Below are 115,343 nucleotides of genomic sequence, written 5' to 3'. Positions count from 1 at the left end.
CAGAACGGCCGTCGCCGCAGTTGCTGCACAACCTGAACTACGATTTCACGGTGGACGGCATGCGTCGCGTGATCGCCGGCCTCACGTCGCCGAAATATTCGCCGCCCGAGGAGCTGGTTCAGTATCGTTTCAATCTGACCCACGAGCCGGGCGCGAAAGCTGCGCTGGCGGCTGTGAATGCCGAGACGCGCAAGGGCACGCTGAACTATCCGGAAGACGAGCTGCGCAAGATCAAACATCCGGTGTTGATCGTGAACGGCAAGGAAGACGGCGTGTCGACCCTGGCGCGGGCGTATCGTTTCCTCGAGCTGTTCGAGAACAGCTGGGGCTACATCGTGCCTCACTGCGGCCATTGGGCGATGATCGAGCGGACCGCCGATTTCTGCGCGGCCGTCGATCGATTCCTGTCGCAGCCGGTGAACTGACGTGCCGACTCCGCCGCGTGGGGTGCACGAGCTGATCGAGCACCTGATCGAGACGCCCACGGATCGCGGCTTGATTCGAGCCAGCCCCGACGTGCTGTTCGATCGCTTCGATGTGCCCGCCGACGTGCGCGAGACCTTGCGTGCCGGCGGGCGCGACGACTTGCATCGCCTCGGCATTCATCCCAATCTGGTGATCAAATGGCTGATCTGGTCGGGCCGCCCGACCATGCCATTCTTCCCCATCGATTATTACTTCGCGAGGCGCTGACCATGGGCAAGATCGTGGGCGCGTTCGCCATGTCGCACGTGCTGGGCGCTCCGGGCGGGCTGGAAGAGCAGGCCGAGCGCGTGTTCGTCGGCATGAAGGAGCTGGGGCGCCAGCTGCGCGAAACTCATCCGACGTTGCTGGTAGTGATAACCAGCGATCATTTGAACAACTTCCGGCTCGATCAGCCCATGCCATTCGCGATCGGCACGGCCGACTCGTACACGCCGTATGGCGACATGGGATTGCCGACGGATCCGATTCGCGGCGACGCCGCGTTCTCGACCGGCTTCGCGATGTTTGCTAACGATCGCGGCTTCAAACTCGCCAAACCGGCACGCCTGCGGCCGGATCACGGTGTGATGATTCCCCTCGGCATCGTCGATCCGAGGCGCGAGCTGCCTATCGTGCCGTTATATGTGAATACGGTTTATACGCCGGCGCCGACGCCGCAAGAGAGTTGGCGGCTTGGCGAATTGCTGCGCGCGTATGTTGCGGAGTATTGCAAGGCTGACGAGCGCGTCGCGTTGCTGGCCGGCGGCGGTTTGTCACATTGGCTGGGCGTGCCCGAGGAAGGCCGAGTCAACGAGACGTGGGATCGCTGGTTCATGGACATGCTGGCGACCGGTCAAGGCGCGAGCCTGGCCAAGCTCAGCAACGAGCAGATCCTGATCGACGCCGGCAATGGCGGTCTCGAAGTGAACGCCTGGATTACACTCGCGGGCGCGGTCCCCGGCGCCACTGGCGAATGTTTGTTTTACGAAGCGATTCCCGCCTGGGCCAGCGGCATGGCCGGCATGGCGTTTCGCGTCGGCGCATAACAAGTCGAAGAGGCTCAATTCAAGCGATGACTACCTGGGATCCCTCGGGTCTGGTGTATGCCACGCTCGCAGCGGTCGCGGCTGGTGCGATCAACGCATTGGCGGGCGGCGGCACACTGATCAGCTTTCCCGTGCTCGTCGCCGTGGGCGTGCCTCCGGTGGCGGCGAATATCACCAACGCAGTCGCCCTGTGCCCGGGCTATTTCGGTGCGACCATCGCGCAGTTGCCCAATCTCAAAGGTCAGCGGGCTCAGCTCATGTTGCTGATACCGATCGCGGTGCTCGGCGGTCTCGCGGGTGGCATGATTCTGCTGCGAACCGGCGAGCGCACGTTCACCGCTCTCGTGCCGTGGATGATTCTGGCAGCGTCGTTGCTGCTCGCCGTGCAGGAGCCGGTGAAGAAATTCGTCAGCAAGCGGCTGTCGAATCCGTCGCATAAGCATCACACGGCATGGTTCTCCGCATTGCCCATCGCTGCTGCTGCCATCTACGGCGGATTCTTCAGCGCGGGCATGAGCGTACTGTTGCTCGCCGTGCTTGGCCTGACGCTCGATGACTCTCTGACACGACTGAATGCGCTCAAGCAGGTCCTGGCGTTCAGCGTCAACATCGCCGCGGCGGTGTTCTTCCTGTTCTCGGACCAGGTCGTCTGGGGCTTGGCTGTGGTCATGGCGATCGGCGCGCTGATCGGTGGCGCGATCGGTGGGAAGCTGGCCGGCAAACTCCCGCCCGCTGTCCTGCGCTGGGTCGTGGTGGTCGCAGGTATCGCGATTGCCATCCTGTACTGGGTGAAATCCAACTAATCGTCCCCAAAACCCTCGGAATGCCATCTGCCCCAGTGAGGGGCGGGTGTCATTGCACTGGCCGGCTCTTTAGAATGGCCAGTCCGTCGTCCTTCGAATTCAGGATCCGGGGTTCATCATGACTGCACCGAGCAACGATCTGCCGGTATTTTCTGCAATCAAGCCTGCCGAAGTGGAAGGCAGGATCCGCGCCTTGCTGGACGCCAATCGCGCCGAGCTGGAGCGGCTGTTGTCGAACAACGCAGCCACCTGGGATTCGCTGATCGTGCCGCTGGAGGAAATGCAGCACCGCCTGTCCCGCACCTGGTCGCCGGTCGGTCACATGAATGGCGTCGTGAACAGCGACGAGCTGCGCGCCGCCTATAACGCCTGCCTGCCATTGCTCACCGCCTGGAACACCGATCTCGCGCAGAACGAGCGTCTTCATCAGGCGTACGAAACGGTGCTGAAGAACGAGGGCGCCCGCCTTTCGCCTGGCCAGCGCAAGCTGGTCGAGAACGCGCTCCGCGATTTCCGTCTGGCCGGCGTCGCGCTGCCGCCGGAGAAGAAGCAGCGGTACAAGGAGCTGGTCGAGAAGCTGGCCACGCTGCAGTCCAAGTTCGATGAGAACGTGCTCGATGCGACCAATGCGTGGTCGCGTCTGCTCACCGATGAGAAGGAAATCGAAGGGCTCCCGGCCCCGATCGTCGAGCGCGCGCGTGCGGCCGCCGAAGCCAAGCAACAGGTGGGCTGGCTGTTCACGCTCGATGCGCCCAACTACACCTCCGTGATGATGCATGCGGTGCACGAGCCGCTGCGTCGTGACTTCTATCATGGCTGGACGACGCGGGCATCCGAGCAGGATGGCAACCAGGGCCGTTGGGACAACACCGAATTGATGGATCAGATCCTCGCGGTCCGTCACGAGGTCGCCAATCTGGTTGGGTATCCGAACTACGCGGAATATTCGCTCGCGACCAAGATGGCGTCATCGGTGCCCGAAGTTCGTGGCTTCCTCGAGCAGCTGGCGACGAAGAGCAAGCCGGTTGCGCAGCAAGAGTTCGACGAGCTCACGAAATTTGCGGGCGGCGAGCTGAATGCCTGGGACGTCGCGTTCTACGCCGAGAAGCTCAAGCGCGAACGATTCAATCTCTCTGAAGAAGCGTTGCGTCCTTATTTCCCGCTGCCGCGGGTGCTGGCGGGAATGTTCTCCGTCGCTGAGAAGCTGTATGGCGTCAAAATCGCCGAGCGCGCCGGCGTCGATATCTATCATCCCGATGTTCGTTTCTACGACATCCTGAATGACGACGGTTCACGGCGCGGCAGCTTCTTCGTCGATCTGTACGCTCGCGCCAAGAAGCGCGGCGGCGCGTGGATGGATGAGTGTGTCGGCCGCAAGCATATGGGCGGCGCTACGTCGCTGCCCGTGGCCTATCTGGTCTGCAATTTCATGCCGCCCGTGGGTTCGCAGCCGTCGCTGCTGACTCACTCCGAAGTCGTGACGATGTTCCATGAGTTCGGTCATGGCCTGCATCACATGCTGACGCGTGTGGACTATCCGAGCATTGCTGGCATCAACGGCGTTGCTTGGGATGCGGTCGAGCTGCCGAGTCAGTTCATGGAAAACTTCGCCTGGCGCGCGGAAGTGATTCCGATGATTTCGGCGCACGTGGAAACGGACCAGCCGTTGCCGGAGGCGGAGTTGCAGCGTCTGCTCGGCACGCGCACGTTCCAGGCGGGCATGCAGACCGTGAGGCAGCTGGAATTCGCGCTGTTCGACCTGCGCATTCACAGTGAGTTCGTGCCTGGCGCGGCAAGCAAGGTTCTGCAGACGCTTGGCGAAGTCCGGTCGCAGGTCGCGGTCGTGAAGCCGCCGGCGTTCAATCGGTTCCCGAACAGCTTCCAGCACATTTTCTCGGGCGGCTACGCTGCGGGTTACTACAGCTACAAGTGGGCTGAAGTGTTGGCGGCGGATGCGTTCAGTGCGTTCGAGGAAGGCGGCATCTTCAATCGGACGGTGTCGAGTAAGTTCCTGTCCGCGATTTTGGAACAGGGCGGGAGTCGGGATGCGATGGATGCGTTTGTCGAGTTCCGCGGGCGCAAGCCGACGATTGAGCCGTTGCTGAAGCAGTTGGGGCTGGCGGCGTGACAATTGAAACCTACAAGGGTGTCGCGCCCACACTTGGCGCCCGCGTCTATGTGCACCCGGCGGGGGTCGTCATCGGCAAGGTGACGATCGGCGACGACTCATCCGTGTGGCCGACGGCGGTCGTGCGTGGTGATGTGCATTCGATTCAGATCGGTGCGCGCACGAGTATTCAGGACGGCTCAGTGCTGCATGTGACGCACGATGGCCCGTACGCGCCGGGCGGACGAGGGTTGATCATCGGCTCGGATGTCACGATTGGCCATCGCGTGACATTGCATGCCTGCACGATCGGCAACGCGTGCTTGATCGGCATGGGCGCGATTCTGCTCGACAACGTCGTGACTGAAGACTTCGTGATGATTGGCGCCGGCAGTCTCGTGCCGCCCGGCAAAGAGCTGAAGACTGGCGGGCTGTACGTCGGCAGCCCTGTCAAACGAATGCGCGATCTGACGGAGAAGGAGATCGCGTTCCTGACGTATTCAGCCGCGCACTACGTCAAGGTCAAAGACGAATACTTGAAGGCGTGACCTCTCGGTTCACGCCTGCGCCTTGATCGCTTCCAGCACGGGTTTCGTATCGGGCTTCATTCCGCGCCAGAGCAGAAACGCTTCCGCCGCTTGCTCCACTAACATCCCCCAGCCCGTCTCGGCTCGTCCGGCGCCGACAGTCTTCGACCAGCGAGTGAACGCCGTATCGCCCTTGCCGTAGGCCATGTCGTAACACAACGTCGCTGGGCCGATGGCGGTGCGAGGAATGGGCGGGATATCGTCTTGCAGGCTGGCGGAGGTGGCGTTCAGTACCAGATCGAAGACCCCGTCGCTGACATCCTCGAACGTGCAGCCTCGCACGGTGCCGAGCAGTTCGAACTCTTCCGCCAATTCGACCGCGCGCTGCTTGGTACGATTCGCGATCTCGATGCATTCCGGCGCGGCCGCGAGCAGCGGGCCCATGACGCCACGCGCGGCGCCGCCGGCGCCAAGTAACAAGATGCGTGCGCCAGCAATATCGAAACCCAGATTGCGTGTGAGATCGATGACGAGGCCGGCGCCATCGGTGTTATCGCCGAGCAAGCCATCGTTTCTCCACACCAGCGTATTCACGGCGCGGGCGATCTCGGCGCGAGGCGTGCGATATCGCGTCACAATATTCGCGGACTGCTTGTGCGGCACCGTGATGTTCAAGCCTTTGCCACCCGAAGCGAAGAACGCACCCACATCGCGCTCGAAGTTTTCCGGCGTCACGGCCAGGCGCGTGTAGCTCATGGCCTGTCCGGTCTGCTTCGCGAACAGACCGTGGATGAACGGCGACCAACTATGCTGGATGGGATAGCCCACCACGGCGTAGCGGTCGATGCTGGTGTCGTTCATGGCGCTTACCTCGCTTCTTTGAGCCAGGCCGCCGCCTTCTTGGCGAAGTACGTGAGAATCCCGTCCGCGCCGGCACGGCGAATGGACATCAATGTTTCCAACACGATGGCGCGCTCGTCCAGCCAGCCGTTGCGGAACGCGGCCATCTGCATCGCGTATTCGCCGCTCACCTGGTAGACGAACGTGGGCGCGCCGAAAGTGTCCTTCACCCGGCGCACGATATCCAGATAGGGCAGGCCGGGCTTGATCATCACCATGTCCGCGCCTTCCTGCAGATCGAGCGCCACTTCACGTAACGCTTCGTTGGTGTTCGCAGGGTCCATCTGATAGTTATATTTGTTGCCTTTGCCGAGATTCGCGGCCGAGCCAACGGCATCGCGGAAGGGGCTGTAGAAATTCGACGCGTACTTCGCGGCGTAGGCGAGGATGCGGGTGTTTACGTGCCCGCCCAATTCGAGCGCTTCGCGGATGGCGCCAATGCGTCCATCCATCATGTCGCTTGGCGCAACCACGTCGGCGCCGGCTTCGGCATGCGACAGCGCTTGTTTCACCAACGCTTCGACAGTGATGTCGTTCGCCACATAACCGGACGCATCGGTAATGCCGTCCTGGCCATGCGACGTATACGGATCGAGTGCAACGTCGGTGATCACGCCCAGCTCCGGCACCGCTTTCTTGACAGCACGCACGGCACGTTGCGCCAGACCTTCGGGATTCCAGGCCTCTTTGCCGTCGTTGCTCTTGGCGGCCGGGTCGGTGACCGGGAACAGCGCCAGCGCGGGAATGCCCAGCTCCACCAGCGATTCGGCCTCGCGCACCAGCTCATCGACGCTGACCCGCTCGATGCCGGGCATGCTGTCCACGGTCTGCCGCCGCGACTGGCCTTCGATCACGAACATCGGATAGATCAGGTTGTCGGCGCTCAGCGAGGTCTCACGCATCAGGCGGCGCGAAAAGTCGCTGTAACGCATGCGGCGCAGGCGCGTGCTGGGGAATTCTCCTGACTGAAAATTAAACATGACGGCTTCCGGCGGGCGTGACTGTCAAACTGTATAGACCGCAGAAGTCTACACCTGCGGAAGCTAGGATTTGTCGACTACCCTGGCCGAACAGGGTAACCATTGGCCGAAATGCTTCGCCGAGCGGGCGTTGAGGCTGATACGTAAGTAAGACCTGTAGAAAATTAAGAGAACGTAATGCGTGAACCCACTCGCTGTACCTGGCCGCTCGGCGGCAACGAGCTCTACCTGGAATACCACGATAAGGAATGGGGTGTGCCGGCCTGGGACGATCGCACCCAGTTCGAGTTCCTGATTCTGGAGGGGGCGCAGGCGGGCCTGTCGTGGTCGACGATTCTCAACAAGCGCGAGGGCTATCGGGCCGCTTTCGTCGGCTTCGATCCTGAACGCATTGCCAGATTCGGCAAGCGGGACGTGGCGCGGCTGATGAAGGATCCGGGCATCGTGCGCAACCGGCTCAAGATCGAGTCGGCCATTGGCAATGCCAAGGCGTTCCTGGCGTTCCAGGGCGATTTCGCCAGGCACCTGTGGAGCTTCGTCGGCGGCAAGCCCATCCAGAACAACATTGCTTTAGCCGGCAAGGTTCCGGCCACCAGCCCGGAGTCGGACGCCCTGAGCAAGGATCTGAAGAAGCGCGGCTTCCGCTTCGTGGGCAGCACCATCATCTACGCGCACATGCAGGCGACCGGGATGGTGAACGATCACCTGACGAGCTGCTTCCGATACAAGCAGTGCAAAGCGCTGGGCAAGAAGGCGGCTTAGCTCATTCCGGCACTAGCCATTGCACGTTGACTCCACCGGCGCCGTCGTCGGTGAGTGCAGCGTGCGCCTCGCGCAGCGCCGGCGCGATCTCCTCATCGAACTGCCAGGGCGGATTGGCGATGATCAAGCCGGAGCCGTTCAAGCCGAGCGGCGAATCCGCCGGCCGTACGCTCAGCTCGACCAGCAGCAACTTCCTCAAGCCGGAATTCTGCAGCGACAGATGCAGTCGCTGCGTCTCGCGGCCCAGCTTGATCGGATACCACAGCGCGAACATGCCATTGGGCCAGCGGCTCAGGCCCAGCAGCAGCGCTTTCTCGACCTGAGTGAATTCGTTTTCCGATTCGTAGGGCGGATCGATCAGCACCAGGCCACGATTCTCACGGGGCGGTAAATATGTTTTGAGCGCGGCGTAACCGTCGCCGCACACGACCGACACGCCGCGTCGACCGCGCGTCGCTTGTTCGAGCGCTTGCGCCTCGGCGATCTGCTTTTCGACCAGCACGATGCGATCGCCGGGACGCAGATCGCGCGCCGCCAGCACCGGCGAACCCGGATAGCGTTGCGTCGTGATCGCGGAAATCTCTTCCGGGGAACTAACGGCGTCCAGATAGCGCCGAAGATCTGGAGAGGCTCGGGTGATACGCAGTGCGCGGCCGACGCCGTCCTGCCATTCGTTGCCGCGTAATGCATCGTGGGACAGCAGGTCGTACCACCCTCGACCCGCATGAGTGTCGAGATAGAACAACGGCTTGGGCTTGCGCTTGAGTCGCTCGAGCAGGGCCAGCAGCACGATGTGCTTGTGGACATCGGCGAAGTTGCCGGCATGGAAGACGTGGCGATAATTCACGGCGGAACTTTAACGGGAGTGACCCATGATCGTACTGAATTCTCCAGCGCGAGGCTCTTTGTTCCTGACCGTATTGATGCTGGCGACGCTGAGTGCGGCCTGCACCGGCAGCTCGCGCGACGATACCGACAGGCGCGCTGCAGCGGCCGAGCCGGCATCGGTGGAGAGTCGGAGGGCGGCGATGGAGAACGAAGGTAAGAAGATGCCACCGATGCGTGCGCCGGGCGAGGAGGCTGCGCCCGTGCAAGGCTCGGGCGAAGTGCCGCAGCAGCTGCTGGCGATTTTCCAGGACGATCTGGCGCGTCGGGCGCTGGTGAAGCACGACGCGATCACGGTGGTGAGCGCGACCGAGCAGCAATGGCCGGACGGTGCGATGGGTTGTCCGCAGCCAGGACAGATGTATACGCAAATGATCGTGCCTGGCTATCGCGTCGTGCTGCAGGCGAGCGGCAATCGCTACTCCTATCACTCGGACCGGCGCGGCAATTTCATCGTGTGCTCGAACGGCCTGGCGTTCAAGCCGGTGAGAGAACAGGTAAAAGGCAACGCGCCGGCTGAATGAGGGCTGCGGTAGTCGCCACGTCCGTGGCGACTCCGAAATCAAAAGAAAGGCCCCGGACGTTTCCGTCCGGAGCCTTTTACTCGCGAGGCGTTGCGATCAGAACGAGATCTTGCCGCCCGGCGGTGCGACGAACAGCGCTTCGGTGTTCTTGGTAGCGCCACCGCAATTGTTCGCGGAGGCGCAGCGATCGCCGTCGGTCTGAAGCATCACGCCCAGTTCCTGGGTCGTGCCCGGGATCTGACCGAAGTCGTACACAGAGACAGTGCCGCTCGCGCCGCTCGCCAGATCGCCGGCCGGCGCTGCGAAGTAACGCTCGCCGAACGGCACGATCTTCAAGCCTTCGATCGAGTCGCCCGGGCCGCCGAAGTAGAAGTCATCGGCGAACACCGAGACGCCGACCACTTTGCGCGCTTCAACATCGCCCGCGGTCAGGCCGAACTGCTCGAGGCACGCATTCAACACCGTGGTGCTCGAGTTCGTCGGATGCTCCACGAACCAGAACGCGTCGGCCTCGCCTGTCGCGAGATTCACTGACCACGCCAGCTGCCGGCCATCGGTCAGATCGTTCAGCGTCACGTCACGATTCAGCAGCCAGTAGTCGTCTTCGCCATCGTTGTTCAAGTCCAGCGCGATGCGATGATCGACCGCCACCGGCAGCGTCTCACGCTCCCACATGTTCACCGCGAACGACCACAGATAGCCGGACGAGCAAACTTCCGCGGGCACTTCAAACGTCGTGACGCCGACCGCGCGCAGATCGGGTCGCGGCGCATTCTCGCCACGTCCGCCCGGCGGCGTGTTCGGGCTCGTCGCCAACAGCGAGTAGCCATTGAGCTGCGCGGCGCCCACGCCACGATTCTTCAGGTTGATCGTGCCGATGCCGCCACCGCCAGCCTTCCAAGTCGTACCGCTCACGAGCTGTGTATTCGCCGATTTACGCGGCAACACGTGCCAGGGCAGCGTGAACCTTTCGGGCTTGCCGAACAGCGCGACCTTCTCGAACACCAGATAGCCGTCGTACTCCTGCAGCGTCAGCGGCACTGGATTCGGGCCATCCGGGCCCGCGTTCATCAGGTTGTTACGCAGCTTGCTGCCGTCGATGGTCATGAACACATCGATGGTGCGATCGCCCTGGCCGGGCACCGCGACCAGCGGCAACGCATGAATCTTCACCGCGCCATTGCTGACATCGTTGGCGAAGCGATAGGTCGGCTTGATCTTGAAGATCGCTGGTTGCTTGGAACGGTTGAACACGCGCACACGCTTCTGTACGAGAACCGCTCGGTCCGCTACGTCGACGAAGCCGAAGCTCACGCCGCCGCTGCGAGTGCCAGTCTTCACGAGATCGAAACCATACGCGCCCGCTGTCGCCTGCGCCGCGCGATCGACACGAACTTCACCGCCGCCAATGCGTGAGATTGGCGCCAGCGAATCCGGAATCACGCCCGAAGGAGTCGCAGGCTGGTCGATGTTGGTTTCGGCGTTGTTGATGAGCAGTTGTTTCAAACGCTGCGGAGCCACGGTCGGATACAGCTGCTTCAGCAATGCGGCCGAGCCCGTCACCATCGGCGCCGCACCCGAAGTGCCGCCGAAGGCATCGGATTGATTGCCGGTGCCCGACATCGCCGAGACCGATGCGCCCGGCGCGCCGATTTCAGGCTTGATGCGGAAGTCTTCGAACATCGGTCCGCGCGACGATGTCGATGTGACCGAGCTGATCAGCGGGAAGGTGTTTTCAGGATCGAACGTCACCGTCGCGCCGTTGCGAATCGCGTTCGCGTCGGCGAGGCTGATCATGTAGCCCGGGATGGTGATGGGTGTGCCGTCCTGGAACGCGCCATCGAACGGCGCGGTGCCATCGACCATGCCGATCACGCCGATCAGAGCGCCACCCGCCTGAATGTTTCTGATCTTGTCGGCGAACGCACAGGTGCCTCGATTTACCAATGCGATACGGCCTGTCAGCGAGCCCGCCGCGAACGGCGTACAGCCGAGCGCGTTGGATGCGGTGTACACGACCGGCGCTGTGATCGCGGTCGTCAGGTCCGGCGACCACGATTGATGAATCGCGCCTCGATCCGCCGGCGTGACCGCTGGAGAATCGATATGCATCAGATCTACGACCGCGGAAGGCACGGCCGTTTGCGCGACTGACAATGCAGTTACCGCAGCAGCGGGCGAGCCAGTGACGAACGGCTTGTCGGAACCGTTGCCCGCCGACGCAACTGTGAACGCGCCCAGCTTTGTGGCGCGATCGACCGCCGCGGACAGATCGTCATCGAACGGCTGGCCGTAATTGGAGCCGAGCGACATGTTGATGATGTCGGCGTGATCCGAGGTATCGCCGTCGCCGTTCGGATCGATCGCCCACTCGAAGCTTTGCATCAGCGCGACGCCGCTGCATGAAGACGTCGGAACGGCGCAGGCCTTGATCGCATACAGCTGCACATCCGGCGCAACGCCGTTCTTGCCGCCGATGATGTCCGCGACGTGCGTGCCATGACCGCCGAACGTGCTCTGATCGGGAGCCGCGATCGGATCGGGATCGGGCGCCAGCGCGGGACTGTCTGCGCCGCCGGTCCATGCCTCGCCGACAAAGTCGAAGCCACCGATGACTTTCGGGGTGGGGAATAAACCATCGGTTGTCGTGTTGCGCGGATCCGCCGCTGATGTGCCCCATGCTTTTGCATAGGCATCCGCGGTGCCTGCGCCGCCCAGCGATGCATGCGTGTAGTCGACGCCGCTGTCGATCACGGCGACGCGCACACCTTTGCCGGTCACCCCCAGACCATGCAGCGATTCAGCGCCGATGTATGGAACGGTTTCCGTGAGATTGCGCTTGTAGTTGCCGGTCGGCGCGACGCGGGTGACTGCGCGATCGTTCGAGAGAGCTTTGACGTCGTTGGCATCGATCTCGAGGAACACCGTGTTCGCCACCAATTGCACCGAGCCGATGACCGTGGCGCTCGGCGCGGTCTGTGCGATACGACTGAGGAACGCCGTTTGCTCGACCAGCACGTCGGCCTTCGATGTTCCAGTGAGATCGCCGACGGGGGCGGTGTTCAACGAGACCGCGACTTGCACGCGTTTGGTCGGGTTGGCGCTGCGAAGCAGTCGCGTGACGTCGTTGAGTTGTGAGCGCGCCGGCGCCGGCATGCGCGACTCCAATCGTTTGGAGCCGGCTGCCACAGCGCGCTGAGCGGCGCTGGCATCGGCGGCCACCACCGTGAGCACGGTAGTGGCGATCAGCGACAGTGAGCCCACTGCCGCCCTCCTGCGAATGTTTTCCATGATGATCCCCTTGCTGTTTTCGGATCTCACGCGGATGGCGGGCAATGGCCAACCCAGCACCACGCGTAAGCGTGCTGCGAACATCACATCCAAAAGAGAAGAAGCGATCGCACGACCTTCGCCGCCGGCGCTCGGCGTAGTTGCAGTTCCGCGGCCAGACGGTGTGTCGTATGCGCAATCGCTGCGACCGACGCTACTCCTGCATCGCAGCTAATTCAATCGTGCAAAACATTCCAGCGGCGTCGGCGCGCTGAACGTCACTAACAAAAGTTAGTGCGCGAGCTTTGTGAATGTTTTATTTCAGCTCGCTCAGCCAGTCGCGCGGCCGGAGGAAATCGGTATACAAGCGGGCTTCGGGGGTGCCGGGCTCGGGTGTCCAGTTGTATTCCCAGCGCACCAGGGGCGGCAAGGACATCAGAATCGATTCGGTGCGGCCGCCGGACTGCAGTCCGAAGTGCGTGCCGCGGTCGTAGACCAGGTTGAACTCGACGTAGCGGCCGCGACGATACAGTTGGAACTGCCGTTCACGTTCGCCATGCGGATGATCCTTGCGGCGCTCGACGATGGGCAGGTACGCCTTCAGGAAGTGATCGCCGACGCTGCGCTGATAGTCGAAGCAGCGCTCGAAGCTCCACTCGTTCAGGTCGTCGAAGAACAGGCCGCCGACGCCGCGCGTCTCGTTGCGATGCTTGAGGAAGAAATATCGATCGCACCAGTCCTTGTGCTTCGAATACACATTTTCGCCGAAGCCTTCGCATGCCTGCTGCGCGGTCCGATGCCAGTGCAGGACATCTTCGTCGAATGCATAGTAAGGCGTGAGATCGAAGCCGCCGCCAAACCACCATGCGCCCGGCGCGCCATTCTTCGGAATCGCGTTGAAGAAACGCACGTTGGCGTGTGTCGTCGGGATGTAAGGATTCCACGGATGGAACACGAGCGATACGCCAGTGGCCATCCATTGCGCCTCGGCAAGCTCGGGCCGCTGCGCGGTCGCGCTCGGCGGCAGGCGAGAGCCCATCACATGCGAGAAGTTGACGCCGGCCTGTTCGAACACTTTGCCGTTGCGTAACACGCGGCTGTCGCCGCCACCGCCTTCGGCTCGATCCCAGCGATCGCTGTTGAACTTGCCGCCGCCGTCGATCTGCTCGATGGCCGCACAGATGCGATCCTGCAGTCCACGCAGGTAGGCGAGAACGGCATCGGCGTCGACGGCCATCAAACGATCTCCAAGTGAACGACGGTGGCCATGATGGGGCCAACCGTCGAGCCAGGGAAGTCGAGCTCGACCTCCCGGGCTTCATCGACAGCGTGAGTGCTGCGAGTTATTTCGGCTTCGCGGGCGGCTTGCTCGCGGCTTTGGCCGGCGCCTTCCTGGCTGCCGATTTGGCCGGAGCCTTGGCCTTCGCGCTTGCGGCTTTGGCGGGCGCGGCCGAGGTCGGCGCTTTTGCCGTCTTCGCTGGAGTCGTCTTGCTCTTGGCGGCGGCCTTCACCGGCTTCTCGGCCGGTGCGTTCGCGGCGGGCGCGTCGGACTTCGCAGCTGTCTTCTTCGCGAAGCGACCGAAGCGGCCTTTGCCACGCTCGGGCGCGGCCTTGAGCAGCTCCACGCACTCATCCAGCGTCAGCGTCTTCGGATCGCGTTCCTTCGGAATCTTGGCGTTCTTCACCTTATCGGTGATGTACGGGCCGAAGCGGCCGTTCAGCACCTGAATGCCGGCTTCCTCGAAATTCAGGATGGTGCGATTCGCGTCCAGCTCTTCCTTGGCCTTGATCAACTCGAGCGCGCGCGGCAGCTCGATGGTGTACGGATCGTCGTCCTTGATGGAGGCGAACTTCTTCGCGCCATATTGAATGTAGGGACCGAAGCGGCCGATGGCGACGCGGATCGAATGACCGTCGTCCATGTGACCGATCGTCCGAGGCAGCGTGAACAGCTCCAGTGCTTCCGGCAGCGTGATGGTGTCCATGCGCTGCGTTGCCTTGAGGCTGGCGAACTTCGGCTTCTCTTCGTCGTCCTTGGTGCCCATCTGCACGAACGGGCCGTACTTGCCATAGCGGACCGAGATCGGCTTGCCGGTCACCGGGTCGCTGCCGAGCTCGCGCGCTTCGGAAACATCTTCGCGCGTGACCGTTTCATCGACCACGTCGACGCGTTCTTTGAATTCGGTCCAGAAGCGCTCCAGCACCGGCACCCAGGCCTCGCGGCCGTCGGCGATCTCGTCGAGGTCGTCTTCCATCTTGGCGGTGAAGCCGTACTCGACATAGTGATGGAAATTCCGGGTCAGGAATTTGTTGACGATCTTGCCCAGATCCGTCGGCGTGAAGCGGCGATTCTCGAGCGCCGTATATTTCTTGTTGACCAGCGTGGAAATGATGCTGGCGTAGGTCGAGGGCCGACCGATGCCGTGTTCTTCCAGCGCTTTGACCAGGCTCGCTTCCGAGTAGCGCGGCGGCGGCTCGGTGAAGTGCTGTTCGCCACGCAGTTCGAGCAGCGTCACCTCATCGCCCACTTCCATAGCGGGGAGGAGGCGATCGTTGTCGTCTTCGACCGCGTCGTCCTGGCCTTCCTTATATACGGCGATGTAGCCGGGCTTCACGAGCGTCGAGCCGTTCGCACGCAATACGGCGGTCGAGCCTTCACGCTTCGCGCTCGTGCCAGGCACGAGGTCGACGGCGACGGTGTCATACACCGCTGCTTCCATCTGGCTCGCGACTGCGCGCTTCCAGATCAAGCTGTAGAGCTTGAACTGATCGTTGTCGATCTTGCCGGCGAGGCGCTCGGGCGTGATCGCCGCCGAGGTCGGACGGATCGCTTCGTGCGCTTCCTGGGCGTTCTTCGACTTGGTCTTGTACGCGCGCGGCGACTCGGGGAGCGCTTCCGCGCCATACATGTTGCCGATGACCTGCCGGATCTCGGCGACCGCTTCGTTCGCGAGATTCAGCGAGTCGGTACGCATATAAGTAATGAGACCGACCGCGCCTTCGCCGAAGTCCACGCCTTCATACAGCTGCTGCGCAAGGCGCATCGTGCGCTGAGCGCCGAAGCCGAGCTTGCGAGCGGATTCCTGTTGCAGCGTCGACGTCGTGAACGGCGGGGCCGGATTGCGCCTGCGCTGCTTCTTGTCGATGTTGGCGACGCTGAGCTTGCCCTTGGCCGCGTTCTCGATGGTCGTACGCACATCGGTGGCCTGGCCTTCGTTGGTCACCGTGAACTGTTCGACTTTCTCGCCGCGATATTCGATCAAGCGCGCCGGGAACGTTTGCTTCGACTTCTCGGCGTCGGCATCGATGGTCCAGTACTCGCGCGGCTTGAAGGCGAGGATCTCTTCCTCACGTTCACAGATCATGCGCAGTGCCGGGCTTTGCACTCGGCCCGCGGATGCGCCGGGCAGACCAGCTTTCTTCCACAGCAGCGGCGAGATATTGAAGCCGACCAGGTAATCCAGCGCGCGCCGCGCCTGCTGCGCGTTCACCAGATCCTGCGAGATATCGCGCGGCTGACCGATGGCTTCTTTGATCGCGTTCTTGGTGATCTCGTAGAACACCACACGATGCACGTCCTTGCCGTCCAGCACGCCCTGCTCTTTGAGCAGCTCGGTGAGGTGCCAGGAAATGGCTTCGCCCTCGCGGTCAGGGTCGGTCGCCAGATACAGAGCATCGGATTTCTTCAGCGCCTTGGCGATCGCCTGGACGTGCTTCTCGTTCTTTTCCAGGATCTGATAGCGCATCGCGAACTTGCGCTTCGGATCGACCGCGCCTTCTTTGGGCACCAGGTCGCGGACATGGCCATAGGAAGCGAGCACCTCGAAATTCTTACCGAGGTACTTCTTGATGGTCTTCGCCTTGGCGGGCGATTCCACGATGACTAGATTCTTCTGCTCCATAAAAAAAGAAACCGCGGTGGCCGCGGTGCTACTGAAAATTGCGGAGTGTCGAACGCCGCTTTCAGTGCACCACTTGCAGACGGTTATCGAATACCAAGTCCTCCATCCGCAGGTAAGCGCTCTGTTGGCCGGGCTGGCTGAACAGCACCATGAGCACCACCCACTTCACCTGTTCAATGTCGATCTGTTGCACATCGAGCGCCAGCAGGCGGTCGATGACCAATTCACGTTGCGCCGGGCTGATGATGCCGATGTTCTCCAGGTACAGAATGTACCCGCGGCATTCGGTGTCGAGCCGTGCCTGTTCGCGCGCATCGAAGACGCGAATCGCTCGCGATCCCGGAATGGCGCCGGCACGGTTCGGATCGGCCGACAGCTGCTCGAGCCACTCGAGCGCTCGGCCCACTTCCCGTTCGGAAAAACCAGCGCGTTCCAATTCGTCCCGGAGTGTGTCGCGGTCGGGTTCGGGGGCGCAGTCCAGATCGGCGTCGAAGTAATTCTCGAAGAGATAGATCAGGATATCGAGAACGCTTTCCTTCATTTCTCTGCCTTAGGAGAGGCGCCGGACATAAAGCCCGCCAGGGCAGGCGTCGATGCGCGCCTCCAGTTCGAGGATCAGCAGCATTGACGCTACCTCGTCGGCCTTGAGGCCGGTACGTGCGATCAAAACATCGACACTGGCCGGCTCGAAGCCGAGCGCATCTAACAGGATTTCATAACCTTTGTCCAATGCCGGGGTCAAAACTGCTGTGCTTTCAGCGGTTTTCGCCGACACCGGGGCGGCGTGCAGGAGCGCGGCCGCCAACGGCCCCAACTCCGCAAATATATCGTCCGGCGTTTCCACCAGTTGGGCGCCGTCGCGGATCAGTTTGTGGCAACCGCGCGCGAGCGGGTTGCGAATCGAGCCCGGGATCGCGAAAACCTCGCGGCCTTGCTCGCCCGCCAGCCGTGCCGTGATCAACGAGCCGCTCCGCACCGCAGCCTCCACCACCAATGTGCCCAGTGACAATCCACTGATAATGCGATTGCGCCGAGGAAAGTTGCTCTTGCTCGCCGGCGTGCCCAAAGGAAATTCGCTGACCAGCGCGCCGCCGGATGCAATTTGCTCCGCCAACCCTGCATTGGCGCGGGGGTAGTCGATATCAAGGCCCGTGCCGCAGACGGCGATCGTTCTGCCGTGGCCCGCGAGCGCGCCTTGGTGAGCTGCGGCGTCGATGCCGATGGCGAGGCCGCTGGTGATGACCAGGCCCGATCGCGCCAGCTGCACGGCAAACTGGCGGGCTATGTCATATCCCGCCTGGGTGGGATTGCGAGAGCCGACGATCGCGAGCTGCGGCAGGCTCAAAACATCCGGATCGCCGCGCACCAGCAGTCCGGTGGGAGCGTCGGGCAGGTTGGCCAGCAACGGCGGATAGCCGGGCGAGCCCAGGCGCAGGAAGCAATGCGCTGGATGATCGAGCCAGCGCAGATGTCGTTCGAGCAGGGGATCTTGGGATTCGGCTTCGAAGCCGGGCACCCGTGCCTCGGTCAGCCAGGTTTTGAGCTCTTCCATGAGCTCATGAACATACCCGGCGCGCCCGCGCGCTTATGGGTTTTTAGCGCGGTCGCCCTGGCGAATTTCGTGCGTCGACTCCATCACGAGCGCGTAGCTCATGTTGTCGAATGCTTTGAACACCATGACGACGCCGGTGCGCTCATCGGGCAGTTGCACCTTGTTGCCGAACAGGCTGGCGCCGCGGCCCTTGCGGTTCGCTGCGAGGCCGCCTTCCTTGAACGTATCGCGGACCACTCCGCCACGCTGGAACACGGCAAGGATGTGGCCAGGCTCGAGTCCCGCGGACGAGCCGCGATTCAGCGCGACCACTTGATACTGGCCCATCACGGTATGACTGCGCACGGCGATGATGCCGGCGTCGATATCGGAAGCGGGCGCGTGCGGAACGAAGTCCACATTCACATCCACCGACTCCGGAAACACCTTGTCGCCTTGCAGGACTTCGCGGGTCGAATCGGTCATGAGGATCTTGGCCGGATCGCCTTGCGTGACGACCGGGCCCGAGCCCACATACAGGCCCGAGTAGCCGAGCAGATCGTTGTTATCTGGATCGCGCAGCTGTTCGCCCACATGAACGACGCTGTAGCGCGTGTCCGGCGCAGCTTCTTCGATGCCGCGTGCGTACACTTCGTTGCCCATGGCGCCGATCACGCGCGAGTCGCGCAGGGCGACGATGTAGGGCGCGGTCTTCACTTGATCCTTGGTCAGCAGCGTGGGCCGGCCCATGAAGCTGGCAACCACATCGTAGGGGATGGCGGTTACGGCCTGGCTCAGCGGCTCGCGCCGCACTTCGGGCGACAGGCGCTTGCCGCCGCGGCCGCCTTCGACGGTTTCGCCGCCGCGCTGGGCGACCGTCAGACGGGGCTGACCGTCCACATAAACCAGCTTCAGCACATCCCCCGGGTAGATCAGGTGGGGATTGGCGATCTGCGGGTTCACGTACCAGATTTCCGGCCAGTACCACGGCTCCCGCAGGAACACCTTGGAAATGTCCCAGAGCGTGTCGCCGGTCTTGACCACATATTGATCGGGGGCGTCGGTGGCCAGCGGGATATTGCTGCCGGAGCCGACGGTTTGAGCCGGGCCTTCCTGGGCGAGGGTGCTCGGCGGCGCCAACAGGCCCACGGAGACAGTCAGACCAGCGACCAGGCTCAGCAGAATCGCCGGACGAAGTGCCAGATTCGCAGTTTTCATGCGCTTCAACGAGCTCCCATTAGAGTCCCTGAACAGCGGCGCCCGAGGGTGCTCCTGCGACGCCTAAGGCTTTGTACCGGCGCGCAAAAAACACGGTCGGGGCCGAGATTAAGTTCAACAGTGGCCGAACTTTAGCAGCATCATTGCAACGAGTGCAGAAATGGGGCTTCAGCCCGCGACGTGGTTCTCATTCCTGCCTCCGCCACCCTCGAGGGCCACCGAATTCGCACCTTCTATGGCAGCCATAGCCACGAGTTGGGGCGCAAGTAGGGGGCCGGGGGCTTGTGTCCAGCGGATTCGGCTGCACAATGCCTATCGACCGGGCGACAAGTCTCCACCTTCTGACGTTTTCGAACATGGCACTACTTCCGATTCTCGAATTCCCCGATCCGCGCCTGCGCACCAAAGCGCAGCCCGTGGAACAGGTGGATGCCGCCCTGCGCAAGCTGATCGACGACATGTTCGAGACCATGTACGCCGCTCCCGGCATCGGTTTGGCCGCGACCCAGGTCAACGTTCATAAGCGGCTGCTGGTCATCGACATCAGCGAGCAGCGCAATCAGCGCCTGACGCTGATCAACCCCGAGATCGTCAGCCATAGCGGCATGGAAGAGACCGAAGAGGGTTGCCTCTCGGTGCCCGGCATCTACGAGAAGGTCAAACGCGCCGACCGCATCCGCGTGCGGGCGTTGGATCGCGACGGCAAGCAGTTCGAGCTCGACACCGATGGCCTGCTGGCCGTGTGCATTCAGCACGAAATGGATCATCTGGAAGGCAAGCTGTTCGTCGACTACCTGTCCGACCTGAAGCGCACCCGGATCCGCAAGAAACTGGAGAAGGATCGCAAGGAAAAGGCCGCCGACGCGGCTCGCGGTCGGAGCAAGGCGCTCTGACGGTTGTTGCAAGAGCGGGGCCGAAAGGCCCCTCTCTGTTTCTGGGCGGGTGTCCGGTGGCGCGAAGTCCAATACGAACACTTAAACTGCTCGCCACCACTCCGGTTGAGTTTCGATGTCATCCCAGTTGTCACTCATCTTCGCCGGCACGCCCGAGTTCTCCGTGCCGCCGCTGGAAGCGTTAGTCGCCTCGCGTCATCGCGTGCTCGCTGTTTATACACAGCCGGACCGGCCCGCTGGCCGTGGCCAACAGGTGACGATGAGTGCGGTAAAGCAGTGTGCGCTCAAACATCAGTTGCCAGTCGAACAGCCGCCGACGTTGAAAGATCCCGCGGCGGTGGAGCGCCTCGCGCAATACCAGGCCGATTTGATGATCGTCGTCGCGTATGGACTGCTGCTGCCGAAAGCAGTGCTCGACACGCCGCGGCTCGGTTGCGTGAACATTCATGCGTCGCTGCTGCCTCGATGGCGTGGAGCCGCGCCGATTCAGCGCGCGATTCAGGCGGGAGATCACGAGAGCGGCGTGACCATCATGCAAATGGACGTCGGGCTCGACACCGGCCCGATGCTCCTCGAGCGCGTGACTCCGATTGGCGCGCGCGAAACGGCGTCGAGTCTGCACGATCGCTTGTCGACGCTCGGCGCCGAAGCAGTGATCGAAGCGATCGACGCAATCGCGGCGGGCAAGGCCACGCCGCGAGAACAGCCGAAGGAAGGCGCAACGTACGCCGCGAAAATTCGCAAGGAAGAAGCGCTGATCGACTGGTCCAAATCCGCGATTGAAATCGATCGACACGTGCGTGCATTCAATCCGTGGCCCATTGCCGAGACTCGTTGGAACGGTCAGCAGCTGCGCGTTTGGGAAGCGACGCCCACGGACAAGAAATCGTCCGCGGCGCCGGGCACTGTCATCGCGACGAGCAGCGACGGCATCGAAGTTGCGACGGTCGCTGGAACGTTGCAGCTCACGCGCGTGCAAGCGGCGGGTCGCAAGGCCATGCCGGCTGCGGATTTCCTCAGAGCGCATCGCCTGGAAGGCGCGGTCTTTGGCTCGTGAGCGCATCAGCCGCAGTCAGAGCAAGAGCCGCGAGGATCGTCGCGGAAGTCGTCGAGCACGGCCGTTCGCTCGATGCGGTGCTGAGCGCCGAAAGCACGAGTAACAAACAAGAGCGTGGACTGCTGCGGTCGCTGAGTTACGACAGCATTCGCTGGTACATACGCCTCGACGCGTTGCTCGCCCGCCTGCTGAGCCGGCCCAATCAAACGCTCGAGCCCGAGATCCGTGCGCTCGCCATCGTCGGCCTGTGTCAGCTGATATACACAGATATTCCCGCGCATGCGGCGGTTGCGGAGACCGTCGCAGCGACGAGAGTGCTCAAACAGCCGCGCGCTTCAGGATTGGTCAATGCAATCTTGCGCCGTTGTCAGCGCGAGCAAGCGCAGTTGCTGCCGAAGATCGATCGCGATCTGGCTGTGCGCAGCGCGCATCCGCGCTGGCTCGTCGAAAAGTTGCGCAAGGATTGGGGCGATCGGGCCAACGACATTCTCGATGCGAACAATCAGCGGCCGCCATTCTGGATCCGCGTGAATCGGGCGCGCGTCACGGCTGCGAACTATCGCGAGCAATTGCAGGCAACGCAGATCGGTGTGCTCGCCAGCGCGTTCGATGACACGGCACTGTTGCTCGACCGGGCAATGGATGTCAGCGATTTACCGGGCTTCGCCGAGGGACTGGTGTCGGTGCAGGACGCCGCCGCGCAGCTCGCGGGCCATCTGCTCGATCCGCAAGCAGGCGAGCGCATCCTCGACGCGTGTGCCGCGCCGGGAGGCAAAACGGGTCACCTGCTCGAGCTGGCGCCTGAACTTGCGGCGCTTACCGCGGTCGATGTTTCTCCCGAGCGGTTGACGCGCGTCTCGCAGAACCTGCAGAGATTGGGCGTCACCGCGCAGGTGCTCGCGGCCGATGCCGCCGAGCCGGCGAAATGGTGGGACGGCAAACCGTTCAACCGCATCTTGCTCGATGTGCCGTGCTCGGCGACCGGCGTGATTCGGCGTCATCCGGATATCAAGCTGCTGCGCCGGAGCGATGACATCGCGGCGCTGGCGGCGCGCCAGTCGCAGCTGTTGCGGGCTTTGTGGCCGCTGCTGCTGCCGGGTGGCAGATTGCTTTACGCCAGCTGCTCCGCCTTACAGGTCGAGACCACCGCGGTAATCGCGGACTTTCTGCGTGACGAGCCGAGCGCGCGCGATGTCACTGGCGAGAGGCTGCAGGCGCTGCCGCCCATCGGGGAGGGAACGCGTGTCGGCGCTCATGGCTTAAGAATCGCAGCGGGTTCCGCGGGGATGGATGGTTTTTATTATGCTCTGCTCGAGAAGCCGCGCGGCCCAAGCGCGGTCCTGCCTGCATCAACCAACATGAACTCGTCCCGTAATCTCGGTTAAGGATGCTCCGTGGCGGCAAGCCCACCCTGGCCCAATGTGCTTTGCCCGAGTGCGCTGGACGCGATCGTTCAGCGCGCTTTGGCGTGGCTCATGGCGTTGGCGGCGGTGCTTGGCTGCCTGCTCGGGCCGGCCGCGTCCGCCCAGGCTCCGCCGCGCTTTGAGATCCGTTCCGCTTATGTCGAGCCGGCCGAGGGCGTCTACGAGCTGAACGCCACGCTCAACTTCGACCTGCCCGAGGGCGCGCGGGCCGCCATCCGCGAGGGGGTGCCGCTCACGTTGCACCTGGAGATCGTCGTCAAACGTCGGCGCAGCTATTGGCTGGACGAGACGGTCGCGACACTCGATCAATCCTATGAACTGGCGTACCGCGCGCTCAGCGAGCGTTATCTGGTGCGCAATTTGAATAGCGGCGACCAAGCGTCTTATGCGACGCTGGACGCCGCGCTCGATGCCCTGCGCGTGATCAGCCGCCTGCCCATCCTGGACCAGGCGCTGGTGTCGCCGAACCGGCGGCACGAAATCAGCGTGCGCGGTAATCTCGATGTGCGCACGATGCCCGATGCCTTGCGCTTCGTGCTGTTCTGGTCGGACGACTGGCGGCAGCGCAGCGAGTGGTACACATGGTCGCCGCAACTCTGAAACGCACGCTGGTCTCGATCCTGGTGCTCATCGGATCGGGGCTGTGGGTGGCTGCGCTGCTCATCATGGCGCAGACCGTGCAGCAGTCGGCGCACTTCAGCGACCTGCATCCCTTCATCGTCGGCGTCAACGTCGCGGGCCTGCTGGTCCTGCTGATTCTGATCGGGGGCCGCCTCGCGCAGCTGGTGCGCGACTGGCGCAAGCGAGTAGTCGGCTCGCGTCTCGAAGCGCGCATGGTGTGGATGTCGGCGACGCTCGCCATGGCGCCGCTGCTGCTGGTGTTCTATTTCTCGGTCGTGTTTCTCAACCGCGGCATCGACAGCTGGTTCCACGTCGAGATTCGCCAGGGCCTGGAAGACGCATTGACGCTGTCGCGGGCCGCGCTCGATCTGCGCATGCGCGAGTATCTCGAGCGTACGCGCTCCGTTGCGGCTCGCATTGCTCCCGTGCGGGTCGGCGCGTTCCAGGCGCTCGATGAGTTGCGCCGTGAGAGTGAAGCAGTCGAGCTCACGCTGGTGGCATCGAACAGCCGCATCCTCGCGACCAGCTCCGATCGACTCAGTGAGATCGTGCCCGCGCCGTTGAGCGACGAGATGACGATGCAAGTTCGTCAGGGGCGCGACTACGTTGCACTCGATCCCGCCGCGGGCGGCGGTTATCTCGTACGCACGGCGGTGCGTGTGCCGCAGGTGTTGCCCGGTGACGAGATGCGCGTATTGCAGGCCATCTATCCCGTCGAGCGACGACTCGGCGAGCTGGCCGACACGGTCGAATCTTCCTATCAGCGTTACGGCGAGAAAGCGCGCTTGCGCGAGCCGCTGAAAACCAGCTTCACGCTGACGCTGACATTGGTATTGCTGTTGTCATTGTTCGGCGCGCTGTACGGCGCGTTTTGGGCTGCGCGGCGTTTGGTGCGTCCGATCCAGGATCTGGTCGCGGGTACGCGCGCGGTGGCGAAGGGTGACTTCGATCTGCGATTGCCTCTGACCTCGCACGACGAGATGGGCATCCTCGTGCATTCGTTCAACGACATGACCAAGCGCCTCGCGAAGTCTCGCGAAGAAACCCGGCGTGTCCAACAGGCTGTCGAAGCCGAGCGCGCCAATCTCTCGGTCATTCTGGCGCGACTGTCCACGGGCGTGATTTCGCTCGAGCCCGATCGGACCATTCGTACCGCGAACGAGGCGGCATGCTCCATTCTTGCCGTGGATGTGGACACGCTGATCGGCAAGCCGCTGTCGGATACGGGCAGCGAGAGCGCGCTGTTCGAGCAGTTCCGGTCCACCTGTAGCGCGCATCTGGCCGCGGGGCAGAGCGAGTGGCGCGAGCAGTTGGTGCTTCAGGGCGAATCGACCCGGCGCATCCTGATGTGTGCTTGTACTACGCTCTCCGGCGAGGATCAGACGCCCGGCGGCTATGTCATCGTGTTCGACGACATCACCGCCCTCCTGCAAGCCCAGCGCGACGCGGCTTGGGGCGAGGTCGCGCGGCGCCTGGCGCACGAAATCAAGAATCCACTGACCCCTATCCAACTATCCGCGGAACGGCTGCGTCATAAGCTGTTGGGACATATCGACGCGACCCAGGGCCAGGTGTTGGACCGCGCCACCCACACCATCGTCCAGCAGGTGGAGGCCATGAAAGAGATGGTCAACGCCTTCAGCGAGTACGCGCGCGCGCCGGAGATGGATGTGTCACGATTCGACCTGAACCAGCTCATCGGCGAAGTGGCGGAACTGTATCGCGCGCCCGGCCGGCCGGGCACGACCCTGCAGCTGCAGAAGGGGCTGCCGGAGATCGAGGCCGACCGTGGCCGCATGCGGCAAATCATCCATAATCTGCTGGCCAATGCATGGGAAGCGCTGGAGGGGGTACCGAATCCGTCGGTGCGCGTGGTGACGCAACTGATCGAGAAGGGCAGCGGGGCGACGGCCGCCCGCGCGGCGGAGATCGTCGTCGAGGACAATGGACCGGGCTTCCGGCCGGACGTGATCGGCCAGGTGTTCGATCCCTATGTAACGACCAAACCGAAAGGCACGGGCCTGGGACTCGCGATTGTGAAAAAAATAGTCGAAGAGCACGGCGGGGCCATTGCTGCCGATAATGTACGCACAGGAGGTGCGCGGGTGTGTATCGAGTTGCCGTTGACTGCGGTCCGCGGCGGCGGTCCGATTCGCGAACGGCGCGCCGGACCGAGGAGGGAGCGGGCATGAGTGCTGCACGCATACTAGTCGTCGATGACGAGAGCGAAATCCGCGGGCTTCTCAAGGAGATCCTGGCGGACGAAGGTTACGAAGTGGATGTCGCCGCGGACGCCGCGGAGGCACGCACGGCGCGTGCTCAACACGATCCCGATCTGGTCCTGCTCGATATCTGGATGCCCGATACCGATGGCATCACCCTGCTGCGCGAATGGGTGCAGCCGAACGGTACATCTTGCCCGGTCGTCATGATGTCGGGTCACGGCACCGTGGAGACCGCGGTTGAGGCGACCCGTCTCGGAGCATTCGATTTCGTCGAGAAGCCGCTGTCTCTCGCCAAGCTGTTGCGCACGGTCGAGCGCGCGCTCGATTCCGGTCGTAACAAGCGTCTGACGGGGCGCTCGCTGGTGCCACCGCTGCTGGCGCCTGTCGGCAAGAGCCGCGCGATGGCCGCGCTTCGTGAGCAGGTTCAGCAGGTCTCTCCGCACGAAACGCCGGTGCTCATCGTGGGTGAGCCGGGCAGCGGGCGCGAGGCGTTCGCTCGTTACATACATTCGTTGAGCCCGCGCGCGTCGGGGCCGTTCGTGCAACTCGTCGCGACGGGCGTGAGTGATGAAGGCGCGGCTGCGGCGCTGTTCGGCACTGAAGATGCGAATGGCGTCCATGCGGGCGTGTTTGAACAGGCGGCGGGCGGTGTGCTGTTCATCAATGGCGTGGAAGATCTGCCGCCGAAGGCGCAAGGCTTGCTGGTCGCGGCGCTCGAGACGCGGACCTTCACGCGCGTCGGCGGCGCGACGCCGGTTGGGACGAACATTCGGATCATCGGCTCCGCGACGTCACGCTTCCTCAATGCCGAGGGCACGGGCGTCCGGCTCGAGCTGTTGTCGCGGTTGAATGTGATCACGTTGAACGTGCCGCCACTGCGGGATTACGCGCAGGATGTGCCGGATCTGCTGCGTCACTACGTTGATCGACTGGTTGACGAGCAGCACCTTCCTTTCCGCCGCTTCGGCGTCGCCGCGCAGAACCGCCTGCGTAACTATCCGTGGCCGGGCAACGTGCGCGAGCTGCGTAATCTCGTGCAGCGGTTGTTGATCCTCGGTGGCGAGGAAGAGATTCGCTTGGATGAGATCGAGCGTGAGTTGGCGGCGCATGCGCCTACTAACGAGCCGTTGGTCAAACAAGACTTGCTGGCACTTCCATTGCGCGAGGCTCGTGAGCATTTCGAGCGCGCGTATTTGCAGCAGCAGCTGATCCTTTGCAACGGCAAGGTTGGCCAGCTCGCCAAGCGCGTCGGGATGGAGCGCACGCACCTTTATCGCAAGCTTCGCTCGCTCGGCGTCGATTTTCGGCAGCTCGCGGAAGACTAAGGGGGCCTTGCCGCTGCGCTATCGCGCGCGGCCGGCCCGGAAAACACGTTTTAGTTTTATTATTCCCCGGGAAAGATCAGTCATGTCCGCACTGATCGCAGCATTGCCGCTGTCTCGCGTCGCGCTCTTCGAGCTGGGGAAAGGTGGAGGGTCTCGGGAAGTTCGCAACCACGGTGACTCGGCCGCCGCCGCCATTCGAGCAAACCGTTGCACGTTCGCAGTACCGATGACGATGCGCATTGCAGCTCGCAGCGCGTTAGCGCGCAGCGAGCGACACTGACGGTGAAGCGGCCGCTGAGCAAATCGTGCGGCAGCCATCGAACGACTTTACAGCGACAGTGAAGACGCTCGCGAGTTTCCCGAGACCCTCCACCTACGCCCCAGCTCTGCCGCCAGGCGCGCGCGAGCGCGTTAGCGTCAACCGCGTTAGCGAGCTAGCTACTCGCCAACGCGAATAACCAGCGCATCGATCTGCGCCTGCCGAAGCTTGCTGCGAGTGTCTTCGAGTCTCTGCAGGTTCGTGATCGGCCCGACGCGCACGCGGTGCCAAGTATCTTTGTCGATGGTCACCTTCTGGATCTTCGACTCCACACCCTGCATGGCAATCATCGCCCGCACGCGATCTGCGTCTTTGAAGTTACGGAACGAGCCCGCCTGCAGGATATAAGCGCCCGGCTTTTCCACCGGCCCCGCGACCACCGCGGGAGCGGCGCCGCCGCGGGCGTCCTGCTCGGGGATGACGACTTCGTACTTGGGGAGCATTTCGTAGAAGTCGAATTCCTGGGTCTCCGCCTGTTCCTGTGACGCGGGCGCAGGCTTGTTCTCCGCCTGCGCTTCGTCGCGAATCATCGGCGCGGCCGTTTGCTGGGCGGCGAGGCGCGCTTCGGTTCGGCGGTCGAAGAGATAGACGCCGAGCGCGACAGCGAGGCCGAGGGCCAGGCCGCAGACGAAGCCGGCCATGCCCGACAGGCCGGACGAGCCGGAGCGGCGCTTGGAATGTTTGTAGTCCTTTGCCATGAAGCAGACGGTGGAATCAGCAGCGACGAGAGAAGGAAATAAGGGTCACCCGCGTAAGTTTGCGCTGGTGCGTCATTCCTCGCCAGAGGTCGCCGCCTTCTTCGATTCCATTTTTTCCGGCGCAGAAACACCCAACAGCTTCAGGCCGTTCTCCAGCACCTGTCGGGTCGCCGCGACGAGGTTCAGGCGCGCGTTGCGCAGCTTCACGTCATCGATGATGAACTTGTGCGCGTTGTAGTAGGTATGGAAGTCGCCCGCCAGATCACGCAGATAGTGCGCGAGCTGATGCGGCTCGAGCTCGCGCGTGGCGTTCTCCAGCAGCTCGGGATAGTAGGTGAGCCGGCGGATCAGCGCCTTCTCGTGCGGCTCTGTCAGCAACTCCACATTGGTCTCGCCAATGTCACGGTCGTGGGTGAGACCCTTTTCCTGGAGCTGACGGAACACGCTGCACACTCGCGCATGCGCGTACTGCACGTAATAGACGGGATTCTCTTCGCCCTCGGCCAGCGCCAGATCGATATCGAAGACAAACTCCGAATCCGCCTTGCGCGAGACGAGGAAGAAGCGGACAGCATCGCGGCCCACCCACTCGATCAGATCGCGCACCGTCACATAGGAGCCGGCGCGCTTGGAAATTTTCACTTCCTCGCCGCCGCGCATGACCTTCACCATCTTGTGAAGCACGTAATCGGGATAACCCTTGGGTATGCCCATGTTCAGTGCTTGCAGGCCCGCGCGCACACGGGCGATCGTGCCGTGGTGATCGGTGCCCTGCACGTTGATGGCGCGGCAGAAACCGCGCTGCCACTTGGTGACGTGATACGCGACATCGGGCAGGAAGTACGTGTATGTGCCGTCCGACTTGCGCATCACGCGGTCTTTGTCATCGCCGAAATCCGTGGTCTTCAGCCACAGCGCGCTGTCTTTCTCGTAGGTGTGGCCGCTCGCGACCAGGCCTTGCACGGTGGTGTCGACTTTGCCGTCGCTGTAGAGGCTCGACTCCAGGTAATAGGTGTCGAAGCGCACGCTGAACTTCTGCAGGTCCATGTCCTGCTCATGCCGCAGACACGTGACCGCGAATCGGCGGATCGTATCCAGATCGTCGATCTTGCCGCTGGCGCGGATCGGCTCGCCGTCGAAGGCGTGCACGGTCTTGCGCGCGAGGAAGTCATTGGCGATGTCCTGAATGTACTCGCCCGCGTACCAGCCTTCCTGCCACTCCGGATCGCCCGGCTTCAGGCCACGCGCGCGCGCCTGGACGGACAGTGCGAGGTTTTGAATCTGCACGCCGGCGTCGTTGTAGTAGAACTCACGGCTGACCGGATGGCCCTGTGACTGCAGCAGCGCTGCGAGCGCATCGCCAAGCGCGGCTTGCCGCCCGTGCCCGACATGCAGCGGCCCCGTGGGGTTTGCGGAAACGAATTCCACGACGACGCTCTGGCCGGCGCCACGCTTGTTGTAACCGTAGGCCACGCCAAGATCGAAAATGCGCGACAGCTCCTGCTGATAGGCCTGCGGCGACAGATGGAAATTGATGAAGCCGGGGCCGGCGATCTCGATCTTGCTGACCAGGTCGCCCGTGGGAATGCAATCGACGATGGCCTGCGCCAGCTGCCGCGGGTTCTTGCGCGCGGGCTTGGCCAGCTGCAACGCAATGTTTGTCGCGAAATCGCCGTGCGCGGCATCGCGTGTGCGCTCGACGTCCACGGTGGGATGCACATCCGCGGGGAGAATGTCGGGCGGCAGACAGGCCAACGCGGCCTGCACAAGGCGTTCGATCTGGTACTTCACAACGGGCAGGGGAGAGTGATGTTCGTGACAGTGTACTCAACTCAACTCGGCCGCATCCACATCGATCGACCACCGCACGCGCCGGGCCTCCGGGAGCATGGCGAGAATGGGCAGCCAGCCGCTTAGAAACTTCTGCAAGGGCGAGTGGCTGGGGGCGCGAATCATCAGCTGAGCGCGGAAACGGCCGGCCCGGCGCTCCATCGGGGCGGGCGCGGGACCGAGCAGCTGTACGCCGCGAACTGGGAAATCCACCGCGAGATCGTGTGCGTCTTGCAGGAATTTCAGCGGCGCGTCTTGATCCGTGGCTTCCGCGCGCAACAGCGCGATGCGGGCGAACGGCGGCCAGCCGCTTTGTTCACGTTCTGTCAACGCGCCGTCGGCAAAAGCTGCGTAGCCGCCCGTCAGCAGCAATGTAAGTAGTGGATGCTCGGGATATTCCGTCTGAATCAGTACTTCACCGGGCCGGTCGGCGCGGCCGGCGCGGCCGGCGACCTGCACGATGGTCTGGGCCAGCCGTTCCGAGGCGCGAAAGTCCGTACTGAATAAGCCCTGATCGGCATTGAGTACGACCACCAGCGTGACCTGCGGGAAATCGTGGCCTTTGGTCAGCATTTGCGTGCCGACCAGGATGCGGATTTCGCCGCGGTTCACGCGGGCCAGTGTTTCTTCCAGCTCGCCTTTGCGCCGCATGCTGTCGCGGTCGATGCGCGCCATCGGCGCCCCTGGAAACAATTGCTGAAGGGCTTCTTCGATGCGTTCCGTGCCCTGGCCGACCGGTTTTACATCGGCGAAACAATTGGAGCAGCCGGGCGGCATGGGTTCCTGTGAGCCGCAGTGATGGCAGATGAGATCGCGGCCGCGCGCATGCACAGTCAAATGAGCGTCACATCGGCGGCAGTGGGCCGACCATCCGCAGTTCGGGCAGAACAGCACTGGCGCGTAACCGCGACGATTGATGAACAGCATGACCTGACCGCCGGCGTCGAGATGACGCCGAATAGTCATAACGGTGGGCGTGGCGATGCCCTGAGTCGCGCCGTGTTTGCGCAGATCGACCAGGGCGAGCTGCGGCGGTCGCGCGCTGCCGGCGCGCTGAGAAAGAAGCGAGAGAGTTTCCGGTTGCTTCCGAGCGCGTGCCAATGTTTCCAGCGACGGTGTCGCCGAGCCGAGCACGACCGGAATCCCCAGCCGCTGTGCGCGCACTAGTGAGAGATCGCGCGCCGAGTAGCGAAAGCCGTCCTGCTGTTTGAACGAGGCGTCGTGTTCCTCGTCGATGATGATCAGGCCCGGATGTAGCAGCGGCGTGAAGATGGCCGAGCGCGTGCCGATGACGATGCGAGCCGTGCCTTCACGCGCATCTCGCCACGCGGCCAAGCGCTCCGTGTCGTTCAAACCGGAGTGCAGGACCGCGAGCGGCGCGTCGAAGCGTGCACGGAAACGAGAGATCAGCTGTGGAGTGAGCGCGATCTCAGGCACGAGCACCAGCACTTGCTGGCCGCGCGCGAGAACGGCCTCGATCACGTGCAAATAAACCTCGGTTTTGCCGCTTCCGGTCACGCCGTAAAGCAAGTGCGAGGCGAAGAAGTCGAGAGTGTTCCGAATTCGCTCGACCGCAGCGGTTTGCGCTTCGTTGAGCGGCGGCCCGGCGCGCACGATCGACACGGGCGGCACTATATCGGTCTTCTCGCGCGCGAATTCCTCGACGAAGCCGCGCGCTTCGAGATTTCGGAGCGCCGATGACGGACTCTCGGTCGCGCTCAAAATTTCGGAGGCGGGCGCTTGCTCCTGCTTTGTGAGGTACTGCGCGATGGCGCGCAGACGAACCGAGCGCGCAGGCAGCGTCGCGAGCGCTTTCTCGCGCCCCAGTTCGGTGAGTCGCCAGAGAAACTTCTCTTCGCGCACCGGCGCGCCATTCCTCAGCAGCACCGGCAATGCCGAGGTGAGCACTTCGCCAACCGGATGGCGGTAATACTCCGCGGCCCAGGTCAGTAGCGACAACAGGCCGGGATCGAGCGTCGGCTCGGCGTCGATGGCTTCGAACGCCGCGCGCAGTTTGTTCGCCGGAACTTCGGTTTGATCGATGCCTTCGACGACCACGCCGACGACACGGCGTCGCCCGAATGGCACCCACACGCGAAATCCCGCGCCCACCGCGGCGCCTTCGGGCGCGCGATAGTCGAACACCTGCCGCAGCGGAGTATCGATCGCGACCGCGAGGTACGGCGTTCGGTCTATGCACAAAACCTGTGGACAACTCTGTGCATTGTTTGGGGTGAAGCGACTCAAGTGCTGAATCCGCGGACCAGTTTCGTCAGTGGTCAATTTTTAGACGTGGTTCACAGCCTTCGGGTCAACCGCACGCCGTCAACGGCGTTGCTTGAAGGATGGCCATCAATGAAGGTCTGGTAATACGCATGCGGCCCTCTGCTACTCTCCGCGCAGCCGCTTCCCCGGCCTGGGCGTTGCTCAACCTCGGGCAGGGCGATGCCCCGGCCGTCGTGGAGGAACAGTCTCTGGATCAGGTGCGCGCGCTGGATCGCTTTCTGGTCAGCGTCGAGAAGCGTGCGTTCCGCATCGCCAGGATTGCCGTGCGTGACGACGACGATGCGCTGGATATCGTACAGGACGCGATGCTGCAGCTGGCGCGCCGCTATGCCCAGCGGCCTGCCGAGGAATGGCGGCCATTGTTCTACCGAATTCTGCAGAACCGGATCCGCGACTGTCAGCGGCGGCGCAAAGTGCGCGCCAAGCTGATGAGCTGGCTGCCCGGTTGGAAGAAGACCGAGGAGGACGACGTCGGCGATCCGTACGACGGCGTCGCGGATGCGCGGCCTCAGCCACAGGATCTGCTCGCAACCGACCAGGCGATGGCCAAGCTGGAGCGAGCGCTCGGCGAACTGCCCGGACGACAGCAAGAAGCGTTCATGTTGCGTAACTTTGAAGGCATGGATGTCGCGCAGACCGCCGCGGCCATGGGCTGCAGCGAGGGCAGCGTGAAGACACACTACTCTCGCGCCGTTCACACACTCCGCGAGGAGTTGGGAGCTGCCTGGTGAATACCCCCGACCCGTTCGAAGAGCGCAGCCGTGAACTGTTCGATAACAACGTCGAGCGCCTCGATGCGCAGACTCGTTCGCGGCTGAACCAAGCCCGGCAGCGCGCGCTGACCGAAATCAACAAGGGCTCGGCTCGGCGCTACTGGCTCGGTGCGCCGCTGGGTGGCTTGGCCGCCGCGGCTCTGATCGCTTTGATCATGATCCGCCCCGGCGCCGAGGCTCCCAGCACCGAAAATGCCAGTGTGTTGCTCGATGACTTCGACATCGTCGCCGATGCCGACAATTTCGAGCTGATTCAAGACATCGAGTTCTACTCCTGGCTGGCTACTCAAGGCGACAGCGCGGGCTGAGCACATGAGCAGAGTGCTGCTGTTCGCAGGTTGGATGCTGATCGGTGCGATTGCGCACGCAGCCGACGAGATCGAGTCATTAGACGCTGATTTCCTGGAGTATCTCGCCAACTTGGAGGCTGATGACGACAATTGGACGTTGCTAGACGACCCTGATCGCGAGCCAGCGAGCGAGGATCCAGAGCACGAGCAGTCGGCTGAGAAGCCCGCTGCCCGCAAATCAAGCAAAGTGGCGGCCAAGCCTGCCGTGGAAGAGCGATGACCAGCCGGCTGATGTGTGTCCTGTCTTTGATGCTGAGTGCGCTGCTGCTGGCGACCGCGCCGGCTGCGCGCGCGGCGCAGACGGAGGGGGCGGGCGTGAGCTGGCAGGAACTCTCTCCCGAGCAGCAACAGCTGCTGGCGAAGTTCGAGTCGCGCTGGGCCGACCTGCCCTTGGCGCGGCAGGAGTCGTTGGCCAAGGGGTCGAAGCGCTGGCTGAACATGCCGCCGGAACAACGGCAGCGGGCCAAGCAGCGATTTCAGCGCTGGCAGTCGCTGGATGTGGAGCAGCGGCGCGAAATCCGGCGCAAGTTCAACCAGTTCAAGAAGCTGCCGCCGGAGCAGCAGGCCAAGATCCGCAACAACTTTCAGCGCTTCAAGGATCTGCCGCCCGAGCAACGGCAGCAGCTGCGCAAGCAGTTTCAGCAGCTCACGCCGGAGCAGCGTCAGCGCTTGAAGGAGCGCCTGCGCAAGCAGCAATAACCGGCCAGTCGGCGCGCTGCTTCGGAGGCCATTCCCACAGTTGCAGCGATACGGCCTCGCTGCGGCCTATCCACGCCGCGGCGACGAAGATGTCTGGCCGAGGCTGAAAGACAATCGCGCCCCAAGCCGAGCGAATCGGCACGCGTCCGTGCCATCTGCCGTCCTCGTTCCAGAACACGCATTGGCGAAGCGCGTCGACCAGCTCGAGCTGCAATGCCTTCGCGAACGATTCCTTCAACGTCCACAGCGTGTAGAACAACGTTTGCCGCGAATCAGGGGCCGCGGACTCGAGCGCGCGCACCTCGTCTTCATGAAAGGCGAACCGCGCGAGCTTGAGCACATCGCGCGGTCGACTCATTTCCAGGTCCACGCCGATTTGCCATCCATCGGGCGCGATCAGCAATGCCGCGCGCTCGGCACTGTGGCTCAGGCTGTATGCCGTCGCTTCGAGGTCGACCGTTGCGAGCAGTGCTCGACTGACTTCGAAATCCGCGCGACGACGCGAGTTTCGCCGGCCGGCAAGGCGCGCCTGGTCAGCCGCGGACAGCGTCGATGAATCGAAATGCTCGCGCGCGCTTGGCAATCCCAGCCACAGCGTCAGACGAGTGTCCGTGGATTGGCCATTCAGGCTGAATCGCGGCGTCGCTAACGCATGTGGGTTGCCGTGCATGACAACGGCATCATAATTCCTCCCATGAACGCCGAACCGCAACTCGCCAACGAAGCCACCGACAGCGCCCCGCGCCGTCGGGACTCTCGCCGTCGGGACTTCTGGTACTGGCGCCTGTTCATGACGGGATTCAGCTTTTCCCTGTTTGGCATCGGCGCGCTGATCGTGGGCGCGATCCTGCTGCCCATCGTCAAGCTCGTGCCGGCCTCGCGTGATACCAAGCGCAATCGAGCGCGCGCGGTCATGAGCGCGGGGTTAAGGTTCTTCATCGGCGTGATGCACAGAGGCGGCGTGCTGACCTACGAGTTTCACGGCCGCGAACGGCTCGGCCGCTACGGGCAGATGGTCGTGGCCAATCACCCGACACTGATCGATGTGGTCTTTCTGCTGGCATTCATCCCGACCGCGGGTTGCGTGGTCAAGCAGGGCCTGTGGCGCAACCCATTGACGCGCTGGGCGGTGACCATGGCTGAATTCATCCCCAACGATCAGACCGCGGGCATGATCGAAGGCGCCGCGAGCGCTCTGCGCGACCGGCAATCGCTGATCTTTTTTCCTGAAGGGACGCGCACCCGCCCGAATCAGCCCATGGTGTTTCACCGCGGAGCGGCCAACGTCGCCTTACGGGCGGCGACCGAGCTCACGCCGGTGTACATCCGTTGCGAACCCACGACCCTGACCAAATCCGAGCCGTGGTACCGGATTCCGGCCCGGCGCCCGCATTTCAGCCTGGTCGTCGGCGAGGACCTGGACTTAAGTCCCTACCGGAATACGCCGTTACCGCTAGCATCTCGGGCCTTGAACGAGGCGATGCACCGGCACTTTCAGCAGGAATTGGCGCACCAGCGGCCCGGGCGGGCCTGAGGCCGTTCTAGGGCCCGCGCGGCTGTACGGTATGGACGCCTCGAATTACACTGCGCGCCAAGTTCGCGGACCGGTGCAGCGCGCGCAGACGTGCTAACTCCTGGCGGTAGTCGCCATGCGGTCTCGAGACGCCGCGTCGGCCAGGCCACCGATCCCAATAGAGCAATTCATGCAGTCGCAAGATCAAATCCTCGAACGCATCCGCCAGACTCTGGTCGAGTTGTTCGAGCTCGATTCGGCGCGGATCACGCCGGAAGCGCGCCTGTACGAAGACCTGGAGATCGACAGCATCGACGTGGTCGACCTGATGGATGAAGTGCAGAAGCACACCGGCCGCAAGGTCACGCCCGAAGACTTCCGTTCCGTGCGCACGGTCAACGACCTGGCGATGGTCGTGCAGCGGCTGCTGCACGCCTGACCCGCGTGACGGTTGAGATCAACCCCATGCTTCCGGCCAAGTTCAACGCCAAGTTCGCTGTGTGCGTGGTCGTGCCCGTGTACAACCATGAGCACGCGATCGGCACGGTAGTGAATGCTCTGCGCGCGCAGGGCCTGCCCGTCATCCTGGTCGACGACGGCTGCAGCCCCGAGTGCGCGCGGGTGCTGGATCAGCTGAGCGAACAGCCCGAAGTCACGCTGCTGCGCCATGAGGTCAATCGCGGCAAGGGCGTGGCCGTCATCACTGGCTTTCGTGGCGCGGCCAAGCTCGGCTTTACCCACGCGATTCAAGTCGACGCCGATGGTCAGCACACGTTGAGCGATGCGCGCCGTTTCGTCGAAGCCGCGCGCGAAACGCCCGACGCGGTGATCTGCGGCCGTCCCGTGTTCGATGCCAGCATTCCGAAGGCGCGCTACTACGGCCGGTATCTCACGCACGCCATGGTCTGGCTGGAGACATTGTCGTTCGACATCATCGATTCGATGTGCGGCTTCCGGCTGTATCCGTTGAAGACCACGCTCGAGCTGGCCGACCATCAGCACATCGGCCCGCGCATGGACTTCGATTCGGAAATCATCGTCCGGCTGCACTGGCGCCAGGTGCCGATGCGCTGGCTGGATACGCGCGTTTCCTATCCCCTCGACGGCGTATCCCACTTCCGCATGTTTCTCGACAACGTGCGCATGACTACGCTCCACATCCGCCTCACCCTCGGCATGTTGGTCCGCCTGCCTGTGTTGCTGTGGCGAAAGATTGTGCGGACCAAGCCCGCGGCCGAGGTGCAGGAGCGCGATGCGAATGCTTGACGCTCATGCGCCCTGAAATGCGCAAAGAGGGCGCGATCAGCGCGAGCATCGACGTGACCGTGGCGTTCCACGACATCGACATCATCGGTGTGATGTGGCACGGCCATTACCTGAAGTATCTGGAAACCGCGCGCTGGGCGCTGATGGATCGGCTCGACTTCGGCTACGACACCATGGCCGCGTCCGGCTATGCGTGGCCCATCGTGGAAATGCACGTGAAGTATCTGCACGCAGCACGCATGGGCGAGCACTTGAACGTGCGCGCTTCTCTGATCGAGTGGGAAAATCGGATCACCGTGAATTACCTGGTGACGCGCGCCGCCGACAAGGAGCGCCTGGCGCGAGGCAAGAGCGTGCAGGTTGCCGTGGACGCCAAAACCCTTGCTTTGCAGTTCGTGACGCCGGAGCCGTTGCTCGCGCGTGTAAAGCAGGCATTGATGAGGAACGATCTTGGAACAGCGTGATGTCATCGTTATCGGCGCCGGCCCCTCGGGTTCGATCGCCGCGGCGCTGCTGAGAAAGCGAGGCTGGGACGTGCTCGTGCTGGAGGGCCAGCGCTTCCCGCGCTTCTCCATCGGCGAGAGCCTGCTGCCTCATTGCATGGACTTCGTGGCGGAGGCCGGCATGCTCGAGGCCGTGGAGAGCGTCGGTTTTCAGTTCAAGAACGGCGCGGCATTCGTGCGTGGCGACGCCTACGGCGATTTCGATTTCAGCCAGAAGTTCGGCGACGGTCGCGACTCGACCTTCCAAGTCGCGCGCGCCACGTTCGACAAGGTGCTGGCCGATGAAGCCGAGAAGCAGGGGGCCGAGATTCGTTACGAGACTCGCGTCACCGCCGTCGATGTCAGCGGCGACAAGCCGCGTGTGCGCGCCGTCGATGTCCAGGGCAAAGAATACGAAGTCGAAGGCAAGTTCCTGCTCGACGCGAGCGGCTTCGCGCGCGTGCTGCCCAAGCTGCTCGATCTCGAAACTCCTTCGCCCTTCGCTCCGCGTAACGCGGTGTTCACGCAGGTGGCCGACGGTTCCGAGCCCGACGCGTTCGACCGCAACAAGGTTCAGATCATCGTGCATCCCGAGCATCGCGATGTCTGGTACTGGTTGATTCCATTCAACGACGGCCGCTGCTCGATCGGTTGCGCGGCGACGCCGGAATTCATGTCCAAATACCCGGAGCAGTTGGACGATCGGCTCAAGCAGTTGATCGCTGAAGAGCCGTTCATGAAGCGCGTGCTGGAAAAGGCGGTTTGGGATACGCCGGTGCGCGGCATGGCGGGCTACTCGGCGAACGTGAAGTCCATGCATGGCAAAGGCTTCGCACTGCTGGGTAACGCGGCTGAATTCCTGGATCCGATTTTCTCGTCCGGCATCACCATCGCGATGCGCTCTTCGAGCATGGCGGCGAGCCTGTTGGATCGTCAGTTGCGCGGCGAGACCGTCGACTGGACCAATGAATTTGAAGTCCCGCTGCGCAAGGGCGTGGACACGTTCCGCACTTACGTGAAAGCGTGGTACGACGGCCGCTTCCAGGACATCATGTTCGCGAAGAATCAGCCGGCCGGTATCCGCGGCATGATCTGCTCCATCCTCGCCGGTTATGCGTGGGATGAATCCAATCCGTTCGTGGCCGAACCCGAGCGCCGTCTCGACATGGTTGCTAAGCTCTGCGCCGCATGAGCGACACGATTCTCGTCACCGGTTCCAGCCGCGGCATTGGCCGCGCGATTGCGCTTCGCGCGGCGGCGGACGGCTTCGATGTCGTCGTGCATTGCCGCTCACGGCGTGACGAAGCCGAAACGGTCGCGGGCGAAATCCAAGCGCTCGGCCGTCAGTCACGCGTGTTGCAGTTCGATGTTTCCGATCGTGCTGCTTGCGCCGCCGCTTTGGCTGCCGACATCGGCGCGCACGGCGCTTATTACGGCGTCGTATGCAACGCCGGCATTCATTCCGACGCCGCGTTTCCCGCGATGACCGAAGAGCAGTGGGATGGTGTCATTCGGACCAATCTCGACGCTTTCTATAACGTGCTGCAGCCCCTGATCATGCCGATGGTGCGTCGGCGCGCGCCGGGCCGCATCGTCACGCTGGCATCGGTTTCTGGCGTGGTCGGCAATCGCGGCCAGGTGAATTACAGCGCCGCGAAGGCTGGCGTGATCGGCGCGACCAAAGCGCTGGCGGTCGAGCTGGCCAAACGAAACATCACGGTCAATTGCGTCGCGCCGGGACTGATCGGCACCGACATGGTCGACGAGAACGTGCCCATGGAAGAAATTCTCAAGGCGATTCCCGCGCAGCGGGCCGGCACCGCCGAAGAAGTGGCTGCCGCGGTGACGTTTCTTTTGTCGCGCGATGCTTCGTACATCACTCGTCAGGTTCTCTCGGTCAACGGAGGACTGTGCTGATGCGTCGCGTAGTGGTCACCGGGGTGGGTGGAGTCTGCGGCCTCGGCGCCAGCTGGCCGGAAATTCTCGCCGGCTTGCGTGGGCGCCGGAACGCGATCCGCACCATGCCCGAGTGGGATCATCTCAAGGACATGAATACTCGATTGGGCGGGCCGATCGACTTCAAGCCGCCGTCGCACTGGACCCGCAAACAACTGCGTAGCATGGGTCGGGTCTCGCAGCTGGCCGTGCGGGCTGCCGAGTTGGCCGTCGCCGATGCGGGATTGACCGGCTCGCCCGTCATCGCCAGCGGCGCGACCGGTGTCTCGTCCGGCTCATCCACCGGCAGTACCGCGGACATCTCCGATTTCGCGGAAATGATTCTGCGCGGCGATGGCAGCCGGCTGAATGCAAACTCGTACGTGCGCATGATGCCGCACACCACCGCGGCCAACGTCGGCATCTTCTTCGGCGCGAAAGGCCGGATCATTCCGACCTCGAGCGCTTGCACGTCGGGCAGCCAGGGTATCGGCTACGCGTACGAGGCGATCAAGTTCGGCCGGCAGGATGTGATGATTGCCGGCGGCGCCGAAGAGTTGTGTCCCACCGAGGCCATGGCGTTCGACACTTTATATGCCACGAGCCGGCGGAACGATCAGCCGCACACGACGCCGCGTCCTTATGACCGCGATCGGGATGGCTTGGTGGTCGGCGAAGGCGGCGCGATGCTGATCCTCGAAGAACTCGAGCATGCACAGCGGCGCGGCGCGCGCATTCACGCTGAGCTGGTCGGCTTCGGCAGCAATTCCGACGGCGTGCACGTCACGAAGCCGGAAGAGTCGACGATGCGCGTGGTGATGGAGCTAGCCCTGCAGGATGCCGGAATTTCTCCGGATGTCGTCGGCTACGTGAACGGCCACGGCACGGCAACCGAGCATGGCGATATCGCCGAGACGCGAGCCACGTCGGCATTGTTCGGCAAGCGCATGCCGCTCAGCTCGCAGAAAAGTTACCTCGGCCACACGCTCGGCGCCTGTGGCGCGCTCGAAGCGTGGTTCAGCATCGAAATGATGAACGCCGGCTGGTTCGCGCCGACGTTGAATCTGGACAACATCGATCCTCGTTGCGGCGAGCTCGAATACATCACCGGCGAAGGTCGCGCGATCAGCACCGACTACGTCATGAACAATAATTTCGCGTTCGGTGGCGTGAACACGTCGATGGTGTTCAAGCGCTGGAAGTGAGTCGCCGATCGTGAGTGCTCCCGAGGCAGCGACACTGCCGTTGTTCGTTTCGGCCGAGGCGCAGCGGCCGATTGCCTGGCGTCGTGGCGTGCCGGTGCCGCTGGCCGAGTTTCGGACGCATGTCGCCCCGGTGGCCGCGCGATTGCCGAATCGCTCTGCGCCGGCGGCGATGATCAATCTGTGCGAGGACCGGTACAAGTTCCTCGTTGCTTATGCGGCGGCACTGAGCGTCGGGCACACCGTGCTGTTGCCATCGTCACGTGCCGAGCAAGTCGTTGCGGATGTGGCGAGCGCCAATGCGGGCAGCTATCGCATCGACGACGCGGCTGTAGATGCCGCCTTGGCGCAGGGCTCGAGTCAAGCCGTCAACGAGCGCATTTCCGCCGACCTGACCGTGATGATCGGCTACACGTCGGGCAGCACCGGCCAACCGAAAACCTTTCCCAAGCTCTGGCGTACCGTGAGCGGCAGCAATGCTCGCAATGCGCAGGCGATCCGCGCAGCGCTTCCGGATAAGACCGCGACCGTTTGGGTGCTTGCGACCGTGCCGCCACAGCATATGTATGGCATGGAGATGAGTGTGTTGTTGCCGTTGGCCGGCGACATGGCCGTGCATGCCGGGCGGCCTTTGTTTCCAGCCGATATCGCCGCCGCTCTGGCGGAGCTGCCGCGGCCGCGTGTGCTCGTCACTACGCCGGTGCACATGCGCGCCATCGTCGGTTCCGATCAGCAGTTTCCCGCAGTCGATGTGATCGTCAGCGCCACGGCGCCGTTGGATCAACCGCTGGCCGCGGCGATGACCGCCAAGCTCGGCGGTGAAATGGTTGAAATGTTTGGATCGACTGAAACTTGTGTATTCGCCAGCCGGCTCACGGCCAGGGAAGAGCAATGGCGCCTCTACGACGGCGTGCGTCTGGAGCCGCGCGACGACGGCACGCTCGTGCACGCGCCTTGGTTCGTCGAGCCGGTGTTGTTGCAGGATATGGTTGAGCTACAGCCGGGTAATAGGTTTGTCGTGCGCGGCCGCAGCTCCGACATGATCGAAGTCGCCGGCAAGCGCGCCTCGCTGACCGATCTCACCAAACGTTTGCTGGCCATCCCGGGCGTGCAGGAGGCGGCGGTGTTTCAGCCCGACGCCGATGCGGTTGGCACGATCCGACGGGTCGCCGCACTGGTCGTGGCTCCGAATCTCACGGCGCGTGAGGTGTTGGATCAGCTGGCCAGCGGCGTCGACAGTGCATTCCTGCCCCGGCCGCTGCTGATCGTCGACCAGTTGCCTCGTAACGAGCTGGGCAAGCTGCCGCGCGAGAATTTGTTGAAAGCGTTACGACGCGAGTGAGATTGCCTCGATCTCGAGCAGCAGCTCGCGACGACAAATGTCAGCCGCCACGAACAGGATGGCGCTGGTCGGATAGAGCTGGCGCAGGCGCTCGGCGATCCGCGGAGTCAGCTCCGGGTCCCTCACATAAACCTTGAGCAAATCCCCCTGCGCAGCCGTCCGGGGACGCCGCACATGCGGGGCGAACGAGCTCAGGTTGCGGACCGTTTCTTCCAGTTGTTCCATCGCATCGTCGTGATGCTGGGAATGATGGCCGACGATGCTCGCCGTGCCTGAGATCAGCAATGTATGGTCCGGCGCGATCAAGGCGCGCGCGAAGACCGGGCTGACCGGCCCATGCACGCGCGGATAGTGATAGGCGCTGACCTGTCGCGGGTTCTCCAGCGACTGACCGGCCACCTTGCCCGCCAGCCAGAACACCTGCAGAACGTGATTGGGGCGCTGCCGGCCGATGGCAGTCGCGGATGGATAGCTCTGGATCACGTCGCCCAAGCCGCGGCCGCGGCCGACGTTGAATTGTCGATAGCGCTCCAGGTCACCCGAGCCCTCGTTGATCGCGTCCATGTAATTCCACATGCGCAACAGGTGGGGAAACCCCGACTGCTGCTGGAAATGCCGGACGGCGGCGTAAACGTACTCGGCTGTCAGCAGAATGCCGCCATGCTCGCGCTCATCCAGCTCGACGACCGCGAACAGATAATGATCGTCATGCGCATAACGCACCCGGCCTGGGCCGGCAGCGGCGCTATCGGACCATTGACCAGTGTGGACCGGGCCGGTCGCAAACCATAATTCCGCGCCAGGTGTCGCAGCGGACGCCTGCAGCGGCTCCAATCCCACATCGATGGTCAATCCCGCGGGCGGGCTGTTCGCCGCCCCGAAGCGGATGGCCGCCAGCACGCCGGCGGGCGCCTCACCGGCGCGGTCGAACGGGTGATAGGCAACGCGGAGGGCGGCCGGAAGGGACTGGGCTGGCTGCTCGCCGGAACTGCTGCGCATCACGTCGTCAAAATCAGTGGTTGGATTCGGGGTTGGAAAACGTGCGCGGCGTTCGAAGCACGCGCGGGCCGGATGATACACTTCGCGCCCTGCGGTTCGCCGCTCCAGCGTCTCAAATCAGCCTTTTGTACAGGGCCTGTTTCGTTCATGTCAGCAACCCAATCAGCCGGTGAGCGCGAGCTCGCCGAACTCATCGTCACTGCGCTCAACCTGGAGGGCGTGACGCCCGCGGACATCGATCCGGAGGCGCCGCTGTTCAAGACCGGGCTCGGCCTGGACTCCATCGATGCGCTCGAGCTGGCGCTGGAAATCTCCAAGCGCTATGGCTTCCAGCTGCGCTCGGACGATGAAAACAATGTGCGTATTTTCAGCTCACTGCGCTCGCTGGCGGCCCACATTGCCACGAACAAAGTATGAGGGATCGGGCATCCTGCCACGACCCTCATGCGAGTCGGCAAAAGGCGCGACTTTTGCCTCTCGCCGCCGCCTGTGGCGGCGGGGTACATCCATGTACCCAAGCTGACCGGTGCAATTAGATGCAATCGCGGTCTTTGAGAATCACTGCATACACGCTCTGTTCCGCGGCCGGGGATGGAACCGCGGCGACGCTGGCAGCACTGCGCGAGCGCCGTTCCGGCCTGAGCAAGAACGATTTCGGTCCCGCGCCCATCGAGACCTGGATCGGGCGTGTCGCGGGGCTCGAACAGCAGCCGCTGCCGGCGGAATTCGCCAACTGGGATTGTCGCAACAACCGGCTCGCGTGGCGCGGCCTGGCCACTGACGGTTTCATCGAAGCGGCCCACGAAGCTCGCGCCCGCTATGGAGCCGACCGGGTGGCGGTCGTCATGGGCACGTCGACCTCGAGCATCGGCGCCAGCGAAGAAGCGTATGCCCGGCTCGATCCAGACGGCCGCTATCCCGCCGATCTGCGTCGCCCCATCATTCATACGCCGCATTCGCTGGGCGATTTCGTGCAGCACGCGCTGGGCCTCACCGGCATCAGCGTGACAGTCGCGACGGCGTGCTCTTCCAGCGCCAAAGTCTTCGCGCAGGCGGAACGTTTGATTCGCACCGGCCTGGCGGATGCCGCCATCGTCGGCGGTGTCGATTCACTCTGCGGCAGCGTGCTGTTCGGCTTCAATTCGCTCGAGCTCGTGTCCGCCGAGCAATGCCGGCCGTTCGATGTGGAGCGTCGGGGCATCAATCTCGGCGAAGCTGCGGGCTTTGCGCTGTTGGAAAAGCAGGCGCCGCGCGGCGCGTGGCTGCTGGGCTACGGCGAATCCAACGATGCTCATCACATGTCGACGCCGCATCCCGAAGGTCTGGGCGCGCGGCTCGCATTGAACGATGCGCTCAAGCGCGCGGACCTGCGGCCCGAGGACATCGATTACATCAATCTGCATGGCACGGCGAGCCAGAAGAACGACGAGGTCGAAGCGAAAATCGTCGCCGATCTGTTTCCGACGACCATGTGCGCCAGCTCCACCAAAGGCTGGACCGGGCACACGCTGGGCGCGGCCGGCATCGTCGAAGCCGCCATCAGTTTGATCGCGCTCGAACATGAGCTCCTGCCGGGCACGTTGAACTTAAGAGTGCCGGATCTCGCCTGCGGTCCGCAGATCCAGCGCGACAACGTCCAGCGTAAAGCGCGTCACGCGCTGAGCTTCTCGTTCGGCTTCGGCGGCAGCAATTGCGTGCTGGTGTTCGGGAGAGATCGATGACGCTGCGGGTCGCGATCGAAGGCGTTTCGTTCTGGGCCTCGCGTCTGCCCGGGTGGGACATCGCGCGCACCGTCATTCGTGGCGAACAAGCGGCACCGGAAACGCCGAGTGCTCGGCCGTCGCCGACATTGCTCGCTCCAACCGAGCGTCGGCGTGCTCCTGATACCGTTGCCGTCGCGCTGGAAGTCGCGGCTCGTGCCTGCGAAGCCGCCGGACGTAAGCCGTCGGACTTGCCGTCGGTGTTCGCGTCGACGCACGGCGATCTCGCGATCAGCGACTACATGTGCTCGACGCTGGCGACCACGCCCGCGTTGATCTCGCCGATCAAGTTTCACAATTCCGTTCACAACGCGGCGGCTGGCTACTGGAGCATCGGCACGGGCAGTCTCGCGCCGTACACGGCGATCAGTGCTTACGAATACACGTTCGGAACGGGGTTGCTCGAGGCCGCGACGCAAGCCGTTTGCGAGCAGCGGCCCGTGTTGTACGTCGCGTTCGACATCGAATCCAAGGGCGCGCTTGCGAGCATGGCGCCGAGTCGTGGTTTGTTGGGCGCGGCGTTGGTGCTGGCGCCGGTGAATCAATCGCAGCAGCAGCGCGGTTTGATTCTTACGACCGAATCGGTGGCGGAATCTCACCCCACGCCGGCGCGGTCCGCTGCGGCCACGCTGGTGGCTGACAACGCGTTGGCGCCGTGTTTGCCATTCTTCGAAGTGCTGGCGAGTTCCAGCCCTCGCACGCTGCGCCTGGCGCTGAGCCGGCAGATGGCGCTGAACGTGCAGGTGAACTGACAATGACTGACGTCACCAAGGTGGACGTGGCCATCCTGGGCGGCGGCCTGGCAGGACTGACGCTCGCCATCCAATTGCGCCGGCAGTTTCCTTCGCTGTCGATTCGCATCGTCGAGCGCCGACGCCATCCGGTGCCGCCGGCCGCGCACAAGGTGGGCGAATCGTCGGTGGAGATCGGCGCGCACTATTTCGACACCGTGCTCGGTCTCAAAGAGCACCTGAACAGCCGGCAGCTGAAAAAATTCGGCTTCCGGTTTTTCTTTTCCGAAGGGCGCGAAGACCTGGATGGCGTCACCGAGCTGGGCGCAAGCCGTTATCTCTCGACGCCGAGTTATCAGCTCGACCGTGGCGTGTTCGAAAACTTTCTGGGTGAGCACGTGCGCGAGCTGGGCGTCGAGTTCATCGACGGCGCGGTCGTGCGCAGCTTCGATGTGGGCACTCAGGGCTCCGGACATTTCGTGCGATACGAAGTCGAGGGCGAACAGCGCGAGGTCCAGTCGCGCTGGCTGATCGATGCGTCCGGGCGCGCCGGCCTGGTCAAGCGCAAGCTCGGCCTGCACCAGGACAATGCTCACAACGCCAACGCGATCTGGTTCCGTATCGGAACGAAGATCGACGTGGACGAGTGGTCGTCGGACGCCGCATGGCTGAATCGTTGCGATCCGCCGTACCGCTGGCTGTCGACCAATCATTTGTGCGGTGAAGGTTACTGGGCCTGGTTGATTCCGCTGTCGTCGGGCTCGCATTCGGTCGGCATCGTCTGCGACGCCGTCACTCATCCGCTCGAGACGATGAATACGTTCGAGAAGGCGCTCGAATGGTTCCGTGTGCACCAGCCTCGGCTGGCGCGCGAGCTGGAAGGCAAGCAGCACCTGCTGCAGGACTTTTGCTTCCTGCGCAATTTCTCGTACGGCTGCAAGCAAGTATTTTCGGGCGATCGTTGGGCGCTGACCGGCGAGGCCGGCGTGTTCCTCGATCCGTTCTACTCGCCCGGCAGCGATTTCATCGGCATCAGCAACAGCTACATCGCCGACCTGATCGCGCGCGATCTGCAAGGCGAGCTGATCAACGGCCGCGCGCATGTGTATCAGCAGATCTACTTCTCGTTCTACGAGAGCACGCTGACGCTGTATACGAATCAGTACGCCATGTTCGGCGATCCCGAGGTCATGCCGGTCAAGGTGATCTGGGACTACACGTACTACTGGGGCGTGCTATGCCAGCTGTTCTTCCAGCGTCGGCTCACCGATCTCGCCAACCTGAGCCGGCTATCGGATCATTTGAATCATTCGCGCGACTTGAACGTGGCCATGCAGAACTTCATGCGCGAATGGTCGAAGCTCAGCGCTCGTCGCAATGACGCGGTGCTGCTGGATCAGGCTGAGCTGCCTTGGTTCGCGGAGTTGAATCGCGGTCTGCGCGATCAGCTCGACGAAGAAGCGTTCCGCGCTCGCGTCATCGAGTACACCGCTTTGTTGAATTCGCTCGCAGTGGAAATTATCGAGCGCGCCTGCGGCGAACATCCGTCGCTGGACGCCTCCGAAGTTCGCAAACTGCTGAGCAAAGTCCCGCCGACGATGTCGGAATCGCTGCTCTTTACGAAGGCAGCTTGAGCAGCACGGCGGCGCGACCTTCCGCCGCCACTTCACCGTTGTGCGTGATCTTGAAGCTGTACTGCTGACTGGTCTCGGCGGACTGCAGGCAGATCGCTTCCACGCGCAGTGACCCCATCAGATCGTCGATGTAGTCCCGAGCGAACGTTACCGATCGCAGTGAGACCAGCATGCCGGGGCGCGCCTGCCGGGGCGCGGCTCTCAGCGCGCCGTGAACTGCCATTGCCTGCGCCCCGTATTCGCACAGATGAATCGCACGGAGCCTATCGTTCGCGCGCAATGGATTGTCGAGGGCGCGATGGCTGTCCGTTTCGAGAACGATACGCGTGTCATCCCATTCGACGATGTGCTCCCAGAGGCACATGCCGCCTTGATGCGGAATCAGCGCTGCGATGTCTTCACGTGCCATGAGGGGGAGGGGTCGGTCGGGTCAGGAGTAGCGCGAGCACAAAATTAGAAACAACGCCGATCGACACCGTCAAGCCGAGGGCGCGGAGCACCGGCAGCGACGACATGGCGAGCAGCGCGAACACCATCAGCGTCGACGCCGAGCATACGAGCAATGCGTGCAGGGTGCGTCGCTGTTCCATCGGATCGTCGGCTGCATGTTCAAAGAACAGGGCGTAATCGAGACCGAGGCCCGCGGCGAGGATCAGCGCGATCAGATGAAACAAGGTCATCGATACGCCGGCGGCCTGCAGGATGCCGATGATGAGCAGCGTGGTGAGCGCCATCGGCGCGAGCACCCGATAAACACGTGAGGCTCGGCGCAATGCGAACGTGACGACGCCCGCGAGCAGCACGGCGGCGACCGCCAGGCTCCACAGAATCTTGATGCGCTGGTTGGTCACCAGCGTTTCCGAGGCGTTCTTGGTGTCCAGCAAGGTCACGCCCGATCCGGCGGCCTTGGCGAAGCGCTCCAGCGCACTGACGTCTTGAACGCCGCTGAACGTCACCAGGGCGGTGGTTCGGGCAGCCGTCTTATCGTTTCCGTCGCCGTGCTGGGTCAACAACATTTCCACGCTCACGCCCAGCGGCGAGTCGCGCAGTTGATCGACCGTCAGCAATCGCAGGTGACGCGCTTTCTCCACGTCTGCGAGGAAGGGCTCAAAGACGTCGGGGCGGAATGGCGTGTCCTCGACGGCCGCATCGACATCGTCACGCAAGGTCGCGGGCTCCGGCAGACGAGCCTGTCGTTGGCGCTGTTTCTCAGCCGTCGGCACATAGCGTGCGGCGTGGTCATAGCCACTGATCGCGCCGTCGGCGACCATCTTCTGAAGCGGCTCGTCCAGCTCTTCGAGCTTCTGCAGCGCGTATTCCGTGTCGGCCGCGGTGATCACCAGCAGATAGCGAACGTCGGGAGTGCCCAGCTCGGAGCGTAGCTCCTGATCCTGGATCAACAGCTCCTTCGGCACGGGAGTGAGCTTGCTCAAGTCGCTTTCCCACATGGGTTGAGGCGCGAACACCATCGCAGCGATGGAGAGAGCGATGGCAGCCACGCCGGCCCAGCGCGGACGCGGGAGGCGTTCCATCCGTTGCCAAACTTTGCCGAGCCAGGCCGATTCGCCGAAATCGCGACCTTCGGGGTCCATCAGCACCGGCAGCGCAAATCGAGTCGTCAAGCCGGCGACCGCTAGACCGGCGACGGTGAAGCACGCGAGTTGAGCCAGTCCGATAACGCCGGAAAACAGGAAGGTGACATACGCGATGCAGGTGCTTGCTACGCCCGTTGCAAGCGTCGGCCACAGTTCGCGAGCGGCTTCGACGGGAGATCGCGTGGCGTGCCGGTGGCTCAGCAAATGAATCGGATAATCCTGCGCGACGCCGATCAACGTAAAACCAAATGCCAGCGTGATCCCGTGCACTGTCCCGAACAGCGCGCTGACGGCCGCGAGTCCCGCCAATCCCGCGCTTGCCAGCGGCAAAGCGCTCAATATGACGCTGCCGATGCGTCGATAGGCGATCAGCAGCAGGATGATCATGCCGACGGTGGCTGCGGTACCGAGCGCCGTCGCTTCGTCGCGCGTCCGCTCTTCCATCATCACCGAGAACTTGCCGGCGCCACTGAAGGTGAGTGTCACGTCGTCACCCTTCAGTCGTTCTGCTTCGGCGTTCAGTTGTTCGACGGCCAGGCGCTGTTGATCCGGATCGAAGGCGGCGGCGCGCGTTTGTGCGAGCAGCAGCGCGCGTTTGCCTTCCTGATCGAACCAAACATCGAACAGTCGATTCGGCTCCTGCATCGGCTGCCATCGCTGCAAAACTTTCAGCAGTTCGAGCGTCGGATCGCGCGGCAGCCACGGCTCGAGGAAGGCTCCCGCGGGAGACGCCAGGTCACGCGCGCGCTCTTGCAGCTCCGAATGCAGATATTTCTGATCGAGCGGCCGTTCATCCAAGGTGGGCGACAGCAGATATCGATAGGCCAGCAGCTCGTCCGGCACGCTGTCGAGCGAGATGTCGCCGTTGGTGACCAGACGGAAATTCGGGCTCGACTGCAGATTCTCGACGAGGGTGCGCGATGCATCGGCGAGCTGTTCCGGTTCCGCGCCTTCCAGCGATATCACCATCACGCGCGAGGCCGGACCCTCGCCGATCTCTTCCAGCAGCAAGCGCTGCTCGGGTGTGGTCGGACTGGGAAGAAACAAACGCAGATCGGTGCCGACCTGCAGCTGCCGTTGCACGAACCACGTCAGGCCCGCGAGCAGCACGAGCCAGAGGAACAGGAGCAGTAACGCCGGGCGGGTGAGCTTCATGAGGGAGCGAGCAGCGCAGTGCCGGGCTTAGCTGCCCTGGCCGGAGCCGCCGCAGCGCCGCTGCAGGGCAATCAAAGTCACATCCGGCGCCACGGGTTCGGCGGAAGCGGCGCCTAACAGCAAGACACTGGACGCGCCATCGGCCGTCGTCATCGAAAAGCAGCGCGGTTCGCTGTGGCGGCCGTTGACTTCGATCTGCTGCAAGCGGCGGCGAGCTTTGGTGTCGGTCGGCGTCAGCTTGAGCGTCCAGCCATCGTCATTGCCGGTCATCTCGACATCGAACGTCTTTCTTAGCGCAACGGGGTCGCCCGCCAGCATGGCGGAGAATCCAGACAACAATCCCCGCAGCTCCGGCGCATGTTTCAAAGCGAAGCTGCGCGGCTTTTCGCCTTCGCGCTCCACTTTGACGGATTCGCCGCGAATCGACGTCTGTTCGCGATAAGGCGTAGTGACCCGCCGATCCAGACTTTCCGGGCCGGAATAGCCCAGGTCGCCGGAGACGATCAGCGGGGCGCGCAGCAGCTTCGAGAAGCGCACTTCGGTGAATGAGATGGTGGCCGGCGCAGGCTTGGCCAGCCGGCCGATCAGAGCATCGGCGTCCTGCTCACTGAGGGCCGCGCTCCCCGCCGTCAGCGGCGCGATCAGCGCCCCCAGCAGAGCCAGCATCAGAGGCAGACGAGTTGAGGTGCCAGAAATCATAGAAGTTGAACCAATTGTACGGTGCGCGGCGGGTGTAGTGGGCCAGTCGGTCCGCATACCGTTGAATGATGGCATTGAGACTCGCCTCGCGGTCCTTGCGTTCCACTCGGACCGTGTCCGCGAACGATTCGAAATGCAGGTCGTACCGATTGCCGCCGCCGTACAGGCCGAAGCATAGAACCACCGGTACCTTGAGCGCGGCCGCGATTTGCCACGGCCCAGTCGGGAATGCCGCGGGCTGGCCGAGGAAATCGACAACCGAGACTTGATTGCCCGGCCGTGAGCGATCGACCAGCAGCGTGACCAGTGCGCCTTCATCGAGCGCTTCCTTGATCGCCAGCGCGGTGATCGCGCCATCCTGCCGGGCGTTGATGATGGACCGCGCCAGCTCCGGATTGAATGCGGCAAGGAAGCGGGTGATCTCAGGATTCTGTTCCGTGTCCAGCACCACTCGGACTTTCACGTCCTTGCGGAATTCGCTCAGGGCGCGCAAGGCGTCGAAGCTGCCCAGATGCGAGCCGAAGACCAGCACGCCTTGTTTCTTGGCCCACTGCGCACGCAACTCATCCAGCCCATGCACCTGGACATCGAAACGTTTGAAGCTCTCGGACAGCAGGAACACGCGATCCAGGAGCACCGAGGCGAAGTAGTAGAACTGCTTGGCGACATCCTTCAGCGTCGGTTCGCGGCCCAGCACCCGCGGCAAATAAGCACGCGCGGCGCGCCGCTCCGGTCCTCGCCTCACGAGGAAGAACGCCGTGATCGGAAAGAGCACCAGGCGCGCGGCGGTCCGCCCGCACAGTCGTGCGAACGTGCTGATCAATCGATACCCGAAGAGCGAGCCGGCTTCGGGGCGCTCGAGCCATTGCTGCTTCACGCCGCTGCGTTTCCCATAGGGGCGATGCGAAACAATCCCTGCGCCAGGTCCGCGCCGTCGCGGCTCAAAGTGAAGCGCAGTTCGTCGGCATCCAGTTTCAATTGCAGCTCTGCGGCCTGATCGGGCAGCAGCGGCGCGGTGAACTTCGCGTTGGGCAGCGCGAGCACGCGCACCGGGCGTTGCAGCCAGCGCTCCGCTTCCTGCAGTACGCAGTCGAGCAGGACGACGCCAGGCACGATCGGCTGACCCGGAAAATGACCGGGCAGCGACGGATGATTCGCGGCGATCCGCAGAACGGTTGCGTGGGCGGCGGGGTTCATGTGATTCAGCGACGAGGGCCAGCGGCGCTGCTGACCAGGCGCGGCATGGCCGCGAGTACCTTTAGAAAAAAATCCAACATGTTGCGATAGGGTTGCCGCGGGAAGCGGTGGCGGCGGTAAGCGTACTCAATCAGGAAGAAAGCCGCGACCAGCAAATATCCGATCAGGTTGGCGACCAGCGACCACCACAGCTCGGGCACCGTCACCGGCGGCGCGATGCCGGCGGCCAGCAGCATGCCGTCGGGCTCGGCCAGCAGCCCCAGCACCAGATTGGTCAGCGCCAACGTCACGAAGAACAGCGTCCAGGCCTTGGTCAGCTGGTGGGCGTACGCCAGCACCTCCGGCTCGGGCTGCTGCTCGGGCTCCATGATGCGGATCAATTGTTCGATTAGCGGAACCTGCCCGGCGAGCAGGCTGCTGCCAAACACGCCGGCCATGAATCCTGGCACCAGTACCGGTGCGATATACAGCGGCAGTGTCGCGTGCGTGGAACGTGATAACCACCATAGCCCGCCGACCACCGGCAGCAGCACCAGCCAGGCGACGACGCTGCCTCGTCCGAGGGCCGGAACCATGGGCAGCACGATCAACAGACCCAGCGCGATAGCGATCAGCGTCACGCTGTTCTGAATGACGCCGAAGTGAGCGACCAGCGGATACGCGAGCACCAGGGCGGCGCGGCCGATCGAAGTCAATACTCGGGAGTCAACTGCCATTTATCGCGCGTGGCCATGTTTGTTCAATCAAAGCAGCGTGAACCGCTGGCATCCTGGTGGGGTCGCGTGGTTTGATGAACCGCGCTTGTCACCGGGCGCGCAGCATGCGCGTGTTGCCGAGTGCGAACAAGGCATCCACAATGGTGGGAATTTTATGTGCAAACTGGCGCCCGGGTTAAATAAATTTGTGGGGGAGGATCAGTCGGCATGACGGTGAAGATCGCTGTTCTGAAGGAAACTCGCGCCAACGAAAAGCGCGTCGCCCTGGTGCCCGCGGTGGCCGACAAGCTCAGCAAGCTCGGCGCTGAAATTCACATGCAGGCCGGCGCCGGCGACGCTGTAAAACTGCCCGATTCCGCATTCAAGAACGTGAAATTCAGCGCCGATCCGCTCGCGCTGGTGCGCGACGCCGATGTGGTCGCGAGCGTCCAGCCGCCCGATCCCGGCATCGTCGAGGCAATGAAGCCGGGCGCCATCCTGATTTCATTCGTCTACGCCCACAAGGAAGTCGAGCTGACCAAACGATTGCGCGATCGTCATATCACGACGTTTGCGATGGAGCTGGTGCCGCGTATCACTCGCGCTCAAGCCATGGACGCGCTGTCGAGCCAGGCGGCGCTTTCCGGTTATTACGCAGCCCTGATCGGCGCCACCCATCTGGCGCGCATCCTGCCAATGATGACCACCGCGGTTGGTTCGATTCGTCCCGCTCGCACGTTGGTGATGGGCCTCGGTGTCGCTGGTTTGCAAGCATTGGCGACGGCCCGGCGCCTGGGCGCGATGACCGAAGGTTACGACGTGAGGCCCGAAACGAAGGAACAAGCCGAGTCGCTCGGCGCGAAGTTCGTCGATACCGGCGTCGATGCCCGCGGTGCAGGCGGCTATGCGCGCGAGCTCACTCAGGAAGAGAAAGACAAGATTGCCAGTGTCGTCACCAAGCACATTCAACAAGCCGACATCATCATCACGACCGCGGCCATTCCCGGCCGGCCTTCGCCGAAGCTGATCAGCAAGGCGCAGGTCGATGGGATGAAAGCAGGCAGCGTGATCGTGGACTTGGCCGCCGAAGGTGGCGGCAATTGTGAATACACCCAGCCGGGCGAGACCATACAAATAGGCCAGGTGACCATCGTCGCGCCGCTCAACGTGCCCAGCATGCTCGGCGAGCACGCCAGCGAGCTGTATGCGAAGAACCAATTCAACTTGATCGAGCTGTTCGTCAAGGACGGCGGCGTCAAGCTCGACTGGACCGACGAGGTGGTCGCCAAAACCGCGCTCACGCACGACGGCAAGATCGTCAACGAAGCCGCGCAGAAACTCATTGCATGACAGCACCCGGCGCCAGCCGGGCCGCTGTCCGGCCCAAGCATCAGTCATAAGTAACGAATGCTTTCGAGGAAAATATGGACCTCGCTACCACGCTGACGGGCTTCGTCGCCCTGTACATCTTCATGCTCGCCGCCTTCACCGGCTACGAGATCATCGGCCGCGTGCCGTCGATTCTGCATACGCCGCTGATGTCGGGCTCGAACTTCGTGCACGGCATCGTCGTGGTCGGTGCGATGTATGCGCTGCTCAACGCCACCTCGCTGGTCGAACAGATCATCGGCTTCGTCGGCGTGCTGCTGGGCGCGGGCAACGCGGCCGGCGGCTACGTCGTGACCGAACGCATGCTGGAAATGTTCAAGCCCAGCGATAAAAAACAGCCCGCCGGCGAGCAGAAGAAGGCATAAGCGCCCATGAACCTCACTCCGCAGTTCATCATCGACGCCTGCTATTTCGCCGCGGCGTTTCTGTTCATTTACGGCTTGAAGCGCATGTCGTCGCCGGTGACGGCGCGCTCCGGCATCATGGTGGCCGGCATCGGCATGCTGGTCGCGGTGCTGGCCAGCTTCCTTTATTACTTCGGCGTCAACGACGCAGCGCTGCCGCACCTGGGTACGAACGTCGTGTTCGCAGCGGTAGCATTGTTCCTCGGCACCGCCTGGGCATGGTGGAGCGGCAAACGGGTCGCGATGACCGCCATGCCTCAGATGGTCGCGCTCTACAACGGCATGGGCGGCGGCGCGGCTGCCTGTATCGCCGCGGTCGAGCTGTTACGGACCAATGCAGTTCATCAAACGATTCCACTCCTGCTCGCGGTCGTGGGTGCGCTGATCGGCGCCGTGTCGCTGTCCGGATCGTTGATTGCGTGGGCCAAGCTCGACGGCCGCATCAACGGCGTATGGCGCATCGGCGGTCAGCAAATTCTCAACGGTATCGTGTTTCTCGCGACGCTCGGCGTCGGCATTTACATCGTGTTCGTCGCGCACGGTCATGCGGCGCCCGGCATCGTCGCGGCGTTCTTCATCGGCGCGCTGATCTTCGGTGTGATGATGACAATGCCGATCGGCGGCGCGGACATGCCGGTCGTGATCTCGCTATACAACGCATTCACCGGTCTGGCGGTGGGCTTCGAAGGTTACGTGCTGCAGAACCCGGCGCTGATGATCGCCGGCATGGTGGTCGGCTCGGCGGGTACGTTGCTCACGCTGTTGATGGCGAAAGCGATGAACCGCAGCGTGTCGAATGTGATCTTCAGTAATTTCGGCGATGGCGGCGGCGAACAACAAGGCGAGATCAAAGGCTCGCAGAAGCCGGCCGAAGCCGGCGACGCCGCGATCAATATGCGGTACGCATCGAAGGTCATCATCGCGCCGGGCTACGGCCTGGCGGTCGCGCAGGCTCAGCACAAGTTGTATGAGTTCGTGAAGCTGCTGACGGATGCCGGCGTGGAAGTGAAATTCGCGATCCATCCAGTCGCGGGCCGCATGCCGGGCCACATGAACGTGCTGCTTGCGGAAGCGGGCGTGCCGTACGACATGATCTACGACTTGGAAGATATCAACGGCGAGTTCAAGGAGGCCGACGTTGCCGTCGTCATCGGCGCGAACGACACGGTCAACCCGGCGGCGCGCACCAACAAGTCCAGCCCGATCTACGGCATGCCGATCTTGAACGTGGACCAGGCCAGGCAGGTTTATGTCATCAAGCGCGGCCAGGGTAAGGGTTACTCGGGCGTCGAGAACGAGCTGTTCTTCGCCGACAACTGCAACCTGGTCTACGGCGACGCGCAGAAGGTGATGGTCGCGATGATTCAGGCGGTGAAGTCGCTCGAGGGCGGCGGCCACTAGCGCCGGCTTCATAAAGCAACCTTAATTGCCCCTCCCCGGGAGGGGCGGTACCCTGCCACTTCCTTGACACGCGTGGCTGGGAGCCGTGGCTAGAGTACTCATCATCGAAGACGATCGCGTGACCGCTGATGAAATCTGCGCCGAGTTGCAGCGGTATGGCCTGGACACGGAATGGGTGGGCGACGGCGCCACCGGCCTGGAGCGCGCGCGAGGGGGTTTTTATGACGCGATCACACTGGATCGCATGCTCCCCGGCATGGACGGCTTGACGGTAGTTACGCGGCTGCGCGAGTACGGTGTACAGACGCCGGTGCTGATGATCAGCGCCCTGTCCGATGCGGACGAACGGGTGCGTGGCCTGCGGGCGGGTGGCGACGACTATCTCACCAAGCCATTCAATCCCGACGAAATGGCCGCTCGCATCGAAGTGCTGCTGCGGCGGCACGCAGGTGCGTCCCGGCCCATGATGCTGCGGGTCGGGGATCTGCAGCTCGATCTGATCGACCGCACCGCCAGGCGCGCCGATACCTTGCTCGACCTGTTGCCCACCGAATTCCGGCTGCTCGAATTTCTCATGCGTCACAGCGGCCGCGTGCTGACGCGCACCATGATCTTCGAAGCGGTGTGGGGCTATCATTTCGATCCCGGCACCAATGTGATCGAAGTTCACATCGGCCGGCTGCGGCGCAAGCTCGATCCGCCGGACCGGGAGCCGCTCATTCATACCGTTCGCGGAGTAGGGTACGTGCTTGAAGCTCGGTGAGCTGTCACGCATCAGCACAGTTCGATTGCTGCCGGTCTACGGCTTTCTGTTCGTATTGTGGAGCGTGCTGCTGATCGGCTGGGTGCAGTACGACACCAAACGTTATCTCTCCGGCGTGGTGGACGAAATCCTCCGCCAGCGCATGCATTACCTCAGTCACGTCGACCGCGACCGCCTGCCCGAGGTGATCGCACAAACCGGTGCGCTCGATCTGCGCGTGATGCAAGGTCTGTTCGATGAGCAAGGCCGCAGGATCGCCGGCAACATCGAGCGGATTCCAGCAGGCGTTTCGATCGACGGCGTCGTGCATTCTCTGAGCGTTGGAGCGCAGCAGATCGGCGGCAAGGAACCGGTACGTGCGCGCGGCGTGGCCAAAGCGATAGGCAATGGTGAAGTGTTGATTCTCGCGCGCGCCACCAGCGTGGTCGACCAGGTCAACAGCATCATCTATCGCTCCCTGTTCTGGGGCCTCACGCTCACCATCATCCCGGGTTTGATCGGTGGCCTCTGGCTGGCGCGCGGTCCACTACGGCGCATTCGTGCGCTCGAGTCGGCGGCGCAACCCATCATGCGCGGGGATTTGCATCAGCGCCTGCCGGTGTCCGGCCGCCGTGACGAGCTCGACATGCTCGCCGGCATCGTCAATTCGATGCTCGAAGAGATCGAACGTTTGATGAGCGAAGTCAAAGGTGTCTGCGACAGCATCGCTCATGACTTACGCACACCGCTGACCCGACTGCGCTCGCAGTTGCATCGTATGCATCGCGAAGCGAACGATGGCGCGCATGCCGGTGTCGTCGAGCAGGCGATTCTCGATGTCGATTCGTTGCTCGATCGGTTCCGCGCGTTGTTACGGATCTCCGAGCTCGAAGACATGCACCGGCGCGCCGGGTTCACCGAGGTATACCTGGCGAGCACGCTCGCTCACGTGCGTGAAATGTACACGCCGCTGGCGGAAGACAAGCACATCGCGTTCACGTTCGAGATCGCGCCCGATGTTCCGACCGTGCGTGGCGATCCGAATCTGCTGCTGGAAGCCCTGTCGAACATCGTCGACAACGCCATCAAGTTCACCCCGGCGGGCGGCAGCATTCATTTGCGCCTGATCAAAGATGCGGACGCCGGCGCGCGCATCGATGTGATCGACAGCGGCCCGGGCATCCAGAGCTCGGAGCGCGAAGCGGTCCTGCAGCGGTTCTATCGCGGCACGTGTAGTAACAAAGATGTCTCGGGCTCGGGGCTGGGGCTGTCGATCGTCGCGGCCATCGTCAAGCTGCACGGCTTCAAACTGCAGATCGTCGACAATCCCGCCGGCGGCGCCTGGCTGGCGCTGTTATGTGGACCGAACGCCGCCCAGCTGCGCAGCGCCAGCCGATAAAACCTGCCCAAAAAACTCGGCAAGAAAGACTAAAAAAGCTTTCATCTCTACGGCACTGTAGCGGGCTGCGATCGGACCCATAATGGTTCGCTCGAGGATTCTCACGCCCGCATGCTCGGAATCGTAAAAATCGCTTTACGCCGCCCGTACACGTTCATCGTGCTGGCGTTGCTCATCCTGATCTTCGGCGTGCTCTCGATCCTGCGCACGCCGACGGACATCTTTCCGAACATCCGCATTCCCGTGATCAGCGTGGTGTGGACCTACGCCGGTCTGCCGCCCGATGGCATGGCCGGGCGCATCACGACCAACTTCCAGCGCTCGCTGACCACCATGGTCAACGATATCGAGCACATCGAAGCCACGTCGTATACCGGCTTCGGCGTGATCAAGGTTTTCTTCCAACCTGCCGTCGACATCAACATGGCCAATGCGCAGGTGACCGCCGCCGCGCAGACAACGTTGCGCCAGATGCCACAAGGCACGAACCCGCCGAACATCCTCAACTACAACGCCTCCACCGTGGGCATCCTGCAGCTGGCGCTGTCCGGCGAGGGCATGACGGAGCAGGAGCTCAGCGACCTAGGCATCAACTACGTCCGCACCTTCCTGATCACCGTGCCCGGCGCCTCGATGCCGTATCCGTTCGGCGGCAAGAACCGGCAGATCCAGATCGATCTGGACCCCGCAGCGCTGCAGGCGCGCGGCCTGTCGGGCACGGACGTCGCCAACGCCCTCGCGGCTCAGAATCTGATCACGCCGGTGGGCACGCAGAAGATCGGCGGCTTCGAGTACGCCATCAATTTGAACAACAGCCCGTCCGCGATCGAGGACCTCGGCCGCCTGCCGATTCGTCTGGTCGACGGCGCGATGGTTTATTTGCGCGATGTCGCCCATGTGCGCGACGGCAATTCGCCGCAGACCAATATCGTGCACGTCGCCGGCAATCGCTCGGTGCTGCTCACGGTGCTCAAGAACGGCGGCGCGTCGACGCTGTCCGTGATCGAAGGCATCAAGCAACGAGTCGAGGAAGTCAAGGATCAGCTGCCGGAGTCGCTGCAGATCCGGCTCATCGGCGATCAGTCCATCTTCGTGCGCAGCGCCATCAGCGGCGTGGTCGCCGAAGGCGCCATCGCGGCGCTGCTGACCAGCCTGATGATCCTGCTGTTCCTGGGCAGCTGGCGCTCCACCGTCATCATCGCCACCTCGATTCCGCTGGCCATTCTCGGCTCGATCTTCCTGCTGGCGCTGACCGGCCAGACGCTCAACATCATGACGCTGGGCGGACTGGCGCTGGCGGTGGGCATCCTGGTCGACGATGCGACCGTGACCATCGAAAACATCAACTGGCATCTCGAACACGGCAAGGACGTGCACACCTCCATCCTCGACGGCGCGGCGCAGATCGTGACGCCCGCGTTCGTCTCGCTGTTGTGCATTTGTATCGTGTTCGTGCCGATGTTCTTTCTCGAAGGCGTGGCGCGCTTCCTGTTCGTGCCGATGGCGTTGGCCGTGATCTACGCGATGGTGTGTTCGTTCATTCTGTCGCGCACGCTGGTGCCGACCATGGCCATGTATCTGTTGAAGCCGCACTCGCACGACGATGCGATGGCGCCGTCATCCAATCCGCTGGTGAAGTTTCAGCGCGGCTTCTCGGAAAAGTTCGAACGCTTCCGCAGCGGCTATAAGGAGTTGCTGACGGTGGCGATGGCCCATCGGCGCGGCTTCGTGACAGCTTTCATGTTGTTCGTGGTCGCGTCGTTCGCGCTGGTGCCGTTCCTTGGGCGCAATTTCTTTCCGGCGGTCGATGCCGGCCGCATCATGATTCACTTCCGCGCGCAGCCGGGCACGCGTGTGGAGGAAACGGCGGCCGTCTCGGCGCGCATCCAGGATGTGATCCGGCAGGTCATTCCGCCGCATGAGCTGGCGCTGGTGGTGGACAACATCGGCATGCCGTTCTCCAGCATCAACATGACCTACAACAACACCGGCACCATCGGCACGGCGGATGGCGATATTCAGATAACGCTCGAGGAAGATCACCAGCCGACCGCGGATTACGTTCGCAAGCTGCGCGAGGAGCTGCCGAGACGATTCCCCGGCACGACGTTCGCGTTCACGCCGGCCGACATCGTCAGCCAGATCCTGAACTTCGGCACGCCATCGCCCATCGATCTGCAAATCCGCGGCAAGGACTTCGCAGCGAACTTCGCTTACGCCGAAGCTTTGCTCGCTGATATCAAGCGGATTCCCGGCATCGCCGATGCGCGCATCCAGCAGGCACGCGGCCTGCCGACGTTCAACGTCGATGTCGACCGTACACGCGCGCAGTTCGCCGGTCTCACCGAGCGCGATGTCACTAACAGCATGGTCGTGAATCTGGCGGGATCGGTGCAGGTCGCACCGACCTTCTGGCTGAATCCGAAGACCAACATCCAGTACCCCATCGTGATGCAGACCCCGCAATACAAGATGGACGAGTTGAACTCGCTGGAGACGATGCCGATCACCGGCGCGGGCTCCAAGTCGGCGCATCTGCTCGGCGGCATTGCGGATATCACTCGCACCACCTCGAGTGGCGTGGTCTCTCAATACAACATTCAACCGATCGTGCAGATCTACGGGACCACGCAGGGCACCGATCTCGGCGCCGTGGCATCGCAGATCCGCAAGATACTCGACGCGCATGCCGAGGACCTGCCGAAGGGCTCGTCGGTGGCGCTGCTTGGCCAGGTTCGCACCATGGAGAGCTCCTTCTCGGGGCTGATGTGGGGCCTGGTCGGCGCCATCGTGCTGATCTATCTGCTGATCGTCGTGAATTTCCAGTCGTGGAGCGATCCGCTGGTCATTATCAGTGCGCTGCCTGCGGCGCTGGCCGGCATCGTCTGGATGCTGTTCACAACATTTACTACGTTGTCGGTGCCGGCGTTGACGGGCGCGATCATGTGTATGGGCGTGGCGACCGCGAATAGCGTGCTGGTTATCAGCTTTGCGCGCGAACGGCTCGAGCAATTGGCAGACCCTGTCGCCGCTGCCATCGATGCTGGCTTCGTGCGTTTCCGTCCCGTGCTGATGACGGCCCTGGCCATGATCATCGGCATGGCGCCGATGGCGCTGGGGCTCGGCGATGGCGGTGAGCAGAATGCGCCGCTGGGTCGCGCCGTGATCGGCGGCCTGATCTTCGCCACCGTCGCCACGCTCATATTCGTCCCGGTCGTCTTCAGCATCGTGCACCGTAATTACGTCCGCAAGCCGGCGGAACATCCGCTGCTTGCCGGAGAGCCTCATGCCGCCCACTGAATCGCATCGCGGGTTACGCCGCGCCGGCATCGTCATCGCCGTCATTGCCATCGTGCTCGTCGTCTCCGGCATCGGGATACGCGTCAACGATCATCGTCAGATGACCGAGTGGACCGAAGAGCAGGCCATTCCCACAGTCGCGGTGGTCGCGCCCACCCAAGGTGAAGCCGACGCACGGATCGACTTGCCTGGCCGGTTGGAAGCGTTTGCGCGGGCGCCGCTGAATGCGCGCGTGTCGGGCTACTTGAAGACATGGAAGGCCGACATCGGCACACCGGTGAAGGCCGGTCAGTTGATTGCGGAGATCGAAGCTCCCGATATCGAACAGCAGTTGCTGCAGGCCGAGGCAGATCTCGCCAGCGCCGAAGCGAATGCCGCGCTCGCTGCGAGCACCGCCAAGCGCTGGCAGTCGATGCTCGGTCGCGATTCCGTTTCCAAACAGGAAGTGGATGAGAAGGTGGGCGATCTCGCTGCCAAGGAAGCTTTGGCTAAAGCCGCGCGAGCCAACGTCGAGCGTCTGCGAACGATGCGGGGTTTCACGCGCATCGTGGCGCCGTTCGACGGCGTGGTGACCGCGCGCAATACAGATATTGGTGAGCTGATCACCGCCGGCGGCGGCTCGGGACGGGAGTTGTTTGTTGTTTCGGATACACGCAGGTTGCGCGTATACGTGAACGTGCCGCAATCGTATGTGAGCCGATTGAATACGGATGCGAAAGCACTGATTACCGTACCCGAACATCCCGGTAAGGAATATTCGGCGGCGGTCGCTGCGTCGGCGGGCGCTGTGAACGTCGCTACTGGGACGACGCTGATGCAGCTTACGGTCGACAACCAGGCGGGCGAGTTACTGCCCGGCGGTTATGCCAACGTGAGCTTCGAGCTGGCGGGCGGGGTGCAGGCGCTGCGTGTGCCGGCCAGCGCGTTGATCTTCGATCAAGCGGGACTGCGTGTGGCCACTGTCGATTCGCAGAGCCGCGTGGTCATGAAGCCCATCACCATCGCTCGCGATCACGGACACTTCATCGAAGTCGCCGGCGGCATCGAGGCTACCGATCGTGTCATCTCGACGCCGCCAGATGGCTTGATGGGCGGCAGCGCCGTGCGTGTGATCGAGCCTGCCGCGCAGCAAGCCAATGCGGGCTGAGCTATCGATCGTCGCGTTGTTGGCGCTGGCGGGCTGCTCGTTCGCGCCCAAGCTCGAGCTGCCTGAAGTTGCCGTTGCCGAGTCTTACAAAGAGCCCGCTCCCTGGACCCAGGCCGCGCCCGCCGATCGTTTGCCGCGCGATGCCTGGTGGCTGTTGTATGGCGATGAAGAACTGAATCGTCTGCAAGCGCAGCTCGTTCAGAACAGCCCGGATCTGCAGGCCGCACTGGCGCGCTATCAACAAGCGAAGGCGTTTTCGGATCAGCTGCGGTCCGGTTTGTTTCCTTCCTTCTCCTTGCGCGCCGATGGTGCTCGGACGCGGCAATCGGAAACGAGTCCGCCGGCCGGTCAGTCTTCGCCTCGTTACTACAACTCGTACGGCGCTGGGGTCGAAGCAATCTATGAAGTCGACCTTTGGGGTCGCGTCCGCAATGACGTGAAGGCTGGGAAGCTGGAAGCGAGCGCGGCCGCCGCCGATCTCGAATCGGCGCGGCTCAGTCTGCAAGCGCAGCTCGCTGATTTCTACATCGCGCTCTATGGTCTGGATCGCGAGGCTGCGTTACTCGGGGATACGGTTGCTGCCTATGACCGCGCGGTGGCGTTGACGAAGGAGCGTCATCAGGCGGGCATCGTTTCGGGGCTGGACGTGGCGCGGGCTCAAACTCAGCTGGACAGCGCGCGTTCGCAGGTTTCGCAGAATCAGGCTCAGCGCGCGACGCTCGAGCACGCGATCGCGGTCCTGGTCGGCGAGTCGCCTTCGCAGTTCGCCCTGGCGCCTCGTTCTGTTCCATTACAGCTGCCGCAGATTCCCGCCGATGTGCCGACCAACCTCCTGCAGCGCCGCCCCGACATCGCCGCGGCCCAACGCCGCACCGCCGCCGCCAATGCCAGCGTCGGCGTCGCTCGCGCAGCCTATTTCCCATCGATCACGCTCAACGGCGTTTATGGTTTCGAGAGCAATCGCTCGACCGACTGGCTGACTGCGCCCAACGCCGCCTGGTCCATTGGTCCCTCCATCCTGCTCGAACTCTTCGACGCCGGCCGCCGTCAGGCGCGCGTTGCCCAGGCACGGGCTGTACTGGATGAGGCGGGCGCGACGTACCGAGGCGTGGTGCTGGGCGCCTTCCAGGAAGTCGAAGACAACCTGGCCTTGCTCTATCACTACGGAAATGCCGCAGACGCCGAGCGTTCCGCCGTCACCTCGGCCCAGCAATCGCTGGATTTCGCCATGAATCGCTACCGCGAAGGGGCGGTCAGCTATCTCGAAGTCGTTCAGTCCCAGACCACCGCGCTGACTGCCCAGCGTCAGGCTCTCGATCTGGAAACACGGCAGCTGCGAGCCAGCGTGGCGCTGATCCGGGCGCTTGGCGGGGGCTGGGAAGGCTGAGACAGGGACCGCGGTTGAACCAGCGCAGGTCAGTCTTTAAGCTGACCCGCAGCGATCTCCATTCATCTGCCATAACGCGCGAGCCACCTTGTTCAACCGGTCATTTTGCACACTCGCTCTGTGCCTTTGGTCCGCGCTGGCCTTGGCGGACTATGCCGCCGCTCCCAAGAAACCCATCGATCTGACCGGTTTCTGGGTGCTGAACAGCGCCGTCAGCGACGATCCCGAAGCGCTGCTGTTCGAGAAACAGTCCAAGGAATGGGAGCGATTCGAACGCATGCGGCGGCGGGAAGAAGAGTCGCGGCCTGCCAATATTCCGCCCCCGATCGATGTCGATGCGCCGCCAGCGGGCGAGGGTAGCCGGCGTCGTGGCCCGCGACCCTGGCAGAAGCAGCAGCAGGAAAATCTGCTCCGGATGCTCGGTGTCAGTCCCACGCTGGAGATCAAACAAGTCGATTCGGGCCGCTTCGATGTGATTTCCGCTGTCGATTCGCGACGGGTCCAGGCCGGCAGCCACACGCAGGTGTCGATGCCCGAAGGTCAGCTCGCGGATTCGTGGGTCGGCTGGGACGGCGAGTGGTTCGTGATCGAACGGCGCGTGCGCCGCGGGCCGCGGGCGTTGGAGCAGTTTCGTCTGACCAAGACCGGCCAGCTCGAATATCTGATGAAGTGGAGCGGCGATAGCGAGCTGGCGGGAATCAAAGTGCGGCGTCTGTACGATCGCCGCACCGGGCCCGTGCCGGCATCGAATCCGGATCACGGGCCGCTGCCATAGCGCGAGCGGGTCAGGCCGCCGAATAGCCCATCATGGCCTTCACCTCGAGGAATTCCTTGAGGCCTTCCTTGCCCCACTCGCGGCCATTGCCCGATTGTTTGTAACCGCCGAACGGCGCGTTCACATCCGTCGAGGCGCCATTCAGATGGACCATGCCGGTGCGCAGCCGGCGCGCGACTTTGCGGGCGTGCTCGATGTCGCCGGAATAAACATAGCCGGACAGGCCGTAGACCGTGTCATTGGCGATGCGCACCGCTTCCTCTTCGGTCTCGTACGGAATCATCACGAGCACCGGGCCGAAGATTTCTTCGCGCGCGATGGTCATGTTGTTGTTCACGTTCGCGAACACGGTGGGCTTGATGAAATAGCCCTTGTCGATGCCGTCCGGCCGGCCCGGACCGCCGACCACCGCGGTCGCGCCTTCGTCGATGCCGGTCTGTAACAAGCGCTGGATTTTCTCGAACTGAGTTTTGTTGGCGACCGGGCCCATGGTCACGCCGTCCTTCTTCGGATCGCCGACGACGGGCTTGGCGGCGACGGCTTTCGCGATGTTCACCGCTTCTTCATACAGCTTCTTCGGCACGAGCATGCGCGAGGGCGCGTTACACGACTGGCCGGTGTTGGACATCATCGACAACACGCCGCTCTTCACCGCGGCGTTCAGATCGGCGTCTTCCAAAATGATGTTGGCCGATTTGCCGCCCAGTTCTTGCGACACGCGCTTCACCGTCTCCGCGGCAGCCTTGGCGACTTGCACGCCAGCGCGCGTCGAGCCGGTGAAGGACATCATGTCGATGTCCGGATGACGCGACAGCGCCTCGCCCACGGTCGGGCCGTCGCCATCGATCATGTTGAACACGCCTTTCGGCACGCCAGCCTCGTGCATGATCTCGGCGAAAATATGCGCGCTGAGCGGTGCGACTTCGCTGGGCTTGAGCACCATGGTGCAGCCGGCCGCGAGCGCGGGCGCGACTTTGCAGCCGATCTGATTGAGCGGCCAGTTCCACGGCGTGATCAAGCCGCAGACGCCGACCGGCTCGCGACGGATCTGCGTGGTGCCCAATGTTTCTTCGAACTCGAATTCCTTGAGTGCCGCGAGCGTCGACATGAAATGTCCGAGGCCGCTGCCGGCCTGCGCATTCAACGCAAACTTCATCGGCGCGCCCATCTCGTCGGAAATCGCCTGGGCGACGTCCTTCATCCGGCTCTGATAGACCTTGATGATGCGCTCGAGCAGCGCGACGCGCTCTTCACGCGAGGTCTGCGAATAGGTTTCGAAAGCAGCGCGCGCCGCTTTCACTGCCACATCGACGTCCTCGGCCGTGCCGAGCATGATCGTGCCGACCTGCTGCTCGGTCGCCGGATTGATGACCGCCAGCTCGCGGCGCCCCGGCGGGGTGACCCAGGCGCCATCGATATAAAACCGCTTGAACTCGTACATGTGTCCTCCGCCAAACAGCGCGATCCGCACACCAGAACGCCCGCAGAGCAGGTCGGGCGTGCGGCGAAAAAGGGAGGACAATAATAGCTCTTTAGCGGCGGACGTCGCCGCCTTTCTCGGATAACAACAGTTCCACGTCGGACACGCCCAACAGGTTGAAGTCGCCTGGAATCGAATGCTTCAGGCAACCCGCGGCGGCGCCGAAGTCGATGGACTCTTGTGGCGTCATGCCTGTCAGCAATCCATGCAGTACGCCCGCGGCGAAAGCGTCGCCGCCGCCGATGCGATCGACGATGCTGTGCAAAGGATACGAGCGGCTGGTGTAGGCGTTCTTCGAATCGAACAGCAAACCCGTCAGCTGTTGAACGTCGACGCTGTGACGCGCGCGCTCGGTGCAGACGATGTAGCGCAGATGTTTGAATGTTTTGAAAGCGACATCGGCGGCCTCGCGCCGTGCATCCGCTGCCGACGCTTTGAAGCCGAGCATGAAGGCGATGTCACGGTCGTCGCCGAAGATCACATCCGCTTGTTCGCACAAACGAGTCAACAATCGCGGAGCTTCGGGGGAGCGTGAGCCCCACAAGCGCGCTCGGAAATTACAATCGAAAGAAATCTGCACGTTGGCCTTGCGTGCAGCCTGCATCGCTTGCGAAGCAGCCTCGGCAGTGGCGGCACTCACGGCAGGAGTAATGCCGGAAACATGCAGCCACCGTGCATCTGCGAGCAACGATGCCCAGTCATAAGTGGCCGGCGGTGCGATTGCGAACGAGGAATTCGCGCGATCGTAGAGCACTTCCGCCGGACGATGACCCGCGCCATGCGTGAGGAAATACATGCCCATGCGCCCGTCGCCGAAATGAATCGAATCGGTGTCGACGCCATGCCGGCGCAACTCGTCGGCGCAGGCGCGACCGAGTGTCGAGTCCGGCAGCGCGCTCACGACCCGCGTGCGATGACCGAACTTATGCAATGACACTGCAACGTTCGCTTCGGCGCCGCCGATATGGGCGTCGAACCGTGGCGATTGCAACAGCAGTTCCTTGCCTGGGGAGGACAAACGCAACAGGACTTCACCGAAGCAAACGATGGCCGGTTTCATGCGGGCAAATGTTCCGTGGGAAATGTGAATGGCAGCACTGCGGCTGGATTGTAGGCGGATCAGGCTCGGCTTTGGGTGTTGCAAGGAAACCAAACAGGGTGTCTTGCCGCCCGCCAGGGTGCTCTGTTAGCCTCCGCATTGTCACCGGTGTCATAGCCATGTTTACCAAATGCTACCGGTGTCACCAATTCGGGATGGCCAATCAAAGGGTTGGCATGCGGCCATACCCGGGCGCCAGGAGCCGATGGCCGAGATCAGCGGGTTAGGCGATTTGGAATGGGGGTAGCAATCATGTCGAAGTCAGGTCGGCACGGGTCCATCCGCGTTGCGGTTCGGACCGTGTTAGGAGTTGCCGCGCTGTCTGCCAGCGCTGCGGCATTTTCACAACAAGCGGCCCAGGCGCCTCAACAGGAAGGCGCGCTGGAAGAGGTCATCGTCACCGGCTTCAAGGAAAGCTTGAGCCTGGCGCTGGATCAAAAGCGCGAAGCCGTTGGCGCGGTCGATGCCATCGTCGCCGAGGACATCGCCGATTTTCCTGATCTGAACCTGGCCGAGTCCATTCAGCGCGTGCCTGGCGTGTCCATCGCGCGCGACGCGGGCGAAGGCCGAAACATCAGCGTGCGCGGCCTGGGTCCGCAGTTCACGCGAGTACGAATCAACGGCATGGAAGCGATGAGCGCGAACGGCGGCACCGACGCTGCCGGCGGCACCAATCGCGACCGCTCGTTCGACTTCAATACCTTTGCGTCCGAGTTGTTCAACTCGATCACGATTCGCAAAACGTCGGCTGCCGAAGTGGAAGAAGGCTCGCTGGGTGCGACCGTCGACCTGCGTTCGGGCCGGCCGTTCGACTATGACGGCTTCACTGTCGTCACCAGCGCACAGGCCAGCTACAACGATATTCAAGAGGACGTCGACCCGCGCGGCGCCTTCCTCATCAGCAACACGTTTGCAGACGGCCGTTTTGGCGCGTTGTTCTCGGTTGCGTACAGCGAGCGCAAGCTGCTCGACGAAGGTTCGAGCACGGTGCGTTGGCAGGCTGGGCCCACTGGGGCCTTCGTTCCGCGCATTCCTCGCTACGACATTTACAAGCACGATCAGGAGCGCCTCGGCCTCACCGGCTCGCTGCAGTGGGCGCCGACCGACAAGACGACGATCAGCCTGGATGCTCTGCACGCCAAGTTCGAAGCCCAGCGCGACGAAATCTTCCTCGAGGCGCCGGGATTCAGCGGCAATAACGCTGGCAGCGCAGCCATGACGGTGCGCGAGTCGGTGGTCGACGACAGCAACACGATCGTCTACGGCGTGTTCGACAACGTCGACATTCGCTCTGAAGCGCGTCATGACGAGCTCGAGACCGACTTCACGCACCTGACGCTGGAAGGCACGCACGAATTCACCGATCGGGTGCGCTTCAAAGGCCTGGTCGGCTACTCGGAAGCCAAGCACGACAATCCGATTCAGACCACGCTGCTGTTCGATCGCAATGACGTCGACGGTTATACCTACGATTTCCGTGGCAACGACCGGCTGCCGCAGATCACGTACGGCGATGTCGACGTGACCGATCCAGCCTCATGGCGGCTGTCGCAGATTCGTTTGCGTCCGCAGAGCTCGGAAAATACCTTCAAGACCGTGTCGTTCGACGTGGCCTGGGACGTGACCGACGTGGTCACGTTGAAGGCCGGCCCGCAGTACAAGAAGTTCGAGTTCGACACGACTGCGCTGGTCCGCTCGAACGGCACGACCGGCAACCAGGAAAACCAGCTGCCGGGCATTCCCGCGACGGCGGTCGGGCCCTACAGCGAGCTGGTCAGCATCAGCAACAACCTGAACGTGGCCAATGGCACGCCGACCACGTGGCTGATTCCAGACATCGACGCCGTCGCGTCGCAGTTCGGGATCTACGACCGTTCGCGCTTCCCGCTCGGCATCGAGCCCGCGTTGGCCAACAATTACAACATCGAGGAGGAGGACACGGGCGGCTACCTGCAGGCCGACTTCAACACGTTCCTGTTCGACCGTCCGCTGCGCGCCAACGTCGGCGTGCGTTACGTCGAAACCAAACAAACGTCGTCGGGTTACACCTTTACCGCTGGCGCGCCGCTGTTGACGACCGTCGAGCGGACCTACAGCGACACACTGCCATCGTTGAACGTCGCGCTCGACGTGACGGATCAGTTCGTCGTTCGCGCGTCGGCTGCAAAGGTGATGGTGCGTCCGAACGGCGGTGGCGGCACGGCCGGCCTGGGCATTCTTGCGCCAGGTGCGGCAGTGACAGCCTCCACCGCTTCCCTCAAGACCGTGTCGGCCGGCAATCCGAATCTGGATCCGTACCGCGCCAAGGCGTATGACTTGTCGTTCGAGTGGTATTTCGCCGAAGACTCGCTGCTGTCGCTGGCGCTGTTCATGAAGGACATCGACAGCTTCGTGCAGATCATCCGCGCCACGGACGACTTCCAGAACAACCCGCTCGGCTTGCCGGACAGCGTCGCGCTCGCCGCGTGCGGCACGGTCATTCCGGATGCGGCGGAGTGTCTGGCAGGTTGGCAGTTCTCGCTGCCGACCAACACCGACGGCGGCGACCTGAAGGGCTTCGAGATCAGCTATCAGCAGCCGTTCTCGTTCCTGCCGGGCTTCTGGAGCAACTTCGGTCTGATCCTGAACTACACCGGCGTCGAGTCCGAGATCGAGTACCTGTCGCAGACCGGCGCGCTGGCCGCCAAGGAAGATCTCACGGGTCTGTCGAAGTCGGCTTACAACGCGACGCTGTATTGGGAAAACGAGAAGTTCAGCGCGCGCGTATCGGCCGCCTATCGCGATGAATTCCTGACGACGGTTCCGGGCCGTAACGGCAACGACGTGGAAGGAACGGCGGACACGATGACCATCGACGCGTCGTCGAGCTTCACGGTGAACGACAACCTCACGCTCACGCTCGAGGCGCTCAATCTCACCGATCAGTTCCAGGACCAGTACGTGGACTCGACCGGCGATCGCCTGTCGTACTACCACCACCAGGGTCGCCAGTATCTGTTGGGTGCGCGTTACAAGTTCTAACTGGCGCGCGAGACGAGGGTCGAGATTTGGAAACAAGTCCGGCGGCGACACGCCGCCGGACAACACTAATGAAGGGGGATGTATGCGTGCGAAGGGAATACTGCGCGCGGCATGCCTGTTCGCAGCTGCGGGCTGCGTAACGGCAAACGCGCATGATCGAAGAGATTTGGGTCTCGAGACGCTGCCTGCCGGGAATGGTTGGGCCGCCAGTGGTGCCGGAGTTACAGGCGGCGCCGCGGCGGCGCCGGAGCAGGTGTATGTCGTCACCAATCGCAGCGAGCTGATCGCAGCGCTCAACAACGGCGTGGTGTCCTCGACCTCGCCAGCCAATCCGTCCAACGAATCCAAGATCATCTACGTCAAAGGCGCCATCGACGCCAACGTCGACGACGCCAATCAGCCGCTGAGTTGCAGCGACTACTATCGCAACGGCTACACGCCGGAAGCCTTCCTTGCCACTTACGATCCAGCTGTCTGGGGTCGAGTGAATCCGTCGGGTCCGCTCGAGTCGGCGCGCGCGGCATCGGCGTCCGCGCAGCAGTTACGAGTTCGAATCCGTGTCGGTTCGAATACGACCATCGTTGGTGTTGGGAACAAAGCGACGATTCGCGGCGCTTGGATGGACATTCGCGGCACGGCCGGTGTCGCTAACAGCCGCACCAACATCATCATTCGCAACATCACATTCCAGGACACCTACGACTGCTTCCCGCAGTGGTCGCCGACCGATGGGTCGCTCGGCGCCTGGAATGCGCTCTACGATTCGATCTCGTTGCGCGACTCGAACAACGTCTGGATCGATCACAACACGTTCGAGGACAAGACCACTGCCGACAGCATCGCGCCGAGCTACTTTGGCGTGCTGTTCCAGCAGCACGACGGCGCGCTCGATATCACCAACGCATCCGACCTCGTGACCGTCTCCTGGAACCGCTTCCGCAATCACGACAAGGTGATGTTGATTGGCTCTTCCGACAGTGCCGCCGCGGATCGCGGCAAGCTGCGAGTTACCTTGCATCACAATTTGTTCGAGCGAGTGGGACAACGTGTGCCGCGCGTACGCTTCGGCCAGGTGCACGTATATAACAACTTCTACGATGTGCGTAACACGCCGAACTATCAGTACAGTTGGGGCGTGGGAATCGAGTCGGCGCTCTATGCCGAAGAAAATTTCTTCCTCGCGCCGCGCAGCTTCATGCCGGACCAGATTCTGGATCGGTTCAACGGCACGGCATTGTCCGCGTCGGGGACGCTGCTCGTCGGGCCGCCCGCGCGCAACCCGGTCGATGTCATCGCTGCTTGGAACGACAGCAACGATCCCGACCTCGGCGCGGACGCGGGCTGGGTGCCGGAGTTGAATCATCAGTTGTCGCCGGCCTGGACTACACCGTTGACGGTGCCGCTGTTCGCCGGGCCTATGTTCTGGTGAGGCCGGTACCTCGTTGAAGCAAGCGCTCGCCAGCACGAGCGCTTGCTTTCGTGTTGAAATGTTACCGATATCATCCGATGGGCGGTGAAATGACAGAGATCAGTCGACGCGAGCTGTTGAGCTCGGCCATTCTGGGTGCGGCAGCGGGAACGCTTCCTGTCGCGGCACAAAGTGCGACTCCGTGCGCGAACGATGAGAAGGCGCCGGCGAAGACGTGGCGACGAGGCATCGAGGGACAACGGCAGGCCGACCTGGGCGATGGCACGTTCCTCAATCCCATCGTGGCGGGCGATCACGCCGATCCGACCATTCTCAAGGACGGCGACGATTACTACATGACGTTCTCGTCGTTCGATGCCTATCCGGGCGTCGTGATCTGGCATTCGCGCGACCTGGTGAACTGGCAGCCCGTCGTGGCCGCGCTCACCAAGCCGATCGGCTCGGTGTGGGCCTGCGAGCTCATCAAGCACAAGGGCCGTTATTACATCTACATTCCGGCGCGCTGGCCTGATCGCAAGTCAACGTATGTCATCCACGCGGACAATATCCGCGGGCCGTGGAGCGATCCCATCGATCTGAACTTGCCGAACCACATCGATCCCGGTCACGTGGTCGGCGAGGATGGCAAGCGCTATTTGTTTCTAAGCGGCGGCGATCGCGTGCGACTGACCGATGATGGTTTGAAAACCGACGGGCCGGTCGAGCACGTCTACGATCCGTGGCGCTACCCCGAGGACTGGGTGGTCGAAGGATTCGCGCCCGAAGGCCCGAAGGTCATGCGGCATGGCCAGTACTTCTACATGATCACTGCAGTGGGTGGCACGGCTGGACCGCCAACCGGACACATGGTGATCGTCGCTCGCTCCAAATCGATTCACGGTCCATGGGAGAACGACCCCGCGAATCCCATCGTTCGCACCTACGATGCGAAGGAGAAATGGTGGTCGCGCGGGCATGCCACGCTGGTCGAAGGGCCAGCCGGCGACTGGTGGATGGTTTACCACGGTTACGAGAACGGTTACTGGACGCTGGGACGGCAGGCGCTGCTCGATCCGGTGGAATGGACCAAGGAGGGCTGGTTCCGTGCGAAAGGCGGCGATCTGTCGCAGCCCATCGCCAAGCCGGCGAAAGGCAAGCCATCGCCCAATGGCATGCCGCTCTCGGATGATTTCTCCAGCAATCGTTTCGGCGTGCAGTGGGGCTTCTACAATCCGGGTCCGAACGAGATGTCGCGCGTGCAGTACCAGGCCAAGGCGCTGCGCGTTGCCGGCAAGGGCTCGCAGCCGAATGACTGCTCGCCGATGTCTTTCATCACACCGGACATCGCCTATCGGGTGACCGTCGATATCGAGCTCGAAGGCGACGTGCAGGCCGGTCTGCTGTTGTTCTATAGCAAGCGGCTGTATTGTGGGCTGGGCTTCGATGCTCGCGGTCTGACCATGCATCGGTATGGGCTGGAGCGTCGTGGCAAAATGCCGCCGGGCGTCGAGCGTCGTCTGCACCTGCAGATCGAGAACGACCGTCACATCGTGACGATTCGTCATAGCCTCGACGGCAAGCAGTGGCAGAAGTACGACGTGCAGATGGAAGTCTCGGGCTATCACCACAACGTGGCCGGCGACTTCCTCAGCCTGCGGCCGGCGCTTTATGCGGCGGGGCAGGGCGCGGCGATATTTCGTGATATGCGCTACGAGGCGCTGGAGGATTCCGCGAAGTCATGATTTCCAACAAGAGCGTGCTGGGTTGGTTGGGCGGGCTGGCAGTGATGGCATCGGTCCAGGCGGCCGAGCCGCCGGCGCAGCCGTTGTACTCGGGGAATATTCCCGGCGCGATTGTCGCGCCGGACGAAGAAACGCCGCGCGATCCCAAGGCGCCGTGGTTTCTCGAGAACACCTCTCGCCCGACGATCACGGCATACCGCCCGGCAAAGCAGGATCGGAAGCGAGCCGCCGTCGTCATCCTGCCGGGCGGTGGCTATCGTGGCACGTCGGTTCTCAAGGAAGGTTACGACGTGGCGCGCGCCTTCAACGACATGGGAGTCACGGCGTTTGTCGTGAAGTATCGAACGCCCAGCGACAAGCACATGAAAGACAAGCGCACCGGGCCGTTGCAGGATGCCCAGCAGGCTATTGCGACCGTGCGGCGTGATGCTCAGAAGTGGCAGATCGATCCGAAGCGCATCGGAGTCATGGGGTTCTCGGCCGGCGGGCATCTCGCGGCGACGACGGGCACGCTGTTCAGCAATCCTGTGCTGCCTCAGTGGAGGAGCGCCGATGTGCGACCCGACTTCCTGATGCTGATCTATCCCGTGATCACCTTCACCGAATCGACGGTGCATCGGGGCTCGCGCCAGCAGCTACTGGGCGCCACGCCATCGCAGGATGATATGAAACGCTTCTCGGCGGAGCTGGCTGTCACAGGCGAAACGCCGCCGACATTCCTGATCCACGCGGCGGACGATCAGACGGTGCCGGTCGAGAACAGCATTCTGTTCTTCCAGGCCTTGCAGGCTCACAAGATTCCGGCGCAGCTCATGATCTATCCGGCGGGCGGCCATGGGTATGGCCTGAACAATCCTACTACCGGCGATCGCTGGATCGATCGTTGCCGGCAATGGCTGCAGAGCCAAGGCTGGATCTCGTAACTCGACCACGAGCGTCCGATGAATAGCCGATCCGTCGATGCACGCCGTGCCGTCGACACGACCCTCTCTCGCCGGGAACTGCTTGGCAGTTCGCTGTTGCTGGCGTCTGGTTTGAGCCTGCCGTCCGTCGTTCATGCGCGTGCGGACAAGAGCAGTCTCTTGGCAACGCGCTACGGCAATGTTGCCGGCATCAAGGCGCAGGGCGTGCACGTCTTCAAGGGCATTCCTTACGGTGCCGATACTCGCACCAGACGTTTCCTGCCGCCGCAGCCTCCAGTCGCCTGGAAGAAGACGCGCGACGCCTCGAACTACGGCCCATCCTGTCCGCAGCCCAGCTCACGCGAGCAGATGAGTGAGGACTGTCTGGTTCTCAACGTGTGGACGCCGGCATTGAAAGACGGCGGCAAGCGGCCCGTGATGGTCTATTTCCACGGCGGCGAATTCAGCAACGGCTCGGGATCGAGTGCGCTGTACGACGGCACACGGTTGTGTCAGCGCGGCGATGTCGTGGTGGTCACCGTCAATCATCGCCTGAACGTGTTCGGTCATTTGTATCTTGCCCGGCTGGCGGGGCCGAAGTACGCCGCATCGGGCAATGTCGGCATTCTCGATCTGGTGCAAGCGCTCGCCTGGGTGCGCGATCATGCCGAAACGATCGGCGGCGATCCGCAGCGGATCATGGTATTCGGCCAGTCGGGCGGCGGCGCGAAAATCGCGACCTTGATGGCGATGCCCGCTGCGCAAGGCTCATTCCACCGAGCCGCGACGATGAGCGGACAGCAAATCACCGCTGCCGGGCCCCGCGGGGCGACTCAGCGTGCGCGGACGATTTTGGAAACATTGAAGATTGCGCCATCCGAGGTCGCGAAACTCAACGATGTGCCGACCGCCGACCTGGTCGCCGCGACTCGCGCCAACGATCCGTCGATGGTCGGGCGCAATATCTATTTCGGTCCGGTGCTGGATCATTCCGCGCTGCCACGTCACCCGTTCTATCCGGATGCTCCGCCGCTGGCGGCAGGCATTCCCATGATCATCGGCAATACGCTCGACGAGACGCGGGCGTTTCTCGGCAATGAGCCGGGCGTGGAAAATCTGACGTGGGAAGAGCTGCCCGAGCGCCTGCTGCCGCAACTGCATGTGGACATCCCGCCCGAGTACGTCATCGCCGAGTACCGCAAGCTGTATCCGAAATATTCGGCGACGGAAGTGTTCTTTGCCGCGACGACGGCAGGACGATCGTGGCGCGGCGCCGTGATCGAAGCAGAATTACGGGCCGCGCAAGGTTCGCCGACGTATGCATATCAGCTGAACTATCGGTCGCCTCTCGAGAATGGCCGGTACGGCGCGATGCATACGATGGATATTCCACTGGTGTTCGACAACATCGCTCAGCCCGGCTCGCTGACCGGCACGGATGCGGATGCGCAGAAGACGGCGGATCAGATGAGCGAAGCTTTCATCGCCTTTGCCCGCACTGGCAACCCGGCACACGCCGGTATTCCAGAATGGAAGCCGTATGGGTTGCCGTCGCGCGCGACCATGGTGTTCGACCTGAAGTCTCAGCTGGCCGACGATCCTCGGGGTGAGGAGCGGAAACTGTTCGCGCAGGCGCCTTACATCCAGCGCGGCACTTACTGAAGAAGCTGCCGCCGGCCCTGAACTCAGGACCGGCGGCGGACTGCTTTATTTCTTCTCGCGCGGTGTCATGTACCGCAGATCCCAATTCTTCTCGTCGAACTTCTGGCGAGTTTCTTTGTACGCCGGATAGCCGCCGACATCCTCTTCGCTGTCGATGATCTCGCCGCGGCCTTCGATGGTGTCCGCGACGATGCGTGCATCGACCGGATCGCGGTCCCACGGGCGCGCGCCAGCATTACGAATCACAGCGTCCTGCACGTCGGCAGCCGCGAGCGGCTGAACGCCAAACGGCAGCGCCGGCTTCGCCATCGGAATCAGCTTTGCCGATGAGTTCGTGTAACGGCCGAACTTGGGCAGCTCCTGGCCGATCCAGTCCACCGCGATGTTGTCGGCTTCGTAATATTCGAGATCGCCCGAGCCGCCCAGCATGAGCAGCGGCAGATGCGCCGGCGTCGACGGGCCACCGCGCAGCACATTGCCGATCAGCGCCAGCCGGCCGTTCTGGTAGGGCTGACCGCGCCACTCTTCGGCAATCAAGTTGTAGTGAACCGCGCGCGGCCCCGGGTTATAGATCAGATTGTTGATCACCATGCCGTGCACGCCGCCTTTGAACAGCGGGTTGCGTTCGTAGTTGTGCGCGTACAGGTTGTTGACGATCAGAATGTCGCTGGCGTTGTCATGGATCAGCGAGCCTTTGGAATGCTCGCCCTTCGAATGGGTCGAGTGACGCAGTCCTTCGGCAACGATGTTGTTGCTGAACGTGATGGCGTGGGACGTGCCCTTGCGCCATTCCTCGACCGTCTTGCCGGTGAAGCGGGGGCCCGACGCCGAAAGATTCTCATCGACGGCCCAAGTCATGGAGCAGTGGTCGACGATCACGTTGTAAGCACCGATCGTCGAGAACGAATCGGGCTCCCAACCTTTGCGGGGCTCGGCGCCGGCCGAACCGGTGCGCACGCGGATGTGCTGGAGGATCACGTCGTGAGTGAGCACGTCGATGCCGGTGCGAATGATCGTGATGCCCGGCGAGGGCGCGGTCTGTCCTGCGACCGTGAGGAATGGCTCTTTGATCTTGATCTCATGCTTCTGCATGTCGATCACGCCGCCGACTTCGAACACGACGATGCGTGGACCCTTGGTTTCCAGCGCTTCGAGCAGTGAGCCCGGACCGGTGGCGTCGAGCGTGGTGACGCGGATGATCTTGCCGCCGCGGCCGCCCGGGGTTTGCGCCGCGGCTCCCTGGGCACCCGGAAACGCCAGCAGATTGTCGGCCGCGGCGAGCGACGTTACCGCTGTTAACAATAAGAGCAGCGAGGCTAATTTAGATCGCAGCGACAACGGCTTGACGAGCATCGAGACCCCCTGAGACTGACTTGGTATGAGTGCGGTGGATTGTAAATGACACCGGTTTCCTATATACAGTTTTTCGCCTGTCGCGGGGTCCCTACGGCCGCCGCGATCGTGAAATTTAATGTTGGAAAGAGGAATACGGCGACATGAGTAGCGCGGTGTTGCATGGGCTGCCGGGCGACGGCGCCGAAATGATTGCCGAGCAGTTTGTCCGCGCGCGTCTGGCCGGACAATCGTTGCCGCAATATCCGGGCATCGTGCCCACGACCCTGGCCGATGCCTATCGTTGCCAGGAGCTGGCGATCGAGCGTTTCCCCGACCAGGTTGTCGGTTGGAAGGTCGCACGCATCGGCGCGGCGTTCGCTCAACAATTCCCCGAAGATCGCCTGGTCGGTCCGGTGTTCTCGCGAAATCTGCACACCGCTCGGATCGGTCAGGTCGTGGATTTTCCGGTGATCGAAGGCGGCTTCGGCGCGGTGGAAGCGGAGATCGTGCTGCGTGTGAATGAAGATGCGCCGGCCGATAAGAAGGTCTGGAGCATCGATGAAGCCGCGGAGATGGTCCGCAGCTTTCACTTAGGCGTCGAAACCGCAGTCAGTCCGCTCGCAACACTGAACGAGCTCGGGCCGGGCGCCGTGATCTCCGATTTTGGCAACAACTGGGGCGTCATCGTGGGCGCGAGCATTGGCGAATGGCGCTCCATCGAAGAAATCGTCGCGCTGACGTTCATCGATGATGGGTTCGTCGGTCGTGGCACCGCATTCATCCGTCCGGGCGCACTGGGAGCTTTGGCGTTCGCGCTGAGCAAATGCGCCGAGCGTGGCCGTCCGCTGCGTGCTGGCGACTACATTTCTACCGGCGCCATCACCGGCGTGCACGACATTCGTAGCGGCCAGCACTCGCGGCTGGTGTTCGAAGGTTGTGGCGAAGTCGAATGCCGCGCGGTTCGCGCCGGTCCGTATTTGTCCGGCGCGCCCCGTTAATCCTCAAGCATCGATGCCGCTTAGAGCCTCGCCGAGTTGGGCGGGGCTCTCCACCGCAGCCAGTCGGGCATACGCATTCTCGAGCGCCGCACGGAATGTTCCATTCCGCGCCAGGTCGCTGTTGAACACCTTCTCCAGACTGAGGAAGACGGACACATCTGCCGCAGCGTCGCCGGTGCATCGCTTGGCAAGCTCGCTCAGCTGCGCCGCCAGCGGATCCATGATCTGACGCTCGTCGCGTGTCATGCGACGGATGAAATGAAACCAAGCGGCCAGCGGCACGCACAGGCGCGCAATCGAGCGACCGGCGGCCAGGTTCTCCGTGATGGTCGGCAGAATTCGGAACGGCAGCTTCTGCGAGCCGTCCCACGCGATCTGCGCCAGCAAATGACGGATCGTCGGATTGCGGAAGCGACGCAGCACCGCTTCGATGTATTGATCCAGATCCAATCCCTGCGGAGCGGCCAGCCCCGAGCGGATGTTCTCGAGCATCATGCGACGAACGAACGTCGCGAGCGCGGTGTCGCCCATCGCGGCAGAAACGGTTTCGTAGCCAGCGAGGCTGCCCGTGTAGGCCAGCGTCGAGTGCGCACCATTCAACAAGCGCAGCTTGGCGCGTTCGAAGCCTGCAACGTCATCAGTTACCGTGACTCCAACCGACGCCCAGTCGGGCTGCGGTCCGCGCAGTTTGTTTTCGATCACCCACTGGCAGAAGAACTCACGCTGTACCGGCCAGAGATCTTCGACGCCCAATGCATCTTTCACGCGCGTGCGAAGTGCGTCGTCGGTCGCTGGGGTGATGCTGTCCACCATCGTGCAGGGGAACGTCACTTCCTTCTCGATCCATGCCGCGAGAGTGGGATCGCTCGAGCGAACGAACTCCAGCACGGCGCGGCGCAGCCGATGGCCGTTGTCCGCGAGGTTGTCGCAGCTGATGACGTTGAAGGGCTCATGGCCTTTGTCATGGCGCAAGCGCAAGGCGCGGGCCAGAAAACCGACAAACGTCTTCGGCGTTTCGGGATGTTTCAAATCGTAAGCGATGTCGGGATGCGAGAAGTCGAGCCCGCCTTCCTTGTTCAGGCAGTAACCCTTCTCGGTGATGGTCGCGCTGACGATATAAGTGGTCGGAGCGACCATGCGATCGAGCACCGCGCTTGGCGACTCGGGCGCCACCAGCACTTCTTTCACCGAGCCGATGACTCGGAACGAGGATTCCGCGTCGAGAATCGCGATGGTGTACAGGCCATCCTGCGGCACGAGCGCGTCGCGCACGCCGGTGCTGTGCAGAGAAACCTCGCAAATGCCCCAGCGCGGATCGGTATGCAATACATCGTCGAGATAACAAGCCTGGTGGACGCGATGAAACGCGCCCGGCCCGAAGTGCACGACGCCGATGCTGACGGCTTTGCGATCGTACGCAGGAATTTTCAGATTGCGGCTGCCCAGTACCGCGACGGAGGCGAGCGATAAAGTCACAGAGTCACACCATCTTTCCAGATTGCAATTTCACGCTGCTCGTTCAGCTCGTTGCGTGCGGGTTGGCCCGACGCGGTGGCGACGATCAGCTGCAGGAATTCATCGGTCACCGTTTCGGGGTCGACGGCCGTCAGCGCCTTGCCGGCATCGAAATCGATCCAATGCGCTTTGTGTTGGGCGAGCACGGAATTCGAGCTGATCTTCAGCGTAGGCACCGGGAAACCCAGCGGCGTGCCGCGGCCAGTGGTGAACAACAGAATCGTCGCGCCCGCTGCGACCAGCGCCGTCGATGAAACGCCATCGTTGCCGGGCGCTTCGAGCAGCGTCAGTCCGGGCTTGGTCGTGCGCTCACCATAGCGCAGCACCTGCGTGACCGTCGCGTGGCCGCCTTTCTGCACGGCGCCGAGAGATTTCTCTTCCAGCGTCGTGATCCCGCCCGCCTTGTTGCCCGGCGATGGATTCTCGTGCACCGGCTGGTTGTTGCGCAGGAAGTATTCCTTGAAATCATTCACGATGGTCACGATGCCATCGAACACTTCGCGGCTTGCGGCGCGCTCCATCAACAGCTGCTCGGCGCCGAAGATTTCTGGAATCTCGGTGAGCACGGCTGTACCGCCTGCTTCCGTCACTCGATCGGCGATGCGACCGACCAGAGGATTCGCCGTGATGCCGCTGAATCCATCGGAGCCGCCGCATTTCAAACCGACGACCAGATCGTCCAGGCCGCACGCTACGCGCCGATCCTTTTCGGCGAGTTGCACGAGCTCTTCAACAGCCTGCAATCCCGCTTCGGTTTCGTCCTCCGTCGCTTGCGCGGCGAAGTATCGAATGCGCGCGCGCTCTGCCTCGGGGATTTCGCTGAGCAGCTTGGACAGCTGATTCGATTCGCACCCCAGTCCGAGGATCAACACGCCACCCGCATTCGGATGACGCGCTAGGCCGGCGATCAACCGGCGCGTGCGATCCAGATCGCCACCGAGTTGCGAGCAACCGAACTGATGCGGGAAGGCGACGACGTTATCGACGCGACCTGCGTATTTCTGGGCGGCAAGACGCGCGATGCGTTCGGCGGTGCGGCCGACACAGCCGACGGTGCACAGAATCCAGATCTCGTTACGCGTGCCGACCTTGCCATTGGCGCGACGGTAGCCCAGGAAGGAACCGCCTTTGCTTATGGCTTTGCTGGCCGCTGGTGCGCTCGAGCCGCCGTATTCGTATTCATCGGCCCCGCTCAACAGCGTTTCCAGATTATGCGAGTGGACGTGCGACCCGACCGCGATGTCGGCCGTTGCCCGACCGATCGGCCAGCCGTACTTGCGCACCACTTGTCCCGCGGACACAGGGCGGATGGCCAGCTTATGTCCACGCGGGATCGCAACGGTGACCAGCACCGAGCGGTCGCCGACCGCAATGGTTTCCTGCGCGGCGAGGTCTCGCAGGGCCACGGCAACGTCGTCTTCGGTCGAGACTCGATAGACCGCGGGAGATACGGAATTGGCAGCAGCGGGCGCGTTCATGGTCTGCATGATGGCACTGATGGGTCGGATCGGGAAACCGGTGTCAGCTGGCGCCCGGTTCTGGTACCGTTACTGCGCTCGAGCCTACACGCAGGGTATTCTGACGCGGCCCGACCTTAAAGCAGGTTATCTCGTCGATGGCGAAAAAATCGGCCAAAAAAGCGACTCGTCAGCCGACTCCTCCGGCCGCCGCCGCGCGCGCGGTCGTCGAAACGCGGCCCGCAGCGGTTCCCGAACCGGCGCCGGCCATGTTGCGTCGGAATCCCGATAAGAAGCACACCATCAACGACATCGCCCGGCTGGCGAATGTCTCGAAGAAGACGGTCTCGCGGGTCATCAACGAATCGCCGTTCGTGCGTGAAGAAACGCGAACGCGCATTGCCGAGATCATTCGGAGCACGGGCTTCACGCCGGATCCCCAGGCTCGCGGCCTGGCATTTCGCCGCTCGTACCTGATCGGCTTGGTTTACGACAACCCGAACGCGCCGTACGTGATCAATGTGCAGGAAGGCGCGCTCGGCGCGCTCCGGCGCGTGGGCTATGAGCTGGTGGTCCATCCCTGCGATCGCAACAGCCCGGAATTCCTGAGCGATATTCGTCAGCTGGTCGGCCGTCAAAAGCTCGACGGCATGCTGATCCTGCCGCCGGTGTCAGAGAACAATACGTTGGCCGACATGCTGCGCGAGATCGGCTGCCCCTACATTCGCATTCTCTCGGCCGCGCTCGATGAGCCGCAGAACCTGGTGCAGTCCATGGATCGCCAGTCCGCCGCCGAGGTGGCCGAGCATCTGGCGAAGCTGGGACATACGCGCATCGCCATGATCATCGGCCCGACGACGTATCGTTCTTCGCAAGAGCGTCTCGAGGGATTCTCGAATGCGCTCGCCGATCGGGGCCTGACGCTGTCGCCCGATTACATCGCAGAAGGCGCGTACACCTTCGAATCCGGCGCAGCTTGCGCCGAAATGCTGTTATCGCGCTCGCCGCGGCCCACCGCGATCTTCGCCGGTAACGACGAGACGGCGGCCGGTGTCTATCGCACGGCGTACCTGCGAGGCCTGCGCATTCCGCACGACCTCACCATCATTGGCTTCGACGACAGTCCGCTGGCTTCGCGGCTTTGTCCCTCATTGACCACCATGAGACAACCGATCCGCGACATGGGGCGGCTGGCGGCGGAGAAACTGATCTCCAAGATTTCGCGCACCGAAGGGCCGTCGATCGCGGCTACCACGGTTTTCCCGCACTTGGTGGTGCGCGAGTCGTCCGGACGCCCCACGAGTTAGCGGGCCAGCGCGCGAATTTTGCGCACGGTTCAGGTTTCCTGAGGAATAGATTGCTGGCGGCGGAACATGACACCGGTTACCATTTGCTACGCTGACGCTCCCTCAAAAGCGACCCGGCATTGATCAATGAGCACACCGTTACACCTGCACGAAGACCGACTGTTCCCCGCTGACCCGGCCGTCCGCCAGATTGCGCGCCGTCTGTACGCGGAAGTTCGCGATCTGCCGATCCTGAGCCCGCACGGCCACACCGATCCGCAGTGGTTCGCCGGCAATGCGCCGTTCGGCAACGCCACCGAGCTGTTGCTCGCGCCGGATCATTATTTGTTTCGCATGTTGTACAGCCAGGGCGTCGACCTGAACGAGCTGGGCGTTCCCTCGCGACGCGGGCCGTCGAACGCCAACCCGCGCGAAGCCTGGCGCAAGTTCGCGGCGAACTTCTATTTGTTCAACGGCACGCCGTCGTGGCTGTGGCTGAACTATGTGTTCGCCAAAGTGTTCGATCTCAAGGTGCGGCTCGAGCCGTCGACTGCCGATCATTATTTCGATGTCATCGGCGAGAAGCTCGCGACGGATGCCTTCCGTCCGCGTGCGTTGTTCGAACGTTTCAACATCGAAGTGCTCGCCACCACCGAGTCGCCGGTCGATACCCTCGATCATCATCACAAGATCCAGAGCAGCGGCTGGAAAGGTCGCGTCATCACGGCCTATCGCCCGGATGCCGTGATCGATCCCGAGCACGAGCAGTTCAAGGATGCCTTGCAGCGCTTCGCCGAGATCACGGGCGAAGATGTTTACTCGTGGAAGGGTTATCTCAGCGCGCATCGCAAGCGTCGCGCCGATTTCGCGAAGGCCGGCGCGACTTCGACCGACCATGGTCATCCGACCGCCGCCACTGCGGACCTGAGCCCGGTCGAGGCGCAGCGTCTGTTCGAGAAAGTCACGTCGGGCAAGTTCACGCCGACCGATGCCGAGCTGTTCCGCGCGGCCATGCTGGTCGAGATGGCGAAGATGAGCGAGGAAGACGGCCTGGTGATGCAGATCCACCCGGGCGCGTTCCGCAATCACAACCGCTGGTTGTTCGAAACCTTCGGCCGCGACAAGGGCGCGGACATTCCGGAGAAGACCGAGTATGTCCAGGCGCTGCGTCCGTTGCTGGATCGCTTCGGCAACAGCAAGACGCTGAGCATCATCCTGTTCACGCTGGATGAGACTGTGTACAGCCGCGAGCTCGCGCCGCTCGCCGGTCATTATCCGGCGCTCAAGCTGGGTCCGTCGTGGTGGTTCCACGATAGTCCGGAAGGCATGTTGCGCTTCCGTGAGTACACCACCGAGACCGCGGGTTTCTACAACACCGTCGGTTTCAATGACGACACGCGCGCGTTCCTGTCGATTCCGGCCCGCCACGATCTGGCGCGTCGTATCGATTGTGTCTATCTGTCGCGCCTGGTCGCGGAACATCGCATCGATGAGGACGCGGCGGCGCAAGTCGCTCGCGATCTCGCCTATCGGCTGCCGAAGCAGGCTTACAAGCTCTGACGGCGCCGCTCTATCGCAGGGGAATCACTGTGTTCAAGAAAACGTATCACGCCACGCACCCGGACATGATGGCCGGGGCCACCACCGAGCAGCTGCGCGAGCGCTACCTGGTGCAGGATCTGTTCAAAGAGAATCAGATCACGCTGAACTACACGCACTACGAGCGCTTCGTCATCGGCGGCGCCATGGCTGCCGGCCAGGCGTTGAAGCTGCCCGAGCAGACCGAGCCGGCGTCGGCGAAAGGCAAGCCGTTTCTGGAGCGTCGCGAGCTGGGCGTCGTCAACATCGGCAAGACTGCCGGCAAGGTGACGCTCGACGGCACCGTTTATAACCTCGCGCCCAAGGACGGTTTGTATGTGCCGATGGGTACGAAGGACGTGGTGTTCGAAGCGGCCAAGGCCGGCGAGACTGCCAAGTTCTATCTGGCTTCGACACCGGCGCACGCGCGCTTCGAAGCCGTGCACATCTCGATCGACAAGGCGGTGCCGCTGGAGCGCGGCGCGTTGGAAACATCGAACGAGCGCACGATCTATCAGTACATCGTGCCGGCCACGTGCAAGTCCTCGCAGCTGCTGCTGGGCATGACACTGCTGAAGACCGGCAGCGTGTGGAACACCATGCCGCCGCATCTGCACGATCGCCGCTCGGAGATTTATTTCTATTTCGATCTGGAAGGCGACCAGCAGCGCGTCATGCACTTCATGGGCGAGCCGGACGAGATGCGCAGTCTCGTGATCGGCAACGAAGAGGCTGTGATGTCGCCGCCGTGGTCCATTCACATGGGCGCGGGCACTCGCAACTACAGCTTCATCTGGGCCATGGGCGGCGAGAACCTGGACTACACCGACATGAACGTCCTCGACATCTGCCAGCTGCAATAACATGAGCCAACCCGTTTCGTTTTCGCTCGCTGGCAAAGTGGCGCTGGTCACCGGCGCCAACACCGGCCTGGGACAGGGCATCGCCGTCGCGCTGGCTCAAGCCGGCGCCGACATCGTCGGCATCGCCCGTTCCAGCACGGTCGATACCGAAAGGGGCGTGGTCGCCGCCGGCCGCAAGTTTCATTCGCTGTACGCCGATCTGGAGCGCAGCCATGAAGCCCACCAGGTCGTGGCTCGCGCCATCGACGCGGCCGGTCGCGTCGACATCCTGATCAACAACGCGGGCATCATCCGTCGCAACGACGCGCTGGTGTTCACGGAGCAGGATTGGGACGCGGCGCTCAATGTGAATTTGAAGACGCCGTTCTTTCTCGCCCAGGCGGTGGCGCAGTCGATGGTGAATGCGGGGCGGGGAGGGAAGATCATCAACATCGCTTCGATGTTGTCCTTCCAAGGCGGCATTCGTACCGCGTCGTACACGGCGAGCAAGAGCGGTATTGCTGGCGTGACGAAACTGTTGGCGAATGAGTGGGCGGGGTATGGCATCAATGTGAATGCGATTGCGCCCGGTTACTTCGAAACGAACAACACGACGGCGCTTCGGGCCGACGAGCAACGGAACAAGGACATCCTCAATCGCATCCCTGCCGGCCGGTGGGGCAAGCCGTCGGATTTGGGCGGCGCGGCTGTGTTTCTTTCGTCGGCCGCGTCCGATTACGTGCACGGGACGATTCTTCCAGTCGACGGCGGGTGGCTCGCTCGCTAGCGCGACTCGTCTCGCTCTCGCTCGCCGAGGCTTCACGAAAAGCTAAGTCCGCGGCCTCGGCGGAACATTCCGATCCCCTCTTCCGGGCAGAGTGAGTCCGCCGCGTCGGCGGAGGACAGGGCGGGGTAGGTCCTCCGGGCAGCTTCGGACGAGAGGGATCTCGCCGGAGCAGTGCGCCCAGGGACGGGACCCAAGGAATCCGCGCGATAGCGCGAGTGACGGGGAGCACGGTGCCCGGAGGACCTACCCCGCCCTGGCCTTCGCGAGCCACTGGGCCTCCTAATCTGGGGGCCACTGCGCCGAGCGCGCGCCGCCCTTCAGCGTTAGGGGAAACCCCTAACCGAGCGCCGACGCGCGCCACAACACACTTTCCCGGCGCGGATTTCTTCAGAATCGCGCACTTGCGGCTGGAGCCAGGCCGCTTATGTCACTCATCCAAACTCGCAAGCGGACCGAAACCTTCACTTCATGTCTGTCGCCGACCGCACCTCAGTCATCGACGCGTCCGTCGCGCTCGATGCCGTCGTTCACGGGATCGCTATTGCGACCCGGAATGGCGGGCAGGTCGGACTGAGCCAGGTCAACGCCGCGTTCTGCCGGCTGACCGGGTACGGGCGCGACGAGATCCTGCACGGCGGCCTGCAATTGCTTGCCGATCGATCCAGCGACACATCCATTTATCAGCATCTGCGTGACGCGATCGTCGCCGGCGAGGACTTCACCGCCGAATGGCTGATCCGGTCTCAAGGCGATCGGATGTTGTGGACTCGCGTGAGCACCCGCGCCGCAGATTCCAAACAAGTCGTCATCACTCTCGAAGACATCACCGACTACAAGCGCGCCCGCGAATCGCTGCGTGCCACCGAAGCGCGGCTCGAATTGGCGATGGAAGCGAGCGAGCTGTCGATGTGGGACTGGAACGTCGAGCAGGACCAGGTTTCCTACAACGATCAGTGGCGCATTTCCCTCGGCCTCGATCCGAGCGAGTTGTTGAAACGCGAGGAACTGAGCGATCGCTTGATGCTGCCGGCCGACGATCACAGCGTGCTCGAAAAGTTCGAGCGTCACTTCCATGGCGGCGCGCCGTACTTCCAATCCGAATATCGACTGACCACCCACGACGGCACGCAAAAATGGTTCCTCGCGCACGCCAAGGTCGTGCGCCGAGATGCGGCGGGCAAGGCGCTGCGAGTCATCGGTGTCCTGCAGGACATCTCGCGTAGCAAACAAGATCAGCGCACGGCGCATGAAGTCGAACAGCGCTGGGAGCGCGCGATCCGTGGCACGTTGGACGGCTTGTATGAATGGGATCTGCTGACGGGCCACGTCTGGTACGCAAGCCGCTTCCGCGACATCATCGGTTGTGCCGATGTGAACTTCGCCAATACGTTCCAGGCATTCCAGAACGTGCTGCACGCGGAAGACCGTGTCGCCGTCTTGAGCAAGATCCGCGCGCATCTGGAGAATCAAAGCCGGCTCGACACACGCTGCCGAGTCGTCACTCGTAAAGGAAACATTGTCTGGTGTCGTTTGCGAGGCGAAGCCGAGCGTGATGCCTCCGGCCGGCCGACGCGACTCGCGGGCTCGCTCAGTGACATCAGTGCACAGATCGATGCGGAAAAGGCGCTGAGTCGCAGCCAGGACTTCTACGGCACCGTGTTGGACTCGCTGCCGCTGTTCGTTGCATACGCGGATCGCGACGAGCGCATTCTCTACGCCAATCGAATCTTTCAACAATTCTTCGCGACCCCACTGGCCGACTCTCGGGGACGCGTCATCAAAGACGTCATCGGCGATCGGCGTTATGGCGCGATCGGTCCCTACGTGCGCGAAGCTCTGCAAGGCAAGACGCTCGAAGGCCAGGGGCGTTATCGAGATGCGAACGGCAAGCAGGTCGATCTGGAGGCCGCGTTCATTCCTCACTTCGACGACGGCGAGTTGCTAGGTTGTTTCGTCGCCGCTCGTGACATCACCGAGAAACGTTTGCTCGAAGCCGAGCTGCGGCAGAGTCAGAAGATGGAAGCGGTGGGGCGTCTCACCGGCGGCATCGCGCATGACTTCAACAATTTGCTCTCGGTCATCGTCGGCAACATGCAGTTGCTGACGCGCTCGTTGCACCAGACGCCGCGTTTGTTACGACAGGCAGAGACTGCGCTGAACGCCGCAATGCGTGGCGGCGAGTTGATCAAGCGATTGCTGGCCTTCGCCCGCCAGCAGGTGCTCGAGCCGAAGATCGTCGATCTGAATGCGCTGATTGGCGGGATGTACGAATTGCTGCGTCGCTCTTTGACAGGCGATATCGAGATTCACAGTCAGCTGGGCACGGATACGTGGTTTACGCGAGCCGATCCGGGACAGCTGGAGAATGCGGTGCTCAATCTGGTGATCAATGCGCGCGATGCGATGCCGAGCGGCGGCGCAATCACCATTGCGACTCGAAATGTGATTATCGGCGCGGACCGACAAGCCCGTGAAGATGGTCTGACGCCCGGAGAGTACGCGCTGGTCGAAGTCGCCGACACGGGAGCCGGCATGTCCGCCGAAACGTTGAAACGGGTCTTCGAGCCGTTCTTCACGACCAAGGAAGTGGGGAAGGGCAGCGGCCTCGGTCTGTCGATGGTCTATGGCTTCGTGAAGCAGTCCGGCGGCCATGTGCACATCATCAGCGTTCCGCAACAGGGCACGACCGTGCGGTTGTATTTTCCACGGTCGCAGGCGGGCGCCGATGAGACCCGGCCCGAGGGCACCGAACAAGCCGATCTGCCGCGCGGCCATGAAACAATCCTCGTAGTGGAGGACAATGCCGAAGTGCGGGGGACTACGGTTGAAATTCTTACCAGTCTCGGCTATCGAGTGCACGAGGCTGCCAACGGGCATCAGGCTCTGGAGCGATTCATGCGACATCCGGATATCGCGCTGGTGTTCACGGACATCATGTTGCCCGGCGGCCTGCTCGGCCCGCAGCTGGTGGAGAAACTCACCGAGCGGCGCGCCGAGTTGAAGGTGCTGCTCACCTCCGGCTTCAGCGACAGCAGCCTGATGCATCGGAGTCTGCTCGACGGCTCGGTCGAGCTGCTGCCCAAGCCGTATCAATTAGAAGAGCTGGCGCGACGGGTTCGCGCGCTGCTGGATGGTAAAGAGGAGAACAAGCGTGTTCCGGCGTGAGAGGAATTTGTTACTGGCGGTCGATGACGAAGCGGACTTCCTGGAGCTGATCGAGCAGATCGGCAAAGGCGTCGGCTGCACCGTCATCACGGCCGACAGCGCAGCCAGCTTCCGCGAGCAATTGTCTCAGCGGCAGCCGGCTTTGATCCTGCTCGATCTGCAAATGCCGGGCATGGATGGCATCGAGGCGCTGCGCTACCTGGCGCGCCAGAATGTGACATCCGGAATCCTGCTGGCGAGCGGCATGGACCAGCGAGTACTTGCGAGCGCGCGGCAGCTCGGCGAATCGCTGGGATTGAAGATGCTCGGCACGCTGCAGAAGCCGGCGATGCTCGAAGACATCGAAACGTTGCTTGCCAAACATCTCGAGCCCAGCTCGCGCATTTCGGTCGAAGAGCTGCGGACGGCGATCGACGAGCACGAGCTCATCGTGCACTACCAGCCGAAGGTCGTGCGTTCGGCGAACGATTGGCACGTGCGCAGCGCCGAGGCGCTGGTGCGTTGGCGTCATCCGCGCCTGGGATTGTTATATCCGGGCGAGTTCCTGCCGCTGGCGGAGCAGTCCGGTCTGATCGTCGATCTCACCGACTTCGTGCTCACCGATGCGATTCGTCAGATCGGTCACTGGGGCACGCGCGGGCTGGATCTTGGCGCGGCGGTGAACTTGTCCCCGAGGCTGGTGCAGGATCTGGAGTTCCCAGAGCGGTTGTCGCGCGTGTTGCGCGAGTTCGAGGTGCGCCCCGAACAGCTCACGTTGGAAGTGACGGAAGCGGCCTCGGTCGACGATCCGGAACTGGTGATGGACATCTTCACGCGCTTGCGTGTGAAGGGTGTCGGTCTGTCGCTCGACGATTTCGGCATCGGCACGTCGTCGCTGACGCTGCTCTACAAGATGCCGTTCAGCGAAGTGAAGATCGACGGTCTGTTGATCTCCGAGATCGCGCAGAGCAAGGCCGCTGCGACGGTCGTCCGCGCCATCGTCGAGCTGGCGCATAACCTGTCGCTCACGGCATGCGCCGAAGGTATCGAGAACTCGCCGTCGTTCGAGTTCCTGGAGCAGTGTGGCTGCGATGCGCTTCAGGGCGATTTCATTGCACCATCGATGCCGGCGTCGGAGATCGAATCGTTCATCGATGTGTGGAACGGCGCGGATCACACGCTCGTCCCGGTGGTTCGCAAATAGGTCAACCGCTCGCTGCGAGGCGCTTCTTGTCCTTGCTCTGTCGGAGCAAGTGCAGAGGCGCCGTCAGCGTAATCCTCGTGCCCGCGCCGGGCTCGTCGAAACTGATCGAGCCGCCGAGCATGCGCGCGCGGTATTCCATGATCTTCAAGCCCATGCCGGGCCGGCCTTGCGCGAGGCCCGCGCTCAGGCCGATGCCGTTGTCGGAAATGGAGAGCTGCAGCTTGCGACCGGTCGAGCGCAGATCGATGTTGATCGACGTGGCGCGCGCGTAGCGGGCCGCATTCGTCGATGCTTCTTGCGCGATTCGATACAGATGAGTCGCGGCGCCCTCTTCGAGATCGGGCAGCTTCTGACCGCCCATCGTAAAGGTGGTTTCCATGCTGTACATGTCCGTGCAGCGAGCCACGAGATGCTTGAGCGCTTCGGGCAGGCCGCCACGTTCGAGATTGACCGGCGCCAGGCCGCGCGCCAATGAGCGAGTGCTTTGAATCGCTCGCGCCAGCAAGTCGGTGATCTTCGTGACTTGCGCCGAGTACTGCGGCGACTCGCGCGCCATCTGCATCTCGAGACCCTTCATCAACAGCGACAGGCCGGTGAGCTCCTGGCCGAGGCCGTCGTGCAGATCGCTGCCGAGGCGGCGCTGCTCGCGATTGGAGATTTCCAGGATCTCCTGCTCGAGCTCTTTGCGTTGAGTCACTTCCTGCACAGTGCAGACGAGGCCGGACACGGTGCCATGATCCCGCAACGGGACGTGCGTGATCGTGAACCAGCGGACCGAGCCATCGAGCCCGATCCACGCGCGCTCCTGATCGGTGAGCGGCCGGCCGGTGCGCATGGTCGTTGCGGCTTGTCCTTCCATGTCGACGACATTTTCCTCGGTCCACAACTCGGATAGGAGCCGGCCGATGACCTCTTCACGTTTCTTGTTCAACGTTTCGAGCAGTGCGCGATTGACGACGGTTACGCGGTTCTCGGTGTCCACCGCATAAATGATCTCGGGCAGGCTGTCGATGAGCGTGCTGAGCAGGACGCGTTGTTCTTCGAGCGCGGTCTGCGCCAAGCGCCGCTCGCGACGCACGCGTGTTTCGGACAGCGCGCGATTCACCACCATCGGCAGGCGCTGTAGTCGATCCTTCAACACGTAGTCAGTGGCGCCACTCTTGAGTGCTTCGATCGCGCGCTCTTCGCCGAGCGAACCGGACACGAAAATAAATGGGATGTCGGCCGATCGCTCCAGCACGATGCGCAGGGCGGCGAGACCGTCGAAGCCAGGCAGCGTGTAGTCGGCCAGCACCAGATCGGGTGGCGTGCCGGCGAGCGCTGCGCGAAAATCGCTTTCCGACATCACGTGACGCCACGTAATGTCGAGATCGTTCCTCGCTAGCTGCAATTGAATCAGCTCGGCATCGTTGGGATCGTCCTCCAGCAGGACGAAATGCAGCGGTTCTGTTGAGTCCTTTTTCATATCGGTGGTGCCCAATTTGTACACGGGCGCGCCGGGAGCGAACGTATCACCCTGAGGGCACTGTGGAAAATGGGGATTGCTCCTTCCTTGTGCCCACTGAAGATTAAAGGTAGAGCTGGTAACGAGGGGCGCCACGACGGCCGCCCTTTTGAGGAATGACCATGGCCGATCCAACAAGGATCCTGATCGTTGATGACCATCCATTTGTCCGCGAAGGTTTGAAGCAATTGCTCGCTGGGCAGAGCGAATTCGTCCTGCAAGGAGAGGCTGCGTCGGTGCAGGCCGCGCAAACCGCCATAGCCGGCGAAGAACCCGACGTCGCCGTAGTCGATCTGGCGCTGGGCCCGGACGACGGCATCGAACTGGTGCGCTGGATTCGCAGTGATCATCCCAATGTCCGTGTGCTGGTGCTGTCGATGCAGGACGAAGCGCTCTACGCCGAGCGCCTGCTCCGCCTCGGCGTCAGTGGTTATGTAATGAAGAACGTCGCAGGCACGGATTTCCTCGGCGCTTTGCGCAAGGTCGCCCGTGGCCAGCGGCATGTCAGTTCTGCCATGGGCGAGCGATTGCTCAGCCAGGTCGCGCGAGGTCGCTCACCCGCGGCCGATGAAGATCCGGTCTCGGCGCTCACCGATCGTGAGCTGGAAGTGTTTCGCCTGATCGGTGAAGGCATCAGTACCCGTGAAATTTCGCAACGGCTCGACCTGTCCATGAAGACGGTCGACGCGCATCGTCGTCACATGCGCGAGAAATTGAATCTGCGCTCCACCAGCGAGCTGATCCGTTACGCCACGCAATGGGTGTCGGATCGAGGCGGCGCCGCCGACGCGGCCCCTAGTGGAACCCACTGAGTAAAAACTACTAACGGCCGTCCAGTGAGTGTGACACGCATCACACTCACTGCGTTCCCTTAAGTGAGCAATACGCGCAACGCGACGTATAAGTAATTGCCCAGCTTGGTTTTATCGACCAAGCGAGAAACACGCCACAGTCCGGGTAAAGACGCTCACACCGCGTGCGACATTAGGGGAGTGGCTGATATCCCCTACAACGCCGCTACAACACCATGCTGCCCATGTTCGCGGGCTCAGTTCTGCCTGCGATGCGTTCTGCCATTGTCGCCCCGCAGGGAACAGCACGGCTTGAATACTGCGAAAACATACGATCTTGCGCTCGCCGGCCCCTCGCCGGTCGAGACCGGGCTGCGTACGACGCTGCAAACGGACACGATGCGGCAGCTGGTCGGCGCGGTCGGCGAATTCGTGTTCGTGGTCGATCGCGGCTTGCGTGTGATCGTGGCCAATCGCGGCATCGGCGAGCGCTCGGCCAAGCAGCTCGAAGGCGCGCTCGTTACCGATTTATTCCCACAGAGCCTGCATGCGCGGGCCTTGTCGACGCTGCATCGAGTGCTCGCCAACGGTCAGGTCGATGGCTACGTCGCCGAGATCGAAGGCAACGATGGACAGTCACGGCATTTCGACGTGCGTGTGAGCCCGATCCGCGACGAGCAGAAAATCGTCGCGCTCGCGGTTGTAACCACTGAGACGACCGAGCAAGTGCGGGCCGAGCGCGCCATCGCGACTCAGGCGCGCATGATCGAGTCGATGCTCGAAGGTGTCGCGGTGATCAACGAGCAGGGTGTCATCGAGATCACCAATCCGGCCTTCGACATGTTGTTCAGCTATCGTCGCGGCGAGCTCATCGGCCGCAATATGGCGCAGCTCGCCGGCTGGCCGTTCGAGCAGCCGGAGCGTTGGCAACCGCTGTCAGTGGAACAGGGCCGCTCCATGCAGGTCGAGTTCGACGGACGTCGCGCCGATGACACGCACTTCGCGGCGCTGGGCGTGCTGTCCCGTTTCGAAGTCGCGGGGCGCAATCACAGTCTGCTGGTGCTTCAGGATGTCAGCGAGCGCAAGCAGCTGGAGCGCGCGATCCTGCAGGCAGTGAGTCGCGAGCAATATCGCATTGGTAATGATCTACACGACGGCCTCGGTCAGGAGTTGACGGGCATCGCACTGATGCTGCGTGGGCTGGCCGGCCGTCTGACCACGGAATACCCGACGATTCTGCCGGAAATCGAAGGCATTACCCGGCTGGTGAACAGCTCCATCGAGAGCACGCGGGCGCTGGCGCGTGGTCTGTCGCCGGTCAATCTGGAACGCGGCGGCCTGTCCGACGCGCTCGAAGGCCTGGCGATGCATGCGCAGGAGCTTTATGGGGTCGACGTCACTTGTACTCATCGTGTGAAGACCATTCGCCCGCTGAGCACTGAATTGGCCAATCATCTCTATCGGATTGCGCAGGAAGCGGTTCGGAACGCGGTCCGCCACGGCCAGGCGCGGTCTATACGACTGCATTTGCATGGGGCCCGCGCTAAGGTTCGGCTGACGGTAACTGACGACGGCATTGGCATGCCGGCCGATGCGGTGGACGCAGCAGGCATGGGCCTGAAAATCATGCGGTACCGCGCACGGATCCTGGGCGGCGAAGTTCGTTTCGAGCGGGGCGGGCCGGATAGTTCCTCCGAGCAGAGCCGGCCCGGCACACGCATCGTTTGCGAATGTCCCCTCGAGCCCGCAGCCGATGCCGCCAAGGCGCGTCGTTCCCGTAAGCGCGCCAGCTGAACAGGTTGTAGTCCGGCAAAAGTCGCGCCTTTTGCCGGACGTTGTCGAAAGGGCCTCGGCCGCTTTCGACCAGTATAAGTAGCAGGAGTGAGTGCAATGAGCGTTGGGCCTTCTCTGTTCAAACCGGCACATAAGCCCCCCGGTATGTCCAAGGACCAGAAGCGCCGCGTGCTGATCGTCGACGACCATCCCATCGTGCGTCAGGGACTGCGGCGTTTGATCGAAGCGGAGGCGGATCTGGAAGTGTGCGGTGAAGCCGAGACGGCCCGCGAAGCAAAGTCGATGATTCGCGAGCAGGAGCCGGATGCCGTGATCGTGGACGTCTCGCTCAAGCAGGGCGATGGCCTGGAATTGGTGAAGGACGCGCGCGCTCACTACCCGGCGCTTCCTCTGCTCGTGTTGTCGATGCACGACGAGGCGATCTATGCGGAACGCATGCTCTCGGCGGGCGCGAACGGTTACATCATGAAACAGGCGGCCTCGGACCAGTTCCTGATCGCGCTCCGGCGCGTGCTCGATGGCGGCATCTATGTGAGCGAAGCCGTCGGCAACAGCATGATCGAGAAGTTCGCCTCGGGTGGGGCGTACATCTCCTCGAATCCGGTCGACAGCCTGACCAATCGTGAGCTGCAGGTGCTGCACATGATCGGCAAGGGCCTGTCGACGCGACAGACCGCAGAAGCTTTGAATCTCAGCGTGAAGACCGTGGAATCGCATCGTCAACGCATCAAACGCAAGCTCTCGTTGCGCACTTCGGCCCAACTGATGCAGTACGCGGTCAACTGGTATGCCGGGAGGGAGCCGGGCGCGAAGCCTTGAGAGCCTCGCGCGCGACCGCGCAATAAATGAACTCATTGCAAGGACTGCTCGGCGGGAATCTCGTCAGCCTGGCCGTGGGCGTCGCCCTCGGCCTGGTGCCGGCGATTATTTCTCTTGCGTTGCTGGGCAAGCTCCGCAGCCGACTGCGCCGACGTCACGCCCAACTCACGGCCGCCAATCGACGCAACCAATCCATCGTCGAGGGCTCGGGCGAGGGCGTGCTCGAGCTCGATAACGTCGGTCATGTCCGTTACGCGAATCCGGCGGCGGCCAAGATGCTCGGCTACGAGCCCGAGGAGCTGGCCGGCCTCGACTATCGCGTGCTCATCAATACTCAAGAGGACGGCGATTCGCGCACGGATCCTGTCCGTCGCGTGCGTTACACGACCGACATCATGCGCGGCGTCGGCGCGTTGTTGCGCCGGAAGAACGGCACGTTCCGTCCGGTCGAATACAAAATTCTGCCGGTGACCGAAGAAGGCGCGTCAGTCGGCACCGTGCTGGTGTTCCGTGACATCGGCGAGCGCGTGCGGCTCGACAACCTGCTCAAGGACATGCAGGCCACCGCCAAGATCGGCGGCTGGGAATACGACGTCACCAGCAAACAATTGCATTGGACCGAGGCGCTGTACGCCATCCACGATCTGCCGGTCGGGCATCTGATCGATGTCGAGGCGCATCGTGCGTTCTTCCATCCCGAAGACCGCTTGAAAATGCAGAGCGCCGAGCGCATGGCCATCGACGCGGGCCTGCCGTCCGATCTGCTGTTACGAATGACCAGTGCGCGCGGCCGCCAGCTCTGGGTCAGAAGCATCGTCAAAGCCGAGCGGCGCGGCGGCAACACCGTGCGTCTGCATGGCACGATCCAGGACGTCACCGACCTGGTCAGCGCCGAGCGCAAGTTGCGCGAGACGCGCGATTTCTTCGAGCTGACGTTGAATGCCGTGCCGACGCCGGTGACCTACGTCAACTCGAGCATGATCGTGACGTATGTGAACAAGGCGCTGGAAGAATGGGTTGCACAGCCCGCCGATGCGGTGCTGGGCCGGCCGTTACGCGACAGCATCAGCGAGGAGCAGTTCGCCGAAGTCGAGCCGCTGATCAGGAAGGTCATGGCCGGAGAGTTCGTGCGCGTCACGCAGAGTGGCGTGCGCAACGGCCGGCATCGCGAATGGCAGAATCATTTCGTGCCGCAGATGGGCCCGAACGGCGAAGTGCTGGGCTTCTTCTCCATCGTCTACGACCTCACCGAGCAGAAGCGCCTCGAAGGGCGTCTCATGCAGGCGCAGAAGATGGAAGCGATCGGCCAGCTCACCGGCGGCATCGCGCACGACTTCAACAATCTGCTCGGCGTGGTCATCGGCAACTTGCAGCTGCTCGATCGCAGCGTCGCAGAGACGCCGACCCTGGCGAGAAAAGTTCACACGGCCATGCGCGCTGCTGCGCGTGGCGCCGATCTGACGCGTCGTTTGCTCGCGTTTGCGCGTCGGCAGATCCTCGAGCCGGCGGTGCTCGATCTGAATCGTCAGCTGTCGGGCCTGAGCGAGCTGGTCCAGCGCACCATTGGCGAATCCATCGAAGTGCGTATGATCCAGGCCCATGATCTGTGGCACACCAGCGCCGATCCGGGCCAGTTCGAGAACGCGATCTTGAATCTGGCCATCAATGCGCGCGACGCCATGCCTCAGGGCGGCCGCCTCACGGTGCGCACCCAGAACGTCACGCTCGACGCCAAGTTCTGCGCCGAGTATCCCTCCATCGAGCCGGGCGACTTCGTGGCCATCAGCGTCAACGACAACGGCGTCGGCATGGAAGCGGAAGTGCTCAAGCGCGGGTTCGAGCCGTTCTTCACGACCAAGGAATCGGGCAAGGGCAGCGGCCTGGGCCTCGCGATGGTTCACAGCTTCGCTGAGCAGGCGGGCGGCATCGCAACGATCGAAAGCACGGTCGGTGTCGGCACGACGGTGACCATCTTCCTGCCGCGCTCGCAAGAGGAACAATCGGCTCGCGAAGACACCATCGTCACGCGGGCTGCGCCGGGCGGCACCGAGACCATTCTGGTGGTCGAGGACGACGCCGACCTGCGCGACACCGTCGTGACTGCGCTGACTCAGCTTGGTTATCGCGCGCTCGCTGCTGCCAATGGCGCGGCGGCCGTGCGCATTCTGTCCGGACCGGAGCGCATCGATCTGTTGTTCACCGATGTGATGATGCCCGGTGGCATGCTCGGGCCGGCGCTGGCCAAGCGCGCCCGGGAATTGCGCCCGGACATCGATGTGCTCTTTACTACCGGCTATGCCGACAACGCCGTGCTCGCGGGGACTGCGGGGCTCACGTCGTCGGATGTAATCCATAAACCCTATCGCAACGAAGATCTGGCTATGCGGATTCGCCATGTCCTCGATAGGGAGGCTCGTGTCGCCTGATCAAACCAACAAACTGCTGGTCATCGACGATCAGCCCGACCTCTGCGAGTTCATCTCGGAGGCCGCGGCCGGTCTTGGCTTCGAATCCAAGGGCGTCACCGATCCGGAAGCGTTCCGACGCGCCGTGCAGGAATTCCAGCCCTCGGTGGTAGTGCTCGATCTGCAGATGCCCGGCGCCGATGGCATCGAGCTGTTGCGTTACCTGGGCGAGCGCGGCAGCAAGGCACAGATCCTGGTCGCCAGCGGCATGGATCAGCGAGTGCTGCAGACGGCTCAACAGATCGGCAAGGCCCATGGCCTGCAGATGTTGGGCGCGCTTCAAAAGCCGATCCTGCTCGCGGATCTCGAAGCGACGCTGCGCCAATGTTTGAGCAGCGATACGCCGATCAGCGCCGCGGCGCTGACCGCAGCGCTCGATAAGCGCGAGATCATCGTTCACTACCAGCCCAAGGCGACGCGTCTCGCGCCGAATCGCTGGATCGTCGAAGGCGTGGAAGCGCTGGCGCGTTGGAATCATCCATCGCTGGGCTTTGTGTCGCCGGTTCGTTTCATCCCGCTGGCCGAGAAGAACGGTCTGATCCGTCGGCTCACCGAACAGGTGCTGGAAACGGCGCTGTCTCAATGCCGCGCCTGGGATGCCGTTGGCCTGCAGTTATCGGTGGCGATCAATCTTTCGCCCCAGCTGTTGAACGACCTCGCGTTCCCCGATCAGGTCGCCCGCATGGCGACGCAGGTCGGCGCCGATGCGCGACGCATTATTTTCGAAGTAACCGAAAGCGCCGCCATGTTCGACCCGGGCACGACCATGGACGTGCTGACCCGCATGCGCGTGAAGAACTTCGGCCTGTCCATCGACGACTTCGGCACCGGCTACTCGTCGCTGAAGCAGCTGTACCTGATGCCCTTCAGCGAGCTGAAAATCGACACCTCGTTCGTGCGCGATGTGTTTGCCCACGAAGATGCGAGGACGATGGTCGAGACCATGGTCCTGCTCGCTCACAAACTGCGCTTGACCGCCTGCGCCGAGGGCGTCGAATCCCAGGAGGTCCTGGACTTTCTCGACTCGGTCGGCTGCGACCGCGCCCAAGGCTATTTCATCGGCCGTCCCATGGCCGGCACGGCGCTGGAAATCGCCGTGCGCGAATGGAACAGCAAGCAAAAATAGCCCTGCGGCCGGCACTGTCCCCGGCCGGCGGATTCTGACAAAAACCTCATTACTGTTAAGCTCTTACCCAGGTAATCATCCGACTACCCCTGGGTTAAACCATCCGGGCCTCCGCCGCATCGAACTCAACAAAGGCGGACGTAACACGCGAACGGAGTGGAGAGGGCAACTTGCAATACGGCGCTGGCGCCAACGAATCGGTCCCAGTAGCGGACCCCCTGCTCTCCGACGCGAGCCTGGTTACGGCTGCCCGGGGTGGCGATACGCGCGCGTTCGAGCGCCTGTATCGCACCCACAGCGGCAAAGTAATGGGCCTGTGCCTGCGGATGACGCGGCGGCGGGACGTGGCGGAGGATTGCGTGCAACAGACATTCATCAGAGCGTGGCGGAGCCTGCAGGCCTTCGAGGGCCGCAGCTCGTTCGGCACCTGGCTGCACCGGATCGCGGTGAACGAGGTGCTGAGCCATGGCCGGAATCACGGCACGCGCTCCGAATCCAACGAAGATGCGATCGAGAACGCCATCGCGGAGCCGGGCGACGGCGCCCGAGAGCTCGACGCGGGCCAGGTGATGGATCTGGAGCGCGCGCTCACCACCTTGCCCGAGGGTGCGCGTCACGTGGTCGTATTGCAGGCTGTGTACGGTTACAGCCACGAAGAATGCGCCGACATGCTCGGCATCGCAGTCGGCACTTGCAAGGCGCAACTGCATCGCGGACGAAAGTTGTTACGCGAGCGCATGGGCCTGGCGGCGGAGGCGGACGATGAGTAATCAAGCAAACAAGCCTGACGATCCGTTGAGCCAGATGCTGGCGGCCCTGCCGAAGGACGTGCAGCCCGAGCGCGATCTGTGGCAGGGCATTCAAGCCGAGATCGGCAAGACGCCCATCGTCACCGACAGCGCGCCGGTCGTGCATTTCTCGTCGACGCGCTGGTTTCAAATGGCCGCGGGGGTGCTTCTTGTGCTCGCCACGTCCCTCACTACGTTTGTACTTACGCGCAGCTCCATGGAGAAGGACGCCGCCGTGCAGGTCGCTCAACAGCCCGTGCCGACGGCCACTGCACCGTTGAATGCAATGCCGGTGAGCTTCGGCACCGAGGCGTTGGGCGCCGATTATATGAAGGCCCGCTCGGAGCTGGATGCGAGCTTCGAGGCGCGCATGAAGACGCTGCCGCCATCGACCCGCGCCAAGCTCGAGCGCAACCTCGCCGACCTGCGTCACGCGGCCAACGAGATATCCGCGACGCTGGCCGAGAATCCCTCCGATCCGCTGCTGCAGGATCTGTTGATGTCCACCTATCAGCGCGAGCTGCAGCTGCTCGCCGACGTTAGCGAAGTGCCTGTTTCCCATCCCGTGAGGACCGATCTATGAACGCCCCCATGTCAGCAGCGCTGCGAGCTGCCCTGGCCATGGCCATGCTGACGGCGGCGGCATCGCACGCCGGTGCCGAAGAAATTTCCAAAACTTTGCCGGCCGATGCGCGCGGCGAGGTGGAGATCGTCAATGTCGCCGGCACGGTCGAAGTCACCGGCTGGGATCGCGCCGAAGTGAAAGTCGACGGCGAGCTCGGCAGCAGCGTCGAGCGGCTGGATTTCCGCAGCGACGGCCAGCGCACCCTGATCAAAGTCGTGCTGCCACGGGGCGGCAGCTCGTCCGGCTCGAGCGATCTGAGAATCCGAGTGCCCCAGGGCAGCGGCCTGATCATCAACACGGTCAGCGCCGATCAGATGATCAAGAGTGTGCGCGGCTCGCAGCGCCTGCAGTCGGTCAGCGGCGGCATCGATACCGATTTCGGCCCGGGCGATCTGGAAGTCAAAACCGTCAGCGGCGACATCCGGGCGCATGGCGAGGGCAAAGGCCAGGTGCGGGCCACCACGGTGAGCGGCGATCTGGAAATCAACAAGGGCGGCCCGGAGCTGGATTTGAATACCGTCTCCGGCGACATGACGGTGGCGCTCGACCGGCTCGATCGCGGCCGGATCAAGACGACCAATGGCGATCTGAATCTGACCGCCGCGCTGGGCGACGATGTGCGCATCGATGCCGAAGCGATCAACGGCGACCTGCATTTCAACTTGCGCGGCCAGGTCAACGCCGAGTTCGATATTGAAACGTTCAATGGCGATATCGACAACTGCTTCGGGCCCAAGCCGAGCCGCAGCCGGGAATACGGCCCCGGCAACGAGCTGCGTTTCACGGAAGGCAAGGGCGACGGGCGCGTGCGGGTCAAAACGCTCAACGGCGGTGTGATGATCTGTAAGCGTTAGACTGGCAAAGGAATGTGACCTCTTTCGCACGCGACCGCGCGATGATTCGGCAACGGTGAACGCGGTCGCAGATCGTATCTAACTTTGGATAAGGGCCCTGGCGTAGCCGGCTGGGGATGGCCGCAAATGTGATTGAGTGCCGCAGCTGCGCTTTGCGGCAGAAGCCGTCACCGGGTACGATCCCCGGCGATGTCTGCAACCCCCTCCGAGACCTCCTCCGCGCAACCAGCCTGGCGGATTCTGCTCGTCGATGACGAGCCGACGCAGCGCCTGATCATGGCGCGGCTGCTCAAGCGTGGCGGTTATGAGGTCGAGATGGCGGCCAACGGCCGCGAGGCGCTCGCCAAGCTGGAACAGGGCGATTTCCCGTTGATGATCACCGACTGGGAGATGCCGGAGATGGACGGCGTGGCGCTGTGCCGGGCGTTGCGCTCCAAGGAGCGGGGCTACACTTACATCATCCTGCTCACTTCGCGCGATGCCATCGAGCACCTGGTCGCCGGCCTGCAATCCGGCGCCGACGATTATCTGATCAAGCCGGTGGTCGAGCCGGAGCTGATCGCGCGGCTCAATACCGGCCGCCGCATCGTCACGTTGGAACGTTCGCTGCGCGCCGCGAATGAAGAAAACCGGCGGCTGTCGATCACGGACCCGCTGACCGGCGTATACAACCGTCGTTATCTGATGGAACAACTGCCGCGAGAGATCGATCGCGCGGCCCGCTATGGCCGCCAGCTCGCCGCCATCATGTGCGATGTCGACTTCTTCAAGAAGATCAACGACACCTACGGCCACCTGACCGGCGACGAAGTGCTGAAATGGTTCGGTAGCGCGCTCAAGAGCGGCGTGCGCTCCAGCGACTGGATTGCCCGCTACGGCGGCGAGGAATTCGTCATCGTGCTGCCGGAGACCAATGTCGCCAATGCCGCCAATGCGGCCGAGCATCTTCGCAAACATATTGCCGAACAGCCGTTCAAGGCGCCCGGCCAGGAATTCACGGTGTCCGCCAGCTTCGGCGTGTCCGGCTGGCGGGATAAAGTGCCGCAGGGTGCAACGCTCGACAGCCTGATGGCGCGTTGTGACGCCGGCGTTTATGCCAGCAAGGCCGCTGGCCGGAACCGCATCACCACCGAAATCCAGGACTGATCAGCCCGCCTTGGCCATCGGGTCCGGCGCGTACTGAGTCAGAAATTCCTTCGCGCGCTCCAGTTCCGTCGCCAGCTGCGCGACCAGTTCGCCCAATCGTTGCTGATCCAGACTCGAGGCTTGCGCCTCCAGCATGTGCGACAAGTTGCGCAACGGCTCGGCGTGCACATTTGCGCTGGCGCCTTTCAACTTATGCGCGATACGGCTCAAGCCAGTCCGATCGAGCGCGGCCAGTGCGGCGCGCGCTTCATCCAGCGCCTGCTCGCCACTGGCAATGAACGTTGCTACCAGCTCCCGGGTGAATTCCGGATCGCCATCCGTCAGCTCGTTGAGCCGTGACAAATGGACCGGAACGTTTGTCGCCACATCGACTTGCGCCGATGTTTCCTCGGCCGTGATACGCAGGCCGAACTTGGTCAATGTTTCGTGCAAGCGGGGGATTTCCAAAGGTTTGGTGAGGAAGGCGTTCATGCCCGCTTCCATGCAGCGCTCCAGCTGGCTGGCCATGGCATTTGCCGTCAGCGCCACGATGGGCGCATGCGGCCGGCCGTCGCCAGTCTCGCGTTCGCGGATGCGCAGCGTCGCGGTGATGCCATCCATCACCGGCATCTGCAGGTCCATGAGAATCAGATCGAACGTTGTTTCTTCGCAGGCGCGCACCGCTTCGACGCCGTTGTCCGCGACCCGCACCGTGCAGCCCATGCGTTCCAGGAAACGGACCGCGACCTTCTGGTTGACGGCGTTGTCTTCCACCAGCAGCACGGTGCCGCGATAGGCTGCGACGATATGCGCCGCCAGCGTGTTACGAGTCACGATCGGCTGGCTCTGCATGTGCCACTGCTTGGCGTCGTGCGCCAGCACGCGATCGAGACATTCGAGCAGCTCGCGGGCGCGAATCGGCTTGGTGAGATAGGCAGCGAAACCCAGCGCCGCGAAGCGATGGATGTCGCCGTGGCCGTCCATCGATGTGAGCATCACGAGGCGCGCTTGCGACAGCTGCGCATCGGCGTTGATGCGCTCGCCGAGCGTCGCACCGTCCATGTCATGCATGCGGTGATCGGCGAGGACCACTTCGAACGGCTGGCCATCGACGGCCGCGGTATGTAACAAAGTCATCGCCTCGATGCCGCCGGCGGCGAGGCTCACTTCGAAGCCGGCATGCATGAGCTGGCCGGCGATCACACGGCGATTTGTTTCGTTGTCGTCGACGACAAGCACGCGTCGGCCCACGCGGCTGAGCACCAGTGCAGGCGCCGGTGCCGGCAACGCCTGGAGTCCTGCTGGCGATAGCGGCAACGTGAACCAGAAGCACGAGCCTTTGTTGAGCTCGCTCTGCGCGCCGACTTCGCCACCCATCATCTGCACCAGACGGCGCACAATGGACAATCCGAGGCCCGTGCCGCCGAAGTGGCGCGTGGTCGACGAATCCGCCTGCACGAACGGCTGGAACAAGTTCTGCAGTGTGCCGGCGGCGATGCCGATGCCCGTGTCCCGAACTTCGAAACGCGCGCGCGGACGGCCGTCGCCCCAGTCGACGCGGCTCACCTCGATGACGATCTCGCCTTCGCGGGTGAATTTGATCGCATTGCTGATGAGGTTGAGCAAACATTGCCGGATGCGCTGCGGATCGCCGACGACCCGATCCGGCACGTCCGGATGGATGTGCACGACCAGCTCGAGATTTTTCGCCGCCGCCTGGAACGCCAGCATCACCGCGGCTTCTTCCACCGTGTTGCGCAGATCCAGCTCCAGCGCTTCGATGTCGAGCTTGCCGGCTTCGATCTTGGAAAAATCCAGAATATCGTTGATGACGATCAGCAGCGAATCGGCGCTCGAACGGATGGTTTCCGCGTAGTCGCGCTGAGTGCGGTTGAGCGGGCCTTCCAACAACAGGCCGGTCATGCCGATGATGCCGTTCATCGGCGTGCGAATCTCGTGACTGACATTCGCGAGGAATTCGCTCTTGGCGCGGTTGGCGCTCTCGGCCGCTTCGGTCGCGCGTAACAGTGCTTCTCGCGCCGACCTAGCTTCGGTCACGTCTTGCAGCGAGCCTGACAGACGCAACGGTCGGCCGTGCGCATCGCGTTCGGCAGTCGCGCGTGCGCGATACCAACGATAGTCGTCCCAGCGAGTGCGCAGGCGAATCTCGACGTCGTAGGGCTGGCGCTGCTGGAAATGCAGGCGCGTCGCGTTGGCGACCGCTTCGGCGTCATCGGCATGCAGGCATTGTTTGAGGAAGTTTGCGCCGGTGGGCAGGTCGGTACTGTCGTAGCCCAGCAGCTCGGCGACGCGCGGCGAATGCCATGACGAGCCGTCCGCATCCATTTCCCACAGGCCGTCCTGCGTACCGTTGATTGCGCGCTCCAGGCGTTGCTGAGTGAGGCGCAGCGCATCCTCGGCGAGCTTCTGTTCGTGAGCGTCTTGAATGGAGCCGGCAACCAACACGGCGAGGCCCTGCTCGGTGCGCTCGGCCATGCCACGATGACGAAACCAGCGATACTCGCCGCGCTTCATCCGCAGGCGCAGGGTGACATCGAACGCCTCGCCTCGTTCGACGTGATGTAGCAGCGATTCTCGGCCGCGGCCGATATCTTCCGGATGAACCAGCGCCTCCACCTGGGCGGAGGTGGTATCGAGCTCGCCATCCTCATAACCCAGCAACGCGTGATAGCTCGATGAAAACCACATGCGCCCGTGCACCAGATCTTTTTCCCAGTGCCCTTCGGAGCTGGACAGCGAGGCGCGTTCCAGTCGCTTCTCCACCTCGCGCAGCATCTGCGTCTGCTGTTGCAGCCGGTCGGCTGCTTCGATTTCCTTGGTGATGTCCCACGATACGCCCAGCAAACGCAGATAGCCGTCGTCGGTGCTGAGCACGCGGGCGTGCGTTTGCATGTTCAGCAGCCGGCCGTCGGCACCTCGAATGCGATAACGATAGGAGATGCGCTCTTCGCCTTGGGCGCGAGCGCGGGCCACCACGGCTTCGATCTCGTCGCGATCGTCGGGATGCAGCTTGTCCAAGTAAGCATCCAGCGACAGATCCGGCGTGTCGCCGAAGAGGTTGCACAACGGATTCTCGATCCACGCGAAGCGGCGTGCTTTGGAGTCGATTTCCCAGCAGCTGATGTTCGCGGCTTCGGTCGCCATGTTGAGTCGCACAGCGAGCATCTGCTGTTGCGAGGCGTGCTCCACTTCCTCGGTGATGTCGCGGGTGACGCCGATCAACTCGCCGCGCGGATGGGCCGGGCTGCTGTGCGGCAGCTTGCGGAAATGGGTGTGAATGTGACGAATCCGGCCGTCCGGGTGCACTATCCGGGTTCGCACCGAGCCGCCCTGGTTGGGGCCGTCGACTTGCGCGTTGATTTCCTGGCCGGTGCGTTCGCGATCGTCGGGATGCACGGGCAACATGCCATCCTCGAGCAGCGCTTCGATACCGAGCATGCGTTGCAGGGTCGGATCGCTGAGTACCCGCCGGGTGGCGACATCCAGACGCCAGACGCCGATGCCGGCGATGTCGGTGGCGAGCTTCAGCTCGGCGCGCAGAGCGTCTTCTTCGAGCTCGTCGGACTTGCGCAATCGGCCCCGGAGACGCCAATAGGCCCAAAGCGCCGCCGCGCCCAGGAGGGCGCCGAGCGCAATGCTGGCCAGGTGCGTAACGTCGAACTGAACCATTGATCCGCAAATCCGATTGCCGGGGGGCCACCTCACCACCTGTATCGGCAAGGGACAAGGAAGCCTGCCCGTCCCATCGGATTTTCAGGGATGGCCTTAACGGGTCCAGTGTGAACTAGTCCCGCATCCCGGCTGTTAGAATCCCGTAGCTTGTGACCTTGCTCACAAAGGAGCAGACATGCGGGCATTGAAGATCGCCGGAATCGTGGTCGGCAGCATCGTGGCGCTGATCGTCGTGGTGCTGCTGGCGGTGGTGTTGTTCGTCGATCCGAACGACTATCGCGACGATATCGAGCGCATCGTCGAGAGCAAGACCGGTCGGCAGCTGACCCTGAGCGGCGATCTGCACCTGTCGATTTTTCCATGGCTGGCGCTCAAGGCCGGTCCCGCGAGCCTGGGCGATGCCCCCGGCTTCGGCGACGAGCCATTCGTTTCCATTCAGGAAGCGCGGGTCGGCGTGCGCCTGCTGCCACTGATCCAGGGCAAGGTCGAAGTCGGCGACGTGCGTCTGGCCGGTGCGCGGATCCGGCTCATCACCGACGAGCAAGGTCGTAACAACTGGGCCGACCTGGGCGAGCAGAAAGAAGAAACTGCACCGCCGCCTGCCGACGAGAAGTCCATGGAAGTGCCGACCATCGCCGGCCTCGAGATCGAGGACGCCGCGGTCACCGTGGAGAACCGCCAGGAAAAAACGCGCCGTGTGGTTCGCGACTTCAATCTCAAGACCGGCCGCCTTGCGTCGGGCGAGCCGTTCGATCTGACCACCGATTTCGTGCTCGATCAGGAACCGTCGCTGTCCGCGAAGGTGAAGCTTGCGACCAAGGTGACGGCGGATCTCGAAGCCAACGCGCATCGGCTGGAAAAGCCGCAGATCGATGTCACGATCACCGGTCAGGGTTATCCGCAGGAAGGCATCCCGGTCAAGATCGCCGCCAACGCACTGAGCGCCGATGTCGCGAAGGAGCTGTATCGTCTCGAAGCGTTGACCGTGAATACGACTTGGAAGGGTGAAGGCTTTCCGAGCGCCGGCGTGCCCGTCATCCTGCAAGCGAAAGATTTCAACGCGAACCTCGCCGCGCAGACCCTCGAGCTCACCGGCCTCGATCTGGACCTGGCCGGCGGCCATCTGACCGGCTCGCTCACCGGCAAGGAAATTCTCGACGCGCCGGCGCTGACCGGTCCGCTCAAGCTCGATCAAGTGTCGCTGCGCACCTGGGCGCCGAAGCTCGGTGTGTCGCTGCCCGCGACCAGCGATCCGAAAGTGTTCGAGAAACTGAGTTTCTCCGGCACGGTGTCGATGACCAAGTCGAGCGCCGACGTGGGCGACATCGTTCTGCAACTCGATGACACGATCGCGAAGGGCATGCTCGGCGTCGCCGACTTCGATGCCAAGGCGCTGCGCTTCGATCTGAATGTCGATCGCATCAACGCCGATCGCTACCTGCCGCCGCCGGTCGAGCAGCCAACCAAGGCTGCCGCCGACGAGCCGCCGACGCCGATTCCGGTGGAGATGTTGCGGACGTTGAATGCACGCGGTCAGCTGCAGGTGGGCGAGGCGATCTTCGCCGGCATCAAGTTCACCAAGTTGAAACTCGGTGTGAATGCGCGTGACGGCAAGGTGCGCTTCAATCCCTCGCAGGCCTCGATGTACGGCGGCAATTACAGCGGCGACATCGGCATCGATGCAACCGGCGACGTGGCCCGCATCACGCTCGACGAGCACATCAGCGGCGTCGACTTCGCGCCGTTGTTCAAAGATTTCTTCGAGACCGATCGTGTTTCCGGCAAGGGCGCCGCCAACATCAAGCTGGCCGGCTCGGGCAAGAACACCGACGATGTGATGAAGACGCTCGACGGCACAGTCGATTTCAAAGTGGCCGACGGCGCGCTCGAAGGCACCGATCTTTGGTATGAAATCCGCCGTGCCCGCGCCGTGCTGAAACAGCAGGCGGTTCCGGAGCGCAGCGGCCCGGCGCGCACGCCGTTCACCGCGCTGACTGGCAGCGGTGTGATGAAGAACGGCGTGCTGTCCAACAACGACTTGAACGTCGCCATGCAGTATCTGAAGGTGACGGGGCAGGGCACGGTCGATGTTCCCGCCAGCACGCTCGACTACAAGCTGATCGCCGCGGTGCTGAAGATCCCGCGCGAAAGCGCCGATGCCGCGCAAGTGCAGGATCTGGTCGATGCGGAGATCCCGGTGAAAATCACCGGCTCGCTCAGCGATCCGAAGGTGCGCCCCGATCTGGAGGGCTACCTGAAGAACGAGCTCAAGCAGCGAGTCGACAAGGAAAGGGACAAGGTCGAGGAGAAGTTGAAGGACAAGCTCAAGGATTTGTTCAACCGTTGAAACTAAAGCGCCATGGCGGGCGACTTACGCTGTGAGTGTCGCGCACATATTTCCGGGTCGCGGGATGGCAGCTTCGAAGTCAGATTGGCCGCATCGTCATGCTCTGCTCGCCGCGGCGCTGCTCTTGTCGGCGCCCGCTGCGGGCGCCTTCAATATCGAGCGCAGCGAAGCCCGCTACGTCGACAAGCACTTCAGATACGAGCTGATAGTCACGCTGGATGCGCCCATCGAGCGCGTCGATGAGGTATTGCGGGACTACGCCGATTATCCCTCGCTCAACCATCGCATCCTCGAGTCCAAGATCCTGGAGCGGCCCGCGCCCGACACCGTCACCCTGGAAACGACGGTCGAAGTCTGCTTTGGCTGGTTCTGCCGGAATGTCACTCGCGTCGAGCGCGTGCAGGAATCGAAGTACGCGCTGCTGGCGGTCGCCGACCCCGAACGCAGCGATGTGAAGTTCAGCGAGACGCGCAGCGAGCTGTCCACCGGACACCACGGGGCGACCCGTGTGAAGTATGTGACCAACGTGGTCCCCGGCTTCTGGGTGCCAGCTCTCGGCGGACGGCGCATGCTGCTGCGGACGCTGGAGAACGAGACCCGGGACCTGTTCATGAACGTCGAGGAAAAAGCCCGGGATCCGGCGGCTACGCCGCCCTGATACGCATGCGGCGTTGTCGTGGCCTCGGGGAGGCCACGACACCTGGTCCGTGTTTCGCGCCGGCATGGCATCATTCCGGCCATGCCAGCTGCCGCCAAGCCCGCCATCGCCAATCAGTTGACTCTATCGGACGCCACCGAGCGTGGGCGTGCCGGCGCTGCTGCCCGTCCGGCTGGCGAGAAATTCGCCAGCGCCTTGCTGGCTTGGTTCGATATACACGGTCGCAAGCATCTGCCCTGGCAACAGCAGATCACGCCCTACCGCGTCTGGATCTCCGAGATCATGTTGCAACAGACGCAGGTGACCACCGTCATTCCTTACTACGAGCGCTTCATGCAGCGCTTTCCGGACGTGCGGGCGCTGGCCGCCGCCGATGACGATGAAGTGCTGCATCTGTGGACTGGCCTGGGTTACTACGCCAGAGCGCGCAATTTGCTCAAGGCTGCGAGAACCATCGTCGCCGAACATGGCGGTGAGTTCCCGGAGACGCTCGACGCGGTTCAAGCGTTGCCGGGCATCGGCCGCTCGACGGCGGGCGCCATTCTCGCGATCTCGAAATCCCAGCGACATCCCATTCTCGACGGCAACGTCAAGCGCGTGCTCACTCGCTGCTTCGGCATCGAAGGGTTCCCTGGCGAGACTGCGGTCGAACGTGAGTTATGGTCGATTGCCGACGACTGCACCCCGGCGGAACGAGTGGCGCACTACACGCAAGCCATCATGGATCTGGGCGCGACGGTCTGCGTCCGCTCACGACCCGCATGCGTTGTCTGTCCCATGCACGAGTTCTGTGTCGCGCGACGCGAAGGAATGCAGGCCATCCTGCCGACGCCCAAGCCTCGCAAGGAACGGCCGGAACGCGCGGCATACGCTGCGATTCTTCAACGAGCCGACGGCGCAGTCTTATTGGAGCGTAGACCGCCGACGGGCATCTGGGGCGGTCTGTGGACGTTTCCTCAGTTCGATACGCGAGAAGATGCCAGCGCCTGGATGGAGCGACACACTGGCGACTCCTCGCTGGCGACCCAGGCGCTGCCGCCGTACTCACATTCGTTCACTCACTTCGATCTCACATTGCAGCCTCTGTTAGTGCGCGATGCGCGCGAACAGCCTGCGATTGCCGACGCCGAGCGTTATTGCTGGTACGACGTGAAACAGCCTGCCAAGATCGGCCTGGCCAAGCCGGCGGTCGATCTGATTCGCGGCCTCACCGAACAGAGTTAGCAAATGAGCGTGATTGCCCCACAGGATGTGAGTCGCTCGCGATGGCTGCAGGTGGGCTGGGCATTCATGCTGCTCGGCGCGATGCTCGCCGCCGCCAATGCAGTCCTGTTCATGAGCATCGACGCCTACGGTCATCCGGGCATCAAGTCGCGGTTCATTGCGACTGAGATTGCTGGCTGGATGCATACGCTCGGCGGAGCGATTGCCGTCGTGCTCGGGCCGTGGCAGTTCTTGAGCCGCGTACGGGTACGCTGGCCGCGTGTCCACGTTTGGACGGGTCGTATGTATCTGCTGGCGGTGCTGAGCGGCGCGCTGGGCGGGCTATACTTTGCGCCGACGAGTGTTGGCGGCAATCCTGGGGTCATCGGCTTCGGCATTCTCGCGGTGTTCTGGTTGTACACCGGAGCGCAGGCCTATGGGTCTGCTCGCCGCCGGGATTTCGTGGCGCATCGACGCTGGATGATCCGCAATTATTCGCTCACATTCGCCGCGGTGACTTTGCGCCTCGAGCTCGGCTTGCTGCAGCTGGGCGGGTTGAACTTCGATGTTGCGTTCCCCATCGTGGCGTGGAGCAGTTGGGTGTTGAACTGGCTGGTCGCCGAGATGTGGCTGCGCCGGAAGTAAGGTGGAATCGCTATGGCCAGAATGGTGAAGTGTGTGTTGCTGGGAGTCGAAGCCGAAGGGCTCGACTACGCGCCGTATCCCGGCGAGCTCGGGCAGCGCATTTACGAGAACGTTTCCAAGGAGGCGTGGCAGCGCTGGCTCAAGCACCAGACGATGCTGCTCAACGAATACCGCCTCACGCCCATCGAGCCCAAGGCCCGCAAGTTCCTGGTCCAGGAGATGGAGAAATTCTTTTTCGGCGGCGGCTCGGACAAACCCGCGGAATTCAAACCCGAAGGCGAGTAGTTCAGCCCGCCTTCCTCTGCCACTGCTTGTCGAGCAGAGCGCGCAGCTGATCCGAGACGCGCTCGAATTCCGCCGAAATCATCTTCAGCTCTTCGCTCCAATCGTTGCGGCCGCCGCCGCGCGCTCGGGTTTCCACGTCCGCAGTGAGCAATCCCAGCCGAGCCACATGCAGGTTGTTCGCCGCACCTTTGAGCTTGTGAGCTGCGCGGGCTAGTTGATCGAGATCCTGGCGATGCGCGGCCGCGCGCAGTTCCAGAATCGCTTCCTCGCCGCTCATGATGAAGGCGCTGACCAGCTCGGCCGCAAACTCCTCGTCGTCGCCCGCGACTTCCTGCAGGCGCGCCTTGAGCGATTCATCGAGGTTGCGCGTCATCGACGCGATGACCGTCGGCTCCAGGTCCGACGACGCCGCGCCCATGAATCGATCCAGCACGTCCTGCAGGCGTGAGATGTCGAGCGGCTTGGTGAGGTAATCGTCCATGCCGGCTTCGAGACAGCGCTCCAGCGTGCCCATCATCGCGTTCGCGGTGAGCGCGACGATCGGCGTGCGGCGTTCTTCGCCTTCGATCTGGCGGATGCGTTGCGTGGCTTCCAAGCCGTCCATCACCGGCATCTGCATGTCCATGAGGATGAAGCCGTAGCTGTTGGACGCAAAAGCATCGACGGCTTGCTTGCCGTCGCCGACCACGTGCACTTCGCAACCCAGGCGCTCCAGGAAGCGGCGCGCGACGCGCTGATTGATCGCGTTGTCCTCGACCAGCAGTACACGGCCCGAGTACATCCGTTTGACTTCGTTCGCGACCAGCGTGCCGCGAGTGATGATGGGCTGGCTGCGCATGTGCCAGTCTTCAGGCCCGCGTGACAGCGCGCGATTCAAACAATCCAGCAGCTCGCGAGTGCGCACCGGCTTGGTGAGATACGCCGAGAAGCCGATGTCCGCGAAGCGCTGCATATCGCCGGAACGATCCAGCGATGTGAGCAACACCAGACGCGTCGGCGGAATGTCGCGCGCGCTCATGATCTGCTCGCCGAGCATGGAGCCATCCATGTCGGGCATTTGATAGTCGAGCACGACCGCGTCGAACGCGCCCCGACCCGAACGAAGAATGGCCAGTGCTTCGTGAGCATGCGACGCCGTCACTACTTCGTAGCCGGCGTGAACCATCTGGCTCGACAGCACGCGACGGTTGGTCTCGTTGTCGTCGACGAGCAGGATGCGACGACCTTGGTGAATCGCTGCATGCTCGGGCACGTAATCGCCCATGCCGGCCGGCTCTTCGACCGGCAGCGTGAACCAGAACGTCGAGCCCTTGCCGACTTCGCTCTGCGCGCCGGTCTGGCCGCCCATCATCTCGACCAGCTTGCGAACGATCGACAGGCCCAGACCGGTGCCGCCGAAGCGACGCGTGGTCGAAGAGTCCGCCTGAATGAATGGCTGGAACAATTTATCCAGCGACTCGCGCGGAATGCCGATGCCGGTGTCGCGCACTTCGAAGTGCATCAGCGCGCGACCGTTCTGGCGGCCGAGCAAGCCGACTTCCAGCACGACTTCGCCGGTCTGGGTGAACTTGATCGCGTTGCCGACCAGGTTGAGCAAACATTGACGGATGCGCTGCGGATCGCCGAGCACGCGCTCCGGCACTTCGGGCCGGACATTGACCACCAGCTCCAGGCTCTTGGCCGCGGCCTGGAACGCCATGATGGAGCCGACGTCGTCGACGTTGGAGCGCAGGTCGAGCTCGATGTTCTCGATGTCGAGCTTGCCGGCTTCGATCTTCGAAAAATCCAGGATGTCGTTGAGAATGGTCAGCAGCGAGTCGGCGCTGGCGCGGATGGTTTCGGCGTAATCGCGCTGTACCCGATCCAGGCCGGTATCCAGCAACAAACCGGTCATGCCGATGATGCCGTTCATCGGCGTGCGGATCTCGTGGCTCATCGTGGCCAGGAACGAGCTCTTGGCGCGGCTGGCTTCTTCGGCTTCCTCGGCTGCGCGTTCCATCGCGACGCGGGCGGCGCGTTCGTGCGAGATGTCGTGAATCGAACCGGCCAGCCACAGCGGCCGATCGTCTTCATCGCGCTCGGCGCTGGCGCGCGAGCGCACCCACAACCACTCGCCGTCTTTCTTACGCAGACGGTATTCGATGTCGTAAGGAATGCGACGCTGCAGATGATCGCTCATCGCCTTGCCGACGATGGCGCCGTCATCGGGATGCACGAACGCTTCGGGCCGACCTTCGTCGTTGCGTTCGCTGCCGTCGTAGCCAAGCATCTTGCGGAACTGCGGGGAGTGCCAGATTTCGCCGGTCTGCAGATTGAACTCGAACAGCGCGTCCTGCGTACCGGACACGGCGCGCTGGAAACGTTCCTGCGCCTCCTTGATCTCGGTTGCCTGGCGTGAGATTTCTTCTTTCGCCCGCTCTTCCTTGGTGACATCCCAGTCGATGCCAAGCACGCTGACTGCGCGGCCTCGATCGTCCCGCAGGATGCGGGCGTGCGTCTGAATGTGGCGCGTGGTGCCGCCCGCGTCGATCATGCGATAGCGCTGGGCAATGACCGTGGTATTGCTGCGCACGGCCTGCCGAAACATCTCGTTCCATGCAACCTGTTCGTCTGGATGCACGAACTTGCGCGTGTACTCCGTGCCCTTGAACGCGCGCATGCCGCCGCAGCGCTTGAGCATCGGGCAGCCTTCGTCGATCACCAGCCAGTCCTGGGTGACGTCCCACTCCCAGACGGACAGGCGGGCGGACTCGTTCGCCATGCGCATGCGCTCGACCATGCGGCGATTGTTACTTTCGGCAGCCTCGGCGCGTTCCAGCGCGGCGCGCAGCTCGGCAGTCTCGTTGCGAGAGCGCATGGCCTCGGCCAGCGCCACCGTCTCCGTCTGCGTCTTGCGCATGTTGGCGGAGCCGAAGAACGCGGTGACGAAGATTGCAAACACTGCGACCGCATGGCTTTCGAGATAGGCCCACCAGCCACCGTGATACGACGAGAGGATGGGCGACACGAGCAGACACACGGCGCTGACGAAACCAATCACGCCGACATGCCAATGACGGTTCGAGGAGAGAGCGAGGATCACCGCGAGCACGTAGCCGATGCCGATGATCGAATCCTGTACGTTGACCAGATCGGCCGCGAATACCAGCGCGCAGATGCCGAACAGCCAGGGCAGCAGATTGCGACGGTTCCGGGGCGCGCCGTCCAGACCTTGGCGGATGACACGACGGCGCTCATCCTCGGGCAGCTCGATCAACGAGCGCAGATAGTGACGCAAGCCGAACACACCGAGCAGCAGCAGACCGACCAGGATGTAGCCCAGCGCGCTGGAGGAGAGATACGACTGACCGAAGAAACGGTAGATGGTCGCCTGCTCGCGGGTCAGCGTCAGATCGATCAGCAGCGCGCCCCCGGCCTGATCCGGCACCGCATAAAACAAATGCGGCGTTCCAGCCAGGTCCTGGAAATGGACGAACGGCTGGCTGGCGTTGTTACGAAGCGCCGCGACCGCCCGCGACGCTATCTCGTCCTTTGGCTCAGCCTGGGCGCCACTCAACACGCCCGCGAAGTGGCGCGCCGTGAAAGCCTGATTGAACGTGTCTAACGATTGTCCCGGGACAGCATGGGACAACAAGGCCTCGCTGAGCGCATAGGCCTTGGTAATGGCGACTTCCGTGCCGATGTTCTCCGCCACCACCTTCTTTTGTTGCAGCAACGGTGCGCCCGCGACGGCCAGTATCAATACCAGCACCAGGATCGCGACCACCGAGCTCTGTCCGGCGATGACTGCGAGCAGGTTTCTTGATTGTTTCACCGCCACTCCAAGCGATGCGTTTCCTCCCGAGGCGCGCAGTACAGTCAGTAGGTGAGTTTGCGGCAAGTACGAATGTCGCGTTATGACCGATAGCCATCGGTATCGTCTGGATTTGTGACGCGACTCGCATTCGGGCCGGGGGTTAGCGGGCCAGGAAATCCGTGGTCAGCGCCAGCATCGCCCGTACGCCGGTGATCAATCCGGCCTCGTCGAGATAGAACAGCGGCGAATGATTGAACGGCACCTTGGCCGGGTCTTTGTCGCGCGGTGTGATGCCTACCCAGAAGTAGATCGACGGCACTTCGGTGCCGAAGAACGAGAAATCGTCGGCCGTGGTCTGCAGGGTGATCTGGGTCACATTGTCCTTGCCGACCAGTTGTTCGAACAAGGGCACCGCGCGGTCGGTCAGTTCCAGGTCGTTGACGACCGGCGGCAGCGAGACGTCGGAACGGAACTTCACTTCAGCCTTCGCACCGCTGGCTTCGGCGATGTTGCTGGCAGTGGTCTGCATGCGCTTGACGATGTCATCGCGCATCGCGCGATCGAAGTTGCGAACCGTGCCGACCATTTCCACCGAGTCCGGGATGATGTTGAAACGAATGCCGCCCTTGATGGCGCCGACCGTGATCACCGCGGGCACTTGGGTGATGTCGATCTGACGGGACACGATGGTCTGCAGGCCGGTGATGATCTGACCCGACACCGTGATGGGATCGACGCCTCCCCACGGCCGCGAGCCGTGAGTCTGCGCGCCAGTCACCACGATCGTGAAATAGTCCGAGCCTGCCATCAGCGGGCCCGGCTTGTAGCCGATCACGCCGGTGTTGAGCGAGGCCATCAAATGCAGGCCGATCATCGCGTCGGGCTTGGCGATATTGAACAACCCTTCTTCCATCATCAGCTTCGCGCCGCCACGCTCACCTTCGGGCGGACCTTCCTCGGCCGGCTGGAAGACGAACAGCACCTGGCCGCTCAGGGAGTCTTTCATCTTGACCAGAGCCTCGGCGACGCCGAGCAGAATCGCGACGTGCCCGTCGTGACCGCAGGCATGCATCACGCCGACTTTCTCGCCCCGGAACTCGGTCGTTACCTTGGAGCGGAACGGCAGGTCGTTTTGCTCGGTAACGGGCAGCGCGTCCATGTCGGCGCGCAGTGCAATGGTCTTGCCCGGCTTGCCGCCCTTCAACAGTGCAGCCACGCCGGTGTGAGCGATGCCGGTCTTCACTTCCAGGCCCATCGCCTTCAAACGCTTCGCGATGAAGTCCGCGGTCTTCACCTCTCGATTGCTCAGCTCGGGATTGGCGTGCAGGTGGCGTCGCCATTCGATCACGTGCGGCTCGACCGCTTTTGCCGCTACATCCACTGGCGCTACGTCGGCGCTTCCGACCATCGGGATGGCGAGCGTCAGTACGCCGCCGGCGAGAATGCTTTTGATTTTTACGGAACGATGCATGCGGGTCTCCGTTGATCTTCCAGTGCAGTGTACAAGCCCGGCCTGGAGGGTGGTATTTTTCCGTCATGCGCGTCCTTGCCCTGAACTGTGGCAGCTCTTCGGTCAAAAGCGCCCTGATCGATACGGCGCACGACCGTCGCCTGCAAGAAATCCAGATCGAGAACATCGGTTCGGATATGGCGGCTGCGGTCGATGAATTGCTGGCGAGGTATCGGGCACTGGATGCTTCGCTGTCGCCCGAGGCGGTGGTTCATCGCGTGGTCCACGGCGGCGAGAAGTTTCGCGATCCAGCGCGATTGGACGATGCTGTGCTCGACGAGATCGA

General features: G+C 62.9%; 95 protein-coding genes (2 of these 95 running past the window's edge). 66 read left to right on the top strand and 29 right to left on the bottom strand.

Annotated elements, in window-relative coordinates:
• The 6 genes from GYH35_RS21745 to GYH35_RS21720 form a co-directional block, all read left to right on the top strand.
• Positions 1-425 carry the 3' portion of an alpha/beta fold hydrolase gene (locus tag GYH35_RS21745; RefSeq protein ID WP_202624484.1) on the top strand. It extends 403 nt beyond the left edge of the window, so 425 of the gene's 828 nt are visible here — the last part of the coding sequence; the start codon falls outside the window, past its left edge; it ends in the stop codon at positions 423-425.
• Between the two features lies 1 nt (position 426).
• On the top strand, positions 427-693 hold the full coding sequence (locus GYH35_RS21740) for a hypothetical protein (RefSeq protein ID WP_161829488.1): 267 nt from the start codon (positions 427-429) through the stop codon (positions 691-693).
• 2 nt (positions 694-695) lie between these two features.
• A complete protein-coding gene (locus tag GYH35_RS21735; RefSeq protein ID WP_161829487.1) occupies positions 696-1,511 on the top strand; it encodes a DODA-type extradiol aromatic ring-opening family dioxygenase in 816 nt (271 codons plus the stop codon).
• A gap of 26 nt (positions 1,512-1,537) precedes the next feature.
• Positions 1,538-2,314, top strand: coding sequence for a sulfite exporter TauE/SafE family protein (locus GYH35_RS21730; protein ID WP_161810545.1), 777 nt, complete (start codon positions 1,538-1,540; stop codon positions 2,312-2,314).
• 118 nt (positions 2,315-2,432) lie between these two features.
• Positions 2,433-4,442 (top strand): M3 family metallopeptidase, encoded by a 2,010-nt coding sequence (locus GYH35_RS21725; RefSeq protein WP_161829486.1) that lies wholly within the window; start codon positions 2,433-2,435, stop codon positions 4,440-4,442.
• Positions 4,439-4,969, top strand: coding sequence for a gamma carbonic anhydrase family protein (locus GYH35_RS21720; protein ID WP_161810547.1), 531 nt, complete (start codon positions 4,439-4,441; stop codon positions 4,967-4,969). The genes GYH35_RS21725 and GYH35_RS21720 overlap by 4 nt, the downstream gene beginning before the upstream one ends.
• Before the next feature lie 9 nt (positions 4,970-4,978).
• Here GYH35_RS21720 and aroE read toward each other — a convergent pair whose 3' ends face one another.
• Both aroE and hemB read right to left on the bottom strand, forming a co-directional pair.
• Positions 4,979-5,809: a shikimate dehydrogenase gene (gene aroE / locus GYH35_RS21715; RefSeq protein ID WP_202624482.1), complete on the bottom strand. Its 831-nt coding sequence runs from the start codon at positions 5,807-5,809 to the stop codon at positions 4,979-4,981.
• A 5-nt stretch (positions 5,810-5,814) separates the two neighbouring features.
• Positions 5,815-6,828 carry a porphobilinogen synthase gene (gene hemB, locus GYH35_RS21710; protein WP_161810548.1) on the bottom strand — a complete coding sequence of 338 codons (1,014 nt, stop codon included), beginning with the start codon at positions 6,826-6,828 and terminating at the stop codon, positions 5,815-5,817.
• Positions 6,829-7,005: 177 nt separating this feature from the next.
• On the opposite strand from hemB, the gene GYH35_RS21705 reads away from it, so the two are divergent.
• Positions 7,006-7,590 (top strand): DNA-3-methyladenine glycosylase I, encoded by a 585-nt coding sequence (locus GYH35_RS21705; protein WP_161810549.1) that lies wholly within the window; start codon positions 7,006-7,008, stop codon positions 7,588-7,590.
• A 1-nt stretch (position 7,591) separates the two neighbouring features.
• Here the strand turns inward: GYH35_RS21705 and GYH35_RS21700 are convergent, their stop codons facing one another.
• Positions 7,592-8,437 (bottom strand): 23S rRNA (adenine(2030)-N(6))-methyltransferase RlmJ, encoded by an 846-nt coding sequence (locus GYH35_RS21700; protein WP_161810550.1) that lies wholly within the window; start codon positions 8,435-8,437, stop codon positions 7,592-7,594.
• Positions 8,438-8,462: 25 nt separating this feature from the next.
• Here GYH35_RS21700 and GYH35_RS21695 point away from each other — a divergent pair, with 25 nt between their 5' ends.
• Positions 8,463-8,999 (top strand): hypothetical protein, encoded by a 537-nt coding sequence (locus tag GYH35_RS21695; RefSeq protein ID WP_161829485.1) that lies wholly within the window; start codon positions 8,463-8,465, stop codon positions 8,997-8,999.
• Between the two features lie 96 nt (positions 9,000-9,095).
• Here GYH35_RS21695 and GYH35_RS21690 read toward each other — a convergent pair whose 3' ends face one another.
• The 6 genes from GYH35_RS21690 to GYH35_RS21665 form a co-directional block, all read right to left on the bottom strand.
• The gene (locus tag GYH35_RS21690; protein ID WP_161829484.1) at positions 9,096-12,374 is read right to left on the bottom strand and encodes a S8 family serine peptidase; all 3,279 of its coding nucleotides are present in this window, start codon (positions 12,372-12,374) and stop codon (positions 9,096-9,098) included.
• A gap of 211 nt (positions 12,375-12,585) precedes the next feature.
• The gene (hemF, locus tag GYH35_RS21685; RefSeq protein ID WP_161829483.1) at positions 12,586-13,506 is read right to left on the bottom strand and encodes an oxygen-dependent coproporphyrinogen oxidase; all 921 of its coding nucleotides are present in this window, start codon (positions 13,504-13,506) and stop codon (positions 12,586-12,588) included.
• Positions 13,507-13,612: 106 nt separating this feature from the next.
• Positions 13,613-16,171 carry a DNA topoisomerase I gene (locus tag GYH35_RS21680; protein WP_161829482.1) on the bottom strand — a complete coding sequence of 853 codons (2,559 nt, stop codon included), beginning with the start codon at positions 16,169-16,171 and terminating at the stop codon, positions 13,613-13,615.
• 61 nt (positions 16,172-16,232) lie between these two features.
• Positions 16,233-16,712, bottom strand: a complete 480-nt coding sequence (locus GYH35_RS21675; RefSeq protein WP_116807667.1) for a DUF494 family protein — start codon at positions 16,710-16,712, stop codon at positions 16,233-16,235.
• Positions 16,713-16,721: 9 nt separating this feature from the next.
• Positions 16,722-17,723, bottom strand: a complete 1,002-nt coding sequence (gene dprA / locus GYH35_RS21670) for a DNA-processing protein DprA (RefSeq protein ID WP_161810555.1) — start codon at positions 17,721-17,723, stop codon at positions 16,722-16,724.
• A gap of 33 nt (positions 17,724-17,756) precedes the next feature.
• Positions 17,757-18,920 carry a LysM peptidoglycan-binding domain-containing protein gene (locus GYH35_RS21665; protein WP_161810556.1) on the bottom strand — a complete coding sequence of 388 codons (1,164 nt, stop codon included), beginning with the start codon at positions 18,918-18,920 and terminating at the stop codon, positions 17,757-17,759.
• A gap of 356 nt (positions 18,921-19,276) precedes the next feature.
• Between GYH35_RS21665 and def the strand changes: the two genes are divergently transcribed.
• From def to GYH35_RS21635, 6 genes are all read left to right on the top strand, one after another.
• Positions 19,277-19,813, top strand: coding sequence for a peptide deformylase (def, locus tag GYH35_RS21660; protein WP_209005386.1), 537 nt, complete (start codon positions 19,277-19,279; stop codon positions 19,811-19,813).
• 115 nt (positions 19,814-19,928) lie between these two features.
• Entirely contained in the window at positions 19,929-20,870 is a 942-nt protein-coding gene (fmt, locus tag GYH35_RS21655) for a methionyl-tRNA formyltransferase (protein ID WP_161810558.1), read from the top strand.
• A complete protein-coding gene (rsmB, locus tag GYH35_RS21650) occupies positions 20,867-22,255 on the top strand; it encodes a 16S rRNA (cytosine(967)-C(5))-methyltransferase RsmB (protein WP_161810559.1) in 1,389 nt (462 codons plus the stop codon). Before fmt ends, rsmB begins: the two co-directional genes overlap by 4 nt.
• A 90-nt stretch (positions 22,256-22,345) precedes the next feature.
• Positions 22,346-22,894, top strand: a complete 549-nt coding sequence (locus GYH35_RS21645) for a DUF4390 domain-containing protein (protein WP_161810560.1) — start codon at positions 22,346-22,348, stop codon at positions 22,892-22,894.
• Positions 22,876-25,107, top strand: coding sequence for a sensor histidine kinase (locus tag GYH35_RS21640; RefSeq protein WP_161829481.1), 2,232 nt, complete (start codon positions 22,876-22,878; stop codon positions 25,105-25,107). The genes GYH35_RS21645 and GYH35_RS21640 overlap by 19 nt, the downstream gene beginning before the upstream one ends.
• A complete protein-coding gene (locus tag GYH35_RS21635) occupies positions 25,104-26,465 on the top strand; it encodes a sigma-54-dependent transcriptional regulator (RefSeq protein ID WP_161810562.1) in 1,362 nt (453 codons plus the stop codon). The genes GYH35_RS21640 and GYH35_RS21635 overlap by 4 nt, the downstream gene beginning before the upstream one ends.
• Positions 26,466-26,903: 438 nt before the next feature.
• Here GYH35_RS21635 and GYH35_RS21630 read toward each other — a convergent pair whose 3' ends face one another.
• The 3 genes from GYH35_RS21630 to GYH35_RS21620 all read right to left on the bottom strand — a co-directional run bounded on the left by GYH35_RS21630 (position 26,904) and on the right by GYH35_RS21620 (position 31,508).
• Positions 26,904-27,482 carry an SPOR domain-containing protein gene (locus GYH35_RS21630; protein WP_161810563.1) on the bottom strand — a complete coding sequence of 193 codons (579 nt, stop codon included), beginning with the start codon at positions 27,480-27,482 and terminating at the stop codon, positions 26,904-26,906.
• 72 nt (positions 27,483-27,554) lie between these two features.
• Complete coding sequence (gene argS, locus GYH35_RS21625) at positions 27,555-29,282, bottom strand: arginine--tRNA ligase (RefSeq protein ID WP_407700222.1); 1,728 nt, start codon at positions 29,280-29,282, stop codon at positions 27,555-27,557.
• A 27-nt stretch (positions 29,283-29,309) separates the two neighbouring features.
• Positions 29,310-31,508 carry a primosomal protein N' gene (locus GYH35_RS21620; RefSeq protein ID WP_161811352.1) on the bottom strand — a complete coding sequence of 733 codons (2,199 nt, stop codon included), beginning with the start codon at positions 31,506-31,508 and terminating at the stop codon, positions 29,310-29,312.
• Positions 31,509-31,687: 179 nt separating this feature from the next.
• On the opposite strand from GYH35_RS21620, the gene GYH35_RS21615 reads away from it, so the two are divergent.
• Genes GYH35_RS21615 through GYH35_RS21600 form a run of 4 tightly spaced genes read left to right on the top strand, consistent with a single transcriptional unit; the run spans position 31,688 to position 33,420 of the window.
• Positions 31,688-32,329, top strand: coding sequence for an RNA polymerase sigma factor (locus tag GYH35_RS21615; RefSeq protein WP_161829480.1), 642 nt, complete (start codon positions 31,688-31,690; stop codon positions 32,327-32,329).
• Complete coding sequence (locus tag GYH35_RS21610) at positions 32,326-32,679, top strand: hypothetical protein (RefSeq protein ID WP_161829479.1); 354 nt, start codon at positions 32,326-32,328, stop codon at positions 32,677-32,679. The genes GYH35_RS21615 and GYH35_RS21610 overlap by 4 nt, the downstream gene beginning before the upstream one ends.
• A 13-nt stretch (positions 32,680-32,692) precedes the next feature.
• Positions 32,693-32,941: a hypothetical protein gene (locus tag GYH35_RS21605; protein WP_161829478.1), complete on the top strand. Its 249-nt coding sequence runs from the start codon at positions 32,693-32,695 to the stop codon at positions 32,939-32,941.
• Positions 32,938-33,420: a DUF3106 domain-containing protein gene (locus GYH35_RS21600; RefSeq protein ID WP_161829477.1), complete on the top strand. Its 483-nt coding sequence runs from the start codon at positions 32,938-32,940 to the stop codon at positions 33,418-33,420. The genes GYH35_RS21605 and GYH35_RS21600 overlap by 4 nt, the downstream gene beginning before the upstream one ends.
• Here the strand turns inward: GYH35_RS21600 and GYH35_RS21595 are convergent.
• Positions 33,368-34,090 carry a 4'-phosphopantetheinyl transferase family protein gene (locus GYH35_RS21595; RefSeq protein WP_161829476.1) on the bottom strand — a complete coding sequence of 241 codons (723 nt, stop codon included), beginning with the start codon at positions 34,088-34,090 and terminating at the stop codon, positions 33,368-33,370. The genes GYH35_RS21600 and GYH35_RS21595 overlap by 53 nt on opposite strands.
• A 24-nt stretch (positions 34,091-34,114) precedes the next feature.
• On the opposite strand from GYH35_RS21595, the gene GYH35_RS21590 reads away from it, so the two are divergent.
• The 8 genes from GYH35_RS21590 (at position 34,115) to GYH35_RS21555 (ending at position 41,160) form a co-directional block, all read left to right on the top strand.
• The gene (locus GYH35_RS21590) at positions 34,115-34,954 is read left to right on the top strand and encodes a lysophospholipid acyltransferase family protein (RefSeq protein WP_161810570.1); all 840 of its coding nucleotides are present in this window, start codon (positions 34,115-34,117) and stop codon (positions 34,952-34,954) included.
• Between the two features lie 169 nt (positions 34,955-35,123).
• Complete coding sequence (locus GYH35_RS21585) at positions 35,124-35,372, top strand: acyl carrier protein (RefSeq protein WP_129641212.1); 249 nt, start codon at positions 35,124-35,126, stop codon at positions 35,370-35,372.
• Positions 35,373-35,398: 26 nt separating this feature from the next.
• Entirely contained in the window at positions 35,399-36,199 is an 801-nt protein-coding gene (locus GYH35_RS21580) for a glycosyltransferase family 2 protein (RefSeq protein ID WP_161829475.1), read from the top strand.
• A gap of 5 nt (positions 36,200-36,204) precedes the next feature.
• Positions 36,205-36,663 carry an acyl-CoA thioesterase gene (locus tag GYH35_RS21575; protein WP_202624477.1) on the top strand — a complete coding sequence of 153 codons (459 nt, stop codon included), beginning with the start codon at positions 36,205-36,207 and terminating at the stop codon, positions 36,661-36,663.
• On the top strand, positions 36,650-37,873 hold the full coding sequence (locus tag GYH35_RS21570) for an NAD(P)/FAD-dependent oxidoreductase (protein WP_161810572.1): 1,224 nt from the start codon (positions 36,650-36,652) through the stop codon (positions 37,871-37,873). The genes GYH35_RS21575 and GYH35_RS21570 overlap by 14 nt, the downstream gene beginning before the upstream one ends.
• Complete coding sequence (fabG, locus tag GYH35_RS21565; RefSeq protein WP_161829474.1) at positions 37,870-38,598, top strand: 3-oxoacyl-ACP reductase FabG; 729 nt, start codon at positions 37,870-37,872, stop codon at positions 38,596-38,598. Before GYH35_RS21570 ends, fabG begins: the two co-directional genes overlap by 4 nt.
• Positions 38,598-39,821, top strand: a complete 1,224-nt coding sequence (locus tag GYH35_RS21560; RefSeq protein ID WP_161829473.1) for a beta-ketoacyl-ACP synthase — start codon at positions 38,598-38,600, stop codon at positions 39,819-39,821. The genes fabG and GYH35_RS21560 overlap by 1 nt, the downstream gene beginning before the upstream one ends.
• A gap of 7 nt (positions 39,822-39,828) precedes the next feature.
• Positions 39,829-41,160 carry an AMP-binding protein gene (locus GYH35_RS21555; protein ID WP_161811354.1) on the top strand — a complete coding sequence of 444 codons (1,332 nt, stop codon included), beginning with the start codon at positions 39,829-39,831 and terminating at the stop codon, positions 41,158-41,160.
• Here the strand turns inward: GYH35_RS21555 and GYH35_RS21550 are convergent.
• Positions 41,146-42,159, bottom strand: coding sequence for a chorismate transformation enzyme, FkbO/Hyg5 family (locus tag GYH35_RS21550; protein WP_161810575.1), 1,014 nt, complete (start codon positions 42,157-42,159; stop codon positions 41,146-41,148). The two genes, GYH35_RS21555 and GYH35_RS21550, sit on opposite strands and share 15 nt — an antisense overlap.
• A gap of 147 nt (positions 42,160-42,306) precedes the next feature.
• Here GYH35_RS21550 and GYH35_RS21545 point away from each other — a divergent pair, with 147 nt between their 5' ends.
• From GYH35_RS21545 to GYH35_RS21530, 4 genes are all read left to right on the top strand, one after another.
• Complete coding sequence (locus tag GYH35_RS21545; RefSeq protein WP_161810576.1) at positions 42,307-42,576, top strand: phosphopantetheine-binding protein; 270 nt, start codon at positions 42,307-42,309, stop codon at positions 42,574-42,576.
• Between the two features lie 119 nt (positions 42,577-42,695).
• A complete protein-coding gene (locus GYH35_RS21540) occupies positions 42,696-43,880 on the top strand; it encodes a beta-ketoacyl-[acyl-carrier-protein] synthase family protein (protein ID WP_161829472.1) in 1,185 nt (394 codons plus the stop codon).
• The gene (locus tag GYH35_RS21535) at positions 43,877-44,671 is read left to right on the top strand and encodes a beta-ketoacyl synthase chain length factor (protein WP_161829471.1); all 795 of its coding nucleotides are present in this window, start codon (positions 43,877-43,879) and stop codon (positions 44,669-44,671) included. Before GYH35_RS21540 ends, GYH35_RS21535 begins: the two co-directional genes overlap by 4 nt.
• A gap of 2 nt (positions 44,672-44,673) precedes the next feature.
• On the top strand, positions 44,674-46,284 hold the full coding sequence (locus tag GYH35_RS21530; RefSeq protein WP_161829470.1) for an NAD(P)/FAD-dependent oxidoreductase: 1,611 nt from the start codon (positions 44,674-44,676) through the stop codon (positions 46,282-46,284).
• Here the strand turns inward: GYH35_RS21530 and GYH35_RS21525 are convergent.
• From GYH35_RS21525 to GYH35_RS21500, 6 genes are read right to left on the bottom strand one after another with little or no spacing between them, the layout of a single operon-like run.
• The gene (locus GYH35_RS21525; protein WP_161829469.1) at positions 46,268-46,693 is read right to left on the bottom strand and encodes a phosphotransferase; all 426 of its coding nucleotides are present in this window, start codon (positions 46,691-46,693) and stop codon (positions 46,268-46,270) included. The genes GYH35_RS21530 and GYH35_RS21525 overlap by 17 nt on opposite strands.
• Positions 46,683-49,034, bottom strand: coding sequence for an MMPL family transporter (locus tag GYH35_RS21520; RefSeq protein WP_161829468.1), 2,352 nt, complete (start codon positions 49,032-49,034; stop codon positions 46,683-46,685). Before GYH35_RS21520 ends, GYH35_RS21525 begins: the two co-directional genes overlap by 11 nt.
• 27 nt (positions 49,035-49,061) lie before the next feature.
• The gene (locus GYH35_RS21515) at positions 49,062-49,700 is read right to left on the bottom strand and encodes a LolA-related protein (RefSeq protein ID WP_161829467.1); all 639 of its coding nucleotides are present in this window, start codon (positions 49,698-49,700) and stop codon (positions 49,062-49,064) included.
• Positions 49,639-50,610, bottom strand: a complete 972-nt coding sequence (locus GYH35_RS21510) for an LpxL/LpxP family acyltransferase (RefSeq protein WP_161810582.1) — start codon at positions 50,608-50,610, stop codon at positions 49,639-49,641. Before GYH35_RS21510 ends, GYH35_RS21515 begins: the two co-directional genes overlap by 62 nt.
• Positions 50,607-50,930 carry an ApeI family dehydratase gene (locus GYH35_RS21505; protein WP_161829466.1) on the bottom strand — a complete coding sequence of 108 codons (324 nt, stop codon included), beginning with the start codon at positions 50,928-50,930 and terminating at the stop codon, positions 50,607-50,609. Before GYH35_RS21505 ends, GYH35_RS21510 begins: the two co-directional genes overlap by 4 nt.
• Positions 50,931-50,935: 5 nt before the next feature.
• Positions 50,936-51,646, bottom strand: coding sequence for a COG4648 family protein (locus tag GYH35_RS21500; RefSeq protein ID WP_161810584.1), 711 nt, complete (start codon positions 51,644-51,646; stop codon positions 50,936-50,938).
• Positions 51,647-51,853: 207 nt separating this feature from the next.
• Between GYH35_RS21500 and GYH35_RS21495 the strand changes: the two genes are divergently transcribed.
• The 9 genes from GYH35_RS21495 to GYH35_RS21455 all read left to right on the top strand — a co-directional run bounded on the left by GYH35_RS21495 (position 51,854) and on the right by GYH35_RS21455 (position 63,569).
• Positions 51,854-52,975, top strand: a complete 1,122-nt coding sequence (locus GYH35_RS21495) for an NAD(P) transhydrogenase subunit alpha (protein WP_161829465.1) — start codon at positions 51,854-51,856, stop codon at positions 52,973-52,975.
• Between the two features lie 74 nt (positions 52,976-53,049).
• On the top strand, positions 53,050-53,379 hold the full coding sequence (locus GYH35_RS21490) for an NAD(P) transhydrogenase subunit alpha (RefSeq protein ID WP_161810586.1): 330 nt from the start codon (positions 53,050-53,052) through the stop codon (positions 53,377-53,379).
• A 6-nt stretch (positions 53,380-53,385) separates the two neighbouring features.
• The gene (locus GYH35_RS21485) at positions 53,386-54,819 is read left to right on the top strand and encodes an NAD(P)(+) transhydrogenase (Re/Si-specific) subunit beta (RefSeq protein WP_161829464.1); all 1,434 of its coding nucleotides are present in this window, start codon (positions 53,386-53,388) and stop codon (positions 54,817-54,819) included.
• 85 nt (positions 54,820-54,904) lie between these two features.
• Positions 54,905-55,582 carry a response regulator transcription factor gene (locus tag GYH35_RS21480; protein ID WP_161810588.1) on the top strand — a complete coding sequence of 226 codons (678 nt, stop codon included), beginning with the start codon at positions 54,905-54,907 and terminating at the stop codon, positions 55,580-55,582.
• A complete protein-coding gene (locus tag GYH35_RS21475) occupies positions 55,569-56,960 on the top strand; it encodes a sensor histidine kinase (RefSeq protein ID WP_161810589.1) in 1,392 nt (463 codons plus the stop codon). The genes GYH35_RS21480 and GYH35_RS21475 overlap by 14 nt, the downstream gene beginning before the upstream one ends.
• 111 nt (positions 56,961-57,071) lie before the next feature.
• The gene (locus tag GYH35_RS21470; RefSeq protein WP_161829463.1) at positions 57,072-60,260 is read left to right on the top strand and encodes an efflux RND transporter permease subunit; all 3,189 of its coding nucleotides are present in this window, start codon (positions 57,072-57,074) and stop codon (positions 60,258-60,260) included.
• Positions 60,247-61,407: an efflux RND transporter periplasmic adaptor subunit gene (locus GYH35_RS21465; protein ID WP_161810591.1), complete on the top strand. Its 1,161-nt coding sequence runs from the start codon at positions 60,247-60,249 to the stop codon at positions 61,405-61,407. Before GYH35_RS21470 ends, GYH35_RS21465 begins: the two co-directional genes overlap by 14 nt.
• Positions 61,397-62,794 (top strand): efflux transporter outer membrane subunit, encoded by a 1,398-nt coding sequence (locus tag GYH35_RS21460; protein ID WP_161810592.1) that lies wholly within the window; start codon positions 61,397-61,399, stop codon positions 62,792-62,794. The genes GYH35_RS21465 and GYH35_RS21460 overlap by 11 nt, the downstream gene beginning before the upstream one ends.
• A gap of 142 nt (positions 62,795-62,936) precedes the next feature.
• On the top strand, positions 62,937-63,569 hold the full coding sequence (locus GYH35_RS21455; protein ID WP_161810593.1) for a hypothetical protein: 633 nt from the start codon (positions 62,937-62,939) through the stop codon (positions 63,567-63,569).
• A gap of 10 nt (positions 63,570-63,579) precedes the next feature.
• On the opposite strand, the gene GYH35_RS21450 is transcribed toward GYH35_RS21455, so the two are convergent.
• Complete coding sequence (locus GYH35_RS21450) at positions 63,580-65,010, bottom strand: aldehyde dehydrogenase family protein (RefSeq protein ID WP_161810594.1); 1,431 nt, start codon at positions 65,008-65,010, stop codon at positions 63,580-63,582.
• Between the two features lie 91 nt (positions 65,011-65,101).
• Positions 65,102-66,109: a sugar kinase gene (locus tag GYH35_RS21445; RefSeq protein ID WP_161810595.1), complete on the bottom strand. Its 1,008-nt coding sequence runs from the start codon at positions 66,107-66,109 to the stop codon at positions 65,102-65,104.
• Between the two features lie 339 nt (positions 66,110-66,448).
• On the opposite strand from GYH35_RS21445, the gene GYH35_RS21440 reads away from it, so the two are divergent.
• The 5 genes from GYH35_RS21440 to GYH35_RS21420 all read left to right on the top strand — a co-directional run bounded on the left by GYH35_RS21440 (position 66,449) and on the right by GYH35_RS21420 (position 74,883).
• On the top strand, positions 66,449-69,169 hold the full coding sequence (locus GYH35_RS21440) for a TonB-dependent receptor (protein WP_202624474.1): 2,721 nt from the start codon (positions 66,449-66,451) through the stop codon (positions 69,167-69,169).
• A gap of 166 nt (positions 69,170-69,335) precedes the next feature.
• Positions 69,336-70,598, top strand: a complete 1,263-nt coding sequence (locus GYH35_RS21435; protein WP_161810597.1) for a pectate lyase family protein — start codon at positions 69,336-69,338, stop codon at positions 70,596-70,598.
• Positions 70,599-70,687: 89 nt separating this feature from the next.
• Positions 70,688-72,319: a family 43 glycosylhydrolase gene (locus GYH35_RS21430; RefSeq protein WP_161829462.1), complete on the top strand. Its 1,632-nt coding sequence runs from the start codon at positions 70,688-70,690 to the stop codon at positions 72,317-72,319.
• On the top strand, positions 72,316-73,242 hold the full coding sequence (locus GYH35_RS21425; RefSeq protein ID WP_202624473.1) for an alpha/beta hydrolase: 927 nt from the start codon (positions 72,316-72,318) through the stop codon (positions 73,240-73,242). Before GYH35_RS21430 ends, GYH35_RS21425 begins: the two co-directional genes overlap by 4 nt.
• 18 nt (positions 73,243-73,260) lie before the next feature.
• Positions 73,261-74,883 (top strand): carboxylesterase/lipase family protein, encoded by a 1,623-nt coding sequence (locus GYH35_RS21420; RefSeq protein WP_161829461.1) that lies wholly within the window; start codon positions 73,261-73,263, stop codon positions 74,881-74,883.
• A 45-nt stretch (positions 74,884-74,928) separates the two neighbouring features.
• On the opposite strand, the gene GYH35_RS21415 is transcribed toward GYH35_RS21420, so the two are convergent.
• A complete protein-coding gene (locus GYH35_RS21415; RefSeq protein ID WP_161829460.1) occupies positions 74,929-76,236 on the bottom strand; it encodes a pectate lyase family protein in 1,308 nt (435 codons plus the stop codon).
• Positions 76,237-76,379: 143 nt separating this feature from the next.
• Between GYH35_RS21415 and GYH35_RS21410 the strand changes: the two genes are divergently transcribed.
• A complete protein-coding gene (locus GYH35_RS21410) occupies positions 76,380-77,216 on the top strand; it encodes a 2-keto-4-pentenoate hydratase (RefSeq protein ID WP_161829459.1) in 837 nt (278 codons plus the stop codon).
• Between the two features lie 3 nt (positions 77,217-77,219).
• Here the strand turns inward: GYH35_RS21410 and GYH35_RS21405 are convergent, their stop codons facing one another.
• Complete coding sequence (locus GYH35_RS21405) at positions 77,220-78,692, bottom strand: mannitol dehydrogenase family protein (RefSeq protein ID WP_202624472.1); 1,473 nt, start codon at positions 78,690-78,692, stop codon at positions 77,220-77,222.
• Positions 78,689-80,218 carry a UxaA family hydrolase gene (locus GYH35_RS21400; RefSeq protein ID WP_235936833.1) on the bottom strand — a complete coding sequence of 510 codons (1,530 nt, stop codon included), beginning with the start codon at positions 80,216-80,218 and terminating at the stop codon, positions 78,689-78,691. The genes GYH35_RS21405 and GYH35_RS21400 overlap by 4 nt, the downstream gene beginning before the upstream one ends.
• 239 nt (positions 80,219-80,457) lie before the next feature.
• Here GYH35_RS21400 and GYH35_RS21395 point away from each other — a divergent pair, with 239 nt between their 5' ends.
• From GYH35_RS21395 to GYH35_RS21370, 6 genes are all read left to right on the top strand, one after another.
• Positions 80,458-81,495 (top strand): LacI family DNA-binding transcriptional regulator, encoded by a 1,038-nt coding sequence (locus GYH35_RS21395; RefSeq protein ID WP_161811359.1) that lies wholly within the window; start codon positions 80,458-80,460, stop codon positions 81,493-81,495.
• A gap of 126 nt (positions 81,496-81,621) precedes the next feature.
• Positions 81,622-83,034 carry a glucuronate isomerase gene (gene uxaC / locus GYH35_RS21390; RefSeq protein WP_161810602.1) on the top strand — a complete coding sequence of 471 codons (1,413 nt, stop codon included), beginning with the start codon at positions 81,622-81,624 and terminating at the stop codon, positions 83,032-83,034.
• Positions 83,035-83,063: 29 nt separating this feature from the next.
• On the top strand, positions 83,064-83,915 hold the full coding sequence (gene kduI, locus GYH35_RS21385) for a 5-dehydro-4-deoxy-D-glucuronate isomerase (protein WP_116808831.1): 852 nt from the start codon (positions 83,064-83,066) through the stop codon (positions 83,913-83,915).
• Position 83,916: 1 nt separating this feature from the next.
• Complete coding sequence (kduD, locus tag GYH35_RS21380) at positions 83,917-84,681, top strand: 2-dehydro-3-deoxy-D-gluconate 5-dehydrogenase KduD (RefSeq protein WP_161810603.1); 765 nt, start codon at positions 83,917-83,919, stop codon at positions 84,679-84,681.
• 468 nt (positions 84,682-85,149) lie between these two features.
• The gene (locus GYH35_RS21375; protein WP_161829458.1) at positions 85,150-87,846 is read left to right on the top strand and encodes a hybrid sensor histidine kinase/response regulator; all 2,697 of its coding nucleotides are present in this window, start codon (positions 85,150-85,152) and stop codon (positions 87,844-87,846) included.
• Positions 87,833-89,029: an EAL domain-containing response regulator gene (locus GYH35_RS21370; RefSeq protein WP_161810605.1), complete on the top strand. Its 1,197-nt coding sequence runs from the start codon at positions 87,833-87,835 to the stop codon at positions 89,027-89,029. The genes GYH35_RS21375 and GYH35_RS21370 overlap by 14 nt, the downstream gene beginning before the upstream one ends.
• Position 89,030: 1 nt before the next feature.
• Here the strand turns inward: GYH35_RS21370 and GYH35_RS21365 are convergent, their stop codons facing one another.
• Positions 89,031-90,494, bottom strand: coding sequence for a hybrid sensor histidine kinase/response regulator (locus GYH35_RS21365; RefSeq protein ID WP_161810606.1), 1,464 nt, complete (start codon positions 90,492-90,494; stop codon positions 89,031-89,033).
• A 161-nt stretch (positions 90,495-90,655) separates the two neighbouring features.
• Here GYH35_RS21365 and GYH35_RS21360 point away from each other — a divergent pair, with 161 nt between their 5' ends.
• From GYH35_RS21360 to GYH35_RS21320, 9 genes are all read left to right on the top strand, one after another.
• The gene (locus tag GYH35_RS21360) at positions 90,656-91,345 is read left to right on the top strand and encodes a response regulator (RefSeq protein WP_161810607.1); all 690 of its coding nucleotides are present in this window, start codon (positions 90,656-90,658) and stop codon (positions 91,343-91,345) included.
• Between the two features lie 291 nt (positions 91,346-91,636).
• Positions 91,637-93,118 carry a PAS domain-containing sensor histidine kinase gene (locus GYH35_RS21355; RefSeq protein ID WP_161810608.1) on the top strand — a complete coding sequence of 494 codons (1,482 nt, stop codon included), beginning with the start codon at positions 91,637-91,639 and terminating at the stop codon, positions 93,116-93,118.
• Positions 93,119-93,262: 144 nt separating this feature from the next.
• On the top strand, positions 93,263-93,937 hold the full coding sequence (locus tag GYH35_RS21350) for a response regulator (protein WP_161810609.1): 675 nt from the start codon (positions 93,263-93,265) through the stop codon (positions 93,935-93,937).
• Positions 93,938-93,963: 26 nt separating this feature from the next.
• Positions 93,964-96,363: a PAS domain-containing protein gene (locus GYH35_RS21345; protein ID WP_161810610.1), complete on the top strand. Its 2,400-nt coding sequence runs from the start codon at positions 93,964-93,966 to the stop codon at positions 96,361-96,363.
• Positions 96,353-97,528 carry an EAL domain-containing response regulator gene (locus tag GYH35_RS21340; protein ID WP_161829457.1) on the top strand — a complete coding sequence of 392 codons (1,176 nt, stop codon included), beginning with the start codon at positions 96,353-96,355 and terminating at the stop codon, positions 97,526-97,528. Before GYH35_RS21345 ends, GYH35_RS21340 begins: the two co-directional genes overlap by 11 nt.
• A gap of 170 nt (positions 97,529-97,698) precedes the next feature.
• Positions 97,699-98,298 (top strand): RNA polymerase sigma factor, encoded by a 600-nt coding sequence (locus GYH35_RS21335; protein ID WP_161810612.1) that lies wholly within the window; start codon positions 97,699-97,701, stop codon positions 98,296-98,298.
• On the top strand, positions 98,291-98,899 hold the full coding sequence (locus tag GYH35_RS21330) for a hypothetical protein (protein WP_161810613.1): 609 nt from the start codon (positions 98,291-98,293) through the stop codon (positions 98,897-98,899). Before GYH35_RS21335 ends, GYH35_RS21330 begins: the two co-directional genes overlap by 8 nt.
• Positions 98,896-99,795 carry a DUF4097 family beta strand repeat-containing protein gene (locus tag GYH35_RS21325; protein WP_161810614.1) on the top strand — a complete coding sequence of 300 codons (900 nt, stop codon included), beginning with the start codon at positions 98,896-98,898 and terminating at the stop codon, positions 99,793-99,795. Before GYH35_RS21330 ends, GYH35_RS21325 begins: the two co-directional genes overlap by 4 nt.
• Positions 99,796-99,984: 189 nt before the next feature.
• Positions 99,985-100,941 (top strand): diguanylate cyclase, encoded by a 957-nt coding sequence (locus GYH35_RS21320; RefSeq protein ID WP_161829456.1) that lies wholly within the window; start codon positions 99,985-99,987, stop codon positions 100,939-100,941.
• Here the strand turns inward: GYH35_RS21320 and GYH35_RS21315 are convergent, their stop codons facing one another.
• Positions 100,942-104,610, bottom strand: coding sequence for a PAS domain-containing protein (locus GYH35_RS21315; RefSeq protein ID WP_161829455.1), 3,669 nt, complete (start codon positions 104,608-104,610; stop codon positions 100,942-100,944). It abuts the gene before it with no gap.
• Positions 104,611-104,788: 178 nt separating this feature from the next.
• On the opposite strand from GYH35_RS21315, the gene GYH35_RS21310 reads away from it, so the two are divergent.
• From GYH35_RS21310 to GYH35_RS21290, 5 genes are all read left to right on the top strand, one after another.
• Positions 104,789-106,960, top strand: a complete 2,172-nt coding sequence (locus tag GYH35_RS21310; protein ID WP_161810617.1) for an AsmA family protein — start codon at positions 104,789-104,791, stop codon at positions 106,958-106,960.
• Positions 106,961-107,024: 64 nt separating this feature from the next.
• Positions 107,025-107,618: an SRPBCC family protein gene (locus GYH35_RS21305; protein ID WP_161829454.1), complete on the top strand. Its 594-nt coding sequence runs from the start codon at positions 107,025-107,027 to the stop codon at positions 107,616-107,618.
• An 81-nt stretch (positions 107,619-107,699) separates the two neighbouring features.
• On the top strand, positions 107,700-108,842 hold the full coding sequence (mutY, locus tag GYH35_RS21300) for an A/G-specific adenine glycosylase (RefSeq protein ID WP_161829453.1): 1,143 nt from the start codon (positions 107,700-107,702) through the stop codon (positions 108,840-108,842).
• A gap of 3 nt (positions 108,843-108,845) precedes the next feature.
• A complete protein-coding gene (locus GYH35_RS21295) occupies positions 108,846-109,466 on the top strand; it encodes a DUF2306 domain-containing protein (protein ID WP_161810620.1) in 621 nt (206 codons plus the stop codon).
• Positions 109,467-109,478: 12 nt separating this feature from the next.
• The gene (locus GYH35_RS21290) at positions 109,479-109,751 is read left to right on the top strand and encodes an oxidative damage protection protein (RefSeq protein WP_161810621.1); all 273 of its coding nucleotides are present in this window, start codon (positions 109,479-109,481) and stop codon (positions 109,749-109,751) included.
• A 1-nt stretch (position 109,752) separates the two neighbouring features.
• Here GYH35_RS21290 and GYH35_RS21285 read toward each other — a convergent pair whose 3' ends face one another.
• Positions 109,753-113,565, bottom strand: coding sequence for a hybrid sensor histidine kinase/response regulator (locus GYH35_RS21285; RefSeq protein ID WP_161829452.1), 3,813 nt, complete (start codon positions 113,563-113,565; stop codon positions 109,753-109,755).
• Positions 113,566-113,707: 142 nt separating this feature from the next.
• Positions 113,708-115,018 (bottom strand): amidohydrolase, encoded by a 1,311-nt coding sequence (locus tag GYH35_RS21280; RefSeq protein WP_161829451.1) that lies wholly within the window; start codon positions 115,016-115,018, stop codon positions 113,708-113,710.
• Positions 115,019-115,083: 65 nt separating this feature from the next.
• Here GYH35_RS21280 and GYH35_RS21275 point away from each other — a divergent pair, with 65 nt between their 5' ends.
• Positions 115,084-115,343, top strand: partial view of an acetate/propionate family kinase gene (locus GYH35_RS21275; RefSeq protein ID WP_161829450.1) — the start only. 880 nt of this gene lie beyond the right edge of the window; the window shows 260 of its 1,140 coding nt (coding positions 1-260); the start codon lies at positions 115,084-115,086; its stop codon lies off the right edge, out of view.

It is taken from the genome of Steroidobacter agaridevorans (assembly GCF_009932555.1).
GTDB classification, from domain to species: Bacteria; Pseudomonadota; Gammaproteobacteria; order Steroidobacterales; family Steroidobacteraceae; genus Steroidobacter; species Steroidobacter agaridevorans.
Note: the sequence above shows the minus strand (reverse complement) of the source record. Positions and strands in the feature narration are given on the sequence as shown.

Coding starts and splice junctions, on each gene's coding strand:
- GYH35_RS21735 (WP_161829487.1), top strand. CDS start 696: ATGGGCAAGATCGTGGGCGCGTTCGCCATGTCGCACGTGCTGGGCGCT.
- GYH35_RS21730 (WP_161810545.1), top strand. CDS start 1,538: ATGACTACCTGGGATCCCTCGGGTCTGGTGTATGCCACGCTCGCAGCG.
- GYH35_RS21725 (WP_161829486.1), top strand. CDS start 2,433: ATGACTGCACCGAGCAACGATCTGCCGGTATTTTCTGCAATCAAGCCT.
- aroE (WP_202624482.1), bottom strand. CDS start 5,809: ATGAACGACACCAGCATCGACCGCTACGCCGTGGTGGGCTATCCCATC.
- hemB (WP_161810548.1), bottom strand. CDS start 6,828: ATGTTTAATTTTCAGTCAGGAGAATTCCCCAGCACGCGCCTGCGCCGC.
- GYH35_RS21705 (WP_161810549.1), top strand. CDS start 7,006: ATGCGTGAACCCACTCGCTGTACCTGGCCGCTCGGCGGCAACGAGCTC.
- GYH35_RS21695 (WP_161829485.1), top strand. CDS start 8,463: ATGATCGTACTGAATTCTCCAGCGCGAGGCTCTTTGTTCCTGACCGTA.
- GYH35_RS21690 (WP_161829484.1), bottom strand. CDS start 12,374: ATGTTCGCAGCACGCTTACGCGTGGTGCTGGGTTGGCCATTGCCCGCC.
- hemF (WP_161829483.1), bottom strand. CDS start 13,506: ATGGCCGTCGACGCCGATGCCGTTCTCGCCTACCTGCGTGGACTGCAG.
- GYH35_RS21680 (WP_161829482.1), bottom strand. CDS start 16,171: ATGGAGCAGAAGAATCTAGTCATCGTGGAATCGCCCGCCAAGGCGAAG.
- GYH35_RS21675 (WP_116807667.1), bottom strand. CDS start 16,712: ATGAAGGAAAGCGTTCTCGATATCCTGATCTATCTCTTCGAGAATTAC.
- dprA (WP_161810555.1), bottom strand. CDS start 17,723: ATGGAAGAGCTCAAAACCTGGCTGACCGAGGCACGGGTGCCCGGCTTC.
- GYH35_RS21665 (WP_161810556.1), bottom strand. CDS start 18,920: ATGAAAACTGCGAATCTGGCACTTCGTCCGGCGATTCTGCTGAGCCTG.
- def (WP_209005386.1), top strand. CDS start 19,277: ATGGCACTACTTCCGATTCTCGAATTCCCCGATCCGCGCCTGCGCACC.
- fmt (WP_161810558.1), top strand. CDS start 19,929: ATGTCATCCCAGTTGTCACTCATCTTCGCCGGCACGCCCGAGTTCTCC.
- GYH35_RS21645 (WP_161810560.1), top strand. CDS start 22,346: ATGGCGTTGGCGGCGGTGCTTGGCTGCCTGCTCGGGCCGGCCGCGTCC.
- GYH35_RS21640 (WP_161829481.1), top strand. CDS start 22,876: ATGGTCGCCGCAACTCTGAAACGCACGCTGGTCTCGATCCTGGTGCTC.
- GYH35_RS21635 (WP_161810562.1), top strand. CDS start 25,104: ATGAGTGCTGCACGCATACTAGTCGTCGATGACGAGAGCGAAATCCGC.
- GYH35_RS21630 (WP_161810563.1), bottom strand. CDS start 27,482: ATGGCAAAGGACTACAAACATTCCAAGCGCCGCTCCGGCTCGTCCGGC.
- GYH35_RS21615 (WP_161829480.1), top strand. CDS start 31,688: ATGCGGCCCTCTGCTACTCTCCGCGCAGCCGCTTCCCCGGCCTGGGCG.
- GYH35_RS21600 (WP_161829477.1), top strand. CDS start 32,938: ATGACCAGCCGGCTGATGTGTGTCCTGTCTTTGATGCTGAGTGCGCTG.
- GYH35_RS21595 (WP_161829476.1), bottom strand. CDS start 34,090: ATGCACGGCAACCCACATGCGTTAGCGACGCCGCGATTCAGCCTGAAT.
- GYH35_RS21590 (WP_161810570.1), top strand. CDS start 34,115: ATGAACGCCGAACCGCAACTCGCCAACGAAGCCACCGACAGCGCCCCG.
- GYH35_RS21585 (WP_129641212.1), top strand. CDS start 35,124: ATGCAGTCGCAAGATCAAATCCTCGAACGCATCCGCCAGACTCTGGTC.
- GYH35_RS21580 (WP_161829475.1), top strand. CDS start 35,399: ATGCTTCCGGCCAAGTTCAACGCCAAGTTCGCTGTGTGCGTGGTCGTG.
- GYH35_RS21575 (WP_202624477.1), top strand. CDS start 36,205: ATGCGCCCTGAAATGCGCAAAGAGGGCGCGATCAGCGCGAGCATCGAC.
- fabG (WP_161829474.1), top strand. CDS start 37,870: ATGAGCGACACGATTCTCGTCACCGGTTCCAGCCGCGGCATTGGCCGC.
- GYH35_RS21560 (WP_161829473.1), top strand. CDS start 38,598: ATGCGTCGCGTAGTGGTCACCGGGGTGGGTGGAGTCTGCGGCCTCGGC.
- GYH35_RS21550 (WP_161810575.1), bottom strand. CDS start 42,159: ATGCGCAGCAGTTCCGGCGAGCAGCCAGCCCAGTCCCTTCCGGCCGCC.
- GYH35_RS21545 (WP_161810576.1), top strand. CDS start 42,307: ATGTCAGCAACCCAATCAGCCGGTGAGCGCGAGCTCGCCGAACTCATC.
- GYH35_RS21540 (WP_161829472.1), top strand. CDS start 42,696: ATGCAATCGCGGTCTTTGAGAATCACTGCATACACGCTCTGTTCCGCG.
- GYH35_RS21535 (WP_161829471.1), top strand. CDS start 43,877: ATGACGCTGCGGGTCGCGATCGAAGGCGTTTCGTTCTGGGCCTCGCGT.
- GYH35_RS21530 (WP_161829470.1), top strand. CDS start 44,674: ATGACTGACGTCACCAAGGTGGACGTGGCCATCCTGGGCGGCGGCCTG.
- GYH35_RS21525 (WP_161829469.1), bottom strand. CDS start 46,693: ATGGCACGTGAAGACATCGCAGCGCTGATTCCGCATCAAGGCGGCATG.
- GYH35_RS21520 (WP_161829468.1), bottom strand. CDS start 49,034: ATGAAGCTCACCCGCCCGGCGTTACTGCTCCTGTTCCTCTGGCTCGTG.
- GYH35_RS21515 (WP_161829467.1), bottom strand. CDS start 49,700: ATGCTGGCTCTGCTGGGGGCGCTGATCGCGCCGCTGACGGCGGGGAGC.
- GYH35_RS21505 (WP_161829466.1), bottom strand. CDS start 50,930: ATGAACCCCGCCGCCCACGCAACCGTTCTGCGGATCGCCGCGAATCAT.
- GYH35_RS21500 (WP_161810584.1), bottom strand. CDS start 51,646: ATGGCAGTTGACTCCCGAGTATTGACTTCGATCGGCCGCGCCGCCCTG.
- GYH35_RS21495 (WP_161829465.1), top strand. CDS start 51,854: ATGACGGTGAAGATCGCTGTTCTGAAGGAAACTCGCGCCAACGAAAAG.
- GYH35_RS21490 (WP_161810586.1), top strand. CDS start 53,050: ATGGACCTCGCTACCACGCTGACGGGCTTCGTCGCCCTGTACATCTTC.
- GYH35_RS21485 (WP_161829464.1), top strand. CDS start 53,386: ATGAACCTCACTCCGCAGTTCATCATCGACGCCTGCTATTTCGCCGCG.
- GYH35_RS21470 (WP_161829463.1), top strand. CDS start 57,072: ATGCTCGGAATCGTAAAAATCGCTTTACGCCGCCCGTACACGTTCATC.
- GYH35_RS21465 (WP_161810591.1), top strand. CDS start 60,247: ATGCCGCCCACTGAATCGCATCGCGGGTTACGCCGCGCCGGCATCGTC.
- GYH35_RS21460 (WP_161810592.1), top strand. CDS start 61,397: ATGCGGGCTGAGCTATCGATCGTCGCGTTGTTGGCGCTGGCGGGCTGC.
- GYH35_RS21450 (WP_161810594.1), bottom strand. CDS start 65,010: ATGTACGAGTTCAAGCGGTTTTATATCGATGGCGCCTGGGTCACCCCG.
- GYH35_RS21445 (WP_161810595.1), bottom strand. CDS start 66,109: ATGAAACCGGCCATCGTTTGCTTCGGTGAAGTCCTGTTGCGTTTGTCC.
- GYH35_RS21430 (WP_161829462.1), top strand. CDS start 70,688: ATGACAGAGATCAGTCGACGCGAGCTGTTGAGCTCGGCCATTCTGGGT.
- GYH35_RS21425 (WP_202624473.1), top strand. CDS start 72,316: ATGATTTCCAACAAGAGCGTGCTGGGTTGGTTGGGCGGGCTGGCAGTG.
- GYH35_RS21420 (WP_161829461.1), top strand. CDS start 73,261: ATGAATAGCCGATCCGTCGATGCACGCCGTGCCGTCGACACGACCCTC.
- GYH35_RS21415 (WP_161829460.1), bottom strand. CDS start 76,236: ATGCTCGTCAAGCCGTTGTCGCTGCGATCTAAATTAGCCTCGCTGCTC.
- GYH35_RS21410 (WP_161829459.1), top strand. CDS start 76,380: ATGAGTAGCGCGGTGTTGCATGGGCTGCCGGGCGACGGCGCCGAAATG.
- GYH35_RS21400 (WP_235936833.1), bottom strand. CDS start 80,218: ATGCAGACCATGAACGCGCCCGCTGCTGCCAATTCCGTATCTCCCGCG.
- GYH35_RS21395 (WP_161811359.1), top strand. CDS start 80,458: ATGTTGCGTCGGAATCCCGATAAGAAGCACACCATCAACGACATCGCC.
- uxaC (WP_161810602.1), top strand. CDS start 81,622: ATGAGCACACCGTTACACCTGCACGAAGACCGACTGTTCCCCGCTGAC.
- kduD (WP_161810603.1), top strand. CDS start 83,917: ATGAGCCAACCCGTTTCGTTTTCGCTCGCTGGCAAAGTGGCGCTGGTC.
- GYH35_RS21375 (WP_161829458.1), top strand. CDS start 85,150: ATGTCTGTCGCCGACCGCACCTCAGTCATCGACGCGTCCGTCGCGCTC.
- GYH35_RS21365 (WP_161810606.1), bottom strand. CDS start 90,494: ATGAAAAAGGACTCAACAGAACCGCTGCATTTCGTCCTGCTGGAGGAC.
- GYH35_RS21360 (WP_161810607.1), top strand. CDS start 90,656: ATGGCCGATCCAACAAGGATCCTGATCGTTGATGACCATCCATTTGTC.
- GYH35_RS21350 (WP_161810609.1), top strand. CDS start 93,263: ATGTCCAAGGACCAGAAGCGCCGCGTGCTGATCGTCGACGACCATCCC.
- GYH35_RS21345 (WP_161810610.1), top strand. CDS start 93,964: ATGAACTCATTGCAAGGACTGCTCGGCGGGAATCTCGTCAGCCTGGCC.
- GYH35_RS21330 (WP_161810613.1), top strand. CDS start 98,291: ATGAGTAATCAAGCAAACAAGCCTGACGATCCGTTGAGCCAGATGCTG.
- GYH35_RS21325 (WP_161810614.1), top strand. CDS start 98,896: ATGAACGCCCCCATGTCAGCAGCGCTGCGAGCTGCCCTGGCCATGGCC.
- GYH35_RS21320 (WP_161829456.1), top strand. CDS start 99,985: ATGTCTGCAACCCCCTCCGAGACCTCCTCCGCGCAACCAGCCTGGCGG.
- GYH35_RS21315 (WP_161829455.1), bottom strand. CDS start 104,610: ATGGTTCAGTTCGACGTTACGCACCTGGCCAGCATTGCGCTCGGCGCC.
- GYH35_RS21310 (WP_161810617.1), top strand. CDS start 104,789: ATGCGGGCATTGAAGATCGCCGGAATCGTGGTCGGCAGCATCGTGGCG.
- GYH35_RS21305 (WP_161829454.1), top strand. CDS start 107,025: ATGGCAGCTTCGAAGTCAGATTGGCCGCATCGTCATGCTCTGCTCGCC.
- mutY (WP_161829453.1), top strand. CDS start 107,700: ATGCCAGCTGCCGCCAAGCCCGCCATCGCCAATCAGTTGACTCTATCG.
- GYH35_RS21295 (WP_161810620.1), top strand. CDS start 108,846: ATGAGCGTGATTGCCCCACAGGATGTGAGTCGCTCGCGATGGCTGCAG.
- GYH35_RS21290 (WP_161810621.1), top strand. CDS start 109,479: ATGGCCAGAATGGTGAAGTGTGTGTTGCTGGGAGTCGAAGCCGAAGGG.
- GYH35_RS21280 (WP_161829451.1), bottom strand. CDS start 115,018: ATGCATCGTTCCGTAAAAATCAAAAGCATTCTCGCCGGCGGCGTACTG.